The 115343-nt window shown below is 70.0% G+C and carries 90 protein-coding genes, 1 tRNA gene, 1 pseudogene and 1 riboswitch (2 of these 93 running past the window's edge); of the genes and pseudogenes, 35 read left to right on the plus strand and 57 right to left on the minus strand.

Going from position 1 to position 115343, the window contains the following annotated elements:
• Window positions 1-2948: the 3' portion of a formate dehydrogenase gene (gene fdh, locus AB0M87_RS15095; protein ID WP_365852802.1), read on the plus strand. 313 nt of this gene lie to the left of the window's left edge; the window shows 2948 of its 3261 coding nt (coding positions 314-3261); its start codon lies beyond the left edge, outside the window; the stop codon is at window positions 2946-2948.
• Between the two features lie 113 nt (window positions 2949-3061).
• Window positions 3062-3154 (plus strand) — tRNA-Sec (locus AB0M87_RS15100).
• A gap of 92 nt (window positions 3155-3246) precedes the next feature.
• On the opposite strand, the pseudogene AB0M87_RS15105 reads toward AB0M87_RS15100, so the two are convergent.
• Both AB0M87_RS15105 and selA read right to left on the minus strand, forming a co-directional pair.
• Window positions 3247-4935 (minus strand): annotated as a pseudogene (locus AB0M87_RS15105) (GTP-binding protein); the annotation flags it as partial.
• Window positions 4926-6275: an L-seryl-tRNA(Sec) selenium transferase gene (gene selA / locus AB0M87_RS15110; RefSeq protein WP_365852804.1), complete on the minus strand. Its 1350-nt coding sequence runs from the start codon at window positions 6273-6275 to the stop codon at window positions 4926-4928. The pseudogene AB0M87_RS15105 and the gene selA, both read right to left, overlap by 10 nt.
• Window positions 6276-6612: 337 nt before the next feature.
• Between selA and AB0M87_RS15115 the strand changes: the two genes are divergently transcribed.
• Complete coding sequence (locus AB0M87_RS15115; RefSeq protein WP_365852806.1) at window positions 6613-7434, plus strand: SigB/SigF/SigG family RNA polymerase sigma factor; 822 nt, start codon at window positions 6613-6615, stop codon at window positions 7432-7434.
• A gap of 24 nt (window positions 7435-7458) precedes the next feature.
• Window positions 7459-8298, plus strand: coding sequence for an endonuclease/exonuclease/phosphatase family protein (locus AB0M87_RS15120; protein ID WP_365852808.1), 840 nt, complete (start codon window positions 7459-7461; stop codon window positions 8296-8298).
• Here the strand turns inward: AB0M87_RS15120 and AB0M87_RS15125 are convergent.
• From AB0M87_RS15125 to AB0M87_RS15215, 19 genes are all read right to left on the minus strand, one after another.
• Entirely contained in the window at window positions 8274-9917 is a 1644-nt protein-coding gene (locus AB0M87_RS15125) for a glycoside hydrolase family 13 protein (RefSeq protein ID WP_365852810.1), read from the minus strand. The genes AB0M87_RS15120 and AB0M87_RS15125 overlap by 25 nt on opposite strands.
• Window positions 9918-9925: 8 nt before the next feature.
• A complete protein-coding gene (locus AB0M87_RS15130) occupies window positions 9926-10585 on the minus strand; it encodes a class II aldolase/adducin family protein (protein ID WP_365852812.1) in 660 nt (219 codons plus the stop codon).
• Window positions 10582-11820 carry a 3-oxo-tetronate kinase gene (gene otnK, locus AB0M87_RS15135; protein ID WP_365852814.1) on the minus strand — a complete coding sequence of 413 codons (1239 nt, stop codon included), beginning with the start codon at window positions 11818-11820 and terminating at the stop codon, window positions 10582-10584. The genes AB0M87_RS15130 and otnK overlap by 4 nt, the downstream gene beginning before the upstream one ends.
• Window positions 11817-12518, minus strand: a complete 702-nt coding sequence (locus AB0M87_RS15140; protein ID WP_365852816.1) for an aspartate/glutamate racemase family protein — start codon at window positions 12516-12518, stop codon at window positions 11817-11819. Before AB0M87_RS15140 ends, otnK begins: the two co-directional genes overlap by 4 nt.
• Window positions 12515-13468, minus strand: a complete 954-nt coding sequence (locus tag AB0M87_RS15145) for a hypothetical protein (RefSeq protein ID WP_365852818.1) — start codon at window positions 13466-13468, stop codon at window positions 12515-12517. The genes AB0M87_RS15140 and AB0M87_RS15145 overlap by 4 nt, the downstream gene beginning before the upstream one ends.
• Complete coding sequence (locus tag AB0M87_RS15150) at window positions 13465-15003, minus strand: FGGY family carbohydrate kinase (RefSeq protein WP_365852820.1); 1539 nt, start codon at window positions 15001-15003, stop codon at window positions 13465-13467. Before AB0M87_RS15150 ends, AB0M87_RS15145 begins: the two co-directional genes overlap by 4 nt.
• Window positions 15000-18071, minus strand: a complete 3072-nt coding sequence (locus tag AB0M87_RS15155; RefSeq protein WP_365852822.1) for an FAD-dependent oxidoreductase — start codon at window positions 18069-18071, stop codon at window positions 15000-15002. Before AB0M87_RS15155 ends, AB0M87_RS15150 begins: the two co-directional genes overlap by 4 nt.
• Window positions 18068-19462 (minus strand): GH1 family beta-glucosidase, encoded by a 1395-nt coding sequence (locus AB0M87_RS15160; RefSeq protein WP_365852824.1) that lies wholly within the window; start codon window positions 19460-19462, stop codon window positions 18068-18070. The genes AB0M87_RS15155 and AB0M87_RS15160 overlap by 4 nt, the downstream gene beginning before the upstream one ends.
• On the minus strand, window positions 19459-21462 hold the full coding sequence (locus tag AB0M87_RS15165) for a hypothetical protein (protein ID WP_365852826.1): 2004 nt from the start codon (window positions 21460-21462) through the stop codon (window positions 19459-19461). Before AB0M87_RS15165 ends, AB0M87_RS15160 begins: the two co-directional genes overlap by 4 nt.
• Window positions 21443-23908, minus strand: coding sequence for a sugar-binding domain-containing protein (locus AB0M87_RS15170; RefSeq protein WP_365852828.1), 2466 nt, complete (start codon window positions 23906-23908; stop codon window positions 21443-21445). The genes AB0M87_RS15165 and AB0M87_RS15170 overlap by 20 nt, the downstream gene beginning before the upstream one ends.
• Window positions 23909-23910: 2 nt before the next feature.
• Window positions 23911-26394, minus strand: coding sequence for a glycoside hydrolase family 38 C-terminal domain-containing protein (locus AB0M87_RS15175; protein ID WP_365852830.1), 2484 nt, complete (start codon window positions 26392-26394; stop codon window positions 23911-23913).
• A complete protein-coding gene (locus tag AB0M87_RS15180; protein WP_365852832.1) occupies window positions 26391-27035 on the minus strand; it encodes an SIS domain-containing protein in 645 nt (214 codons plus the stop codon). Before AB0M87_RS15180 ends, AB0M87_RS15175 begins: the two co-directional genes overlap by 4 nt.
• A 47-nt stretch (window positions 27036-27082) precedes the next feature.
• The gene (locus AB0M87_RS15185; RefSeq protein WP_365852834.1) at window positions 27083-28204 is read right to left on the minus strand and encodes an ROK family protein; all 1122 of its coding nucleotides are present in this window, start codon (window positions 28202-28204) and stop codon (window positions 27083-27085) included.
• Between the two features lie 7 nt (window positions 28205-28211).
• Window positions 28212-29153 (minus strand): carbohydrate ABC transporter permease, encoded by a 942-nt coding sequence (locus tag AB0M87_RS15190; RefSeq protein ID WP_365852836.1) that lies wholly within the window; start codon window positions 29151-29153, stop codon window positions 28212-28214.
• Window positions 29150-30112, minus strand: a complete 963-nt coding sequence (locus AB0M87_RS15195) for a sugar ABC transporter permease (RefSeq protein ID WP_365852838.1) — start codon at window positions 30110-30112, stop codon at window positions 29150-29152. Before AB0M87_RS15195 ends, AB0M87_RS15190 begins: the two co-directional genes overlap by 4 nt.
• A gap of 5 nt (window positions 30113-30117) precedes the next feature.
• Window positions 30118-31539 carry an extracellular solute-binding protein gene (locus AB0M87_RS15200; RefSeq protein ID WP_365852840.1) on the minus strand — a complete coding sequence of 474 codons (1422 nt, stop codon included), beginning with the start codon at window positions 31537-31539 and terminating at the stop codon, window positions 30118-30120.
• 272 nt (window positions 31540-31811) lie between these two features.
• Window positions 31812-32861 (minus strand): LacI family DNA-binding transcriptional regulator, encoded by a 1050-nt coding sequence (locus AB0M87_RS15205; RefSeq protein WP_365852842.1) that lies wholly within the window; start codon window positions 32859-32861, stop codon window positions 31812-31814.
• Window positions 32861-34669, minus strand: a complete 1809-nt coding sequence (locus AB0M87_RS15210) for a hypothetical protein (RefSeq protein ID WP_365852844.1) — start codon at window positions 34667-34669, stop codon at window positions 32861-32863. Before AB0M87_RS15210 ends, AB0M87_RS15205 begins: the two co-directional genes overlap by 1 nt.
• Window positions 34666-36510: an MBL fold metallo-hydrolase gene (locus AB0M87_RS15215; protein WP_365852846.1), complete on the minus strand. Its 1845-nt coding sequence runs from the start codon at window positions 36508-36510 to the stop codon at window positions 34666-34668. The genes AB0M87_RS15210 and AB0M87_RS15215 overlap by 4 nt, the downstream gene beginning before the upstream one ends.
• Window positions 36511-36659: 149 nt before the next feature.
• On the opposite strand from AB0M87_RS15215, the gene AB0M87_RS15220 reads away from it, so the two are divergent.
• Complete coding sequence (locus tag AB0M87_RS15220) at window positions 36660-39173, plus strand: beta-N-acetylglucosaminidase domain-containing protein (protein ID WP_365852848.1); 2514 nt, start codon at window positions 36660-36662, stop codon at window positions 39171-39173.
• On the opposite strand, the gene AB0M87_RS15225 is transcribed toward AB0M87_RS15220, so the two are convergent.
• Entirely contained in the window at window positions 39164-39319 is a 156-nt protein-coding gene (locus AB0M87_RS15225; protein ID WP_365852850.1) for a DUF6131 family protein, read from the minus strand. The genes AB0M87_RS15220 and AB0M87_RS15225 overlap by 10 nt on opposite strands.
• A 153-nt stretch (window positions 39320-39472) precedes the next feature.
• Here AB0M87_RS15225 and AB0M87_RS15230 point away from each other — a divergent pair, with 153 nt between their 5' ends.
• Entirely contained in the window at window positions 39473-39841 is a 369-nt protein-coding gene (locus tag AB0M87_RS15230; protein ID WP_365852852.1) for a DUF6479 family protein, read from the plus strand.
• A 39-nt stretch (window positions 39842-39880) separates the two neighbouring features.
• On the opposite strand, the gene AB0M87_RS15235 is transcribed toward AB0M87_RS15230, so the two are convergent.
• The 12 genes from AB0M87_RS15235 to AB0M87_RS15290 form a co-directional block, all read right to left on the minus strand.
• A complete protein-coding gene (locus AB0M87_RS15235; RefSeq protein ID WP_365852854.1) occupies window positions 39881-40786 on the minus strand; it encodes a glycosyltransferase in 906 nt (301 codons plus the stop codon).
• A 20-nt stretch (window positions 40787-40806) separates the two neighbouring features.
• On the minus strand, window positions 40807-41745 hold the full coding sequence (locus AB0M87_RS15240) for a glycosyltransferase (protein WP_365852856.1): 939 nt from the start codon (window positions 41743-41745) through the stop codon (window positions 40807-40809).
• Window positions 41735-42709: a glycosyltransferase family 9 protein gene (locus AB0M87_RS15245; RefSeq protein WP_365853409.1), complete on the minus strand. Its 975-nt coding sequence runs from the start codon at window positions 42707-42709 to the stop codon at window positions 41735-41737. The genes AB0M87_RS15240 and AB0M87_RS15245 overlap by 11 nt, the downstream gene beginning before the upstream one ends.
• Before the next feature lie 71 nt (window positions 42710-42780).
• Complete coding sequence (gene rfaE2 / locus AB0M87_RS15250; protein WP_365852858.1) at window positions 42781-44223, minus strand: D-glycero-beta-D-manno-heptose 1-phosphate adenylyltransferase; 1443 nt, start codon at window positions 44221-44223, stop codon at window positions 42781-42783.
• Window positions 44220-44852: an SIS domain-containing protein gene (locus AB0M87_RS15255; RefSeq protein ID WP_365852860.1), complete on the minus strand. Its 633-nt coding sequence runs from the start codon at window positions 44850-44852 to the stop codon at window positions 44220-44222. Before AB0M87_RS15255 ends, rfaE2 begins: the two co-directional genes overlap by 4 nt.
• The gene (locus AB0M87_RS15260; RefSeq protein ID WP_365852862.1) at window positions 44849-46081 is read right to left on the minus strand and encodes a glycosyltransferase; all 1233 of its coding nucleotides are present in this window, start codon (window positions 46079-46081) and stop codon (window positions 44849-44851) included. The genes AB0M87_RS15255 and AB0M87_RS15260 overlap by 4 nt, the downstream gene beginning before the upstream one ends.
• Window positions 46078-47040, minus strand: a complete 963-nt coding sequence (locus AB0M87_RS15265; protein WP_365852864.1) for a glycosyltransferase — start codon at window positions 47038-47040, stop codon at window positions 46078-46080. The genes AB0M87_RS15260 and AB0M87_RS15265 overlap by 4 nt, the downstream gene beginning before the upstream one ends.
• Window positions 47037-48044, minus strand: coding sequence for a glycosyltransferase family 9 protein (locus AB0M87_RS15270; RefSeq protein ID WP_365852866.1), 1008 nt, complete (start codon window positions 48042-48044; stop codon window positions 47037-47039). Before AB0M87_RS15270 ends, AB0M87_RS15265 begins: the two co-directional genes overlap by 4 nt.
• Window positions 48041-48595, minus strand: a complete 555-nt coding sequence (locus AB0M87_RS15275; protein ID WP_365852868.1) for an HAD-IIIA family hydrolase — start codon at window positions 48593-48595, stop codon at window positions 48041-48043. Before AB0M87_RS15275 ends, AB0M87_RS15270 begins: the two co-directional genes overlap by 4 nt.
• Window positions 48592-49587 carry a glycosyltransferase gene (locus AB0M87_RS15280; protein WP_365852870.1) on the minus strand — a complete coding sequence of 332 codons (996 nt, stop codon included), beginning with the start codon at window positions 49585-49587 and terminating at the stop codon, window positions 48592-48594. The genes AB0M87_RS15275 and AB0M87_RS15280 overlap by 4 nt, the downstream gene beginning before the upstream one ends.
• On the minus strand, window positions 49584-51218 hold the full coding sequence (locus tag AB0M87_RS15285; protein WP_365852872.1) for a carbamoyltransferase C-terminal domain-containing protein: 1635 nt from the start codon (window positions 51216-51218) through the stop codon (window positions 49584-49586). The genes AB0M87_RS15280 and AB0M87_RS15285 overlap by 4 nt, the downstream gene beginning before the upstream one ends.
• A 12-nt stretch (window positions 51219-51230) precedes the next feature.
• Complete coding sequence (locus tag AB0M87_RS15290) at window positions 51231-52220, minus strand: NAD-dependent epimerase/dehydratase family protein (RefSeq protein WP_365852874.1); 990 nt, start codon at window positions 52218-52220, stop codon at window positions 51231-51233.
• A gap of 286 nt (window positions 52221-52506) precedes the next feature.
• On the opposite strand from AB0M87_RS15290, the gene AB0M87_RS15295 reads away from it, so the two are divergent.
• Window positions 52507-53451 carry a polysaccharide pyruvyl transferase family protein gene (locus AB0M87_RS15295; protein WP_365852876.1) on the plus strand — a complete coding sequence of 315 codons (945 nt, stop codon included), beginning with the start codon at window positions 52507-52509 and terminating at the stop codon, window positions 53449-53451.
• Here AB0M87_RS15295 and AB0M87_RS15300 read toward each other — a convergent pair.
• The 3 genes from AB0M87_RS15300 to selD form a co-directional block, all read right to left on the minus strand.
• Entirely contained in the window at window positions 53421-55766 is a 2346-nt protein-coding gene (locus AB0M87_RS15300; protein ID WP_365852878.1) for a glycoside hydrolase family 65 protein, read from the minus strand. The genes AB0M87_RS15295 and AB0M87_RS15300 overlap by 31 nt on opposite strands.
• Window positions 55763-56500, minus strand: coding sequence for a beta-phosphoglucomutase family hydrolase (locus AB0M87_RS15305; protein ID WP_365852880.1), 738 nt, complete (start codon window positions 56498-56500; stop codon window positions 55763-55765). The genes AB0M87_RS15300 and AB0M87_RS15305 overlap by 4 nt, the downstream gene beginning before the upstream one ends.
• A 66-nt stretch (window positions 56501-56566) precedes the next feature.
• Window positions 56567-57604: a selenide, water dikinase SelD gene (gene selD / locus AB0M87_RS15310; protein ID WP_365852882.1), complete on the minus strand. Its 1038-nt coding sequence runs from the start codon at window positions 57602-57604 to the stop codon at window positions 56567-56569.
• A 145-nt stretch (window positions 57605-57749) separates the two neighbouring features.
• Here selD and AB0M87_RS15315 point away from each other — a divergent pair, with 145 nt between their 5' ends.
• Window positions 57750-58730 (plus strand): SDR family oxidoreductase, encoded by a 981-nt coding sequence (locus AB0M87_RS15315; RefSeq protein ID WP_365852884.1) that lies wholly within the window; start codon window positions 57750-57752, stop codon window positions 58728-58730.
• A gap of 22 nt (window positions 58731-58752) precedes the next feature.
• On the opposite strand, the gene AB0M87_RS15320 is transcribed toward AB0M87_RS15315, so the two are convergent.
• Window positions 58753-59448, minus strand: a complete 696-nt coding sequence (locus AB0M87_RS15320; protein WP_365852886.1) for a UdgX family uracil-DNA binding protein — start codon at window positions 59446-59448, stop codon at window positions 58753-58755.
• 96 nt (window positions 59449-59544) lie between these two features.
• Window positions 59545-60729 (minus strand): alcohol dehydrogenase catalytic domain-containing protein, encoded by a 1185-nt coding sequence (locus AB0M87_RS15325; RefSeq protein ID WP_365852888.1) that lies wholly within the window; start codon window positions 60727-60729, stop codon window positions 59545-59547.
• A gap of 346 nt (window positions 60730-61075) precedes the next feature.
• Here AB0M87_RS15325 and AB0M87_RS15330 point away from each other — a divergent pair, with 346 nt between their 5' ends.
• The 7 genes from AB0M87_RS15330 to AB0M87_RS15360 all read left to right on the plus strand — a co-directional run bounded on the left by AB0M87_RS15330 (window position 61076) and on the right by AB0M87_RS15360 (window position 68657).
• Window positions 61076-62626, plus strand: a complete 1551-nt coding sequence (locus tag AB0M87_RS15330) for an FAD-dependent oxidoreductase (protein WP_365852890.1) — start codon at window positions 61076-61078, stop codon at window positions 62624-62626.
• Window positions 62627-62677: 51 nt separating this feature from the next.
• Window positions 62678-63865 (plus strand): acyl-CoA dehydrogenase family protein, encoded by a 1188-nt coding sequence (locus AB0M87_RS15335; protein WP_365852892.1) that lies wholly within the window; start codon window positions 62678-62680, stop codon window positions 63863-63865.
• Window positions 63862-64716 (plus strand): PhnD/SsuA/transferrin family substrate-binding protein, encoded by an 855-nt coding sequence (locus AB0M87_RS15340; RefSeq protein ID WP_365852894.1) that lies wholly within the window; start codon window positions 63862-63864, stop codon window positions 64714-64716. The genes AB0M87_RS15335 and AB0M87_RS15340 overlap by 4 nt, the downstream gene beginning before the upstream one ends.
• A gap of 20 nt (window positions 64717-64736) precedes the next feature.
• Entirely contained in the window at window positions 64737-65927 is a 1191-nt protein-coding gene (locus tag AB0M87_RS15345) for a ferritin-like domain-containing protein (protein WP_365852896.1), read from the plus strand.
• 200 nt (window positions 65928-66127) lie between these two features.
• Entirely contained in the window at window positions 66128-66685 is a 558-nt protein-coding gene (locus AB0M87_RS15350) for a hemerythrin domain-containing protein (protein WP_365852898.1), read from the plus strand.
• 115 nt (window positions 66686-66800) lie between these two features.
• Entirely contained in the window at window positions 66801-67376 is a 576-nt protein-coding gene (locus AB0M87_RS15355; protein WP_365852900.1) for a DUF1360 domain-containing protein, read from the plus strand.
• 96 nt (window positions 67377-67472) lie between these two features.
• On the plus strand, window positions 67473-68657 hold the full coding sequence (locus tag AB0M87_RS15360; protein WP_365852902.1) for a Vms1/Ankzf1 family peptidyl-tRNA hydrolase: 1185 nt from the start codon (window positions 67473-67475) through the stop codon (window positions 68655-68657).
• A 57-nt stretch (window positions 68658-68714) separates the two neighbouring features.
• On the opposite strand, the gene AB0M87_RS15365 is transcribed toward AB0M87_RS15360, so the two are convergent.
• From AB0M87_RS15365 to AB0M87_RS15390, 6 genes are all read right to left on the minus strand, one after another.
• The gene (locus AB0M87_RS15365) at window positions 68715-69599 is read right to left on the minus strand and encodes a SigB/SigF/SigG family RNA polymerase sigma factor (RefSeq protein WP_365852904.1); all 885 of its coding nucleotides are present in this window, start codon (window positions 69597-69599) and stop codon (window positions 68715-68717) included.
• 230 nt (window positions 69600-69829) lie between these two features.
• On the minus strand, window positions 69830-70594 hold the full coding sequence (locus AB0M87_RS15370; protein ID WP_365852906.1) for an SsgA family sporulation/cell division regulator: 765 nt from the start codon (window positions 70592-70594) through the stop codon (window positions 69830-69832).
• 25 nt (window positions 70595-70619) lie between these two features.
• Window positions 70620-70961, minus strand: coding sequence for a DUF3140 domain-containing protein (locus tag AB0M87_RS15375; protein ID WP_365853411.1), 342 nt, complete (start codon window positions 70959-70961; stop codon window positions 70620-70622).
• A gap of 143 nt (window positions 70962-71104) precedes the next feature.
• On the minus strand, window positions 71105-72604 hold the full coding sequence (gene hpnR, locus AB0M87_RS15380; RefSeq protein ID WP_365852908.1) for a hopanoid C-3 methylase HpnR: 1500 nt from the start codon (window positions 72602-72604) through the stop codon (window positions 71105-71107).
• A gap of 87 nt (window positions 72605-72691) precedes the next feature.
• On the minus strand, window positions 72692-74236 hold the full coding sequence (locus AB0M87_RS15385; RefSeq protein ID WP_365852910.1) for an MFS transporter: 1545 nt from the start codon (window positions 74234-74236) through the stop codon (window positions 72692-72694).
• 13 nt (window positions 74237-74249) lie between these two features.
• Window positions 74250-75149 (minus strand): DMT family transporter, encoded by a 900-nt coding sequence (locus AB0M87_RS15390; RefSeq protein WP_365852912.1) that lies wholly within the window; start codon window positions 75147-75149, stop codon window positions 74250-74252.
• Between the two features lie 819 nt (window positions 75150-75968).
• Here AB0M87_RS15390 and AB0M87_RS15395 point away from each other — a divergent pair.
• The 6 genes from AB0M87_RS15395 to AB0M87_RS15420 all read left to right on the plus strand — a co-directional run bounded on the left by AB0M87_RS15395 (window position 75969) and on the right by AB0M87_RS15420 (window position 84356).
• Window positions 75969-76847, plus strand: coding sequence for a DMT family transporter (locus AB0M87_RS15395; protein WP_365852914.1), 879 nt, complete (start codon window positions 75969-75971; stop codon window positions 76845-76847).
• A gap of 113 nt (window positions 76848-76960) precedes the next feature.
• Window positions 76961-78766, plus strand: a complete 1806-nt coding sequence (locus AB0M87_RS15400) for a thiamine pyrophosphate-requiring protein (protein WP_365852916.1) — start codon at window positions 76961-76963, stop codon at window positions 78764-78766.
• An 88-nt stretch (window positions 78767-78854) separates the two neighbouring features.
• Entirely contained in the window at window positions 78855-79979 is a 1125-nt protein-coding gene (locus tag AB0M87_RS15405) for an enolase C-terminal domain-like protein (protein WP_365852918.1), read from the plus strand.
• Window positions 79980-80017: 38 nt separating this feature from the next.
• Window positions 80018-83215 (plus strand): FAD-linked oxidase C-terminal domain-containing protein, encoded by a 3198-nt coding sequence (locus AB0M87_RS15410; RefSeq protein ID WP_365852920.1) that lies wholly within the window; start codon window positions 80018-80020, stop codon window positions 83213-83215.
• 46 nt (window positions 83216-83261) lie between these two features.
• The gene (locus AB0M87_RS15415) at window positions 83262-83726 is read left to right on the plus strand and encodes a nuclear transport factor 2 family protein (protein WP_365852922.1); all 465 of its coding nucleotides are present in this window, start codon (window positions 83262-83264) and stop codon (window positions 83724-83726) included.
• Window positions 83727-83735: 9 nt separating this feature from the next.
• Window positions 83736-84356: an L-threonylcarbamoyladenylate synthase gene (locus AB0M87_RS15420; protein WP_365852924.1), complete on the plus strand. Its 621-nt coding sequence runs from the start codon at window positions 83736-83738 to the stop codon at window positions 84354-84356.
• 58 nt (window positions 84357-84414) lie between these two features.
• On the opposite strand, the gene AB0M87_RS15425 is transcribed toward AB0M87_RS15420, so the two are convergent.
• From AB0M87_RS15425 to AB0M87_RS15435, 3 genes are all read right to left on the minus strand, one after another.
• On the minus strand, window positions 84415-85197 hold the full coding sequence (locus AB0M87_RS15425) for a LysM peptidoglycan-binding domain-containing protein (protein WP_365852926.1): 783 nt from the start codon (window positions 85195-85197) through the stop codon (window positions 84415-84417).
• A 4-nt stretch (window positions 85198-85201) separates the two neighbouring features.
• Window positions 85202-85391, minus strand: a riboswitch (cyclic di-AMP (ydaO/yuaA leader).
• Between the two features lie 479 nt (window positions 85392-85870).
• Window positions 85871-86293, minus strand: coding sequence for an FCD domain-containing protein (locus AB0M87_RS15430; RefSeq protein ID WP_365852928.1), 423 nt, complete (start codon window positions 86291-86293; stop codon window positions 85871-85873).
• A gap of 169 nt (window positions 86294-86462) precedes the next feature.
• Window positions 86463-88505 (minus strand): heavy metal translocating P-type ATPase, encoded by a 2043-nt coding sequence (locus AB0M87_RS15435; RefSeq protein ID WP_365852930.1) that lies wholly within the window; start codon window positions 88503-88505, stop codon window positions 86463-86465.
• A 94-nt stretch (window positions 88506-88599) separates the two neighbouring features.
• Here AB0M87_RS15435 and AB0M87_RS15440 point away from each other — a divergent pair, with 94 nt between their 5' ends.
• The 3 genes from AB0M87_RS15440 to AB0M87_RS15450 all read left to right on the plus strand — a co-directional run bounded on the left by AB0M87_RS15440 (window position 88600) and on the right by AB0M87_RS15450 (window position 91832).
• Complete coding sequence (locus AB0M87_RS15440) at window positions 88600-89022, plus strand: metalloregulator ArsR/SmtB family transcription factor (protein ID WP_365852932.1); 423 nt, start codon at window positions 88600-88602, stop codon at window positions 89020-89022.
• A 46-nt stretch (window positions 89023-89068) separates the two neighbouring features.
• On the plus strand, window positions 89069-90286 hold the full coding sequence (locus AB0M87_RS15445) for a cation:proton antiporter (protein ID WP_365852934.1): 1218 nt from the start codon (window positions 89069-89071) through the stop codon (window positions 90284-90286).
• Window positions 90287-90569: 283 nt separating this feature from the next.
• The gene (locus AB0M87_RS15450) at window positions 90570-91832 is read left to right on the plus strand and encodes a glycoside hydrolase family 3 N-terminal domain-containing protein (RefSeq protein ID WP_365852936.1); all 1263 of its coding nucleotides are present in this window, start codon (window positions 90570-90572) and stop codon (window positions 91830-91832) included.
• An 18-nt stretch (window positions 91833-91850) separates the two neighbouring features.
• Here the strand turns inward: AB0M87_RS15450 and AB0M87_RS15455 are convergent, their stop codons facing one another.
• From AB0M87_RS15455 to AB0M87_RS15470, 4 genes are all read right to left on the minus strand, one after another.
• Window positions 91851-92708 carry a hypothetical protein gene (locus tag AB0M87_RS15455; protein WP_365853413.1) on the minus strand — a complete coding sequence of 286 codons (858 nt, stop codon included), beginning with the start codon at window positions 92706-92708 and terminating at the stop codon, window positions 91851-91853.
• A 199-nt stretch (window positions 92709-92907) separates the two neighbouring features.
• Window positions 92908-93108, minus strand: coding sequence for a hypothetical protein (locus tag AB0M87_RS15460; RefSeq protein WP_365852938.1), 201 nt, complete (start codon window positions 93106-93108; stop codon window positions 92908-92910).
• A gap of 160 nt (window positions 93109-93268) precedes the next feature.
• Window positions 93269-93757, minus strand: a complete 489-nt coding sequence (locus AB0M87_RS15465) for a spore-associated protein A (protein ID WP_365853415.1) — start codon at window positions 93755-93757, stop codon at window positions 93269-93271.
• Window positions 93758-93934: 177 nt separating this feature from the next.
• On the minus strand, window positions 93935-94444 hold the full coding sequence (locus AB0M87_RS15470) for an FBP domain-containing protein (protein WP_365852940.1): 510 nt from the start codon (window positions 94442-94444) through the stop codon (window positions 93935-93937).
• Between the two features lie 371 nt (window positions 94445-94815).
• On the opposite strand from AB0M87_RS15470, the gene AB0M87_RS15475 reads away from it, so the two are divergent.
• The gene (locus AB0M87_RS15475; RefSeq protein WP_365853417.1) at window positions 94816-96453 is read left to right on the plus strand and encodes a hypothetical protein; all 1638 of its coding nucleotides are present in this window, start codon (window positions 94816-94818) and stop codon (window positions 96451-96453) included.
• Here AB0M87_RS15475 and AB0M87_RS15480 read toward each other — a convergent pair.
• Window positions 96434-96628, minus strand: coding sequence for a ferredoxin (locus AB0M87_RS15480; protein ID WP_365853419.1), 195 nt, complete (start codon window positions 96626-96628; stop codon window positions 96434-96436). The genes AB0M87_RS15475 and AB0M87_RS15480 overlap by 20 nt on opposite strands.
• A 29-nt stretch (window positions 96629-96657) precedes the next feature.
• Window positions 96658-97854: a cytochrome P450 gene (locus AB0M87_RS15485; RefSeq protein WP_365852942.1), complete on the minus strand. Its 1197-nt coding sequence runs from the start codon at window positions 97852-97854 to the stop codon at window positions 96658-96660.
• 220 nt (window positions 97855-98074) lie between these two features.
• Between AB0M87_RS15485 and AB0M87_RS15490 the strand changes: the two genes are divergently transcribed.
• The 5 genes from AB0M87_RS15490 (at window position 98075) to AB0M87_RS15510 (ending at window position 104899) form a co-directional block, all read left to right on the plus strand.
• Window positions 98075-99988: an N-acetylmuramoyl-L-alanine amidase gene (locus AB0M87_RS15490; RefSeq protein ID WP_365852944.1), complete on the plus strand. Its 1914-nt coding sequence runs from the start codon at window positions 98075-98077 to the stop codon at window positions 99986-99988.
• A 123-nt stretch (window positions 99989-100111) separates the two neighbouring features.
• Window positions 100112-101287, plus strand: coding sequence for a DUF1906 domain-containing protein (locus AB0M87_RS15495; RefSeq protein WP_365852946.1), 1176 nt, complete (start codon window positions 100112-100114; stop codon window positions 101285-101287).
• A 319-nt stretch (window positions 101288-101606) separates the two neighbouring features.
• Window positions 101607-102251 (plus strand): acetate uptake transporter, encoded by a 645-nt coding sequence (locus AB0M87_RS15500; RefSeq protein WP_365852948.1) that lies wholly within the window; start codon window positions 101607-101609, stop codon window positions 102249-102251.
• Between the two features lie 124 nt (window positions 102252-102375).
• On the plus strand, window positions 102376-104337 hold the full coding sequence (acs, locus tag AB0M87_RS15505) for an acetate--CoA ligase (protein WP_365852950.1): 1962 nt from the start codon (window positions 102376-102378) through the stop codon (window positions 104335-104337).
• A 133-nt stretch (window positions 104338-104470) separates the two neighbouring features.
• Window positions 104471-104899, plus strand: a complete 429-nt coding sequence (locus AB0M87_RS15510) for a globin family protein (protein WP_365852952.1) — start codon at window positions 104471-104473, stop codon at window positions 104897-104899.
• Window positions 104900-104909: 10 nt separating this feature from the next.
• Here the strand turns inward: AB0M87_RS15510 and AB0M87_RS15515 are convergent, their stop codons facing one another.
• On the minus strand, window positions 104910-106121 hold the full coding sequence (locus AB0M87_RS15515; protein ID WP_365852954.1) for a S1 family peptidase: 1212 nt from the start codon (window positions 106119-106121) through the stop codon (window positions 104910-104912).
• 203 nt (window positions 106122-106324) lie between these two features.
• Here AB0M87_RS15515 and AB0M87_RS15520 point away from each other — a divergent pair, with 203 nt between their 5' ends.
• From AB0M87_RS15520 to AB0M87_RS15535, 4 genes are all read left to right on the plus strand, one after another.
• On the plus strand, window positions 106325-108589 hold the full coding sequence (locus AB0M87_RS15520; RefSeq protein WP_365852956.1) for an MMPL family transporter: 2265 nt from the start codon (window positions 106325-106327) through the stop codon (window positions 108587-108589).
• Between the two features lie 115 nt (window positions 108590-108704).
• Complete coding sequence (locus AB0M87_RS15525; RefSeq protein ID WP_365852958.1) at window positions 108705-109034, plus strand: DUF6343 family protein; 330 nt, start codon at window positions 108705-108707, stop codon at window positions 109032-109034.
• A gap of 266 nt (window positions 109035-109300) precedes the next feature.
• Window positions 109301-109948, plus strand: a complete 648-nt coding sequence (locus tag AB0M87_RS15530; RefSeq protein ID WP_365852960.1) for a hypothetical protein — start codon at window positions 109301-109303, stop codon at window positions 109946-109948.
• A 103-nt stretch (window positions 109949-110051) separates the two neighbouring features.
• Window positions 110052-112061: an aconitate hydratase gene (locus AB0M87_RS15535; RefSeq protein ID WP_365852962.1), complete on the plus strand. Its 2010-nt coding sequence runs from the start codon at window positions 110052-110054 to the stop codon at window positions 112059-112061.
• A gap of 45 nt (window positions 112062-112106) precedes the next feature.
• Here the strand turns inward: AB0M87_RS15535 and AB0M87_RS15540 are convergent, their stop codons facing one another.
• Complete coding sequence (locus AB0M87_RS15540) at window positions 112107-113336, minus strand: aromatic acid exporter family protein (protein ID WP_365852964.1); 1230 nt, start codon at window positions 113334-113336, stop codon at window positions 112107-112109.
• A gap of 89 nt (window positions 113337-113425) precedes the next feature.
• Window positions 113426-113983 carry a type 1 glutamine amidotransferase domain-containing protein gene (locus AB0M87_RS15545; protein WP_365852966.1) on the minus strand — a complete coding sequence of 186 codons (558 nt, stop codon included), beginning with the start codon at window positions 113981-113983 and terminating at the stop codon, window positions 113426-113428.
• Between the two features lie 398 nt (window positions 113984-114381).
• Between AB0M87_RS15545 and AB0M87_RS15550 the strand changes: the two genes are divergently transcribed.
• A protein-coding gene (locus AB0M87_RS15550) for a substrate-binding domain-containing protein (RefSeq protein WP_365852968.1) crosses the window boundary here: on the plus strand, window positions 114382-115343 show its 5' portion. 220 nt of this gene lie beyond the right edge of the window; the window shows 962 of its 1182 coding nt (coding positions 1-962); its start codon is at window positions 114382-114384; its stop codon lies beyond the right edge, outside the window.

The following is a 115343-nucleotide window of genomic DNA, read 5'->3' on the forward strand; positions in this document are numbered from 1 at the left end:
TGCTCTACCGCAGGCCGCACGGGACCGAATGGGAACGGCTGGACCCGGACACGGCCATGCACATGATCGCCGACCGGGTCATCAAGGCCCGCCGGGAGGGCTGGCAGTGGGAGGCGGACGGGGTACGTACCCGGCGCACCCTGGGCATTGCCAGTCTGGGCGGTGCCACCCTCGACAATGAGGAAAACTACCTGATCAAGAAGCTCTTCACCGCGCTCGGCGCCGTACAGATCGAGAACCAGGCCCGGGTTTGACACTCTGCCACCGTCCCCAGTGTGGGGACCTCGTTCGGCCGCGGCGGCGCGACCACCTTCCAGCAGGATCTGCAGAACTCGGACTGCATCGTCATCGAGGGCTCCAACATGGCCGAGTGCCATCCGGTGGGGTTCCAGTGGGTGATGGAGGCCAAGGCGCGCGGAGCGAAGGTGATCCACGTCGATCCGCGGTTCACCAGGACCAGCGCGCTCGCCGACGTGCACGTGCCACTGCGCGCGGGCAGCGACATCGCGTTTCTCGGCGGCATCATCAACTACGTGCTGCAGAACGACAAGTACTTCCGTGACTACGTCGTCGCGTACACCAACGCGCCGGTCATTCTGCGGGAGGACTTCCAGGACACCGAAGATCTCGACGGGGTCTTCTCCGGGCTGGACGCGGACAACCGCACGTACGACAACAGCACGTGGCAGTACCAGGGCATGGAGGTGCAGGCGGCATCCGGCCAGCGCGACCAGATGTACGAGAAGCGGACCGGAGGCGGCAGTTCGGTCGCCGAGTCGGGCGGCGGGGAAGCACACGGTTCGGGCGGGGCCGTGCTCGGCGAGGGCGAACCGGAACGCGACGAGAGCCTGAGCCACCCGCGGTGTGTGTTCCAGGTGGTCAAGCGGCACTACCAGCGGTACACACCGGAGATGGTGGAGGACATCTGTGGCGTGCCGCAGGACATGTTCCGCCAGGTCTGTGAACTCGTCACGGAGAACTCCGGGCGGGAGCGCACCACTGCCTTCGCCTACGCCGTGGGGTGGACTCAGCACACGGTGGGGGCGCAGTACATTCGTTCGGCCGCGATCCTGCAGAGCCTGTTGGGCAACATCGGGCGCCCGGGAGGGGGGATTCTGGCTCTGCGCGGACACGCGTCGATCCAGGGGTCCACCGACATCCCGACGCTGTTCAACCTGCTGCCGGGTTACATTCCGATGCCGCACGCGCACAAGGGCCAGGATCTCGATGCCTTCGTCAAGGCGGAGAGCGCCGACAAGGGTTTCTGGGGCGAGACGCGCTCCTACCTGGTGAGCCTGTTGAAGGCCTACTGGGGAGAGGCCGCTACCCAGGACAACGACTTCTGCTTCGACTACCTGCCCCGGCTCACCGGCTCGCACAGCACCTACGAGACGGTCATGGCGCAGTTGGACGGCGTCTGCAAGGGCTACTTCCTGCTCGGCGAGAACCCGGCTGTGGGCTCGGCCAACGCGAAGATGCAGCGCCTGGGCATGGCCAATCTCGACTGGCTGGTGGTCCGGGACTTCTCGCTCATCGAGTCCGCCACCTGGTGGAAGGACGGTCCGGAGATCGAAACGGGCGAACTGCGGACCGAGGACATCGGCACGGAGGTGTTCTTCCTGCCGGCCGCGGCCCACACCGAGAAGGACGGCAGCTTCACCAACACGCAGCGCATGCTGCAGTGGCACCATCAGGCGGTGGAGCCCGCCGGTGACGCGCGCAGCGATCTGTGGTTCATGTACCACCTGGGTCGCATCCTCAGAGAGAAACTCGCCGGTTCCGCCGACGAGATGGACCGGCCTGTGCTGGATCTCACCTGGGACTATCCGACCAAGGGCGAGCGGGCCGAACCCGAGGCCGAGGCGGTCCTCGCGGAGATCAACGGCTATGACGCCGAAGGACATCCGCTCGCCTCGTACGAGCAGCTCAACCCCGACGGTTCCACGGCCTGCGGTTGCTGGATCTACTGCGGGGTCTACGCGGACGGCGTCAACCAGGCAGCCCGTCGCAAGCCGGGCAAGGAGCAGAACTGGGTGGCGAACGAGTGGGGCTGGGCCTGGCCCGCCAACCGCCGCATCCTGTACAACCGGGCGTCGGCGGACCCGGACGGCAAACCGTGGAGCGAAGGCAAGGCGCTGGTGTGGTGGAATGCGGACGAAGCACAGTGGACCGGGCACGACATTCCCGACTTCGCGGCCGAGAAGTCGCCCTATCACCAGCCGCCGAAGGACGCCACGGGCGCCGAGGCGCTGTCGGGTACGGACGCCTTCATCATGCAGGCGGACGGCAAGGCGTGGCTCCATGTGCCGTCGGGTCTCACCGACGGCCCGCTGCCCGCCCACTACGAGCCCCAGGAGTCCCCCTTCCAGAACCCGCTGTACTCCCAGCAGCGCAACCCCGTCCGGCATCTGCCCTCGCCCCATCCCGACAACCGGTATCACCCCAGCGGGGCCGGTCCGGGTGCGGACGTCTTCCCGTACGTGCTGACCACGTACCGCCTCACCGAGCACCACACGGCCGGAGGTATGTCCCGGTGGCAGCCGTATCTGGCGGAGCTGCAGCCCGAGTTCTTCTGTGAGGTGTCGCCGGAACTGGCTGCCGAGAGGGGCCTGACGCATATGGACTGGGCCACCATCGTCAGTGCCCGGGGGGTGATCGAGGGCCGGGTGCTGGTCACCGATCGGATGGCGCCGCTGGTGGTACGCGGCCGCACCCTCCACCAGGTCGGGCTGCCCTATCACTGGGGTCCGAACGGCTACACCGTCGGGGATGCCGCCAACGAGCTCAGCCACCTGGCGCTGGACCCCAACACACACATCCAGGAAAGCAAAGTCCTCACCTGTGACATCCGCCCGGGCAGGCGTCCGCGCGGTCCGGCAGCCGTGGCGTTCGTCCGCGCCTACCGGGACCGGGCGGGGATCGACGAGCACACCGGGACGGAACCCTGAGGCATCCGCGGCCGACCGCGGCGACACCAGCCGTGCGCAGCCGGGGTGTTGTGCAACGGGTGCGCCTCCCCGGAGTAGGCTGGCCGGGCAGTCGGGCGTGCAGTCGCTCGCGGGGAGGCGTGTGGGTGCCTGGTGGCCCTCCCGGTCTTCAAAACCGAGGTGTCCGAGCATCTCGGGCAGGCGGGTTCGATTCCCGTCCGCCTCCGCTCCTCGCATCGGTACGGCAACGCCGAAGTGTCCCGTCCACACGTTCGGTGCGCCCGGTCCGGTCCAGGTGCTCCAAGAGCGGTACGGCCACTCGGCGGGTGGTGTCCAGCGCCCGGCGGGCCTCGCTCATGGTGAACGGCTGGTCGAGCGCGGCCAGGATCTCGACCGCCCGGACATCCGCGCCGGGCAGGAGCACGATGCCATCGGTGATCTTCAGCAACGCGCCCGCGGCCACCGCCGCGGCCACCACGGAGGGGGACAGGGCGAGCTCAGCCATCCGGTGTGCCTCCGGTGCACGGAACGGAGCCGCCGCCAGCTCGCTCCGGACCGTTTCCACCGCGGCTCGGACCTCGGCGGGCAGCTCCGGCCGGGCCGCACGCCCGTAGATCCTGCCGCCGCGCTGCCGCAGGCCTGCCGCTCCTGCCGCGCCGACCAGTGCGTCGACCAGGCTCCGGTCGGGCAGACCGAGAAGCCGCCGGGCGGCTTCGGCGGGCAACCCGGGATCCATCGGATGTGCGGCGGCGTGCTCCTCGACCGCGGCTGCCAGCCGCAGCCCGAGTTCCTCCCACCGGACCGCGTCGGCCAGCCAGTTACCGGCCACCGGGTCCGCTCCCGGCCGCACGCCCATGGCCACCAGCTCCTCCCGCCGGACCAGTCCGCGCCGTTCGAGCTCGGCGGCTCCATCGGGGTCCCCGGTCATGCCGGCGAGTTGCCCGGCACGGGCGGCAGCCGCGCCTCGCCGGGTCAGCCGAGGTGGTCGGACGTCCAGTACCGTGACGCCGGCCGGGATGCCGTGCTGCCCCGGGTCCCGCAGCAGCGCCGCATCACCGATCCGCAGCGGAAGCTTCCGCGGCAGTTGCAGTCTGGCGGTGTCCTCGTCCAGCGGCCGGACGGTGACCGGCACCGCCGCTGAGCCGACGTGCAGCGTCAGCTTCCGGGGCAGTTCCGCCGCGGCCGCACCGTGCAGGCGTACGTCGATCAGGTCGGCGGCGAGCCACCGCCCCGGCGCCAGCAGGGCGTCGCCACGCCGGATCCGGCCGGCGCGCGGGCCGTGCACATTGACCGCGACCCGTGCGACGGCGCTCATCTCGTCGTGGTCCTCGTTCAGCGATTGCAGACCCCGTACCCGCAGCGGCTCCGCGCCGTCCGCGGGGACCAGGTGATCGCCCACCCGGATCGCCCCGCCGCCGAGCGTTCCGGTGACCACCGTTCCACGGCCGCGCACCGTGAACGACCGGTCCACCCACAGGCGTACATCGGCGTCGGCGTCCGGAACGGGCAGCGCTTCGGTGAGCCGTGCGAGAGCCGCCCGCAGCTCCGCCAGGCCGGCGCCGGTGAGCGCGCTGACCGCGACCGACTCGACCTCGCCGAGGGAGCTCGCCGCCATCCGCTGCAGCGCGTCGGACCGTACGGGTTCCGGGTCCGCGAGGTCGCTGCGGGTCACCGCGAGGAGCCCGTGCCGCACTCCGAGGGCGTTCAGAATGGCCAGGTGTTCCTCCGACTGCGGCTGCCATCCCTGATCGGCCGCGACGACGAAGAGGACAGCCGGCGCCGGCCCCACCCCGGCGAGCATGTTGCCGACCAGCCTTTCGTGGCCGGGCACGTCGACGAAGACCGTCTGCTCGGTGCCGGCTGCCCGCGGAGTCCACACGAACCCCAGGTCGATGGTCAGGCCGCGCCGGCGCTCCTCCTCCCACCGGTCGGGCTCCATGCCGGTCAGCGCCCGGACCAGAGCTGACTTCCCGTGGTCGACGTGCCCGGCGGTGCAGATCACGTGCATGTGGCATCACCCCGCGCGGCGACGGTGCGGATCGCGCGGGCCACGTCCGGGTCCTGGTCGCCGGGGACCGCACGCAGGTCGAGCAGGCAGCGTCCGCCCTCGATCCGGCCCATCACCGGCTGCGACCCGGTGCGGAGCTCCGCGGCATAGCGCTCCGGCAGCGATACGGCGGCGCTCGGCAGGGCCACCCCAGGGGCTCCCCCGCCGCCGACGGTGGCCTCGCTGCGGACGGCCCGGGCATCGATGCCTTCCTCGCGCAGTCCGGCGGCCATCGACTCGGCCCGGACACACAGCGCCGCCGGATCGGCGTGCAGCGCAGCGTGAGTGGGGGTCTCCGGTCCCCGTACGCTCGCCTCGAGTGCGGCCAGGGTCATCTTGTCCACCCGTAGCGCCCGGGCCAGCGGGTGCCGGGCCATCCGCCGGACCAGGTCCTCCTGTCCCAGCACCAGGCCGCACTGCGGGCCGCCGAGGAGCTTGTCGCCGCTGGCGGTGACGAGGGCGGCGCCGGCCGCCAGCCAGCTGCCCGCGTCGGGTTCCTCGGGCAGCAGCGGGTCCGCGGCGAGCAGGCCGGAGCCGATGTCGGCGACGACCGGGACGCCGAGGCGGGACAGGTCGGAGACGGGCACGCTACGGGTGAATCCGGTGATGCGGAAGTTCGACGGGTGGACCTTCAGCAAAAAGCCGGTATCGGCTCCGACGGCTTCCGCATAGTCGTCAGGTGTCGTTCTGTTGGTCGTGCCGACCTCGCGGAGTCGTGCACCTGTCGAGGCAAGCAGCTCGGGGAGACGGAATCCGTCGCCGATCTCCACCATCTCGCCCCGGCTGACGATGATCTCCCGGCCGGCTGCGAGCGCGGTCGCGGCGAGAACCAGTGCCGCCGCACCGTTGTTGACGATGTGTGCGGCCCCGGCGAGCGGCACCCGCTCCCGAAGTGCCTTCAGCACCGAGCGGCCACGGCGGTCGCGCGTACCGGTCCGCAGGTCGAGTTCCACGTCGGTCGGTCCGCAGGCGTCGGCCACCGCTTCCCGCGCCGCCGCCGACAACGAGGCGCGCCCGAGGTTGGTGTGCAGCAGCACCCCCGTGGCGTTGATCACCGGTGTCAGCCCGCCCGCGGTCCGGGGCAGCGCGGCCACTGCCGCGTCAGCGACGGCCGCTGCGTCGATCTCCCCCTCTCTGGCTCGCTGCTGAGCCGACTTGACCAGCGGTTTCACCACGCCGGGACCCAGCCGGCGCAGTGCCTCCACGAGTCGGGGATCCGTCAGCACGGTGTCCGTTCGCGTCACCTGACGCCGTATATCGGTGGGCATCCGGGCCGGTGCCCGCACGCTGTCGCCGCTCATCGCCTCGACCGCTCCTCTCGTCTCTGCTCGTCATGTCGACCGCTGCTCTGCGGATACCCGTCGTGGCACCGGACACCTTCCCGCGAGCGGATTCCCCTCCAACCGGCGCCTACTGCCGCCACCCGGGCGAACCTGGCGCGTACGGCCCGGTTGAGGTTGCGTGCGGACGTGTTTGACCAGTGAATGGTGGGGCAGGCGATTTTCGTGCTTCGGACCGGAGGCACGTCCGTTGGGAACGGTGTGACGGCTCCGGGCGTGCAGCTTCCTGCAACAGGCCGGCCCGTAGGCGCCGGTCCCGCGGTGACTGGTTCGGCTGCGTGCGCGAGGAGCGGATCACATGCACACTCTGACCAGGGACCGGCGTTCGTACGAGGACGCCCCCGATACCCTGGACGTGTTCACCCGACTGGCGGCGTTGCCGGAAGGACCCGAACGCCGGGCGGTGCGGGAGGAATTGGTCAGGGTGTGGCTGCCCATGGCCGAACGGATCGCCCGCCGCTTCCGCAGCCGTGGTGAGTCGCTGGAGGATCTGTGCCAGGTTGCGGCCCTGGGCCTGGTCAAAGCTATCGATGGTTACGACGTCGAGCGCGGGGCCTTCGAGAGTTACGCCATCCCCACCATCACGGGTGAGGTCAAGCGGCACTTTCGCGACTACATGTGGACCCTTCATGTACCGCGCCGAGTCCAGGAACTGCGCAACACCGTGCGCATCGCCCGGCGGAATCTGCAGGCCGCCGGCAGCAGCGAGCCCACCGTCGCTCAGCTCGCCGAAGAGACCGGGCTGAGCCAGGAGAACGTGAAGGCCGGGCTCGAAGCACTCGGCAGCTTCAAAGCCCTCTCCCTGGACGCCGAGCTCGCCGGCCCCGACGGGGGCTTCGCTCTCAGCGAGACCGTCGGCGCGCCGGACACCGCTCTCGACATCGTCCTCGACCGGGAAGCCGTCAAGCCCTTGCTGCGCCATCTGTCCCAGCGCGAACGGCGGATCCTCTACCTCCGCTTCTTCCACGACATGACGCAGAGCCAGATCGCGAAGGAGCTCGGCCTGTCGCAGATGCACGTCTCGCGCCTCATCAGCACTTCCTGCAGCCGTATCCGGGAACAGGCCACGCGGGAGCTCCCGACCCGCACACATGGTGAGAAGGCCAGGCTGAAGGTGTGAGGCTGCACGGGGCAGGCTGATGGAATGACGGACGCGGACGGACGCCTGCGGGTCCTGACCATGAACGTGCTGGAGCTGCGCTACGCCGACGGCCGCCGGCGACGAGCCGCGCTGCGCCGGACACTGACCGAGCTGAGCCCGGACGTGATGGCTCTGCAGGAGGTCAGCCGCCGGGAGGTGACCGACCTCCACGAGGCCGGCTGGCACGTCGCACCGCATCCACACTGGTCCGCCGACGACGTCGGGGCGGTGCTGGCGGCCCGTCGGCCCTTCGGGGGGATCCGCAGCACCGGCCTTCGGGTGACCGAACGCACCGCCCGGACTCCGTGGTGCGGAGCGGTCGTCGCCGAACTGCCGCTCCCCGGGCCGCTGCACGGCGCCTTGCTCGTGCACCACAAGCCGAGCTGGCCCTTCGGTTACGAGCGGGAACGCGAACTGCAGGCCGTCGCCACCACCCGGTTGGTGGAGGGGGCCCTGGCCGAGAGGCCTGTGCCGCACGTCGTTCTGATGGGCGACTTCGACGCGGCTCCGGAGGCGTCGAGCATGCGTTTCTGGCGGGGACTGCAGTCGCTGGAGGGCATCAGCGTGTGCTACCAGGACGCCTGGGCGGGCCTGCATCCCGACGACCCGGGCCACACCTTCAGTCCGCGGAACCCGTTGGTCCGACAAGGGGACATGCCTGAAGAAGCGGGGCGCCGGATCGATGGAATCATGGTGCGATGCGACCGCTACGGGCCGACGCTGCACATCGCCGACTGCCGGCGGATCCTGGTGACTCCGACGGCAGGAACGCAGGTCAGCGATCACTACGGCCTGGTGGCCGATCTGACTCTTCCCGATCACCTGCCCGGCAGCTGGGCCTGAAGCCAGGCGGCTGTGTCCGGGGGCAGGAGCGAGGGAGCGTCGGGCATGCGCGTACTCGTCAGAAGCGGCGGTGGCGAAGCGGGCAGCAGGGCCGGCTCGTGGCCGGCGTTGACGACGCAGCGCAGAGCCCCGACCGTGAAGTCCAGCACGCCTTCCGGCGCCGAAGGGTTCCAGCTGAGGTGAGCGCTCTGCGGTTGGGTGCGACGGACGCGGAGAGCTGCCCGGTACAGGCTCAGTGTGCTGTCCGGGTCCTCCGACTGGGCTTCGACGGACAGCGTCCCGAAGAAATCGGGTTGCGGCAGCCAGCCGCGGCCCGTACCGAACCCGTACGACGGCCCGGTGCGGGACCAGGGCAGCGGCACCCGGCAACCGTCCCGGCCCTTGCGGGCACCTCCGGAACGCCGGTGCACCGGGTCCTGGAGGACGTCGACCGGCAGGTCGGCGACCTCGGGCAGGCCGAGTTCCTCGCCCTGGTAGAGGTAGGCGGCGCCGGGGAGTGCGAGGAGGAGCAGAGCGGCCGCCCGCGCGCGGCGCTGGACCGCGGCGGGGTCGAGCGCGGGCTGCCCACCGGAGACCAGCCATCGCTCGTGGTCGGTGCCCTCGGGCAGGCACAGGCGGGACGCATGGCGGATGACGTCGTGGTTGGACAGGACCCAGGTGGGCGCGGATCCGGAGGTTTCCGCGAGGGCGATGGACCGGTCGATGGTCGCGCGCAGCGCTGTCGCCTCCCAGCCCGCTCCGAGGAAGTCGAAGTTGAATGCCTGGTGGAGTTCGTCCGGGCGGGTGTAGAGAGCCCGGCGGTCCAGGGCGGCCCAGGACTCGGCGACCGTCACACGCGGTGGCCGGTATGCGTCGGTGACCTGCCGGAAGCCCCGCAGGATGTCATGCACGCTCTCGCGGTCCCAGAAGGGGTGGTCGCCCTCCCAGCCGTCCCCCACGATCTTGTGGTGGACCTGACCGGGGCCGAGATCACGCAGGGGTTCGGCCAGGTCCTTCGCCATGCCGTGGGCCACGTCGAAGCGGAAGCCGTCGACTCCGCGATCCAGCCAGAAGCGCAGCACACGGTGGAATTCCTCGACGACCTCGGGGTGCGACCAGTCGAGGTCGGGTTGTTCGGGTGCGAACAGGTGCAGGTACCACTGCCCGTCGGGCACCCGCTGCCAGGCCGGGCCACCGAAGACGGACAGCCAGTCGGTGGGCGGGGTCGCACCTCCGTCGCGGCCGTCCCGGAAGACGTACCGCGCACGGGCGGGTCCGCCGGGTTCCATCAGGGCCTGCTGGAACCATGTGTGCTGGTCGGAGGTGTGGTTGGGGACGATGTCGACGATGACGCGCAGGCCCAGTTCGTGGGCGTGGGCGAGCAGCGAGTCGGCGTCTGCCAAGGTGCCGAAGCGGGGGTCCACGTCGCGGTAGTCGGCGACGTCGTAACCACCGTCGACCATCGGCGACGGATAGAAGGGCGTGATCCATACGGCGTCCGCGCCGAGCGCGGCGACGTGGTCCAGGTGGGCCGTGATGCCGGGCAGGTCCCCGAGGCCGTCGCCGTCGGCGTCGGCGAAACTGCGGACGTAGATCTGGTAGATGACGGCCCTGCGCCACCAGGCGTGGCTCTCGGACATGCGGGCTCCTAACCCATCTCGGCGGTGAGTCCGGCGCGCTGGCCGGGGGTGAGCGGTCGTACGGGTCGGCGATCGCCGAGCAGCAGCTGGAGCTTGGCGCTCTCCTCTAGCTCGACCGCCGCATGTATCGCTTCATCAAGGGTGGCGCCGACGGTGACCTGCCCATGGTTGGCGAGGAGGAAGGCCCGCGCGCCGGGGTCCAGTACGGCTGTTCCGGCAGCGAGACGGTCGCTCCCGGGAGCCGCGTAGGGCAGCAGGGGCACCCGGCCGAGCCGCAGCACGGCGTAGGGGGTGAGCGGTGCCAGCACGTCGGTGGAATCCAGCGGGTCGAGGCAGGCGACGGCGACGGCGTGCGTGGAGTGCAGGTGCACGACGGCCCGCGCGTGCGGAAGCCGAGCGTGCACCGCCAGGTGCAGCGGGACTTCCTTCGTCGGGGGCGGTCCTGCCCGGTGATGCCCGGCGGCGTCGAGGGCACTGATGCGGTCCGGAGCCAGGGCCGCCAGGGAGCTGCCGGTCGGTGTGGTGAGGAAGCCGGTGGCCGTACGGACGCTGAGGTTGCCCGAGCTTCCGGGACTCAGGCCGAGTGCGGCGAGGTGATTCCCGGCCGCTGCCAGGGCTTCGGCGGACGAGTCGTCCGTCTGCGGTGTCGCGGGCCCGAGTGATCTCACAAGTATGCCTCCGCTGTGGTGAAAAGATCCGCCGCACCGAAGTTGCCCGATTTCAACGCGAGATTGATGGTGCGGCCATGGCGCTCCGCCGCGGTCCAGGGGACGCCGGGCGCGATGGCCGGACCGATACGCAGGAAGCGCAGCCCCAATGCCTCGACGACCGCGCCGGACGTCTCCCCACCCGCGACGACGAACCGGCGCACGCCGCTGTCGGCGAGTTCCCGGGCGCACCGGGCCAGTGCCCGTTCCATCGCATCGGCGATGCGTTCCGTACCGAACCTCCGTTGGGCGGCGGCCACTTCGGACCGGGCGTCGGCACTGTGGACCAGCACGTTCCGGCCGGCCGTGAGGTGTTCGCGGGCCCAGGCCACGGTGTCGGCGATGACCGGCTCCGGCTCGGACAGCAGCGTGGTGGGGTCGATCCTGCGGTGCGGCAGGCGTGCGCGGGCGTGCTCGATCTGGGCCAGGGTCGTGTCCGAGACGCTGCCGGCGAGCACGGCCGTAGGGCCGGGGGCGACGTCGATGTCCGCCGCCTCGGTGGGCTGGTGAGGCAGCGCGAGAGCCAGGCCCGATCCGCCGGTGACGAGCGGGAGCTGCCGGGTCGCGCGTTCGACGGTCGTCAGGTCCTGGTGCGTGAGCGTGTCGGTGACGACGATCCGGACGCCGTCAGCAGTGAGGCCGGCCAGGTGGTCGCGTACGGCTGGGTCACCCGCCTGCAGCGCGGCATACGGGAGCAGCCCCACGCGGTGGCCGCTCTGGGCGCCGAGCACCCGCACCAGGTCGGAGTCGCCCATCGGGGTGAGCGGATGGTGGCGCATGCCGCTGTCGGCGAGCAGCCGGTCGCCGACGAACAGGTGCCCCTGGTAGACGGTGCGGCCGGTGTCGGGGAAGGCCGGGCAGGCAATGGTCCAGGGTGATCCGGTCGCCTCCAGCAGGGCGTCGGCGACCGGGCCGATGTTGCCGTGCGGTGTGGAGTCGAAGGTGGAACAGTACTTGAACCAGAAGCGCTCGCACCCCAGTCGGGCGAGCGCCCGGTGGGCATCGAGGGCCGCGGCAACGGCCCGGTCCGCCGCCACGGTGCGGGTCTTGAGTGCGACGACCACGGCGTCGGCGTCGGGAACCGGCGTCCGGGGCACGCCGATGGTGACGACAGCCCGGCGACCGGTGGCGACCAGGTTTCCGGCGAGGTCGGTTGCCCCCGTGAAGTCGTCCGCGATGCAGCCGAATTCCGTCATGTGGACAGCTCCCGCCGGGTGAGCCCGGCCAGTTGGGCGACGCCACTGCGGGTGGAGGTCAGCACCGGGACGGTGATGGCTTCCTGGGGAAGCCGGCCGAGCGCGGTGGCCATCGACGCCTGGGCCAGCACGAGTACGTCGTGGTCGGCGGCGAGACGGTGCGCCTCATCGGCGATCAGTGCGTCGTGCCGGGACAGGTCCCCGGCGGCCCTCGCCGCGTAGCTCCCCGGGCAGACGGACGTCGTCAGACTGATCGCGCCCGGAGCGGCCTGCCTCCGGACGAGGTCGGCGGTGGGAGCGAGCGTCGACTCCAGGGTGGCCAGCACCGCTATACGCGAGCCCGTACGGACCGCTGCGGCCGCCATGGGCTCGTCGACCCGCAGCACGGGGACGTCGACCAGAGGGCGGACCTGCTCGGCGGCGGCTCCGATGGAGGAGCAGGTGACGAGGACCGCTTCGGCGCCCGCCGCCGCTGCCTGGGTGATGTACGCGGCGAGCCGTGCGGTGGTGCGGGGCAGTGGACCGTGGGCCACGGTGTCCGCGAGGAGACTCTCGTCGACGACGTGGTAGGGGCGGACGCCGGGGGCGAGTTCCCGCAGCAGCGGGTCGAAGACGGCGGGCAGCGCGGCCACGGTGTGCAGCAGGCAGACACGGGGACCGGTGCTGTTGGCGGCGGTGCCCGCTGGTGCGACCGTCATGCCGTCACCCGCCCGCCTGCCGCGGCGGCGGCATCCCACCACGGCCGGCCGTACCGGTCGACGACCTCGCCGAGGAACCTCAGCCGGTCGGCACTCACGCCGCGCAGCGTGCTGTCGCGGTCACCGGCCAGGGCATCGGTCCACAGCGCGCGACCCGCGAGGAAGCCGGAAGCGCCGGCACGGCAAGCCGCCTCGACGGCGCGGGGGAAGTCGGCGGCCCCGACGCCCTGGGAGAGGACCACCCAGGGGACGTCGACGACGGCGTCGATCCGCTCCGCCTGCCGGGCCAGCCCGGCCACCGGACCCGCACCGCCGTCGGGGACCTGACACTTGTACAACGACGGGCCCAGCGGGGCCAGTTCACGAGCAGCGTCGACGATGGAGTCGTTGAGCCGGAAGGTCCCCGCGGCTTCTTCCTCGGTGGTGGGACGTGCCACGGGTTCCAGCACCGAGGCCAGTCCGGCGGCTCGGCACATCCCGATGAAACGGTCGGCGAGGGCGATGCGCCGGTCGCGGTGGCCGTCGCGGCGCCAGATGACGAGGAGCTTCAGCCCGCGGGTGCCGTCGGCGACGACCGCTGCGGTGTCCACGCTCTCGTCAAGAGCGGTGTCCTCGACGGGGCCGCCCGGCCGCTGGTCGAGCACATCGACGGCGAGGATCGGGGCGCAGCCACCGGGCAGGACCTGCTCGTCCACGAGCTGCCGGTAACCGTAGTCGCGGTCGATGAGCAACGCGGAGGCGTACGGCCCCAGTTCACGGGCAACGGCGAGTTTGAACGCGGTGAGCCGGGCGTCCGGAACGGCGCTGCCCGGGAGCCGGTCGTGCTGGGCCATCATCGTGCGCAGCGAGTCGCGCTGGTCCGCGGCGACCATGGCGAAGGTACCGGACGGACGGGCCAGCGCGGAGGGGGCGATCGAGCCGCCGGTGAGGACGGCGGGACGGGTGGTCACGCGGGGTGCTCCTTGTCGTTGGGGACGCCGTTCGGGACGCCGTCCAGGGGGCCGTTCAGGGGTGATGGCGCGGTGACGCGCGGCAGGAACCGATCGCGGTGACGGGCTCGGTACGCGTCGGCGGCAACCGGGTCGGGGACGAGAGCGGTGGTGGGGGCGCAGACTGTCACCGGGTCGAGACCGAGCGCGGCGCCCGCCCAGGCCGCCGCTCCCAGACCGGGTGCTTCGGGTTCGCCGCACAGCAGGGTGGGCCAGGGGCTGACCGCCGCCTTGAGTTCCGTCCACGCCCGGACCCGGGTCGATCCGCCGAGCAGGGTGACCGCCGCGGGGGCGAGCCCGGCGAGCGCGGCCTGTGTGTCGGTCATCCACCGGGCGTGGTGAGCCGCGCCCTCCAGCAGGGCACGGGCCAGGTGGGCGGGACCGTGGGCCGGGCGCAGGCCGTGGATGGCGAGGCCGGCGCCGGGACGGGGACGCGGGGAGCTGCGCCCATGGAGGTACGGCTCGACGACCAGGCCGGTGGGCGCCGGAGGAACGGTGTCGACGAGCTCCGCGAACGCGCTGTAGCGCGCGGGGCCGGAAGTACCGGACAGACCGAGGAACCGATCACAGAACCATTCGATGAGGGCGCCTGACGCCTGCATACCCGCCAGCGTGATCCAGTGCTCCCCATCGACGTGACGGCCCCACGACATCCCCTCACCGGCGGCTGCGACGGTGTCCGGCGCATCGGCGGATACGGTGAGAACGGCCTCGGCGGTACCCATGGAGTCGGCGACCTGTCCCGCGCCGCGCACCCCGGCCGCCCATGCCCCGACCAGATGGTCGTGCCCGGCGACAACAACCGGGGCCCCGGGCCGCAGTCCGGTCGCGGCGGCGCTTGCGGCGGTGACCGCGCCGACCGGTCGGCCGGGCCGGTGGACGGGCGGCATCCGCTCCTGGCCGATCCCCGCTTCCGCGAGCAGCTCGGGGATCCAGCATGCCCGGGAGGGGTCCCATGCCATGGTGCGCTGGGCGAAGGTGGCGTCTGTGCCGATGCGTCCGGTCAGGGCGTGGGCCACCAGGTCGGCCGCGCCGGCCCAGGTGCGCATGCGGGCCAGTGTTCCGGGCGCCAGGTCCGCCATGGCGCACCATGTGGCGAGCGGCACTTTCGCGCTCGGCAGGACACCGGTGCGGCGGTGCAGGGCGGTTGCCCCGTGCGTCCGGCTGAGCCGATCGGCGTACGGGCCCGGGGCCGGGTCGGACCAGGCCTGTACGGGGCCGAGCGGCCGCCCGGCCGCGTCGAGGGCCACTCCCGCCTCTGCCATGCCGGTGAGTCCCACGGCTTCCGGGCTGCGGCCCGCTGTCCGTACGCAGTCGGCCAGCGCGCCCAGACCCGCGGCGATCAGGTCGTCCGCCGGGTGCGAGTGACCGTCGCGCCCCCGGGGGGTTCGCCGTTGGGCCCGGGCCACGACGGTGCCGGAGGCGTCGCACAGCAGTGCCTTGCAGTGGGTGCTGCCGATGTCGACTCCGGCAAGCAGCAGCGGTCCGGCGCTCATGAGCGGTCCTCCGGTGCTGTGGGGCGGCGACCCGGTTCGAACCCCTCGGGCAGATCGGCGCGGTGCGGGTCGTGCGGCCAGGGCAGCGGGCACGGCCCGGGCATGCCCTGCTCGGTGAGCAACCGCTCCCAGCTGCCCGGTTCGCGGCCGGGAGCGTCCTCGGCCTCGATGCCGAACCGGAGCCGGAGCCGGGTGTGGGCCTGCGCGGACAGCGGGGAGCGCACGTCGTCGAGGTAGGCGATGAGGGTGCGTACGCCGTCGGCGTCGCCGCACTGGGCGCGGGCGCGTGCGACGGCGAGTTCGAGCATGGCGCGTCGCTCCTGGAAGTCGTCCGGTTCCACTCCCGTGTGCCTCCACTGGCCTCGCAGGGCGGGTCGCCGGTGCAGGGCGCGGAGCACGGGCAGTGCGCGGGGATCGCCGAGCCGTTCGGCTCCCGCGGTGATCGCCTCGACCCAGAAGAAGGTGCCGGCCATCGGGTCCCTGAGTGTCTCCTCGGTGATCTCCAGGAGCTTCTCCACCTGTTCCCAGAGGGGAACGGTGCGGGTGTCGCGGGCGAGGGCGAGGGTGTTCAGGAGGTAGACGGCGGCCGGCATCGCCGACTGGTCGGGCGGCAGTTGGGCCTCGCGGATGCCGCTGTCGCGCACCGGGAGCGCCGGTCCTGACAGAGCGTCGGCGAGGTGGCCGAGCAACTCGTCCGTGCCGGCGGTGTCGCCGCGGCAGACGAGGATCTGAGCGAGGACGAGCCGGAGTTCGCCGTGCGCGCTCCACAAGGCCGCCCGGAGGGTGTCGGTGGTGCCGGGTTCCGGGTCCATAACCAGGTCGACGAAGGAGATCCGGCCCCGGAACACCTCCCGCCGGCCCATGTCGGAGTAGCTGTGCAGCGGAATGTGTTCGGCCAGGTCTCGCAGGGCCTCACGCACCGGAGCGGGGTCGCGGACCGTGCCGTCCGGCGCGCCGGACGGGAGCAGCCCGTCGTCGATGAGGCGGCGTCGCAACCTTCGCACGTCGAGGTGCCGGGGCGTGGTGGCGTCCCGTACGCACAGGGCGGCGGCGAGTCCGGTGGCCGCGCCGAGATTCTCCAGGTCCGCCTGCATGCGCAGGGCGGGCAGCGCGTCATGGGTGGCGGACAGGGCCTTGCCGGTGACCAGCAGACCGTCCAGCCCGCTGGGCAGGAGCGCCCGGTAGGGGACCTCGATCTCCAGGTTCGGTGGGATCAGGCCGAGCTGGGGCCAGAGGGCCTCGCCCTTCCCCTTCAGGTCGTGGTTGGAGAAGTGCACCCCGATGGCGTCGGGCCAGCGGCGTTGGGTCAGCTGGTCGGTGAGAGTCAACACCGTCGCTCCGACCAGGTGGCGGCCTTCGCGGGTCACCGGAAGGACGCCGTGGTCGTGGAGTTCCGGGGTGCGCCGGCGGGCCGCGAGGACAGCTCGGGTGGTGTCGATGCCGTCGGTGAGGTCGGCCAGTCCACCGAAGTTGTTGCGGGTGGTGCCCGGGGCGTCGAATTGTGCCAGGGACGACCACATGAGCGTGTGGGTCGACGGTGCGCCGTGAACGACCGGTGCGCCGCCCCACGCTGCCAGGTCCGCCTCTCCGGTTGCGTCGACGACGACGGTGGCGGTCAGCGCGTAGGCCCGTGCGCCGGGTCCGACGACGACGGCGCCGCACACCGCTTCGCCCTCGGTGAGTACCGCGAACGCCTTGGTGTCGTACCGGATGTCGACCCCCTGCGCGGTGAGTGCGTCGTGCAGGGCGAGCGACTTGGCCTCGATGTTCCAGGAGCCGATGCCGCCTCGGCGCAGCCCGAGGTCGCGGTGGGTGCGGCGGGTGGCGTCCTGTATCCGGGCCGCCCGGGCGGTACGACGGCCGAACCAGTAGCTGGCCACTCCCCCGTGGGTTCCGGTGCCGCCGGGTCCCGAACCGTGTTCGACGAGGAGCGTACGGGCGCCTTCCGCGGCGGCGGCGAGGGCGGCGGAGGCCCCGCTGGTGCCGCCGCCGACGACCAGGACGTCGAACGGCGCCTCGCAGGGAAGTTCGATGCCGGCGACGGTTTCCCCGACGGCCGCTGCGCGGGGTCGGGCGGTGTACCGCTCGCGGACGGCCGGGCTGCGGTCGGGGTGGACGGGCGGCGGGTCGGTCGGCGTGGCAGGGTCGCGGGGCTTGGGGGACGCCGCCCGCGCCGGGCGGCGGGGGCCGGACGTGCCGCCCTGCTCCGTGGCGTGCGCCGTCAGCCGTTCCGCGACGGCGACACCCACCTCCAGCGCTGCCACCGGGTCGAGCAGTGGGTCCGCGATCCGCACGGCCGACGGTGGCGCCGCAAGCCGCCACCAGCCCGCCGCCGGGCCGGGCACGGGGTCCGTACCCCCGTACGGGCCCGCCACCGGCCGGAGGCCGACCGCCCCCAGACCGGCGTCGACGAACGACGGATGCGCGCGCAGCAGGTGCGACGCCGCACGCAGGGCCGCACGCCGGCCGCCCCGTACCGCGGTCAGCGCGTACAGGTGGCCGCTGCCCCGGTAGCCGTCGGCCAGCCGGAATCGGCCGGCCGACGGGTGTCGGGACGCGTCTGCCGCGTCCGTGGCGGCCCGGTCGAACTCCACGCTCCACACCGCCTGTTCACCCTCGGCGGGCGGCGATGGCGTGGTGTCGAGCACGGTGCGGCACAGCACCAGGCCCCGGCCGGCCGCGGTGACGACGACCGGGCCGCGGCCGGGATGCGGGTTCAGAATCCGTGTCCCGTACAGCAGGTGGACGCCCGCCTCGGCCAGCGCGTCCTCCAGGCACAGTTTCACCGCGGCCGGACGCAGCGCGACCCGCTCCCCCGCCGCGTGGCCGGCCAGCAGCGGGGCCAGCAGCCCGGCGCTGCGGGGGTCGCTCGGCTCGGTCAGCCACGGCCTTCCCGCATCGGTCAGTTCACCGCCCGGTGCCGTGCCCGCGTCGATGAGGAGGACCCTCTGTCCCGCGCGGGCCAGGGAGACGGCCGCCGCCGTACCCGCGAGGCCGGCGCCGACCACCGTGGTGTCGGTCTCGTGGAGCACCGGCAAGGCCCGTCCGGGCAACAGGACCGTCGTCACAGCACGTCCTCCCCGATCGGCGGCAGCGCTCCGGACCTGGCGACGCCCGCGTACCAACGGCCGCTGTCCTTGACGGTGCGCCGCTGCGTCCGGCGGTCCACATGGACGAGACCGAAGCGGGGTCGGTATCCCATGGCCCATTCGAAGTTGTCGATCAGTGACCAGTGGTAGTAACCCTCCACCGGTGCTCCGGCGCCGATGGCCCGGTGCACCGCGCGGAGGTGCGCGTCGACGAAGGCGATGCGCCGGTGGTCGTGGACGGCGCCGTCGGCGCCCGGCTCGTCCCCGTAGACGGCTCCGTTCTCGGTGATCAGAAGCGGGACGCCGGGGTAGTCCTCGTGCAGCCGCATCAGGAGGGCGGCGAGGTCGTCGGGGACGATCTCCCATCCGAGGTCGGTGCGTGGGACGTCCGGTCGGCCCTTCTCGACCTTCCAGGGCCAGGGGCCGTCCCCACGGCCGGCGCTGATGATGCGCCGGGAGTAGAAGTTGACGCCGATGAAGTCGCTGCCCGCCGCGATGGTGCCGAGGTCACCGTCGTGGATGAAGTCCAGCTCCCCGACAGCCTGTTCCCAGTGTTCGCGCATGTCCTGCGGATAGCCGTGGCCGTGCACCGGATCCAGGAACCAGCGGTTGACATATCCGTCGGAGGCCGCCGTGGCGGCCACGTCGGCGGGGTCCGAGGGGTCATCGGGGGTGTTGGGAAACAGGCTGTACGCGATTCCGGCGCGGGCGTCCTCGCGGCCCGCCGTCCGCAGCGCGCCGACGGCGAGGCCATGGGCGAGGAGCAGGTGGTGCATGACCGTGACGGAGGCCTTGAGGTCCTTCTCCCCCGGTGCGTGCAGGCCGAGTTGATGGCCGAGGAGCCCGACGATCCACGGTTCGTTGATGGTGACCCAGTCGCGGACCCGGTCGCCGAACGCGTCGAAGCAGACGACCGCGTACTCCGCGAAGCGCTCGGCGGTGTCCCGGTTCCGCCAGCCGCCGCTGTCCTGGAGGGCGACCGGCAGATCCCAGTGGTAGAGGGTGGCGAGCGGACTGATGCCCTGTTCGAGCAGCCCGTCGATGAAACGGTCGTAGTGGTCGAGTCCGCGTTTCTCGACGCGGCCGCCTCCCTCGGGAATGATGCGCGGCCAGGCCAGCGAGAAGCGATGGGCGTTGGTGCCGAGTCCGGCCATCAGAGCGATGTCCTCCGTGCCACGCCGGTACTGGTCGCAGGCGACATCGCCGGTGTCGCCGTTCTCGACGGCGCCGGGCACCCGGCAGAAGCGGTCCCAGACCGACTCGCCTCGGCCGTCCGCACCGACGGCGCCCTCGACCTGGTACGCGGAGGTGGAGGTGCCCCAGCGGAACCCGTCGGGGAACCGCAGGAATTCGGTGTCGTCGGTGGTCACATGTCCTCCTGGAGTTCGGGCAGGTTGCGGGCGACCTCGCAGGCGTACAGCAGGACACCCGCGGACCAGGCGTGGGAGAGGGTCAGCAGCATGCCCTTCGCCTGGAAACACTCGGTCTGGTAGAAGCGTTCGCTGACCATGCCCCGATAGGCGTTGAAGTCCCCGTCCGCGCGGGCCACGAACTGCCGGAAGCAGTCGAAGTTCTCCCGCGCCGACCGCAGGTAGTACGGGTCGTCGAGGTGCCGTGCGAGGCGCACGGTCTCCGGCAGGCAGATCAGGCCGAAGGCGTGCAGATGCTGGTTGGACGGGGACGCCTGATCGCCGCCGCGGGTGCGGAACCCGTACTGCCCGAGCAGGGTGTGCGGCGGGAACCGCACGTCGTAGGTGTACCGGAACGTCAGGGTCCAGTCGGCCGCGCGGCGGGCGAGGTCGAGCCAGGGGCCTGCGGGGTCCGCTTCGTGCAGCAGGGTATACGCGATGATCGCGTTGTAGCCGTCCTCCGATGTCGGGGCCAGCGAGACGTCCTCCGGCGCCCCGCAGAGGAACTCCGAGCGCACGTCGGAGCCGAACGCCTCGCCCGCCCGGCGGGCCGCGTCCAGGTATCCCGGCTCACCGAAGGCCTCGGCGGCCTCGACGAGCGCCCCGACCCAGGCCAGCCCGGCCGCGCCCACCCGGTCGATGGCCGCTCCCGTCTCGCTGTCGTGGGCCGCGGCGAGGCGTCCGGTAGCCGGGTCCTGTCCGGCCAGCGCGGCGGCCAGGTTGGCGCGTACGGCGGTCTCCCACCGCGGGTGGTCATGGCCGAGGGCGCGCTCCGCTGTCAGCGCTCGCAGCAGGAACAGGGTGGCGTCGCCCAGTGTGCGGGCGTGCAGGCGGCGCCGGTCCCCGGTCCAGCCCGCGGACCAGCCGCGGTCGGCCGACCACTGGCCCCAGAAGGTCCCGCCGGGCGCCGGGTTGGCGCAGATATGGTCGATGACGGCGACCGCCGCTCCGGCTTTCGCGCTGTCCCCGACCCGCCGGCCGTGCAGGAGCAGAGCGTGTGCGTACGGGATGCCGCTCACCCACGAGACATGCATGGCCGGCCGGTCGCCGCGCTCGCCGAGCGCCTCCCGGTCGAAGGCCGCGGTCTCCAGCAGCACCGGCGGGTCGCTGCGGTAGTGCCAGCGGTGCAGGCCCTCGGCGGACAGCGCGGCGGCCCGGTCGGCGCCGGCCCATGCGGCGGGTGCGTCCGGCGCCTCGGTGGCCGTGTGCAGGGAGCGCAGCACCGGCGCGTAGGCGTGCGGGTCGTTGTCGAGGAGATGCGCCGAGAAGCGCAGCGTGTGCTCCTCGCCGGGATGCCAGTGGTGCAGCACGGTCTCGGCCGGACGGGGGGTTGCGGAGCCGTAGTACGAGAGGGGTTCTTCCCGGTAGGGAGCGTGCAGCCGCAGGGCGGGCCGGCCGCCGTCGAGCAGCGCGAAGCCGACGCCCTGTTCGCCGAGCGTGCCGTGCTCGGTGGTGGCGAGCGCCGCGCCACCGCGCCGGTCGCGGGCGAAGACGGCCGGGGTGGCGCAGCGGTCGGCGCGGAACGCCCAGGCGTCGGCGGTCATCGGGTCACCTTCATCCGCCACCGGTGCGTACCGCGGATAGCGGCGGGTGCAGCCGGGGAGCCGGTTCTCGCCGTAGAAGACTCCGGGTATCAGCCAGCCGGGGTCGTCGCTCTCGCCGAGCAGCAACTCGACGCGCAACCCCGCTTCGAGAGGCTCGGGGGCGGTGCGGCGGACGGTGAGCGTGGCGCCGTACGCGGTCGGTCCGTCCGGTACGAGCCGCAGCTCCGCTCTGAAGCCGTGGGCGTCGCCGACGGCGTGCAGTGTGCCGTCCTCGTCGCGTGCCGTCCCGGAGACCGGCACGGGCAGGCAGTGGCCGTCCCCGGTCAGCAGACCGACGGTACAGGGGAACGTGACGGTCCCGTCGGCATCGTCGCGCAACCGCAGTTCCCGGGTGCGCTCAGCCACATTCGCGGGCATGGACGTTCCAGCCTTCCAGTAGTACGGTACGGCCCCGCTCGGGGGCGTTTCGCCAGGTGAGCGGCGTCTCGACGGATTCACCGGGCATCAGGTCGAACATGGAGTCACCGAAGACCGCCCAGCCGCCGGCCTCGATGGGGCGGGCATCGCTCAGGCACAGGCCGAGTGCCGCGACGCCACCGGTGTGGGTGAGTCGTACGGCGCCGGGGAGGACGGTGACATCCACGTCGGCGGGTGCGAGGTCGAGGAGCGGGGCGAGGTCCGCCATGGTGGAGTGCACGTAGCGGTTGGACGAGCGCAGTTCCCCCGCCGCGCACCGCTGCTCCAGGTCAAGAACAAAGAGTTCGCCGGGCACCGCGGAGAGCGGCACGCTCAGCACCGGGCCGGTGCTCGCGGCGATGACCGTCCCGTCGACGGCGAGCAGCCGGGCCGTCACGACGTCGCCGCGGGACCCGCCCCACGCCCGTACGTGCGCCTCGAACCGATCCCGGCCCGCCCACGCCTGGGTGGCGAAGGAGGCGCACACATGGGCACTGCGGTAGGCGCGCCGCACTCCGTAGTAGGCGGGCTTGGGGTCGCCGCGGTAGTCGACGGACGCCGTGCACCAGGCGTTCGGGAACGGCTCGTTGAACTGCCACGGGATGGTGCCGGAGTTGCGCGGTGACCGGCGCAGCCCCGCCTCGACGGCGTACCGCAGACCGTCGTACTGCAGCTGCTGGCTGGCGCGGCGCACGGTGTCCACGTCGGTGGGCCGCCCGCCGAACGCGGACAGCACCAGTGGCGTGTTGTTCCACCAGGCCCCGAGGTGTTCCATCACGGGGTTGTCGCGGCCGGTCGGCCAGTGGGCACCGTCCGGCACGACGGCGTTCCAGGTGCGGCGGTTGGCCATACCCTCGACGCCGAACTCCGAGTGCAGCAGGGACGTACCGGAGTCGTAGAGCGCGTGGTGGGCGCCGATTCCCTGGTGCTCCCACGGACCGTGCACATCGTGCTGGCCCTCCGGGTGGGCGGCGATCACGTCGGCCCGGTGGAGGAAGGAGTGGCCGGAGGGCGAGCCGGGCAGCCAGCAGCGCTCCGGGTCGACCTCCGCGACGGCGCGGGCCAGCGCACCGATGACCGGGGAGGTCTTCTCGTCGAGCGGCCGGGCGGTCGCGGTGTCGTGCAGTTCGTTTCCGGGCCCCCACACGGCCAGGGAGGGGTGGTGGCGCAGGATCGGCAGGATGGCCCGCGCCTCGCGGTCCATCAGCGCGAGGTAGGCGTCGTCCTTCGCCGGCACGCTGTCGATGCCCGAGCTGGAGAGGCTGAACTCCTGCCAGACCAACAGCCCGAGCCGGTCGCACAGATCGTAGAACGCTTCGGTCTCGATGAGGCCGCCGCCCCAGACCCGCAGCAGGGTGACGTGCGCGTCGGCCGCCAGCCGCAGCAGGTGGTGAAGCCGGCCCGGCCGGTCGGCGCCGTACAGGGCGTCGTGCGGTACCCAGTTCCAGCCCTTCGCCACGATACGCCGGCCGTTGACCTCCAAGGTGTACGGAAGGGCGTCGGCCGGGGCGCCGGGGTTCGGCACCAGGCGGACACTGCGGAAGCCGGTCCGCCGTTCGTACCGTCCGGTGGTGCGGCCCGCCGTGTCCCGCAACTCGACGGCGACACGGTAGAGGGGCTGCTCGCCGTGACCGTTCGGCCACCACAGCAGGGGCTCGGGGACGGTGAGCTCGACGTCCGCCACCTCGCAGCCGGCCCCGAAGGACACCTGCGCGGACCCGACCGCCTGTTCCTCGGGCCCGTGGACGGTGACATCGATCGTGCCGGGCGCCGTCGCCTCGAGATGGGCGCGGACGCGCACCGTACCTGCCGCGTCCGCGCCGACCGACACGTCCCGCAGCCGCACCGGCCCGGCCTTCTCCAGCCGGACCGGCTTCCAGATGCCCTGGTGGATCAGCCGGGGACAGAAGTCCCAGCCGTATCCCATGCGCGACTTGTGGGTGCGCACCCGGTCGGTGCGTCCGACCTGCGGCTCGCCGGGCGGAGCCGCATGCACGACGACGGCGAGCAGGTGACGGGCGCCGTCCGCGACCTGGTCGGTGATGTCCACTTCGAAGGGTACGAACATGCCCGTGTGATGGGCGACTTCGTGGCCGTCGATGAGCACGGTGGCCTCGTGGTCGACGCCTTCGAAGCGCAACAGTGCGCGCTCGTCGGCGTCCACCTCGACCCGGAGGGGGCGCCGGTACAGCCATGCGCGCTGCGCAACCCACTCGCTCTGCAGGCTGTTGAGGCCCACGTACGGGTCGGTGATCTGCTGGTTCCGGCGCAGGTCGTCGAGGACCGACCCGGGGACCCGGGCGGGGAACCAGCCGGGTTCCCCGCCCGGGCGGCCGGGGCCGCAGAGCCAGCGCCAGGTGTCCCCGAGACAGGCCCGCAGCTCCCAGCCGTCGTCGAGCAGGCGCACGCTCAGGCTCCGCTCTTCGCCGTGGCGTCCGGCTGCTTCAGGGGCAGTTCCAGCAGGTCGGTCTCCACGACGGGCGCCTGCGGGTCGCGCGGCACCCGGAACGTCTTGATCTCGCAGGGCCCGAACCGTCCCTCGATCACCCGGTTGCCGAGCATCGGCAGGGCGATCCGTGCGTCGGTGGCCCGGCCCTGTGACTCGTAGGCGCGCACGATGAGATCGCCGGAGCCGTCCTCGTCACCCTTGACGACGGTGACCAGGACACTGCCCGAGCCGTCGTCGGCGTATGTCTCGCGCTGCCCGATGGGCCCCGGGTGGAACGTCTCCAGCAGGGCGAACGCCGGCTGGTTGAGCTCGGCCGCACGCCGGGCCGGATCCGCCGCGCGCCAGTCCGCTCCGTGCGGCAGCAGCAGGTAGCGGAACTCCTGGCGGCCCTGGTCGAGATACTCGTAGACCCCGTCCTCGTCCAGGGTCTGCGGCTCGTGCCAGGCGTAGACGGGACTGCGCAGGGCGGTCATGCCGATCTCGCCGCCCTGCACGTCGTGGCCGTGCTTGCTGTCGTTGAGGACGGTGAGCCCGGCCCGGGCGCCGCCGGGCAGTCTGCCGGTAACGTCGACCCACGCCTGGGTGGGTTCCTCGGTGCCGTCCGGGGTGCGTTCCAGATGGCCGTAGGGGATCTCATGGGTGGCCGTGACGTCGGCGAGCGCCGTTGGGAAGCGCAGTTTGAGCAGCTTCAGCTTCTCGTGCCAGTCGATGACGGTGCGGACCTCGACCTGCCGGGAACCCGCAGAGAGAACCAGCTCCTCGGCCATTTCCGAGCGGCCGTGGACGCTCTCGATACGGAGCACGGCACGCACCGGGCCGGACTCCACCAGGCGGACGCGGGTGCCGGCGAAGGAACCTACGGTCTTGTCGTAGGCGCCAATGCGGTGGCCCCAGGTGTCGCTGTTGTCCTCGATGACGACCGCGTGCGGTCCGGGAGACGGGGGGAGCAGTTCGGCACCGGACGCCTTGTCGCGCAGCGAACTGAGCCAGCCGGTGGCGGGGTCGACCTCCAGACGCAGGTACTCGTTCTCCAGTGTGGTGTCGGTGGCGGTGACCGGGCCCTCGCGTCGCGGGTCGGCGCCCGGCAGCAGGTGATAGACGCGGTGACCGAGCGGCGGGACGCTCGCGCGGAAGGCGATCCGGCCGCGGGCTCCCGCCAGCGTCGACTCGGAACGGGTCAGCTGGACGGGCACGTGTTCGCCGTCCTCATCGGTCAGCCGCACCTCGCTCGCCCGGGCGAACTCGGCCTCGACGTCGGACTCCAGCGGCCAGGGGTGCGGGTTGAAGACGACCAGCGGAACCGTCCCGTCCCGGAGCGCGATGTCGATACGACGGGCGACGGCCTGCACGGCGCGATTGAACACCTCGGCCGCCAGGGAGCGGGCCCGGCCGTACTCGTCACGGGCGTCCTCATAGGCGGACCGGATCGAGGTGCCGGCGAGGATGTCGTGGAACTGGTTGAACAGCACCAGCTTCCACGCCTCCGCCAGTTGCTCGGCCGGGTACGCGTCCTGAGCCACGGTCGCGGCGACGGCCGCCCACTTCTCGGCGCGCTGCAGTTCGTTCTCGGCCCGGCGGTTCCACGACTTCACACCGGAGTGCGCGGAGTAGCAGCCGGGGCCGTGGTGCTGGAGCTCGCCGGCGTGCACGGGCACGTTCTCGTTGGCGCGTATCCGCCGGAAGAACTGCTCGGGGTGGCTGAGTTCGAGCGTGGGCAGGCCGCCCAGCCCGTCGAGGCGGCGGATGGAGTCGAGGTTGGCCTTGGTGGGGCCGCCGCCGTGATTGCCGACGCCGTAGAAGACCATCAGCTCGGGTTCGCCCGGCGGCATGAGGGCCAGCGATTTGTCGAGGTGGTTGCCGATGTCCTTGCCCGGCGTGCAGTACTCGTTGGGCAGTCGGTACGCCATGACGCGCGAGCCGTCGGGCGCCTCCCAGTGGAAGAACTGGCCGGGCAGCACCTGTTCGTGCGGACCGGGGCGCAGGAAGACGTAACTGTCCATGCCGGCCTTGCGGAGCAACTGCGGGATCATCGCGTTGTGGCCGAACGGGTCGAGGTTGCAGCCCACCGTGGCGGTGGCGCCGAACTTCTCCAGCAGGTACCGCTGCCCGTACAGGGCCTGGCGTACGAAGGACTCGCCGGACGGGATGTTGCAGTCGGGCTCGATCCACCAGCCCCCGACAATCTGCCAGCGGCCTTCGGCGACGCGCTTGCGGATGGTCTCGAAGAGACCGGGGTCGTGGCGTTCGATCCACTCCAGGTACATGACGGAGTCGCAGGTGAACACGAAGTCGGGGTACTCCTCCATACGGTCGACCGCGGACTGGAAGGTGGCGCGTATCTCCTGGAGCCCTTCGGGCCAGCGCCACAGCCAGACCGGGTCGATGTGGGCGTTGCCCACGAGGTGCAGGGTCCGGTCGCGGGAGGCCGGGTTCGGGGTGGTCATGCGGCGTTCTCCTGCCGGACGTCGTCGGGTGCGGGTTCGGATACCGGGTGACCGTCGGCGGCCCAGGCGTCGACCTGCTCGCTGAGCAGGTGGAGCAGCGTGAGGTGCATCTCCTGGATGCGCGCGGTCGCGGTGGCCGGGGCCGTCAGGGTGTGGTCGGCGTACTGGGCAGCGGGCATGCCGTCGTGTTCGCCGCCCACGAAGAGCACCGTGACGGCGCCCGCCTTGCGGGCTTCCGCCAGGCCCCGGACGACGTTGGCGGAGCGGCCCGACGTGGTGAAGCCGACCACCATGTCGCCGGCAGTCACCAGGGCTTCGACCTGGCGGGCGAAGACCTCGTCGTAGGAGTAGTCGTTGCCGATGCACGACGTCACGGAGGGATCGGTGACCAGTGAGACGGCCGGCAGCGGGCGCCGTTCGCGCAGATAGCGTCCGATGAACTCGCCGGCCAGGTGCTGGGCATCGGCGGCGCTGCCTCCGTTGCCGAAGGTGTAGAGACGGCCACCGGTCCGGTAGACGTCGATCAGGCGGTCTCCTACGGCGTTGAGTTCCGGCAGGAGTTCGTGCAGACGCTCAGCAGCGGCCAGGTGGTCGGCGAGCTGACCGGCGGGGGTGCAGCGGCCGGTCGGTGGGGCGGACATGAGGCTCCAGGTGCGGTGTGCGGGCAGAGGTAGGGCGGATCGCGGGTCTAGGAGACGGGCGCGGTGCGGGGGTGTGGTCCCGCGGGCGGCCGGGCCGTGACCGGGGGAACGGGACGGACCGCGGGGGCCGGCGTTGCCGGGGAGACACCGGGACGCGACGAGCCGGCCGCCAGACGTTCGAACGCGATGGCGGCGGCGCCCAGCACTCCGGCCAGATCGCCCGCCTCGGCGGGCATGATCCGCGCGGCGTCGGCGGCCGGGCCCATGGCCAGGTGCGCCACTTTCTCCCGCAGCGGCAGCAGGAGCTGGTCTCCTGAGCGGAGCACGCCGCCGCCCAGCACGACGATTTCGGGCTCCCACAGGTTGATGATGGAAGTGAGGCCGCCGGCGAGCGCGTCCACCGTCTCGTCCCACACCCGGGAGGCCAGCTTGTCGCCCTCGCGGGCGGCACGGGCGACGTCGGCCGCGGTGGGTGGCGGGACCGCGGCCAGGGTGGTGCTCTCACCGCGTTCGGCTGCGTGGCGCATCGCCTCACCGGCCCGTTCCGCGATCGAGGTTCCCGAGGCGTACGCCTCGAGGCAGCCGGTTCGGCCGCAGCCGCGGCAGCGGCGGCCCTCGGAGCGCACCGTGACGTGCCCGGGTTCTCCTCCGTTGCCCGCGGCCCCCCGATAGGTGCGTCCGTCGATGACGACGCCGCCGCCGATACCGGTGGAGACCGTCAGATAGACGAGGTGGCGGCTGCCGCGCCCGGCACCGAACCGCCACTCGCCTGCGGCGCCCGCGGTGCCGTCGTTGTCGAGGACCGCGGGCAGTCCATAGGCGTCCTGGGCAAGCGCGGTGACGGGGATGTTCAGCCAGCCGGGCAGGTGCGGCGGAGCGATCAGGACCCCCGCGGCCGAGTCGAGCGGGCCGCCGCAGCCGACGCCGCAGCCGATGAGCGGCCCGTCGGCCCGGGCTGCTTCGATGCCGGCGTCGGACAGCGCACTCGCTCCGAGAGTGAACAGCCGGTCGAGGACCGCGTCGGGGCCCTCCTGCCCCTCGGTGGGACAGGAGACGAAGGACAGGGCTGTGCCGTCCTCCCGCACCACGCCGGCAGCGAGTTTCGTTCCGCCGATGTCGAGTGCCAGGACAGCCCGGCCGGTGGTGCCCCCGTGGTCGTACGTCATCATGTCCTGCTCAACCTTTGCTTCCTGTGGTGGCGATGCCTTCGGTGAAGTGCCGCTGGCAGACGAAGAAGGCGACGATCATGGGCACGGTGACCACCACGCTGGCCGCGCAGACGACCTCCCACCTCATCTCTCCGCCGTCCCCGAACTGGTCGAGCACGGCCTTGAGTCCTCGCGGCACGGTGTAGAGGTTCGGGTCCCGGAGATAGATCAGCGGTCGCACCAGGTCCGTCCACGACGCCTGCACCTCGAAGATGAAGGTGACGATGAGGGCGGGGCGGCACAGCGGCGCGGCGATGCGCCAGAACATCGTCCAGTAACTGGCGCCGTCGATGCGGGCCGCCTCGAACAGCTCCCGGGGCAGGCCCAGAAAGAACTGCCGCAGCAGGAAGATGTAGAAGGCGCTGCCGAACAGGTTCGGGGCCCACAGCGGAATCTGGGTACTGGCCAGATGCAGCCAGTTCCAGATGAGGTACTGCGGCACCATGGTGACGACGGACGGCAGCATCATCGTGCCGATGACGAGGGCGAAGAGCACGTTACGGCCTGGGAAACGGAAGTAGGCGAAGCCGAAGGCCACGACGGCGCTGCTCACGGTCACCGTCACGGCGGCGGCCAGGGTGACCGCCACGCTGTTGCCGATCCAGGTCAGCAGCGGTACGGCGTGCCAGATCTCGACGTAGTTCTTGAGCTGCCAGACGTGCGGGATCAGCGCGTTGTCGAACACGTCCTGGGAGGGCTTGAGCGAGGCGCTGATCAGCCAGAGGAACGGATAGATGAACACGACCGAGGCGACGGTCAGGCCGAGCACGCGAAGGACCCGTCCCACCGGCCCGGCCTGACCACGCGGGTCGGTGCTGCGGCGCGCGGGGCGTTTCCCGGCTTCGGGCGGAATGGGCGGGGCCGCGCCGTCCGCCGGGACGTCCGTGGTCTGCACGGAGAGCTGGGTCATCGCTCATCCCCCTCGTAGTAGACGAACCGCTTGCTCACCTTCGTCTGGACGACGGTGATGATGAGGATCACCAGGAACAGCAGCCAGGCCAGTGCGGAGGCGTAGCCCATGTGCGTGTACTGGAAGGCCTGCTGGAAGAGGTAGACGACGTAGAACAGTGCCGCGTCATTGCTGTACGTCTGGGAGTTGGAGCTGCCGAAGAAGGCGGTGTAGGCCTCGGTGAAGGTCTGCAGGGACGCGATCGTGTTGACGATCAGGGTGAAGAAGAGGGTCCCGGAGATCTGCGGGAACGTGACGTGCCGGAAGGCGTTCCAGCGGCCCACACCGTCGAGTTCGGCCGCCTCGTAGAGGTCGCGGGGCACGCTCTTCAGGGCGGCGAGATAGATGATCACCGTGGAGCCGACGGACCAGAGACTGGTGAGGACGAGTCCGGGCTTGACCCACAGACCGTCCGTGGTCCAGGCGGGACCGCTGATGCCGAACCAGCCCAGGACGTGGTTGATCAGGCCGACATTGCCGTTGAAGAGCAGCAGGAAGAGGATGCCGACGGCTACCGAGGGAGTCATCACCGGCAGGTAGAAGAGGGTGCGGAAAAAGCCGGATGCGCGGCCGACGCGAAGCAGCAGCATAGCGAGCAGCAGCGCCACCGCCATGGACAGCGGCACCCGCAGAACCGCGAAGATCAGCGTGTTCATGAGTGACTTCGCGACGGCCGGGTCCTCGAAGAGGTGCCGGTAGTTGGCGAGACCCACGGTGTGGGAGGCGCCTATGCCGTCGTAGTTCGTGAAGGACAGGACCAGGCTGGCGATCATCGGGCCGGCCGTGAAGACCAGGAAGCCGATGATCCACGGCGAGATGAACCCGTAGGCGGCCCAAGTCTCACGTCGGCGCCAGGCCGGTCGCCGGCTCCCGCTGCCTCGTCCGGCCCGGTTCTTGCGCAGGGTGTCGGTGGTGGTCACGGCGCTCACCTCTCCCCCTCATGGGCGAGGTCGAGGGCGCTCTGTGCCTCGCGCTGTCCCTGGTCAAGCGCCTGCTGGGGGCTCTGTTCCCCCGACAGGACCCGGTTCACGGCGTTCTGCCAGGCGTCCTTGAACTCGCTCCCTGCCGCATTGGAGGGGACGGTGAAGCCCTTCCCGGAAATGGTGTAGAGGGTACGGGTGGCCTTGTCGAACGCCGCGTTGCCGGTCGGCTTCCACACGTCCTTCTCGATGATCCGGTCGGCCACCGCGTTACCGGTGACGTCACCCGTGTAGGGCGAGCCGGTCTTCCGGACCTGTTTCGCCTTGGCCTTCGCCGCGTGCACCCAGGTGTCGGTGGCCGTCATGGTCTTGACGAAGGTGCAGGCCTCGGCGGCGTGCGGCGACCCCTTGGGGATGGCCCAGCCGTAACCGGATGTCCAGTTGAGCATGTTGCCCTTGCGGTCCTTGAAGGTGTCGGTGCCCAGGTCGATGTGGGGAGAGGTACCGGCGAGGACGTTCACGTACCAGTCCTCCATCGGGAACGCACCGATCTGACCGCGTACGAACTCGTTCTTGGCGCCGAACTGGTCGAAGGAATCGCGCAGCGCCTTGAAGCGGCCCCAGCCGCCCTGCGCGTCGATCAGCCCCACCGCGTAGCGGAGCGCCTCGACCACGCGCGGGCCGTTCAGCTGCGCGGTGCGTCCGTCGGCGCTGATGAGGTCCGCGCCGTTGGCCTTCGCCCACAGCGGGAAGAACTCGGGGATCTTCGGGTCGAACCCGATACGAGTCAGCTTGTCGCCGTGATGGCGCTGCAACTTCTGGGTGAGCTTCTTCAGCGCGGACCAGTCGGAGGTGGTCACGTCGGCGGGATCGGTGCCGTTCTCCTTGAGGACTTTGTCGTTCATCAGGAGGATGCGGCTGTCGTAGGAGTCCGGCAGGGCGTAGACCACACCGTCCAGGGAGCCCTCGTCGATGGCGGTGCGGTAGTAGTCACCGGTGTCGATGTGCTTGCGGCTGATGCAGTCGGTGAGCGGCATGAGCGCTCCCCTGGCGGCGTATCCGCCGATCAGCGCCCGGTCCATGTGCACGACGTCCGGCGGGTCGCCCGCGGCGACGGCCGAGAGGAACTGCTGCTGGTCGAAGGCGCCTTCGTTCACCTTGATGTGCAGGCCGGGGAGAGCGGCGCGGGCCGTGTCGATCCGGTCCGTGGCGAGGGCGTCACCCATGCCGTACCCCATGGTGGTGAACGAGTCGGGGTCGCCACCGGTGACGCTCAGACCACCGCAGCCGGTCAGGACCGGGAGCAGTGCGAAGCCCGAGACAAGTCCCACTGTCTTCCGGCGGATCGCCTTGCGGCGGATTGCCTGCCGGCCGTTTGCCTGCCGGCAGTCTGTTTGCCGGCGGATGTGCCGGGGTGGTGCCGCCATGATCTCTCCTTTGAGCAGCTGGCTACACGGTTGACCGACGCTGCTGACACGACCGGGAGGGGGCGGAACGACTCGTTCCGGCGTGTGGCATCGATCCCACATGAGAACGTAACCACATTGGCCGGGCCCGTCAACGGTTTCGCTCGGGTATTACCGAACGGCTCGTACGGTGTCCGCCGGCACCGCAACTGCCACGCCGCCGCCCGTTTTCAGGCATGCGTAACTCCCGGCAGGACCGCGGGTCGCGCCGGGGATGCGGAGGCTGCCGCGGCTCAGCTCTTCGGAGCCGCCGTCGAGCCGCGGACCACCAGTTCCGGCTGGAGAACCTCGGTTCCCGACCGACCACCGCCGCCGCGCCCGACCCGTCCCAGGAGCAGTTCGGCGGCGCGGTTGCCCATCTCGAAGACCGGTTGCCGTACCGCGGTGATCCCCGGCTCGACCATCCTCATCCAGCCGAGGTCGTCGAACGACACCACGGAGCAGCGCTCGGGCACAGCGCTGCCCCGTCGCTTGAGTTCCTGCCAGATCAGCTCGGCGACGACGTTGTTGGCTGCGAAGACAGCCGTCACTTCGGTACCGCCGTCGAGGAAGCGGGCCAACTCGCTCTCGTGCCCCGACTCCACGAGACCCAGATCGAGCACGTGCCGGCGCGAAGCGGGCAGACCGGCCGCACGCAACGCGGCCCGGTACCCCTTGAGCCGCCCCCGGCCGGTGTCCCACTTCGTCTCGTCCACGACCATGGCGATCTCCCGGTGGCCGAGATCGATCAGATGCTCGACCGCGATGCGGGCCCCGTGTTCGCTGTCGATGGCCACGACATCGCAGCCGCGCACACCGGATCGGCGATCCACCTCCACGACGGGGGTGCCGTGCTCGACGAGCACCTCGGTGGCGGCCCGGCCGACCGGGGCGAGGAGCACCCCGTCCGCCCGCATGGCAAGGAACGCCCGGGCTCCGTTCACGGCCCGTTGCTCGTCGCCGTGGTCGTCGGCCAGTACCACCTGGTATCCGGCAGCGGACAGGGTGTGCTCGACGCCGGCGGCCAGTTCGGCGTAGAACTGGTTGCGCAGGTCGGAGACGAGCAGGCCGACCAGGCCACTGGAACTGCCCTTGAGGGTGCGTGCCGAGACATCCGGTACGTAACCCAGCCGGTCGGCGGCCTCGCGCACGCGTGCCTTGATGTGCTCCGCGACGTAGCCGTGGCCCCCCAGCGCACGGGAGGCAGTGGAACGGGAGGTCTGTGCGGCCTCGGCGACATCACGCAGCGTTGCCCGCGCACGCCTGCCCCGGGAACCGCCGGGTCCGGCCTCTTCCTTGCCCATCAGGCTCCCCCGCCCCTCTCCCCGGCACGCTCACGCCACCGGGACCACAGTCGCCGCAGCGAAGCGTAGTCGAACTCCTCCAGCGGTTCACCTGTGCGGTCGAGGTGCGTCGCCACATAGAGGGCAGGGACGCCCAGTTGATCCTTCATCGCGGTGTAGGCCCGCCACTGTTCACGATCGGGTGCGCACCAGTCGTCAGTGTCCACCGGCAGGCCCGGACAGGCCGCCGCGGCGACCGCGGCGCGCAGACGCATCTGCGGAACGACCGGGGCGTACGGGTCGGGGTCGTCCAGACGCAGCATGTCGTTGAGGCGGATCATGTCGGTGACGTCGGCGAAAGCCGGGTGCGGAGTGTGTGTCACGACGAGCGCGTCGGCCTTGGCGGCCTTGGCCGCCCGGTGGATGACACCGAGGTGCTGATGCAGCAGCGCGATCCCCCAGGCTTCGCCGTGCGAGCGCAACCCCTCCCCGGTCGGCGTGTCGGCGGTGAAATCGATCTTCAGCCCATCGGCGTCCAGGCCGTCGGACGAAAGCATGTGGCGGATGTTCTCGGCCAGCAGGGCGCGGGCACCGGGGTGTCCGGGGTCGATGGTGACCGGCCGTCCTTCGGCGGTACGGACGCAGAACTCGTCCGGTACACCGTCGGTGGACCACGCCTTCCACCACAGCAGCACGCGCTGCCCCCGGGCATGGCGCTCGGCGATCCAGTCCGCCAGACCGGGCCACCTTTCCTCATCCGGCTGCCAACGGCCGTAGTGCCGCTGCCAGCTGTCGTCGATGACCACCGTGCCGGGCACCAGCCCGTGCGCCTCCAGGTGGGCCAGGTGTGTGTCGTACTCGGCTCGGCTGGAGAGCGAGGGCGCCGGCCGGCCGGTGTCGCGGGCACGGGCCATCTGGGCGCCCCATCCGCAGAACATCGGCTCGGTCCACCAGGCCGGCTGTCCGGCTCCGGCCGCACGCGGCACGGACGCCCAGCCCCGGGTCTCCAGCCAGCGGCGGTGGGCACTCAGCCCGGCGTAGGGATCCCGGTGCCCTGGTGCGAGAAGGACCGCAGGGCTGCGGTGGACACCGTCGACCCGGGTGTGGCCCTCGTAGGCGAAGCGCAGGTGGAAGCCACCGTCCGACGGCACATAGGCCATCTCGGTGAAGGTCAGTTCGGCGACGGGGGCACCGACCGACAGCGTCCACCACGGGCGACCGGCGAGGTACTCGTCGGGCGCCGCGTCATCCGACAACGGGTCCTCGGTGAGGGCGAGACAGAGCGGCGCCGGGGTGAAGAACCAGTGACCGCGTCCGGGGCGCGCGTCACCGTGCACGCCGATGACAGCGCTCTCCCCCGCTCCCCTGCTGAGCCGCCGCGGCGGCCCCGGGTTGGGAGTGAAGAGCGTCTGCCACGCGTGACCGCTGGGGCGCAGCCCGCCACCGCGCCCGCCGAGCGCGGCGCGCACGGCCAGCGGGAGCACCTGGCTCAGGGCTCCTTGCCCCGTCACCTCGAAGCTCAGCTGGGGCCCTTCGGGGGTGCACTCGATCCGGGTGAGAGCGCCGGTCCAGGCGCTGCTGCGACGGCGGACGGTGATGACGGGCAGCTCGCCGCGTGTGTCGAGCACGGGAGGATCGACCGCCAGCGTCTCGTCGGTGCGGTCGGTCCGGTCCAGCACACCCGGAAGGTGGAGGTCGACGGGGTGGGATCCCTGTCCGGCGTCCCGCAGCAGGCCGCTCATACCGTCGGCGGCCACGGTCATCCGCCAGGCCGGCGCCTCCACCTCGATCCCGCCCTCCGCGCTCTGCTTCGCGGTCGGACGGTTCATCGCACGCTCACCAGGGCCTCCGCCTGCTGGCCGAAGGCCATCCGGCCCACCATCATGTCCACGGCCACCCGCTGCCTCTCGGCCGCCGACGCCGATGCCGGTATCCGCACCAGGAACTCCGTCTCGGCACAGCGGTGCCCGTCGATGTCGAGCTTCTGTACCAGGGGTTCGGCGCTCCACCCGGGTGGAACGACGAGAGTGAGCAGGGCCTGTTCCTGCTGCGGGAAGGGATTGCGCACCTCGACGGTCATCCGGACGGTGCCGCCGGGGCCGGGGGCGCTGCGGTAGGGGGAAATCCGTGCTCCGAATCCCTCGGCCTCGAAGTCCACGTCGCGCGGCAGGATGTCCCGGTGCAGCCGGGCGAGCCGGGTGCCTTCGGTGAGCAGCATGTCCAGGTAGCCGTCGGTGACATCGAACGGGGGCCAGTGCCCACTGATCATCACTTCCGGACGGAGGACCTGATACAGCTCGGCGCTGCGCACGAAGTCGTCGATCCGGAAGCGGTTGCGGTACTGGTAGTTGAGCAGTTCCGGCTCGGCCGTGCCGGGGTCCCAGACGGTGTTCTGCTGGTCCCCGGTGGCGATGACCCGGCGGCCGTCCACCATGAAGGAGTACGCGGCGGCGTACAGCGTGTGCCCGGGCAGGTGGTGCACACCGATCTCGTACTCGCGCCAGCGGACCGTACCCTCCTGGGGCAGCACCCGGTCGACCGTGATGGGGTCGTACCACAGGCACGGCAGGTCCCAGCGGGTGGGCGCGGAAAGAACGTCCGCGATGTGGTCGGGTGACCAGACCTCCGTGCCGTGCACCTCACGCAGCAGGTTGAATCCGGCCACGTGATCATCGTGGTAGTGCGTGGGCAGGGCGACCTCGACCCGGTCGATGCCGTGGTCGCGATGGAGCGCCTCGACCGAGGCGAGGAGCGGACGACGGGAGGAACGGTCGTGTCCGCCGGGCAGTCCGGTGGTCAGATCGAAGCCGAAGTCGAACAGCAGGGCTGTGCCGCTCTCGGAGAGCAGGGCGTAGGAGCGGGCCATGCTGGTGGTGTTGCGCAGCAGGTGTGGAGTGATGTGCTGCCAGGGCTCGTTCAGCATGCGCTCGGGGTTCCACGGGGTGCGGCGGCGCATGTCGAGCAGTTCCTGGAGCCGCCCGCGCAGCCGGTCGATCGAGGCGGGTGGGTCGGTGACCGCTTCACCGTGCGAAGGGAGCAGTACGTCGGGTTCCTGCCGGAGCAGTTGCAGGCAGGACAGGATGGTCGCGGCCACTCCCTCCATGCCGGCGTTCTCGTGAAAGCCGGTGTAGGCCCATTGGGTGGCGGCCAGCGACCACAGACGGCCCTCGCCATGGATCAGGTCGCCGGTGAACGCCAGGCGCCGGCCGCCCAGGTCGAGCAGGTAGCCGACGGAGCCGACGGTGTGCCCGGGCAGCGGGATCGTGTGGATGTCGAAGGCGCCGTACCGGGTGGTCCGGTATTCGGCGACGGTGCCGGTGACGGGCACCTGGTTCAGCAGGGAGTAGCGGTCCTGACGTACGTCGTAGTCGTTGTCGAGCGGCCGGGTACGCCAGTGTTCGTCGACATCGTCGATGAGATTTCGTTCGACCGGCGGCACCCAGATCTGGATGCCGGCCGCGGCGGCACGGGAGAGGCCCTGCACCTGGTCCCGGTGATGGTGCGTGATGAGAATGTCGGTGATCCGGTCGATGCCCAGCTCGGGCAGGTGGTCAAGGACGCCCCCCGAGCCGAAGTCGATCAGTACGGCGTCGGCGCCGGACCGGAGGACATACACATGACAGGTGTCCTGGTAGCGGAAAACATCGTCGGCTATCCGATGGCACTGCACAGACGTTCCTCACTGCGCCACGCGGCGCCACATGGTATCGATCCCATGTGGGAACGATGCCATGGCAGATGAAGACGCGTCAACGGTCCCGCGACCGGCTTCTGTGACAGATGCGTTGACGTCTCCGGCCGATGTGGTTACGTTCCCGCATGGGATCGATCCCATGCGGGGAACGGGGCCACACCGGTGCGCCGATGACGGAGGGCGGAGAGCTTGTGATCGAGGACGACGACTCCCGAGCACAGCAGGACGGATACAGCGGACGGGCCGAGGCGTCGGCGGGAGGAGACCGGAGCGAGCGCCGCTGGGAAACACTCGTACGCCGCCCGCGGGCGCGACTGGCGGGCAGCTGCCTCGTCCTCGCACTCGTGGCCGGCACGACCGTGGGTCTGCTCCCCTCCGGGTCGGCCGAGCCACTGCCCACCGGCAAGCACCTCAGCATCTCCCCCACGCCCCAGCAGGAGCGGCAGCGCCGCGACTTCGTCACCGTCACGTCAAGCGTCTCGCTGGTGACCGGACCGGCCGCCGACGGTCCCGCGGTGCGGGCCGCGGAGGCCGCGCTCCGGGCGGCCGGCGCGCATCATGTCGTGCCGGCGAAGAACGGCAGCCACCTCAGCAGGGGCCGTCTGACCGTACGCGTCGGCCTCACGGCCGATTCGGGTGTCACCACGGCACTGCGCGACCTCGGTGTCTCCCGGTCAGGAGCCTCACACCACGAGGGATACATCCTGGCCGCGGGCGGCGGATCGGCCCATTCCGCCGGGGAGATCGTGCTGGCGGGCAACGACGGAGCGGGCACGTACTACGCCGCCCAGTCGCTGAGCCAGCTGCTGCCGCACCGGCAACACGCGGGTACACGGGTGCCGGGCGTGGCCGTGCACGACTGGCCGACGACACCGACGCGCGGCGTCATCGAAGGCTTCTACGGCGCACCCTGGTCGCAGAGCAGCAGACTCGACCAGCTCGACTTCTACGGCGAGCACAAGATGAACACCTACACCTACGCGCCGAAGAACGACCCGTACCTGCGTGCCAAGTGGCGAGACCCCTACCCGCGCAAGGAACTGGCCGACCTCAAAGCCTTGGTCAACAGGGCCCGGGACCGTCATGTCGGCTTCACTTATGCCCTCTCCCCCGGCTTGTCCGCCTGTTACAGCTCGGACGCCGACCTGCGGGCGCTGACCGACAAATTCACCTCATTGTGGAAGATCGGGGTCCGGCGCTTCGTCGTACCGCTGGACGACGTCAACTACACCACCTGGAATTGCGCCCAGGACGAGGCGGAATTCGGGTCGGGTGCCACAGCCGCGGGCCGAGCCCAGTCGTACCTCCTGAACCGCGTCGACCACGAGTTCATCGTCGGTCACGACGGGGCGGCGCCGCTGCAGATGGTCCCGACCGAGTACGCCGGCGTGAGATCCACTCCCTACAAGCAGGCCATAGCTGCCGATCTCGACTCCGACGTCATAGTGCAGTGGACGGGCACCGACGTGGTGTCACCCACCGTCACCGTCGCCACGGCCGACGCCGCACGCCGCGTGTTCGGGCATCAGGTGCTGCTCTGGGACAACTACCCGGTCAACGACTACGCGACGGACAGGCTGATGCTCGGGCCCTACACCGGCCGGGAGAAGGGCCTCGGGGCCCACGTCGCCGGCATCGTCGCCAACCCGATGATCCAACCCTCGGCGTCCAAGGTCGCGCTCGCCACGGTCGCCGACTTCGCCTGGAACGACGGCGCCTATCACCCAGCGTCCTCCTGGTCCGCCGCCATCGGCCGACTCGCCGGGGGAAACCGGGCGGTGGCGCAAGCGTTGCGGGCGGTGGCGGACGTTACCTACGACTCCGTCCTCGACACCGGTCAGGGTCCCGATCTCAACTCGGCGATACGTGACTTCTGGCGGAGCGGCGACACCGAGCGGCTCCGCGGCAGACTGCAGGAACTGATGGCTGCGCCCGGCGTGTTGCGAGCGCACCTGGCGGACCGGCAGTTCGTCCGGGACACCCAGCCGTGGCTGGCTGCCGCGGAGGACTGGGCCCGGGCAGACGCGACGGCGCTCGACATGGTCGTGGCGGCGCGCCAGGGGCAGCGGGAGAAGGCAAGCACCTTGCGCCGGAGCCTCAAGGGACTCGTCGACCGTGCAGGCTCACACCATTACACCGACGTCGACGGCAACCGTGTTCCCGCCGTCGTGGGCGAGGGCACGCTCGACATCTTCGTGGCGGACGCCGAAGCCGCCGATGACCGGTCGCTCGGTCTGCCCATCCCCGCGCGGCCGTCCACCAACATGCGCACCCACCAGGACCACACGCCGCTCCGCATGACGGACGGCGACGACACCACGTGGTACTGGAACAAGTCTCCCGTGGCCAAGGGTTCCTACGTCAGCCTCGACCTGCGCACCGAGCGTCCGCTGGGCCGGATCAGTCTCGACATGGGCGCACCCGGCGCCGGCGGGGACATCATCGAGCACGGAGAACTCGAGTACTCCTCCGACGGACGGAACTGGACGCCTCTGACCGCCTTCGACACGACGGCGGAAGTCTCCTTCCGGCCCGCCGAGGGTGTCAGCGCCCGCTACGTCCGCGCCCGTGCCACCGCCGACCAGGACGCGCTGCTCGCTGTCCGGTCCTTCGAGGTGGCGCACCTCGATCACCAGTAGTGCCTGCGCCCTCCGACCGCGCGGCCCACCGCTCCGAGCACCCACAGGACGACCCCGATCGCCAGCAGGATGATTCCGATCGTCCACAGGATGCCGAGCCCGGTCACCAGCCCGACAATGAGAAGAATGACGCCGAGAGTGATCACGACGAACCTCCGATCGCGGAACGCCCTCTCTTGTTCCCTATGAAGAGTACCGCTGAAATACCGCGCCGACGCTCTGCCAACTCGCGCGCTTCAATCGGCTGAAAAAACAATGAACAAGGGGATACGAACACCTCCGAAGGGCAGTCCACTGCTATGAAAACACCGGAGTTCGCTGCATCTGTCGGGTCTGTCGGGGCCGGGGCGTGGTTCTACCTCCCCCTCGGGGGGCTGGTCGTCGTAGGGCTGCTACTCGCCGCGTTCGCTTGGGGGCGCAGGGTACGAGCGAATGAATCGCCGCCGCCCAAACCCGAGGAACAGCCGAAACTGCCGAATGGCGGGCCCGTCTACGAATCCAGCGAGTACCGGGAACCGGACGAAGTGCCACGGGGCAAGGAACGGCTCCTCCCGCATGAGATCAAGGACTTCGGGACGACCGGGTCCAAGAGAAGCGAGTCCCAGGATCCGCGGGAGGACGAGGAGGACGAAGGAGGAGGTTTCGGCAGCGGCGGTTTCGGTGGCTGAAACGGCTGAAGCGGCTGAAGTCAGCTTTGCGGCCGCCGGTCAGCCCACGTATTTCCGCGCCACGGAGACCCGCTGAGCCCGCTCCAGCAGGGCCAGTCGGGCTTCCAGCTCGGGGGGCACCGGGTCACGCTGCCTCAGGACCCAGGGCAGCCCGGCCACCGCGCGGGCGAAGGCCCGTACGGACGCCGCGTCCCGTGGCACGGTCCGCAGGAGGTATCCGGTACGGCGCAGGGCCGGCATCAGGGGGCGGCGCAGCCAGGTGTACCAGAGTGTGTTGCGGAGCCCCACGATGCGCCGTACCGTGCTGTCGCGCACGGTGGACGCCGCATGGTGGATGGTCAGGCTCTCCACATAGCTCAGCCACCAACCGCGTCGCAGCAGATCCGTGGACAGCAGTTCTTCTTCGCCACCGAACCAGAGCCCGGGATGGAACCCTCCGACGTCCCGAAAGGCGTCGGTGCGCATCACCGTGGCGGCTGCCAGGAACGATCCGAGAGCCGGGCCCGGTAGCCAGTCCGGGCCGGAGAGCGGCGAATCCCGCATGTCGGCGACGACGGGATCCTCCTCCCCGGCAGGCTCCACGATGATCCTGGCGGTGACCGCCGCCAGCCCTGGCCGTTCGTCCAGCAGATCTCCGGCGGCCCGCAGCGCCCCGGGGTCCCACCACGTGTCGTCGTCACAGAAAGCCACGTAGGGGGTACCCACCCGGCTCACCGCCAGGTTACGTCCCACGGCCCCGAGATTGCGGCCGGGCCGCAGCAGGAGAACCTCGGGGAAGTTCCGCGCGACGGCATCGGCCGTTCCGTCGGCCGAGCCGTTGTCCGTGACGATCACCGGAGGCTGTTCCGGCAGGGCCTGCAACGACTTCAGGGTGCGGAGCAGTTCTTGGCAGCGGTCCTTGGTGATGATGACCACCGTGGTACGGGTGTCCATGGAGTCCTGCATTGTTCCCTCCGTTGTCGCGCTCAACGTTCCGCCTCCCGTTCGAGCAGACGCACGGCGTTCTCCACACGGGCGGGAAGCCGGCGGCGCTGCTTCAGTGCTGCCGGGAGCCTGATGAGGGTTCCCCGCAGCGCGGTCGCCGCGCCGGGTTTCCGGCGGGCGGTATCAGCCGTCAGCCCGGCCGTACGGCGGAAGGCGACCGGGAGGGGGCGCCGCAGCCAGTCGGTGAGCAGCGCGTTGCGCCGCACGGCGGGCGAGCGGCCGGGACGTTCACCCGGGGCCGGGTGGTGATGGGCGATGACGGACGGTTCGTAGGAGACGCCCCAGCCGCAGGCGGCGAGATCGTAGGCCAGCAGGGTCTCCTCCGCGCCGAAGAACAGCACCCGGTGGTAGCCGCCGGCCTCAAGGAACGCACGGCGTCGGACCACGGCGGCGCACCCCAGGAAGCCCAGGACCGGACGACCGGGAAGGTCCGGCTCCCTGGGCAGCGGCGAGTCGGCCAACAGCGCGTTCAGCGGGTCCTCGGCATTGCCGGGACCGACGAGCGTGTGTGCGGCGAGCAACCCGAGGCGCGGGTGGCCGTCCAGGAGGTCCGCGGCGGCCCGCAGGGCCCCTGGTTCCCACCACGAGTCGTCGTCGCTGAAGGCGACGTAGCGCGTGGTGGCCTGCCGCACCGCCAGGTTCCGGCCGAGGGCGCCGGTGTTGCGTCCCGGGCTCAGCAGACGTGCCCCCGCCGGATGCGAGCGTACGGCTGCGGCCGTCGCATCACTGGAATCGTTGTCCACGACGATGACGGGGGGCCGCTCGGGGAGCGCGGCCAGCCGGTCGAGGGTGCGCAGCACGCTCTCGCGGCGGTTGCGCGTGATGACGGCGACGGTGATCCGGCTGTCGGGCCGCTGGGCGCTTGCCGCTGCGTCCTGGGTGGCCGGCCGGGCGGACCGGTCCGCGGTGTCATCGACCATGACCCGCCACCTCCAGGCCGTCGCGGGACCATCCGGCCGAGGCCGCACGCGTCGCGGCGGTGACGACCTGGTGGGGAGCGATGTGCAGCAGCAGCGGGTCGGGCTCCGTCCCGTGCGGGTCGCCGGGCGGCCCGGGGTGCCAGAGGGCCACATGCCGATCGACGGAAGGCGGCCCCCACAGGTGCGGCGCGACGGGGCCGAAGAGCGTGACCGACGGGGTTCCGTGGGCGACCGCCAGATGCGCGGGGCCGGTGTCACCGCTGACGAAGAGCGCCGCCCCGGCGACGAGCGCGGACAACTCGCCGAACGGCAGGCCGCCGCACAGCACGTCCCGGCGGTCGAGTCCCGCCCGGGCCGCGATGTACCCGCAGAGCTCGTCCTCTCCGGGGCCCCCGGTGAGTACGGTCCGGTGACCGTCCGCGCGAAGACGTCCGACGACCTCGGCGTAACGGTCGGCGGGCCACCGCCGGGCGGCGGAGTCGGCTCCGGGGTGCACCACGACGGCGCCGGGGGCGAGCGAGGGACCGGCCGGGCGGGGCAGGGCCACATCGTCGGGGTCGGCCGGGATGCCGTACGCGGCGAGGAAGCGGCACCAGCGGGCCCGCTCGTGCTCGTCGTCGCGCCAGCGGGGCGGGGCGTCCAGTGCCGCTTCCGGCCTGGCGTACGAAAGCAGGCGGCGGGGGCACAGTTCGGCGAGCGCGTCGTGGCTCTCGGGGCCGTTGCCGTGCAGATCGACGGCCAGGTCCGGCGGGGGCCCCGGCCACCCGCGCAGGGAGGGGACGCCCCGGCCGGGCGCCTCGGCCGGAAACACCGTGTCCACGGTCCCCGTGGCCAGGGCCGCCTCGCGCAGCCCGGGAGGCAGGGCGAGGACGATCTCATGCCCGGGAAAGGCCCGCCGCAGCCCGCGCAGCGCCGGCACGCCGGCGAGCAGATCACCCAGGCCCAGCGCACGCAGCACCAGCAGACGGGGCCGCGCCGGAGCAGAGGACGTCGAAGTCGGGGACGAGTTGGAGGACGTGGAGGTCACCGGGGCCATCACTTCCGGAGGTTCGCGTTCGCGGCTCCCGGCGCCAGCGCCGCCCGTTCGGCGAGCTCGGTGGTGGAGCGTCCGTCGAGGTAGGGCAGCAGCATGACCTGGCCGCCCCAGCTCTCCACCAGCGCCGCTTCCGGCAACTGGCCCAGGGCGTAGTCTCCGCCCTTGACCCAGATGTGCGGGCGCAGTTCGCGCAGCAACCGTTCGGGAGTGTCCTCGTCGAAGACGACCACCGCATCGACGCACTCCAGGGCCCGCAGCACCCGGACCCGGTCGGCGGCGGGCACCAGGGGCCGCCCGCTTCCTTTGCGCCGCCGCACGGACGCGTCGGAGTTGACGCAGACGATGAGGCAGTCGCCGGTCCTCCTGGCTGCCTGCAGCAGCGCGACATGGCCGGCGTGCAGCAGGTCGAAGCAGCCGCCCGCCGCGACGACGGTCCCGCCGGTGGCACGGACCCGCGCCGCCACATCGGAGCCGCCGGCCGCCTGTTCGCTGCCGGTCTGCTCCGGAGGCGCGGATGCTTCTTCGATGACCAGGGCGCGGGCACCGCCGTTGGCCACATACTGGGTGGCGGCCCGCACAGCGCCCTGGACGGCCGTCTCCGGCAGCACGTCATCGGCCAGCAGCCCTGCGGCGGTCGCGGCGAAGCAGTCGCCCGCACCGCAGGCATCGCCCTCCGCCTGCCAGGGAGTGGGCACCAGCAGGGGTGCTTCACCGTGCGACAACAGAGCGCCGCGCTCGCCGAGCGTCACCGCCACGGAAGTGACCCCCCAGGACCGGACCAGGGCCAGGGCGTCGGCGGCTGCGCTGCGCAGCTCCCTTCCCGGGTCGTCCGCCGAGGTGTGCGGTGTGTCCGCCGCCGCGCGACCGTTACGGGCGAACGCGCGCGCCTCGGCCGCGGACGGCGTGGCCAGTCGAACCCCTCGTACCGGCGGTCCGCCCCGCGGGTGCGGATCCCACACGACGGGCACCCGTGCGGCGGCTCCCACCAGGGCCTCGCGCAGTACGTCAGCGGTGCCGCGGCCGTAGTCGGCGACGAGAATCCCGCGGGCCGCCGCGACGGCGGAGCGTGCCTCGTCCGTCGCCGCGCTGGCCCGTCCCTCCCCGTCGTCCAGCCTGAGCAGCGCCCGGCCCTGCGCCATGATGCGGGTCTTGCACGGCAGTTCGCCGGAGAGCGGCAACTCCACCAGGCGCACGCGGCCCTTCAGCAGCCGGCGCAGGGTGCTGCTGGATTCGTCGTCGCCGAGGGCCGTGATCAGGGTGACGTTTCGGCCTTCCACGGCGGCCAGGTAAGCCGCCAGGGCAGCCCCGCCCGGCCTGGCGACCAGGCGCGTATCGCTGACGACGGGGACCGGCGCGTCGGGCGCCAGTCGTTCGGCCCGGCCGGTCAGGTCATGGTCGAGCAGCGCGTCTCCGACCACGAGCAGGGGCGTGGGGCGGTTCATGCGCTGTCCTCCTTCCGCGTGCGGTGTTCGCCGGCTGTCCGTCGCTCGGCGGCTGCCGTGTTCTCCTCGATCGCCCGGTCGAACGCCTCGCAGACCATGTGCACGGCGACCAGGTGCAGTTCCTGGACGGTCGCCGATACCGGCGCGTTGACGCACAGCGCCTCGTCGCTCACCGCTTCCAGCGGGTTGGGCGCCGGCCCGGTCATGGCCCAGACCAGCATGCCGATACGGTGCGCTTCGGTGGCCGCGGACAGCAGGTTGGCGCTCGCGCCGCTGGTCGACAGCAGCATCAGGACGTCGCCGGGCCGGCCGTGGGCGCAGGTCTGCCGGGCGAACACCTCCTGTACGCCGTAGTCGTTGGCGATGGCGGTGGTGGACGAGGTGTCGGCGTGCAGCGCCAGCGCGGAGAAGGGCGGGCGGTCCTCGCGGTAACGGCCGACCAGTTCGGCCGTCAGGTGTTGCGCCTGCGCCGCGCTGCCGCCGTTGCCGGCGACGAGCAGTCTGGCGCCGCCGCTGAGGCGGCGGGCCAGTTGGGCGCCCCATCGCTGGACGGTCGGGCCGGACTCACGGAACTCGGTGAGCGCGTCCATCAGGTCGTCGCAGTGCTGACCGGTGGTGACGAGTTTCATCGGGTGGCCTCCGAGAGTGAGGGGACCGTGGTGACGCCGTCGTAGACCCGGGCGACGCCGTCCGCCACCCGGTCCCAGGTGTAGCGGCTCAGCACCCGTCGGCGGCCGGCCGCGCCGTAGCGTGCGAGGCGCTCGGGGTCGTCGAGAAGCGAGCGGATGACTCCGCTCAGTTTCCCGTCGTCGCGAGGAGGCACCAGCGCCCCGGTCACGCGGTCCACCACGGTGTCGAGGTGGCCGCCGACCGCGGTGGCCACCACCGGCGCGCAGCAGGCCATGGCTTCGATCGGCACGATGCCGAACGGCTCGTAGCGGGGAATCGACAGGACCAGATCCGCGCTCGACATCAGCGCGGGCATCTGTGCCGGAGGTATCCCGCCGAGCAGCCGCACCCGGTCCGCCACACCGCACTCCCGCGCGATCCGGCTGAGCCGCTCGGCCTCCGGGTCGGCGAAGAGCAGGGCCGCCTCGGGGCCGCCGGCGATGAGCAGTTCGGCGTCCGGCACCTCGGCCAGGGCGCGGATGGCGCGGTCGAATCCCTTGCGCGGGACGAGCCGGCCGACGGCCACCAGGCGCCGCGGTGCCCGCGAGTCCCGCGTCGCGTCTCCGAGGGGTGTGAAGTGGGTGGTGTCCACGCCACAGGGAACGACCGAGATGCGGTCGCGCGGGACCCCCATGGCGGTCAGCTCCGACACCTCGTCCGCGCAGGTGGCCAGCACGCGTCGGCAGTCGCGGCCGATGCTCGCCTCGATGGCGATGCGTTCGGCGGGGCTGGTGTCCTCGGCGCCCTGGTACCGCTTCTTCACCGTCCCCAGGGCGTGGTACGTCTGCACGACGGGGACGCCGAGACCCCGGGCGCCCGCCAGGGCGGCCATTCCGGACATCCAGAAGTGTGCGTGCACCACGTCAGGCGGATCGGCGCTCCAGCACCGGCCGAGGAAGTCACCGAACGCCGGCATATGGACCGGCAGTTCGTCCTTCGGTACGGGTGCGGGCGGCCCGGCGGGCACGTGGACCACCTTCACACCGTCCGGCGTGGTGACCTGAGCAGGCAGGTCGGGGGCGTCGCGGCGGGTGTACACGGTGACCTCGTGGCCGCGTCGGGCCAGATGCCCGGCGAGCTGCGCGACGTAGACGTTCTGTCCACCCGCGTCGGGGCCGCCGAGCGCGGCCAGCGGGCTGGCGTGCTCGGAGACCATGGCGACGCGGGGAGTCGAATGGGCGTACCTCATCGCGTGACCTCTTTCATCAGGTGTTCCCAGTCGTCCAGGAAGCGCCGCACCCCGTAACGTGCTTGCGCGGCGGCTCTGGCACCCTCCCCCATGCGTTTGGCATGTCCGTGATCCGCGAGAAGCTCCCGCACGCCCTTTTCGAGGACGTCGAACCGGTTGGAGACGACTCCCACTCCGTCAGGAACCGCTTCCCGGATTTCCGTGGTGTCGAGTGCCACGACCGGCATGCCGAGGAACATCGCCTCGAGCAGCGAGAGTCCCAGTGATGTCCAGCGGATGGGATGGAGGTAGAGCCGGCAACCGGCCATCGCCGGGTGGAGCTGAGCCTGGGGGAGGTCCCGGGTACGGCATCGTTCGGCCGACAGGCCCAGGTGGTCGGCCAGTTGCTCGGTACGCATGCCGAAGACGTCGAGCGGGGTCATTTCGGCGAAGCGGGGCAACAGGTCCGTGCCGGTCGTGCGCCCCCTGCGTACCGGCTCGTTCACGACAACCGCGGCCCGTTCCTTCTCGCCGGTCCACAGTCGCCCGGGATCGATGATGCCGTGTTCCACGACGGTGGTGGGTGCCCGGCCGTTGTCCCACATCAGACGGTTGAAGTGGGTGACGTGCACGATGGGGATGTCGTCCCGGTCGGCCAGCGGGTGCCGGGTCTCCACGGGGGTTTCGTGCGGGCTGTTGTGCTCCACGTAGACGGCGGGCACATCGCTGCCCGGGCGCCGGCCGGTCCAGGACTCGGCGAGCTTCACTTCGTGCGGACGCTGAAGCACCATCAGGTCGATGGGAGCCGCGCGGAGCTGTTCCGGGGTGAGTTCCCGTACAGATTCCGGCCAATCCCATGTTCTGGCCCGCCCCAGCCCGTCCGGCCCGCGGTCAGGGGTGACCGGAACCAGATAGGTGTGCGACCCCTGGACGAAGGAGGTGATCCAGGAACCGTGCACATGCCAGATGAGGACGTTCATGCGCTCTCCTTGAGCAGTTTCTGCACAGCGCGCACCACGTCCTGAGGGGTGACCTCGTTCAGACACGGATGCCCCGGGACGGGGCAGTGCCGGGCGCGGCTGTCCGCGCAGGGTGCCCGCTGGTCGCCCAGCAGCACGCTGCGTACTCCGTACGGTCCCCAGCGGTCGGCCGGAACCACCGGGGAGAAGAGTGAGACGACGGGCGTGCCGACCGCGGCGGCCAGGTGCGCGGGTCCGGTGTTCCCGCTGACCAGCACGTCGGCCGTGCGCAGGATGCCGGCCAGCTTCCTGGCGTCGGTCCTGCCGCCGAGGTTGAGTGCCGCGTCGCCGCTGACCCGGCGGGTCAGCGCGGCCTCGTGCGGACCACCGGTCACAACGACGCGGAAGCCAGCGTCGGCGAGCAGGGTCACCGCCTCGGCGCAGCGGTCGGGGCTCCAGGCGCGCGCGGGCGCGCTGGCTCCCGGGTGCACCACGACATAGGGCCCGTTGCCGGTGAGGCCGACCGTGTCGGGTGCGGGCAGCACCCGCAGCCGGCCGTCGTCACCGGCCGCGGGTACGAAGCCCATCGCGGCGGCGGTGTCGAGTGCCGCTTCCGCCTCGTGCCGTCCGGGCAGCCGGCGGTGGCGTACGTCGAGGAGGCGGCCGGGATGGTCCACGCTGTCGGCGCCGATCCGGGGCACCTGTGCCATCCGGAGCATGAGCGCGGTCGGCAGCGGGCTCTGGTGGAAGGAGGTGAGGATGAGCGCGGTGTCGTAGGCGGCCGCCCGTACCCTGCGCACCATGGCTTCGATGTCCGCCTCGTCGACGCTCGGCGGACTCACGCCCTCCCAGGGGGCGTCCCAGACGAGCACCTCGTCGACGCCCGGCAGCAGCCGGGCCGCGGGTTCGCCGCGCGGGCCGCACAGCATGGTCACGTGCCGCGCCCGGGCGGCGACGGCCCGGACCGCGGGCCCCGCGAGCAGGACATCGCCGAAGCTGTCCAGACGGACGACGAGGGCTTTCACGGCTTCTCCCCCTTCTCCTCGAGCAGTTCGCGCACCGCGGTGAGGACGTCGGGAGCCGTGCGGGGTTCCGATGCGACCTCTGCGGGCAGTGTTGCCGCGTTCGGGACGAGCACCGCGTGCGCCCCGGCCGCGCGCGCGGCCGCCATGTCCGCCTCGATGTCTCCCACCACGGCGCAGTCCTCGGGCGCCACACCGAGCCGCCGGGCCGCCTCGACTATCAGCCCGGGTTCGGGTTTGCGGCAGCGGCATCCGTCGTCGGGACCGTGCGGGCAGAACACCCAGGTGCCGAGCGGGCCGAGGAGCTTGTCCACCTGTTCGTTGACGCGGCGGACCTGGTCCTCGGTGAGCAGGCCGCGGCCGATGCCGGACTGGTTGCTGACCACGCCCGTGGCGACGCCCCGGGCCCGCAGCAGTGCGACAGCTTCCCGGGCACCGGGCATGAGCCGCACCAGGGTGGGGTCTCCGTTGTACGGCACGTCCTCGATCAGCGTGCCGTCCCGGTCGAACAGCACCGCGGCCACCGGGCGCCGCCGACTTGGTGCACCGGTCATGTCACACCTCGCACCGGCGTGGCACCACGGTGCCGGATCAGTCCGGAGAGCCAGTGCCGGACGGCGAGCGGCGGGATGACGGCGCTGGTGGCGACCATGGTGGCGACCTCCCGCGCGGTGCGCGGACCCGGCGCGATCCGGGCGTGGGCGAACTCGGCGGTGCCCAGGGCCCAGAGCGTCGCGGCGGCTGCGGCGGCGTGGCGACGGCCGACCGCCGCGAGAGCGGGAGCGGCCAGCACCGCGGCGGTCACCACGAGATGCCGGGGCAACCGGCCGCGAGGGGCTTCGGCACGATGCCACCAGTCGCGGCCGTGCAGATGGCTCATCAGGGCGTCGTCGGCGTTCCCCCGCTGCGCGCGGACGGACACCCAGGGATCGGCGGCGCGGACCGGGTGACAGGTGAGGCGTTCGCCGACCAGCAGCGACCAGCCGGCGTCCATGACCCGCAGCGCGATGTCCGCGTCCTCCCGGAACGCCCGTGCGAACCGCTCGTCGAATCCACCGACCTCCTTCAACGCGGCCGTTCGATAGGCCATGTCGGCGGTGGCCCAGGCGGCCTGCTCGAGCCCTGCCGTTCCCCGCTCCCAGTCGGTCGGCCTGCGTTCTTCGGGCAGCGGTACTCGTAGCCGGCCCTGTACACCGCCCGTACGGGCGCCCGCCGCCGCCAGGTCGTCGCGGAGCCGGGCAGCCCAGTCGGGATACACCCGTACGTCGTCGTCGAGAAAAACCACCCAGGGAGCTCCGGTGGTTCGCCACCCGGCGTTACGGGCGGCGGCCGGGCCACGGCCCCCGGTTGCGAGGACACGAACCCGGTCGCGCAGGACTCCGGCACCGGCCGGCGACAACGCGCCGACCGGGTCCGGGCGGTCGTCGACGATCACCACCTCCACCGGCGCGGGCCCCTCGGTGGCGGCCAGCGCGCGCAGGCAGTCGGCCAGGCAGGCGCGACCGATGGTCGGGATCACCACGGCGTACGTGTCGTCGGCCGTCAAGAGAACACCTTCCCTCGTCGCACGGCGAAGGGTCCGAGTGCCAGCAGGTCGACGGGCGCCGACCCGAAACACTCCAGGGCGTCGCGGGGGTCGTCGACCATGGGCCGGCCCGCGGTGTTCAGGCTGGTGTTGACCACGACAGGCAGACCGGTGCGTCGCTCGAAGGCGCTGAGCATGCGCGCCACGAGCGGTTCGGTGTCGCTGTCCACCGTCTGGATCCGTGCGGTGCCGTCCACGTGGACCACGGCGGGGATGCGCTTGCGCCATTCTTCGGCTACGTGGTGGACGAAGAGCATGTAGGGGCTGGGAAGCGGACCTTCGAAGAGTTCCGACGCCCGTTCGGCGCGCACCATCGGTGCGACCGGGCGGAACTCCTCGCGTCCCTTGACCGCGTTGAGGCGTTCCAGGTTCTCCGCCCTGCCGGGGTGGGCCAGCAGCGAGCGGTGGCCGAGCGCTCGTGGGCCGAATTCGCTGCGCCCCTGGAACCAGGCCACCACACCGTCCCTGCTCAGTTCCTCCGCGACGGTTTCCGCGATGTCGTCGGGCTCCTCGTAGGGGATGGCGGCGCGCTCCAGCCAGCCTCGCAGCTCCTCGTCGCTCCAACCGCGCCCGAGGGCCGCGGTCGGCATCGCCTGCACCGGTTCCTTCTCGTTGGCGACGTGCAGGGCGGCGCCCAGCGCGGTGCCGGCGTCGCCCGCCGCGGGCTGCACCCAGATGTGCTCGAAGGGACTGTCCCGGTAGAGCCTGGTGTTGGCCACGCAGTTCAGTGCGACTCCGCCGGCCAGGGTGAGGACGTCTTCGCCGGTCCGGGCGTGCAGCCAGCGCGCCAGGTCGAGGATGACGTCCTCGAGGCAGCACTGGGCGCTGGCCGCCAGGTCGGCGTGGTCCTGGGTCCACGGACTTCCCGGGTCCCTCGGCGGGACCAGTGAGGCCCACGGAACGGGCGCGGCCCGGAAGCCGCCGTTGCCGTCGGCGTGCACCAGCTCGGCCAGCTGCTCCTTGTACCGCGGGGTGCCGTACGAGGCCAGTGCCATGACCTTGAACTCGTCGCTGCTGCGCAGGAAACCGAGGTGCTGGGTCAGGTCCTCGTAGAACAGGCCGACGGAGTCGGGAAGGCTCTGGGTATTGAGTACGGTCAGTTCGCGGTCGGAGTAACGTCCGGCCAGGTGGGAGCCGCATTCGCCGCGGCCGTCCAGGACCAGCACCGCGCAGTCCGGGTGCGGGGACGCCTGGCCTGCTGATGCCGCGTGGGCCACGTGGTGGGCCACGAAGCGCACCTTCTCCGGAGCCAGCCCGGGCAGCGCTTCGGCAAGGAAATCCGGTGCGCGCCGGGCGTAGTCCTGGCGCAGGTGGTCCCACGGATCGTTGAGGCCCATCTGGTCGGCGGGGCGGGCGAGCGTCGGGTCGTAGGAGTAGGCCACCGCGTCCAGATCCGCCGGTGTGAGGCCGGCCTGCTCCAGGCACCAGCGGGCGGAGAGCTCGGGCAGTTCCCACGCGGAGAACGGGATCGGCCGCTTGCCGTGCTTGCGGCGGCTGAAGCGCTCCTCCTCAGCCGCCGCCACAATCCGCCCGTCGATGATCAGAGCAGCGGCGGGATCGTGGAAGAGAGCGTTGACACCAAGGACACGCATGCGTTGCCTCCGTCAGGACTGCAGTGCTGGATGTTCGGTCAGCGAGGCGAAGTGGGCGATGGTCCGTTTGATGCCGTCCTCCCAGGGCACGGTGGGTTCCCAGCCCAGCAGTTCGCGCGCCAGCGTGGTGTCCGGACGGCGCCGCGCGGGGTCGTCCGTCGGGCGCTCGATGAACTCGATGCGGGAGTGCGATCCGGTGACCGCCACCACCCGGCGGGCCAGCTCCAGCATGGTGACTTCGTCTCCTCCGCCGATGTTGACCGGGCGGACCGAGTGACTGGCCGCCACCAGCAGTACGCCCTCGACGGTGTCGTCGACGTAGCAGAGCGAACGGGTCTGGCTTCCGTCCCCGGCGACGGTGAGCGGCTCGCCGGCCAGTGCCTGGCTGACGAAGGTGGGTACCGCGCGGCCGTCGTGCGCGCGCATCCGCGGCCCGTAGGTGTTGAACATTCTGACGATGCCCGCGTCGGTTCCCCTGGTCCCGGCGTGGGCGGTGACGAGGGCCTCGGAGAACCGCTTGGACTCGTCGTACACGCTGCGCGGGCCCACCGGATTGACGTTGCCCCAGTAGTCCTCGCGCTGTGGGTGCACCAAGGGGTCGCCGTACACCTCCGAGGTGGAGGCGAGCAGGAAGCGTGCGCCGTGGCGGTGGGCCACGGCCAGCATGTTGCGCGTACCGAGACTCCCGACGTCCAGCGTTTCCAGCGGCCAGCGCAAGTAGTCGGCCGGTGAGGCGGGGCAGGCGAAGTGCAGGACGAGGTCGTACGGGCCGTCGAGCATCGCGACGCTGTCCGGCGACGAGACATCGCATTCGAGGAACCGGAAGCCCGGCCGATCGACGAGGTGCTGGACGTTTCCGGCCGATCCGGAGAGCAGATTGTCCACGCAGTCAACTTCGACATTCGAATCCAACAGCCGCTCACAGAGGTGTGAGCCGAGAAAGCCGGCCCCGCCCGTCACCGCGGCACGTCGCCACGGGGCGTGGGTGGTGGTCGATGTCATAACGGGGCCCTCCGTCCATGGGTGGGGGTTGGCGGTGCGCGCCCGCGGGGTGCACTCCGGGGCTGCCGGCGACCGAACGGAGACGGGAGCGGATATCCGTCGGCCCCTGGCCGGTGTCGCTCACAGTGACCCTTATGGGCCCCAACGAGGACAGAGAGTGGAGTTCCCTTGTCAGTCACTTTCACACGTCGAAGCTTTTTGTGCAGCTTCGGATGTCCCGGTGCAGTGGGGTACCCGGGTTTTCGGGCACCTCGCCACCGCGGACGTCCCCGGAAAGGAGTGACGCATGCGCGACCCCGCACTCGACGTACTGGAGACCCTCCGTACGCCGCCGTACGACACCGGTCGTCTCCTGCTGACCGGCTGGTTCAGCTTTCTCGACGGTGAGGTCACCGTCGGGGATCTCATGGCCCAGCAACGGATGTCGCTGGCACTGGACCAAGCGGGTGTCGCGCACGACACGGCGTGGAGCCCCGGTTTCCGGCCGGGCGCGCTGACGTTGGAGGACGCCGAGCCGGCGTCCTACGGTCGGCTGCTCTTCGTCTGTGGTCCTGCGCACGGCGATCAGCTCCTCGCACTGCACCGCCGCTTCGAGCGGTGCAGGCGGCTCGCCGTCGATGTGACGGTCGTCGATCGCCGGGACCCCGCCGTCACGTCGTTCGACCATGTCGTGGCGCGGGACGGCCTGCCCGGCGGGCCCCGGCTGGACATGTCCGCGACGGCGCCGCTCGGTCGGCGGCCGCCGGTGGTCGGTGTCCTGCTGACGGGCGGACAGGGCGAGTACGGCACGCTGCGGCGTCACACGGACGTCAACGAGCGTCTCACCGGCTGGGTCGGTCAGCAGGACTGCGCACGGGTGGAAGCGGACACCCGGCTGGCCATCGACGACTGGCGGCACTGTGCGACCGCTGAACAGTTCATGGCGCTCGCCGAAAAGTTCGACCTCGTGCTCACCACCCGCCTGCACGGCATGGTGCTGTCCCTGCGCGCGGGGACCCCGGTCATCGCGGTCGACCCCGTCCAGGGAGGGGCCAAGGTTTCGGCTCAGGCGCGTGCGTTGCGGTGGCCGGCCCTCGTTGCCGCAGGTGCCGAGTCACCCGCCCTGTTGGACAGGTGGTGGTCCTGGTGCCTCTCCCCCGCCGGCCGGGCTGCCGCCGAGCGGCGGGCCCGCCTCATGCACGGGAGAGCAGCGCGAATCGGTCAGGAACCGCGGTTCGGCTCTCGCCCCTGAGGTTGCCGCGGGGCGGGTCGCGGTGCGAGACGCGGAATCTGACGCGTCTCGGATGTTCCGCGTGGGACGGTGAACAGTTCGCCGTGATGCCGCATGCTCAGCGACTCTCCCTCGAGCAGCGTGTAGGTGACGTCCGACCGCTTGACCTCCACCTGCAGGCACCGTCCCATGAACTTGACCTTGAACGCGAGGCGGCTGAACTTCTCCGGGAGTCTCGGCGCGAACTCCAGTGATGTGCCCCGGTGACGCATGCCGCCGAAGCCCGCGACCAGAGCCATCCAGGTGCCGGCCAGCGAGGCGATGTGCAGCCCGTCGCGGGTGTTGTTCTCCAGGTCTTCCAGGTCCATCAGAGCCGCTTCGACCAGATAGTCGTAGGCGAGGCGCAGATGGCCGACCTCGGCGGCGACGACCGCCTGGCAGCAGGCCGACAACGAGGAATCCCGGACGGTCAGCGGTTCGTAGTAGTCGAAATTGCGAGCCTTCTGCTCCGCCCCGAAGTAGTCACCGCGCATGTACATGGCCAGCACCAGGTCGGCCTGTTTGACGACCTGCCTGCGGTACAGGTCGAAATACGGGAAATGGAGCATCAGCGGATACTGGTCGGGACGTGTGCCGGCGAAGTCCCAGGCTTGGTGGCCGGTGAATCCGGAGTGCTGTTCATGCACGCCCAGTTCCTTGTTGTACGGCACCCACATGGCCTCCGCCGCGTCCCGCCAGGCGGCACTCTCCTCGTCGTCGACCCCGTGCGACGCCGCTTTCTGCGGGTGCCGCTCCACCGCGTCCGCAGCGGCGTGCAGGTTGGCCTGAGCCATCAGGTTGGTGTACGTGTTGTCGTCCATGACCGCGCTGTACTCGTCGGGGCCGGTGACACCGTCGATGTGGAAGCGGCCGTGGTGGTCATGGTGTCCGAGTGAGCTCCACAGGCGTGCGGTCTCCACCAGGATGTCCACACCGACTTCGCCCTCGAAGTCGGTGTCGCCGGTGGCGGACACGTACCGTACGACGGCGTCGGCGATGTCGGCGTTCACATGGAATGCCGCGGTACCGGCCGGCCAGTACGCCGAGCACTCGGCGCCATCGATGGTGCGCCACGGGAATGCCGCACCGGCCAGACCCAACTGAGTCGCGCGGTCCCGGGCGGCGGGGAGGGTTTCGTGGCGCCAGCGCAGCGCTTCCTGCACCGCGTGCGGCGAGGTGTAGGTCAGGAGTGGCAGCACGAAGGCCTCGGTGTCCCAGAAGGAGTGGCCGTCATAGCCCGACCCCGTCAGCCCCTTGGCGGGGATGGCACGCTTCTCCGCGCGCGCACCGGCCTGCAGGACGTGGAAGAGCGCGAACCGGACCGCTTGCTGGATCTCGCCGTCACCCTCCACCTCCACATCGGCGCCGGCCCAGAACTCGTCGAGGAAGTGGCGCTGCTCGTGGGCCAGACCTTCCCAGCCGGTACTCCGCGCTCCGGCCAGCGCGGCATCGACCTGATCGCGGAGCGCCGGGAGTGAGCGGACCCCTGACCAGCCGTAGGAGATCATCTTCTCGATCCGCAGACGCTCGCCGGGGGCGAGCACCGAGGTGACGGTCAGCCGGCTGACATCACCGCTGCTCTCACAGCTCGTCCGGGTGGGTTCTGGACCGTGGATCACGTGATCCGCCGCTGTCGCCACACGCAGCCCACTGCGAGAGGTACGGTGCACCAGACGCAGACGCATACCGGAGGCGACGTCCTCCTCCGCGATGAGCGGTGCTTCCAGACCGGCCGCGACGCGGGGGTCTTTGGTGGTCTGCGGCAACTGCTCGTTGGCCACGAGCTCGGACTGCACGACGACGCGCACCTCGGCGTCCACCGGCTCGACCTCGTAGGCCACCGCGGCGATGGCCCGCTGGGTGAAGGAGACCAGCCGGGTCGAACGCACCCGTACCGTCCCACCGGCCGGTGATGTCCACTCGCAGGTCCTGCGCAGCAGCCCACTGCGCAGGTCCAGCACTCGCTCGTGGGAGTGCAGCTTGCCGTAGCGGAGATCGAACGGTTCGTCGTTGACCAGCAGCCTGATGATCTTTCCGTTGGTGACGTTGATGGCCGTCTGGCCCGACTCCGGGTAGCCGTATCCCGCCTCCGCGTAGGGCAACGGGTGCAGTTCGTGCACACCGTTCAGGTAGGTACCGGGCAGGCCGAACGGCTCCCCCTCATCCAGGTTTGCGCGCCAGCCGATGTGGCCGTTCGACAGGGCGAAGACCGACTCGCTCTGCGGGAGCACGTCAAGGCTGAGCGCACTCTCGCGCAACGCCCAGGCTTCGACCGTGTAGAAGGAATGGCTGATCACGAGTTTTCCTCCAGCTCGGCGAGGTCTTCCACGACCCGGTCGGCCCCGTGGGCGCGCAGTGCGTCGGCCTGGCCCACCCGGTCCACCCCCACGACGTAGCCGAAGTGGCCGGCTTTCCCGGCGTCCATGCCCGCGAGCGCGTCCTCGAAGACCGCGGCTTCGGCGGGCGCCACCCCGAGCTCACGGGCTGCTTCCAGGAACGTGTCGGGCCGGGGCTTGCCGGGGATTTTCCGCTCGGCCGCCACCACGCCGTCGATCCGCACCTCGAAGAGAGACTGCGCGCCGACCACCTTCAGGATGTCGCGGCAGTTCGTACTGGACGAGACGACAGCCGTGCGCAGGCCCTTGGCCCTGACGGCTTCGAGGTACTTGAGGGACCCTGGATAGGCGTCGACCCCCTGGGTGCGGATCTTCTCCAGTACCAGGATGTTCTTGCGGTGCCCGAGGCCGCCCACGGTGTTCTCTTCCGGCGCGTCGTCCGGGCTTCCCTCGGGGAGCGAGATGCCGCGGGAGGCGAGGAACGTCCGCACGCCGTCGGCACGGGGACGCCCGTCGACGTATTCGTCGTAATCCGTCACCGGGTCGAACGGACGGAAGTCGGGGCCGCCACGCTCACGGAGGAAGGCGTCGAACATTTCCTTCCAGGCGGCTGCGTGCACGACCGCCGTCTTGGTGATGACTCCATCGAGATCGAACAGACAGGCCCTGATTCCGTCCGGCAGTCCAAGTTTCATAGTGGGCGCCTTCCCCGCCAGACACCTCCGGCATACCTGCCGTGGCCGATTCCGCTCGCACGCCGGTCATCCGCGGATGACGAGGGTGTCCTCCCGGCGGGCCACCAGCTCACCGATCACGGGGGCTCCGGGGATCTCACCGGCGATGAGCAGCCCGCCGGAGGTCTGCGCGTCGGCCAGCAGAAGCCGGGTCTCCTCGTCGGCGTCGCCGAAATCGCAGTGCGGGGAGACCCACTCCAGGTTGCGTCGGGTTCCGCCGCTGACATAGCCGTCACGGACGGCTGCCCGGGCGCCGTCCAGATACGGCACGGCGGCCGCGTCGATCACCGCGGTCACGCCCGAGGCGCGGGCCATTTTGTACAGATGGCCCAGAAGCCCGAAGCCCGTCACATCGGTGGCACAGGTGGCACCTGCGCCGACAGCGGCCTCCGCCGCTCCCCGGTTGAGGGCCACCATGGTCGACACCGCCTGTTCGAACCGTTCGCCGGTGGCCTTGTGCCGGTTGTTGAGCACCCCGAGACCGAGTGGCTTGCTCAGCGACAAGGGGGTTCCGGGAGCCCCGGTGTCGTTGCGCAACAGCCGGGCCGGATCCGCGATGCCTGTCACCGCCATGCCGTACTTGGGCTCCACATCGTCGACGCTGTGACCGCCTCCCATGTGGCATCCCGCCTCCGAAGCGATGTCCAGCCCGCCCCGCAGCACCTCCCTGGCGAGTTCGAACGGAAGCACTTCGCGCGGCCAGGCCAACAAGTTGACCGCCACGACCGGCTGCCCGCCCATGGCGTACACGTCGGACAGCGCATTCGCCGCGGCGATCCGCCCCCAGTCGTACGGATCGTCCACCACCGGCGTGAAGAAGTCTGCGGTGACCACGACCGCGGTCCCGCCCGGCCCGGGGCCGGGCAGCGCCACCACGGCCGCGTCATCGCCGGTCTCCATGCCGACGACGAGCCGGGAGGCGTGGCGGGCGGACAGCGGGGCGTGTGTCAGCCCCGCGACCATCTCCTCGAGTTCGCCCGGCGGGATCTTGCAGGCACACCCGCCACCGTGCGCGTACTGCGTCAGGCGAACGGGGGTGGCCAGGGCTTCGTCAACGGCTCGCATCGCGCTCCTCAGCAGGACGTCCACAGATGTTTTCCCACCCGGCAGCCGGTCACTCGGGAGGCAGCCGCATCTCCCCGGTGGGCGCTCCTGTCCGCCGGCCGCTCCTGCACCCTACCCACTTCAGGCACATCCAAGGAGGCACCTGATGTCACCTCTGACCGCTCCGCCGTCCATGTCAGGTCTGTCAGCCGTGGTCACCGGCGGCTCACGGGGCCTGGGGTTGCTCATGGCCCGCCAACTGGCTGCGCAGAACTGTACGGTGACGATAGTGGCCCGGGACGGCGAGGAGCTGAAGCGGGCCGAGGAACTCCTCCACCAGCGGCCCGGGGCGCACATTCGCACTGCCGTGTGCGACGTACGCGACCGGGAGGCGGTCCGGGAGATGTTCGACGCCACCGCTCAGTACTGCGGTGGCATCGACGTCGTCATCGCCAATGCGGGGATCATTCAGGTGGCGCCCGTGAAGTCCATCGGCGCCGACGAGTTCGATGCCGCGATGGACACGATCTTCCACGGCGCGCTGCACACATCGCTGGAGGCGCTGCCGCACCTGCGCCGGAGCCGGGCCGGCGGGCGGCTCGCCCTGATCGGTTCGGTCGGCGGTCTGCTCGGTGTACCGCATCTGCTCCCGTACTCCTGCGCCAAGTCGGCCGTGGGGGCACTGGCGGAAGGCCTTTACGCCGAAGCCGCTCCCGACGGCGTCACTGTCACGGCCGTTCACCCGGGGCTGATGCGTACGGGTTCGCATCTGCACGCGGAGTTCGGGGGCCCGCAGCGGCAGGAGTTCGCCTGGTTCTCCGCACTGGCGGGCACGCCGTTGGTCTCAATGGATGCCGGCCGCGCGGCGAAGGCCATCGTCCGGGGTGTGCAGCGACGGCGTACGCGCATCGTCCTCACGCCTGCGGCCCGGGCGGCAGGCTTCGCTCACGGCGTGGCGCCGGCGCTCACCACCCGGCTCACCGCCCTGTCGGCCAGGGCGCTGCCCGCTGCGGATGGCGACGGCGGTGCCCTTCGCGAAGGCGCTTCGGTCGAGCCCCCCTCCCACCCGGTGGCGCGGAAGCTCCGCGCCTGGGGCAGCGCACTCAACGACCGCGCCGCCAGGGCTTACAACCAGCGGGCCGCGTAAGGCTACGTCGGCGCGTAAGCCCTCATTCCAGGGCGCCGGCAGCCATCCGGAGGTCGGAGACCAATCCGCCGTAGGCGCCCTGCCGGTCCGTGGCCCTGAGCACGGCCGAGGGGTGCACCGTAGCGACCAGGCAGTGCGCGCCGTCCGAGGTGACCGAGGCGTCCGCTGGGGCACTGTGGCCCAGCTCCTCCCAGGAAGGCACCGGCAGGAGCCGGCCACGCTGCTCGTTCACCCGGAAGGAACCACCCAGCAGGGCTTTACCCGCGGTGGCCCCGAGAGCTACCACCAGGTGAGGATCGATGACCTTCAGTTCAGCGGCCAGCCAGGGGCGACACGCCGTCATCTCGTGCAGACTCGGGGGTTTGTGGATACGGCGCTTGCCGGGCGCTGACTGAGCGAACTTGAAGTGCTTGACCGCGTTCGTGAAGTAGGCATCGTCCTCCTCGATCCCGGCCTCGGCGAGGGCCTTGCGCAGCAGCCGTCCCGCAGGCCCCACGAAAGGCTCGCCGCTCCTGTCCTCCTGATCACCCGGCTGCTCCCCCACCAGCACGATGCGTGCTGTCCTGGTGCCCGAGCCGAAGACCGTCTGGGTGGCGCCCTCGAACAACGCGCACCCCCGACAGTCGGCTGCGGCACGCCGCAGCGCCGGGAGACCGCCCCGCGAGGGGAGATAGTCCGCGGCGCTCGACGGGGCGTCCCGCCCGGTGCTGGTGGGCATGCGGCCCGCCTCCTGCGATGTCGGTCGGTCGGAGCGTGGGTTCGGTCGGAGCGTGGGTTCGGTCAGGGCGTGGGTTCGGTCAGGGCGTGGGTTCGGTCAGGGCGTGAACAGCACCTTCACCGCGCCGTCCTGCTTCTTCTGGAACATCTCGTACGCGTGCGGAGCCTCGTTCAGCGGCAGGCGGTGAGTCGCGAAGTCGTCGACGCCGAGAGGATCCTCGTCGGTGAGGAGCGGAAGCAGATCGTCCACCCAGTGCCATACGTTGGCCTGACCCATCCGCAGCTGAATCTGCTTGTCGAACATGGTCAGCAGCGGCAGGGGGTCGGTCATGCCGCCGTAGACGCCGGACAGCGATATGGTCCCGCCTCGGCGGACCAGTTCGATCGCCAGCTGCAGGGCGGCCAACCGGTCGACACCGAAGCGCTGCATCATCTTCGCGGCGACGCTGCCGGGCAGCACCGTGGTCATCTGCTGAGCCCCTTTGGCCGCCGGAGCGCCGTGGGCTTCCATGCCGACCGCGTCGATGACCGCGTCCGGGCCGCGACCGTCGGTGAGATCACGGACCACCTGCGCGATGTCCTTGCCGTGCTCGTTGAGGTCGAGCGTGTGGACACCCCGCGCCTCGGCCCGTGCGAGCCGCTCCGGTACCAGGTCGATGCCGATGACCAGCCCGGCACCGCGATGTGCCGCGATGCGGGCGCTCATGTCGCCGATCGGCCCGAGCCCGAGCACGGCGACGCTGCCACCGGGCGGAATCGCCGCGTACTCCACCGCCTGCCAGGCGGTCGGCAGCACATCGGAAAGGTAGACGAAGCGTTCGTCCGGCGGGCCGGGCGGAACGGCGATGGGCAGCGTGTTCCCGAAGGGCACCCGCAGGTACTCGGCCTGTCCGCCCGGCACTTGGCCGTACAGCTTGGTGTAACCGAACAGCGACGCACCACTGCCGTGCTCGTGCACCTGGGTCGTTTCGCATTGTGACTGCAGTCCGTGCTCACACATGAAGCAGGTGCCGCACGACACGTTGAAGGGGATCACCACGCGGTCGCCAGGACGCAGCGTGGTCACCCCGGGGCCCACTTCCTCAACGATACCCATCGGTTCATGGCCCAGGATGTCGCCGGCTTCGAGGAACGGCCCGAGCACCTCGTAGAGATGCAGGTCGGACCCGCACAACCCGGTCGTGGTCACCTTCACCACCACGTCTGTGGGGTCCTGGATCCTGGGGTCGTCCACGGTGTCCACCTGGACATCGCGCTTGCCGTGCCAGGTCAGTGCTTTCATTGCGTCTGCTCCTCAGTCGGATGATGCGCGGTCCCCCCGATCCCGGTTCGGCCCTCCTGCGGTGAGCGTCGGCCTCCAGAACAGAACAATCTTCGGGTGATTTGTACCCATTCTGGTCGGCTTCATCGCGCCCGCCCGTTTGTCGAGCCGCCGTCGAACCGAGTGCCCCATCGCGCCGGGGGTATCCGCCATTCGGTGGCATCCGGGCGAGGCGACCGCGAAGGGCCGCGGCGCCGTACACCAAGGTGGTCGGGGAGCCTCCTGCACCTGGGCCGTCCGGCGTGGGTGCGGGACGGTGCGACGGCTCCGCCGTGTCCGGCACTCGTTCCGACGAAGGAAACAGCTCATGACGGATTCGATTCAACTTCCGGGCCACGCCGATTCGTTCTGGATGAAGACGAGCAACGCCACTTCCTACCCGGCCCTGGGCCGGCACGTCGATGTCGACGTGGCCGTGGTGGGTGGCGGGATCGCCGGACTCAGCACGGCCTGGGAGCTGGCCAGGACGGGCCGAAGCGTAGCCGTCCTCGAGGCCGACCGCATCGCGGCCGGGGTCTCGGGTTACACCACCGCCAAGCTGTCCTCACTGCACACACTGGTGTACGACCGGTTGTGCCGGACGCGGGGGCAGGAGGCGGCCCACCTGTACGCCCGGTCCCAGCAGGGCGCCGTGGAGCGGGTGGCCGAGATCGTCGCCGAACTCGGTATCGAGTGCGATCTGGAACATCTCAGCGCCTTCACGTACGCCGTTGACCCGGGCGGGACGTCCGCACTCCAGGCGGAAGCGAAGGCGGCTGCCGACGCGGGCCTTACGGCGGCCTATGTGACGGAGACCGATCTTCCGTTCGCCGTCAGCGGCGCGGTACGCGTCGACGGCCAGGCCCAGTTCCACCCCCGGAAGTACCTGCTCGCCCTCGCCGAGGATCTGCGGGCGCGCGGCGGGCTCGTCTTCGAGCGGACCAGGATCACCGGGCTGTCCGAGGGCTCCCCCTGCGAGGTCACGGCCGAGTCCGGCCACAGCGTGACGGCGCGCGACGTGGTGGTGGCGACGCAGTACCCCGTTTTCGACCGCGCGCTGCTCTTCGCCAGGCTGAGCCCGCGTCGCGAACTCGCGGTCGCGGCGCCGCTGCCGTCCGATCAGGATCCCGGCGGGATGTACATCACCGAAGAGGAGGGCAAGCGGTCCGTGCGCACCGCCCCGCTCAGTGACGGCCGGCGGCTGCTCATCGTCACCGGCGAGAGCTTCACCCCCGGGACCGGAGAGCCGCGCGAAAGGTTTCGCCGTCTGGATTCCTGGATGCACGAGCATTTCGCCGTGGGTGACACCGCCTTTCACTGGGCGGCCCAGGACAACGACTCCACCGACACGGTCCCTCTCGTCGGGCCCTTCCATCCGGGCGCCCGCCACACGTACGTCGCCACCGGCTTCGGCGGCTGGGGCATGAGCGGCGGTGTCATGGCCGGGGGCCTGCTCACCCGCCTGATCAGCGGCGACCCGCCGCCGTGGGCCGAGCTGTACGACCCGCGCCGGCTGTGGAGCACGCTGCGCGAGGCTTCCGCCCTGCTGAGGCAACAGGCCGAAGTCGGCAGTCACTTCATCGGTGACCGGCTGCGGACGAGTCATGTGGGGTCGGTGGCCGATATCCCGCCCGGTTCCGGTGCGGTGGTCCGGATGGACGGGCGGCGCTGCGCCGTCTACCGGGACGAGAGCGGCACCGCCCATGCGGTGTCCGCCCGCTGCACCCACCTGGGCTGCCTGGTGGCCTTCAACGCGGCTGAGACCACCTGGGAGTGCCCCTGCCACGGGTCTCGCTTCGGGGTGGACGGCGCCGTTCTGCAGGGGCCGGCCCTCCGGCCGCTCGAAACGGTGGAGGTGACGGCCGCAGAGGGCGACTGACCTACTCGCAGTTCCGCGCCCACCAGCAGCAGCATGAGGAAACGAGGAAGAATGACAGTAACCGCTCCCGCCCCCGGTGCCGGTCCCCACAGTGCCGGTCCCCACGGCACCGACCTCCTCGGGGACGGTCTCGAGTCGGTTCTCCAGGAGAGCGTGGCACCACAGGCCGACCTGGTGGACCGCGATGGGCGGTTTCCCGCGGAGAGCATCGCTGCTCTCCGGCGCGGGGGTGTGCTCGGTCTGATGAGTCCCCCTGAGCTCGGTGGCGGTGGCGCCGGCCTCGCCGAAGCCTGCCAGGTCATCGAACGCCTGGCCGCCGTGTGCGGCTCCACCGCCATGGTGCTGCTGATGCATTACGCGGCCACCACCGTGATCGAGGCATACGGTCCCGAGGACGTACGGCGCTCGGTCGCCGGCGGCAGCCATCTGTCCACGCTGGCCTTCTCCGAAACGGGAACCCGCAGCCACTTCTGGGTGCCGGCGGGCACGGCGACCACCGAGGGTGACACGGTCCGTCTCGATGCCAAGAAGTCCTGGGTCACCTCGGCGGGCCGGGCCGACAGCTACGTCTGGTCGAGCAGAGCGCTGAGTTCGCCGGGCCCGATGACGATGTGGCTGGTGCCCAGCGCCACGCCCGGCCTCCAGGTGCAGGGTGACTACGACGGATTCGGGCTCCGGGGCAACGCGTCGAGTCCGGTGACCGCCAGGGGAGTTTCCGTGCCGGCGTCGGCCATGCTGGGCCCCGACGGCAGCGGTCTGGACGTGGCCCTGGAAAAGGTGCTGCCGTGTTTCCTGGTGCTGAGTGCCGCCTTCTCGCTCGGCGTCATGGAGGCTCTCACCGCGATCGCCCGCGAGCACCTCATGAGCACCCGATTGGTGCACCTCGACCGGAACCTGTCGGAGCAGCCGGTGCCGCGGCAGACGTACGCCCGACTGCGGATGCGCACGGACGGGGTGCGCACGTTTCTCGACGACACGTTGACGGCTCTCGCGGCGGGGCGGGAGAACGCGATGCTTCGCGTACTGCAGGCCAAAGCCGTGGCAGCCGAGGCGGCAGGCGATGTGGCGGACGGCGTCATGCGGCTGTGCGGGGGGTCCGCCTTCCGGCGGGAGCTGGGCGTGGAGCGGAGATTCCGGGACGCCCTGGCCGCCCGTGTCATGGCGCCGACGACCGAGGCACTGTACGACTTCGCCGGCCGCGCCGAGCTGGGCCTCCCGCTGTTCGAGGAAGCCCGATGAAGGCGCTGGTGATGGGCGCGGTGGCGTACGACCCCAAAGTCGTCACGATCTGGGAAGGGTTCCGCTCCTGGCTCCGCGATCAGGGCCTGCCGTTCGACTTCGTCCTGTATTCGCATTACGAGCGCCAGACGGAGGACCTCGTCGACGGCCGCCTGCAGGCCGCTTGGCAGTCTCCGCTCGCCTGGGTCCGCACACGCCGCCTGGCAGCTGCCCGCGGTGTGGACGTCAGCCCGCTGGTCATGCGTGACACCGACCGGGACCTGACCTCCGTGGTGGTGGTCGGGGCCGACTCTCCGTACACCTCGGTGGCCGACCTCAAGGGCCTGACCGTGGCGGTGGGGGCCGTCGACTCACCCCAGGCCACCCTCCTTCCGCTGTCGTACCTGCGGCGGTTCGGTCTGCGGTCGGACGACACCTTCCGGGTGCGTCGCTTCGACACCGGGACCGGCCTGCACGGTGACCACATCGGTGGCGAACGGGAGGCCGCCCGGGCGCTCGTCGCCGGGGAGGTGGCGGCGGCCTGCATGATCGACGCCAATCACCTGCTGTTCGGCCGGGACGGCACCCTGCCACCGGGGAGCACCCGGATCCTGACCCGGACGGAGCCGTACGATCACTGCCTCATGGCGGGTGGCGGGACGCTTTCCGCGGAACTCGCCGTCACCTTTACCGGCCTGCTGCTTGCGATGTCGTACGCCGACCCGGAGGTCCGCCGACTGCTCGACCTCGAAGGACTCACCGCATGGTGTCCGGGGCGGGAGAGCGGCTACGGAGCGCTGACCACCGCGGTGGACGAGGCGGGCTTCTATGCCGCGGACGGCCGGGTGACGGCAACGGGTTACCACCCGTGACGTCCGGGGGACCTCCTGTCGTGCGGGTGGACCTGGGGGAATTGGGCTTCGAGCGGGGCGCCCACCTGCTGGTGCAACGGGCGCTGGCGCAGGTGCCTTGCGGCACGGCCATCGAGGTCGTCGGCCACGATCCGGCGCTGGCCGTGCACCTGGCGGTCTGGTGTCGTCAGGAGGGCCATCGGGTCCTTCCGGAGACGTCCGCGGGCGGGCTCGCGGGCGCCCGGGTCGTTCGGGGCCGGGCCGCGGTCGACCGCTGGCACGGCGCCGAGCGGGCCGGCGGGCCCGCCCCCGCAGAGACGGTCGCAAGCCCGCCGCCGCACTGGGGGCTCGCCGCCCGCGGCGCGCTGGTCGAGGCAGGCGGTCCGGACGTGCTCTTCGGCGTCACGGAGCGCAGCATCGCCTGGGCGGATCTGGCACCCCGGTTGTACGCGCACGCGGCTGCCGCCCAGTGGGACCCCGCCTCGGCGGTGCCGTGGGATGCGGACTTCCACCTGCCGGACGAGGTGGAGGACGCCGTGGTACAGGTGATGACGTATCTGGTGGAGAACGAACAGGCCGCGCTGGTCATCCCCGGCCGGCTGCTCGCGCAAGTGCACCCGCACTTCCGGGAGGTCCTGCAGCTGCTCGCCGTGCAGGCCGCCGACGAGGCCCGGCATGTCGAGGTGTTCACCCGCAGGGCGCTGCTCAAGGGCGGGCAGATGGGCACCTCGTCCGCCGGTGGCCGCGCTTCGCTCGCCACCCTGGTGTCCGAGCCGGATTTCACCATCGCTTCGTTTCTGCTGTCGGTACTGGGTGAGGGGAGCTTTCTCCATCTGCTCTCCTTCCTCGACCGGCACGCCCCCGATCCCGTGACCCGCCGGATCACCCGGCTGGTCCGCCAGGACGAGGCCAGACATGTGGCCTTCGGGATGGCTCACCTCGAACACCAGGCGTCGCTCGATCCGAGCCTCCGTGCCCGCTTGCGCGCCGCGGTGGAGCGCCGCCATACGGCCCTCATCGACACCGCGGGGCTGAACCGGGACGTCTTCGACGCGCTGGTGGTCCTCGCCGCCGGTTCGTGGACTTCGACGGCGATCGCCCACGGGTACAGCGCGGTCCAGTCCTTGCAGGCGGAGATGGACGAAGGCCGACGCCACCGGCTCGTCCGCCTGGGCTTTCCCGATGATGAGGCTGCCGAACTGTCCATGCTGCACACGCGCAACTTCATGTAACCGCCACGCGCACCGCTAGGCGCACCGACCGCTCACGGCGAATGCCTCGGCCGTCGGAGTGAGTTCCGCTCCGCCCGGCGTAGCGCCGGTGGTCGGTGCGGTACATCGGTTCTTGCCCGCCCTGCCGGGGTGGGCGCAGCAGCTGAAGCGGAGCGGAGCACCCTCACGCGCCGGTACGACGACGAAGGGACTGGCCCGGGATGGCACACGGCGGGAACGTGATCGCGGAGCTCACCACCGATCACCGCGAGGTGGATGCGCTGTTCACGAAGATCGAGGAGCAGCCGCTGGGAAATCCCCGTCGGCGGGAACTCACGGACGAACTGACGGCGGAGCTGATTCGGCACTCGGTCGCGGAGGAGCAGTATCTGTACCCGGCGGTGCGGGCGCACGTCGAAGGGGGCGAGGAACTCGCGGACAAGGAGATCGGCGACCACGCCAAGGTGGAGCACCTGCTCAAGGATCTCGAGGGCCTGAGCGCGGAGGACGCGAATTTCGACAACCTGGTGGCGAAGTTGAAGTTCGAGGTCGCCGATCACGTGCGGGACGAGGAAGGACGGCTGTTCCCCATGCTGACCGCCGCCTGTACACCGGAGATGCTCGAAGAGCTCGGTGACAAGGTCCGCCGCGCCAAGCAGACGGCGCCGACCCGCCCGCATCCCTCCGCTCCGAGCGCCCCGCCCGCCAACAAGCTCCTCGCACCTGGTGCGGGTCTCGTGGACCGGGTCCGCGATCTGCTCAGCGGTCGCAGCCACTGAGCAGCAGGTGCGGGACGCGGCGACGAGGGTACCCGGCGGCTTCGAAAGGCGTCGGCGTCATCGAAGCCGGTCGGCGCCGATGTCGGCAGCGCCCGGATGTGAGCGGGAGACAGTCATGGCATTCAATCCCCTGGAAGCAGCGGAAGGTCCCGAAGGGCCGGTCAACCCCTCCCCCTCGACCGGCGACGCGAGCGGCGGGGGCTCCTCGGACGGCGGTGGGTACGCGCCGGACGAAGAGCTGCCGCTCGCCGGTTACGCCACGCTTGCCGCGGTCTTCACCAGTGGTGCGGGGCTGTTCGCGCTCTGGGCGCGCAGAAGCGGACGGGTGCTGCCGTCCGACGTGCCGCCGTGGGATCTGTTCCTGCTCGGCACCGCCGCCTACAAGACGTCGCGCCTGGTGGCCAAGGACAAGATCACCAGTTTCGTCCGAGCGCCCTTCACCAGGCGCCAGGAGGTGATCAGTGCCAGCGAAGTCACGGACGCGCCCCGCGGACATGGCCTGCGCCTGGCCGCCGGGGAGCTCCTGGCGTGCCCGTTCTGCCTGGGAGCGTGGGTCGCCGGCGGCCTCGTCTGCGGGTACGCAACCGTCCCCCGTGCCACCCGGCTGATCGCAGCCGGGCTCACCGCCGCCACGGTCTCGGACTGGTTGCAGTACGCCTGGAGCTTCACCCAGCAGCAAGTGGACAACTGATCCGGCCGAGGAAACCCGGACCGTATGCCCGCGTAACGCCTACTTCGTCGGGTACTCGCTCCTCCCGGAAGACTCGCACCGATTCCTGGAGAAACCATGAAGCTCGCACCTCTCGCGCCCCTCTTCGAGCGTCCGGGGCCCTGGGCGACCGTCTACGTCGACACCTCCGTCGCCGACGAAGCGACTCTGGACCGGCGGGAGCTGCAAGCCCGGCAGGTCGCTCGGGATCTGACCGAGCAAGGGGCCGACGAAGCCACCTGCCGGGCGGTCCGTGAGGCGCTTGGCGCCTACTCGCACGGCGCAGGCGCCGCCGGGCGCGCGCTCTTCGCGGCACACGGCGAAGTGGTTCTCGATCCCCCGCTGAGTGTCCGGCCTCCCCGCGAATCGGCCAGCACCTGGTCACCACTGCCGCATGTCGGCCCGCTGCTGGAGCTGGCGCCGGCCGAGCCCGTCTGTCTCGTCGCCTACATCGACCGCACCGGAGCCGACTTCGAGCTGCGCACCGAGGTCGAGAAGCAACCCGCGGGCCAGGTGACCGGCAGGACCTGGCCCATCCACCGCACCTCGTCCGTCGACTGGTCGGAACGTCACTTCCAGCTGAGTGTGGAGAACACCTGGGAAGAGAACGCGCAGATCGTCGCCGAGGCACTGCAGAGGTGTCAGGAGGAGACCGGCGCCGACCTGATAGTGCTGGCCGGTGACGAGCGGGAACGACGGTATGTACGTGATCGTCTCCCGCAGAACCTGGCGGCCACAGCGGTCGAAACGGATCGGGCCGGCCGCGCGGCGGGCTCGGCGACCCCGCTGCTCGACGAGGACATCGCGCGGGCACGCGAGGAGTACGTCCGCCGCCGCACGGCCGACGAGCTGGCACACTTCCAGGAGGCCCGGACGCTCTCCGGCGGTCACCTGGACGCCGCGGAGGGGATACCGGCTCTGATCGAGGCAGCCCGCGAGCACCGCATCGACACGCTCTTCCTGCAGCCGGACGGCCCGGATGTGCACCGCGAGGTCTGGGCGGGCCCGGATCCCGACCAGATCGCGCTGCGTCGTACCGATGCCCGGTCCCTGGGTGAGCCCGAGCCCTTCGCCGCTCCCGCTGACGACGCCCTGCTGCGTTCGGTGGCGATGACCGACGCGGAAGCCGTGATCCTGCCCAGCAGCGACGCCGGCGCCGGGCACGGCGACTCCGCCGGCACGACACCGGTCGGCGGTCTCGGGGCGTTGCTGCGCTGGTCCTACGGCGGCGAGCACTCCCAGCCGGAGCCCGGCACCCGGTGATGCGGCCGGGACCCGGCCCTTGAGGTGATGCCGCCCGGTCCTCGGCCGCTCAGCGGATCACCGAGGCCTTGAGGGCCGGGCGTCGACCCGGGCGCTGTGCCGCCTACGTGCACCGGCGGCCCCGCCGCCGTCTCCCTCGGCGTCGAGCGACCGCCCGGGGGCGCGCTCACGGAGGGCCTGCTCCCGCACGCGTGCACACGTCCTGCTGATCAGCCGCGATATGTGCATCTGGGAAAGCCCCAGTTCGGCACCGATCTGGCTCTGTGTCATGCCGCGGAAGAAGCGCAGGTAAAGCACCTTCTGTTCCCGCTCGGGCAAGCGGCGCAGAGCGGGCTTGACGGCTTCCCGGGCGAGGATGACGTCGAACGCCGCGTCCGGTGCGCCCACCGTGTCGCTGAAGCTGAACCCACCGTCGGTGCCGAGCAGCTCCGCGTCGAGCGACAGGGCCGTGAAGCTGTCCAGCGCCTCCAGCCCGGCCCGCACGTCGTCCTCGCTCAGTCCCGTATGGGCGGCGATCTGCTCGATGGTCGGCTCCCTGCTGCCGCCCGCCTGAAGCTCCTTGCGCGCGGCGCGCACGGTGTTGCGCAGATCCTGCACGCGACGCGGCACATGCAACGTCCACATACGGTCGCGGAAGTGCCGTTTGATCTCCCCGGTGATCGTCGGGACGGCGTAACTTTCGAACGCCCCGCGCTCGACGTCATAACCGTCAACCGCTTTGACGAGCCCCAGCGCTGCTACCTGGCGCAGATCCTCGAGGAACTCTCCCCGGTTGCGGAATCGGCTCGCGATACGTTCGGCCATGGGCAGCCAGGCCCTGACGAGCTCCTCCCGCACGGCATCACGCTCCGGGCCGCAGGGCAGAGTCGCCAGGCGCTGGAAAGCGGCGGATGTGTCAGGGGAGTCGTCGTGCGGGCGGCGGGACGGGGCGGGAGTTCGCATTCCATCTGCTCCTCGGGCATGCAGCCGGACGGATCTCCGCGGGACCAGCTCACCGGACCGGGCCCGCCGGGGCCACGGCATGCGATGCGCGCCGCTCCCACGGCGCGTGCCTACTGGCCGAAGCACGAAAAATCGCCTGCCCCACCATTCACCCATCAAACAGCCCACTGTGCCACCGCACTACCGGCACCACAGGAGCCCGGCAGGCCCCTTCGGACGGCTCTGCCGGGCTACGAGTCGGCGATAAGATGGCGGGCTTCGGCGTCCCAGTCGACGTGCTCGCCCTCCCGTTGCGGTGGCACGACGTCGAAGGTGCGGGACAGCCAGGCCGCAAGCCTCGAGCGATCCACTTCGAACAGGGCGCCGTCTCCCTCCGGGCCGATCCGCAAGCGCAGTGTTCCGGATACGCCGCGCCCCGGGGCCGGCCACACCCGTACGTCGCCCATCCCCGCTCGTGCGTCCATTCCGGCCTGCAGCAGCTCGCGAGAGAGCCGCCAGCATGCCTGCTCCGCCTCACCGACACCCAGCGTCAGCGTGACCACGAAGGGATCCGCCGGTGCGTACTCGAACCGCGCCAACAGCGCGAGTCCCCGCTGGAGTCCGAGGTAGTGATGGGCCGCCATCGTGATACTGAGGCTTCGGGCGGCCGGGAGATCCGGCTTCGGGACGCTCCGGCCGGCCGACGGCAAGGACGTGATGATGTTGAGCACGTCGTGGAGTCCCGCCAGCCGTACCACGGTGCGGGTCAGGGGCTCGCGCAACAGCACCAGCAATCGGTGCCCGTCCGCGTCGGCGCGCTGGTGACAAGCCAGTAGGACAGTCAGGGCAGATGCATACAGCAGCGGAGCATGCACGTCGAGCACGACGCTGTTCTGCTGCTCCCCCTCGATGAGATCGAACAACTGTCGCTGAAGGGACGATGCGTTTTCACCGTCGATGACGTCGTGCACCTCGATCACCAGACAGTCCTCGTCACGACGGGAAAGAATCAGCATGTCGGCCCTCAGAATGCCGTAGGCGTCAGGCCGACGCCTTGAGTGGGTCGTGTCCCAGCCGCATCAGTTGATGGCGCCATTGCGTCCCTCCCGCCTCGGGATCGTTGTCGCCGGCATCATCACGCCGGCTTTCGACGCTGTCGACGACGAAGTACATGACACGGACGTCCTCGTCGGTCACATCGGTCCGCCGCTTCTGCAGAATCGAGAGGACCTGCTGACCGATTCCCGCTCCGGCGTCCTCCGGCAGAGATTCACTGTCCTCGGCCGCGTCGTCGACGCGCAGCCAGGCGGCCAGTTCTTGCGAGGTCATGTTGACCGCGCTGTGAAATCCCTCCCACAACGCGTCCAGCTCCAACTCGGAGATGTCTGCCACGGAGTCCTCCCTGCGCTCTGCGCCCACGGGTTGACGCGGAGAGTGCGGATCGGTCGTCAGCGGTGCCGTTCGGCGCGCCGGGCATGCGAGTGCCCGGCGCCCGGCGGGCGAAACCTACCGGGTGGCATCTCCGCCTATTCGGCGGCCGGCGTGGCAGGGGAACGCCGTGCAGCCGGCTTGGTGTGGATGTACAGGTCCTGGCGGTTGGGGGTACTGGGCTGTTTCGGCAGGGGCAGTTCATAACGGACATGACGCTGGTGATCAGCGAGTTGGCGCCCGGGGTTGTAGACCTGAGTGAACTTCCAGAGCATCCTGGCGAAGTTGGTCTGCCCGTGCGCGAGATTCCGACCCAGTACGCCCAGCGCCCCGATCGCGGTACTCAGGCCCAGGTGTTTGCGGTTGATGACCGACTGGGTACGGACGAGTTCCCGATAGAAGACGTCCAGCGGCAACGTCGTCGGTACCACGGCGTGCTGGATGTCGAAGAGCCGATAGTCCCGCGTGGTCAACTGGCGGGCCTCGGTGTGCCAGATCTCGGTCCCCGGGTAAGGGGTCATCACCGTGAGGTGCACGATCTCCGGAACGGACAGTGCGAACTCCCTGACGACGCGGAACCGTTCCTCGTCCCAGCCGGGGTCGACGATGAGGTTGATCGCCACACTGATCCCCAGCTTCCGCGCCACCTCCAGGGCCCGGATGTTCTCGTCGGGGCTCACCCGTTTCCGGTACAGGTCGAGGCCATCGGCGTCGATGGCCTCCATGCCCAGGAACATGTAGCGAAGTCCCAGGCGTGTCCAGCGCTCGAACACGTCCTGGTTGCGCAGCAACACGTCACTGCGCGTCTCCAGGTAGTACTTCTTCCGGATGCGGCGGCGCTCCAGTTCGGCGGCGATCCCGTGGCCGTGCTCGGGACGGATGAACGCCACATCGTCGACGATGAACACGTTGGGTTCCCGGATGGAGGCCATCTCCTCCGCCGCCGCCTCGGCGGACGCCTTGCGGTAGCTGCGGCCGTAGAAGGTCCACGCGGAACAGAACGAACAGTCCCAGGGACAGCCCCGGGTGAACTCGATGGAGGCGCAGGGATCGAGTTCACCAATGAAGTACCGGTTGCGTTTGCGCATGAGGTCACGTGCCGGCCGGGGGAAGTCGAGGGTCTCCAGCATGGTCGGTGCCGGTCCGCGGCCTTCGGCACAGACCACCCCCGGTACCGTCTTCAGCCCGCCGTCCCGGGCGGCCTGGAGGAGCGGTACGACCGCCGGTTCGCCCTCGCCGCGCACGATCGCGTCGACAGCCCCGTCCGCCTGGGCCAGCACGTGCTCGGCGATGAACGAGATGCTGTGGCCGCCGAAGAAGACGAAACACCCCGGCACCGTCGCTTTGACCTGCTGCGCGATCTCGATGGCCTCGGGGACATTGGCCAGGTAGTTCAGTGAGATGCCCAGCGCTTCCGGGGCGAATGAGGCGATCTCCCGGTCCAGGAGACCGCGCGACAGAACCTGCAGATCCACCACCCGCACGTCGTGTCCGGCGTCCCGGGCGGCTGCCGCGACCCGTTCCAGACCCAACGGTTCGAGACGGAGAAAGATCTCCGAGTACATCAGTGAACTCGGATGGACGAGCATCAGACGCATGTGATGCCTCCGGTCGACAGCAGGGCTCTCCTTTATGCCGTCCCGCCGGCACACCCGTGCTGAGGCTCGCCGCCGGCCTGCCACATGTCACCTCTTTGTCTGTGGGTCCGTCCGCGCCGCGATAGCCCGGGCGGAAGCGTCCGCGGTGGCGACGTCGCGCGGGTAGGTACGCAGTGCTGCCAAGCCCAGCAGACCCGCGGCGATCAGCGGGACGAGGGCGAGCAGAAACGTGTACTCCAGCCCGTCGGGACCGCCGAACACCTGCGTCGACACCCAACCGAACAGGGTGGGCGCCGCCGCCTCCCCCACGGTGCGCAGCAGCGTCCGGACTCCCTCCGCCCGGCCCCACATCAGCGGGGGGATGATGTCCAGCCGGGCGGCGTCCAGTGGCGGGTTCGCCGCACCGAGCAGAGCGGTGCCGCAGATCAGGAGCGGCAGCGCGACGAGCAGAGACGTGCTGTAGAGGGCGGGGGCCACCAGCAGGGGAAGGGCGAGCAGACACACCGTGGGTACCAGCACCCGGGCGTTGGCCCGGTCCCGGCTCAGCAGCCGGTCGGCGACCCGGCCGCCGAGGAGCACGCCGGCCAGGGCCCCGATCCCCACTACCAGTACCAGGGAACTGGCGACCGACGTGCTCACCCCGTAGTGGTGGGTCATGAACAGGGTGGCGAAGGAGCGCAGCCCGGCGAAGAAGAAGTAGCCGAGCGCGGAAGCGATGATCAGCACCAGATTGGTACGGACCCGCAGGACGTACCCGACGGTTCTCCACAGCGATAGCTTGCGCGGGTCGGAACGGAGCACCAACCGCTCGTCCGGCTGCACACCACTGCGCTCCACGGCCAACTCGGCTGCGCCCCGCTCCGGTGGCCCGCCACCGTCGCCGGGATCGTCGGACGAAGCGCCGTTCGGCTGCGACCGGTCGGCGGTGATCTCCCGTTCGTCCTGGATGCGTTCCTGTCCCGGCTGGATGTGGCCCTGCCCGCCGCGGGCCGGCTCAGGGAGCCGCGCGACCGCCCAGACCAGGAGCAGGCCGGGGATCACCAGCCACCAGAAGGCGAACCGCCAGCCGAGCGCGGACCCTACGATGCCGGAGACCGCGAAGCCCAGACCGGTGCCCAGCAGTTCGCCGCCGAGGACCGCCCCGTACATCCGGGCGCGGTCCCGTACCGGGAAGAAGTCCCCGATCAACGAGGCGACGGTGGGACCCGCCGTGGCGGAGACGGCGCCCAGGGCCGCCCGCGCGACCAGCAGCCACAGGTACGACGGGGCCATGGCGGACATGGCGGTGGCCGCCACCCACAGCGCGGTACTGGCCGCGAGCAGACGGGTGCGGCGCACCCGGTCGGTGAGGATTCCCACCGGAATGGTGCAGGCCGCTCCCACCAGGGAGACCACGGTGAGGAGCAGACCGATCTCGGTGTTGTTGATGCCGAAGGCGTGCTTGAGCGGGCCGGCCATGGTGGAGACCGCGCCCTTGTCCGCCCCGTCCAGCCCGAGGATGGCACCGAGGACCAGGACGGCTCTGGTACGCGCCGCCCCGCCGAGAGCGCGGTGCACCTTTTCCCTCAGCCGGTTCCTGAGGGTCAGCCGGTTTTCGCGGGCCGGCGGGTTCTCGGGGGGGCGCCCGCTCACGACGGAGCCGCGTTCATGGGTTCCCTGCTTCTCCGGTGCCCCCGGGGGTCTCCTCCTGCCGGCCGGCCTCACCGGCGAGCAGCGGGGAGCGGGTCAGCACGATGACCGCGGCCGCCACGACGGCGGCGGCCACGACCGACAGGATGATGAACAGCCCACCGCGTACCTCCTCGTCGAAGACGAGGACGCCCCACAGGATGGAGACGACCGGATCCGCCATGGTCAGTCCGGGCTGCGTGGCCAGCAGGCGGCCGGCCTGCATCGCCGACTGCAGCAGGAACATCGCTCCGGCGCCGGCCACGATCATGGCGTAGACCTGCCAGCTGGTGAACAGGGTGGCGATGCCCTGTGAGTACGTCCGCGTCATGCCTTTGATGAGGGCAGCGGTGAACCCGAAGCCGCACCCGGTCGCCACACCCAGCAGCGCTGCTCTGCGCGCGCCGGGCGGTGTCGTCCGGGCCCACCACACGAGGGCGCCGACCAGCAGCAGGTTGACGCAGGAGGCCAGCGCCCACAGCGGTCCGGAGACGTCGGCGCTGGAGCCCTCGGACGGCGACAAGAAGTACAGCAGTCCGGCCAGGCCGGCAGCCATCGCCGCCGAAGCGCCCCACTCACGTACGCCCAGCCGGCTTCGGAACACCAGCGCGGACAGGAGCAGAGTCACGGGAAGTTCCAGCACCAGCACCGGTTCCACCACCGAGAGGCGGCCATTGCTCAGCGCGACCGCCTGCAGGAGGAAACCGGCGATGACGGACAGGATTCCGGCGAACCATACCGGCCGGTGCAGCAGAGACAGGAGCAGCCGCCAACTCAGGTTCTCGCTCTCCGGCCGGTCCCGCGCCGCCTTGCGCTGGAGGACCGAGGCCGCCGCATTGGCGACAGCGGCCAGCACGGCGAGCAGAACACTCAGCAAGAACCGCTCCTGGGGTGTGGGCTGCTGCGAGCCTACGAGAGAGAGGGCGAGAACCCGACGTAACACGCGCTGCGCCAAAAACGCATATCTGAGCCGGACCTGATGCGTGCCCTGCCCGGGCGAAGGGTACTCCGAACCACACCACATACCCGCAGAGCGGACCCATAGGCAGGTGAGAACGGTGCCTGAACCCGGCAGCAAGAAGTACGACGCACGCCGCGCTCGTCTCCGCAAGGAGGCCGAAGACAGCGGGACCCCCGACCAGCAGGCGAACGAGACAGCCAACGATTCGCTGCAGGAGGACCCGCAGTGGCAGAGCAGGGGCCGCGCACCGAGCGTGGTTACGGGCCCAAGGGCGAGCGTTCCGAGCGGCACGACTGACGGTCGCGACTCCCACCGTCTGACCTGGACGTTCCTACGAGGCCTGGCCGGTGGCCATGGTGAACGCGGTGTCCGACCTTGAACGCATGTCCACCGGACTGCTCGGTGCCCGTCAGGGCATGGCACGGCAACAGCAGCCCTGTCCGGTTCGGGAACACGGCCGATGCCGGTGGCCGCGGAGCCGCAGTGGATGCCGCCACGGGCCTTCGCCGGCGGCGGACAGGTGACGATCAGCGTCGCGCTGGAGCCGGCGGGCCGCCTGCCGCAACGCCCGCTGACGGAACGACACCCTGAGCGAGACCACGCGACCAACCGCGGGACGACGTCATGGTGCTCTTCCTGAAATGGCAAGGCCCCGATACCGCTTCCCGAGGTACCCCGGTGGGATGGTGAGCAGGATCCTGCTCATACCACCGACCGACGGGAGGACGGGTTTCCGTGGTCTACCTCTTCGGACTGATCTCCGCCTGCCTGCTCGGTCTCGGCTTCGTGCTGCAGCAGCACGCCGCCGAACAGGCACCCGTCAGCGATGCCCTCTCCTTCCGTCTGCTGTGGGATCTGGTACACGTCCCGCTGTGGCTGGGCGGTATCGGCTGCATGGTGGCCGGTCAGATCCTCAGCGCCGTCGCCCTGAGCAAGGGAGACCTCTCCAAGGTGGAACCGCTGCTCGCCACCAACCTGCTGTTCGCCATGGCGCTCGCCCGCAGAACGAGCGGTCAGAGTCTGGGCGGGTCCGGTTGGGCCGGCGTACTGCTGCTCAGCGGCGGGGTGGCCGCCTTCATCATCGCAGGGCGGCCCACCGGCAGTTCCGCGCTGGTCGGCCCGCTGCGGCACTGGCTCGTCATCGGCCTCCTCACCGGGCTGGCCGTCGTACTCGTCATCATCGCCCGCCATCTGCCGTTCTTCGAGGAACCTCCCTTGCTGGCTGCCGCCGCCGGAACTCTGTACGGACTGCAGGACGCCCTCACCCGGGTGTCCAGCCAGATCGTGCATCGTTCGGGGGTGTCCGGCCTGCTGACGAGCTGGGAACCGTACGCGGTCGTCGCCCTTGCCGTCACCGGCCTGATGCTGGTTCAGAGCGCCTTCGAAGGGGGCCCGCTGCGCATGTCCCTGCCCGCGCTCACGGCCGCCGAACCGCTTGCCGGAATCGTCTGCGGCATCGGCTTCCTCGGAGACCGGCTGCGTACCGATCCCGTCGCCCTGGCCTGGCAGACCATCGGGCTGATCTCGGTGGTCACCGGCGTCTACGTGCTCGCGCGCCACCCGGCCATGCCCGGCTCCGAGGCTCCCCCGCCCGACCATGCCGAGGAGAGCTGACCACACCGTCCCTGGGACAGCGGTTTTGTTTGCGCCGTCGCGTCCGGGTAACTCGGAGGAAGTTCTACCGGTTCTGCCGGTTCTGTTCCTGTGAACCATGAATGGGAGAGGCCATGCCAAAGGTTGCCGACTTCATCCTCCAGCGTCTCAGCGAATGGGGCGTGAAGCGCGTGTACGGCTATCCGGGTGACGGCATCAACGGGTTCCTCGGCGCGTACGACCGGGCCGAGGGCAACCCTGAGTTCATCCAGACCCGGCATGAGGAAATGGCCGCGTTCATGGCCTGTGCCCACGCCAAGTTCACCGGCGAGGTCGGCTGCTGTACTGCTACGTCGGGACCAGGGGCAGTGCATCTGCTCAACGGGCTCTACGACGCCAAACTCGACCACCAGCCGGTGGTGGCGATCGTGGGCCAGCAGAAGCGGCTCTGCCTGGGATCGCACTACCAGCAGGAGATCCATCTGGACCGGCTCTTCGCGGACGTCTCCGAGTTCTGCGAGATGGTCGTACATCCCGGGCAGGCACGGCATGTCGTGGACCGCGCCTTCAAGACGGCACTGTCCACCCGCGGGGTCGCCACGGTGATCGTCCCCGAAGACATCCAGGAAGAAGAGGCCCAGCCGTCCCCGCCCAAGGCACACGGTTCGGTGTTCTCCAGCGTCGGCTGGAGTCAGCCGCGGGTGCTGCCCAACGAGGACGAGCTGCGCCGGGCGGCGAGCGTCCTCAATGAGGGCAGCAAGGTCGCCATTCTCGTCGGCCAGGGCGCCGCCAAGGCCCAGTCCGAGGTCATCGAGGTCGCCGAACTGCTGGGAGCGGGCGTGGCCAAGGCGCTGCTCGGGCGGGAGGTACTGCCGGACGATCTGCCGTTCGTCACCGGACCGATCGGGCTGCTGGGCACCAAGGCATCCGACAACATGATCCAGGAGTGCGACACCCTTCTCATGATCGGCAGCAGCTTCCCCTATGCCGAGTGGCTTCCCGACGAGGGCCAGGCCCGGGGCGTCGAGATCGACATCGACGGTCGCATGATCGGCATCCGCTACCCCATGGAGGCCCACCTCATCGGTGACTCCAAGGAGACCCTGCACGCTCTGATCCCCCACCTGCGGCGCAAGGAGGACCGCAGTTGGCGCGAGAAGATCGAGAAGGACGTGCGGGAGTGGAACGACGTCTGCGAACGCCGCGCCGACCAGCACTTCGGCAACACCATCAACCCGCAGGCGGTGGCCAGTGAGCTCTCTCCGCTGCTTCCCGACGGCGCCATCGTCACCGCGGACTCCGGCTCCGGCACCAACTGGTGGGCCCGGCACCTCAAGCTGCGCGACGGCATGCGGGCCTCTCTCTCCGGGACCCTCGCCACCATGGGCCCCGGCGTGCCGTACGCGATCGCCGCACGGTTCGCCTATCCGGACCGCCCCGTCATCGCGTTCGTCGGCGACGGCGCCTTCCAGATGAACGGCATGAACGAGATGATCACCGTCAAGCGGTATCTCGACCGGCTCGCTGGAAGCCCGCCGTTCATCTTCTGCATCTTCAACAACCAGGACCTCAATCAGGTCACCTGGGAACAACGAGCGATGGCCGGCGACCCCAAGTACCCCGGCTCGCAGTACATTCCGGACGTGCCCTACGCCCGCTACGCCGAGCTGCTGGGGCTGAAGGGCATCTACTGCGACCAGCCGAAGAAGGTCGGCAAGGCCTGGGAAGAGGCACTGGCCTCCGATCGGCCGGTGGTACTGGAGTTCAAGGTCGACCAGGAGATCGCCCCCATCCCGCCGCACATCATGCTGGAGCAGGGCAAGAAGGCCGCCAAGGCGGCAGTCCACGACCCCGAGAAGGTCGGCATCGCAGCCCGTGGGATGCGGCAGAAGCTGACGGAGTTCGCCGAACGTCTCCCCGGGCGCGGAAACGAGGAGTGACACCCGGTCGCGTTTACTTCCCGCTGTTCCGGACACCCCGGAAGAGCCTCCGTCACCCGTGGCGGGGCGCAGCGGGAAGGGAGCGACTGTGGGCGTCGAGCGGACGATCGATGCGGTGAACGTGCACGCCTTCGAGGTACCGACGGACGGGCCGGACGGTGTGGAGCAGGACGGGACGCTGGGGTGGGACTCCACCACCATGGTGCTGGTCGAAGTGCGCAGCGGGAGTACCACCGGGATCGGTTACACCTACGGGGACGTCTCGGTGGCCTCCTTCATCGAGTCGAAGCTGGCTTCCACCGCTCTGGGGAGCTGCGCGCTGTCCCCTCCCGCGCTCTGGCACCGCATGTTCGCCGGCATCCGTAACGCGGGGCGGCCCGGCGTCGGCGCCATGGCGGTCTCGGCGGTGGACGTGGCGCTGTGGGATCTCAAGGCCAGGTTGCTGGAACAGCCGCTGACCGCCGTCCTGCCCGCCTTCCACGACGAGGTACCGGTGTACGGGAGCGGAGGTTTCACGAACTACCCCCCGGAGCGGCTCGCCGATCAGCTCTCCGGCTGGGTCGAGCAGGGCATCGGACGGGTCAAGCTCAAGACGTCCCGCCGACCGGACGAAGATCCCGCACGGCTGTCTGCGGTACGCCGGGCGATCGGCGACGGGCCGGAGCTTTTCACCGATGCCAACGGGGCTCTGACGGCGAAGCAGGCGCTCTACTGGTCCCGGCGTTTCGCCGAGGAGTGGGGGGTGACCTGGTTCGAGGAGCCGGTGAGCTCCGCCGACTTCGAGGGCCTGCGGTTGGTGCGTGAGCAGGGGCCGGGAGGGCTGGAGGTCACGGCCGGCGAGTATGCCTTCGTGCTGCGGGACTTCGTCAATCTGATCGAGGCCCGAGCAGTGGACTGCCTCCAGGCGGACGTCACCCGGTGCGGCGGTATCACCGGCCTGCTGCACGTCTCGGGGCTGTCCGCGGCTCACCTGATCGATCTCTCCGCGCACTGCGCCCCCGCGGTCTCCGCGCATGCCTTCTGCGCGGTCGACCGACTGCGCCACCTGGAGTACTTCCACGATCACGTGCGGGTGGAGCGGATGGTCCTCGACGGCACGCTCTCCCCCGTCGGGGGCGCGCTACGGCCCGATACCGGCAGGCCCGGTCTCGGGCTGGAGGTGAAGTGGACGGACGCGGAGCGGTACCGCGTCCACGGCCGCCGACCGGCCTGAACATGGCAGAACGTCATCTTCGAGAGGGACTTACGGACATGTCGAGTACACCGCGGCGAGCGACGCAACAGGTTCCGGCCAAGACGGACCCCGGCCTCGCCGGTCCCCCGCGGGCCCGCGACACCATCGCGGTGGGGAAGCTGGAGCGTGCGCTGCGCAAAGCCGTGCGGGGCGAGGTGCGTTTCGACAACGGCACCAAAGCGCTGTATGCCCAGGACTCGTCCAATTACCGTCAGGTGCCGATCGGTGTGGTCATCCCCCGCACGCTGGATGACGTGGTGGCGGTCCACCGGATCTGCCACGAGTTCGGCGCGCCGATCCTGAACCGCGGCGGCGGCACCAGCCTCTCCGGTGAGACGGTGAACTACGCGGTGGTCATCGACCACTCCAAGTACCTGACCGCCATCGGGGAGTTCGATCCTGCCGCCCGCGTGGTGACCTGTCAGCCCGGAGTCATCAACGAGGAGCTCAACCGGCACACCGGTCAGCGGAATCTGGTCTTCGGCCCCGACCCGTCCTCCCATTCGCGGTGCGTGATCGGCGGGAACCTCGGCAACAACTCCTGCGGTATCCACTCCGTGCAGTCCCAGCTCTACGGACCGGGCCCGCGCACCTCCGACAACGTGCACGCGCTCGAGATCGTCACCTACGAAGGTGAGCGGTTCTGGGTGGGCGTCAACGAGGAGGAGCAGCTCGACCGGATCATCGCGGACGGTGGCCGCAAAGGGGAGATCTACGCGGCTCTGCGCGAATTGCGTGACCGGTACGCCGACGTCATCAGGGAGGGCTACCGGTCGGTCGAGGAGATGCCGCGTCGGGTGTCGGGCTACAACCTGGACGAGTTGCTGCCCGAGAAGGGTTTCAACGTGGCGCGCGCCCTGGTCGGCACCGAAAGTACCTGTGCCACCGCGCTGCAGGCGGTGCTGATGCTCACGCCGGCCATGCTGCAGCGCACCCTCGTCGTGGTGGAGTACGACGAGCTGGCCGACGCGGCCGAGCACTGCGAGGAGATCATCGAGCGTTTCCGGCCGATCGGTCTGGAAGGGCTCGACCATGAGCTGATCCGGGACCAGCAGCTGCAGGACATGCATGTCGACGACATCGAGGAGCTGCCCCGCCTGGGCGGCGCAGCATGGCTGCTGGTCCAGTTCGGAGCAGACTCCGCCGAGGAGTCCGTGTCCCGGGCGGAAGCCTTCATGGAGTGGCTGACCAACGAGAAGGGGTATGCGCGCGACCGGGTCGTCATGGCCAGGAGCGCCCAGGAGGGCGGCAACAGCGGCGATCTGTGGGCCATCAGGGAAGGCGGTCTGGGATCCACCGCGTTCCCACCGGACGGGCAGGATCACTGGCCCGGCTGGGAGGACTCGGCGGTACCGCCGAGCAGGATCGGCGAATACATCAAGGCGCTGCGCAAGGTCATGGACAAGCACTCCATCACCGGGGCGATGTACGGCCACTTCGGGCAGGGCTGCATTCACTCCCGGCTCAGCTTCGACCTTCGCCACGCCGACGGCCTGGCCACCTATCGCGCCTTCATGGAGGACGCCGCCGACCTCGTCGCCGGCATGGGTGGCTCGCTGTCCGGCGAGCACGGTGACGGTCAGCAGCGAGCGGAACTTCTGGAGAAGCAGTACGGCACGGAACTCATGACGGCCATGCGTGAGTTCAAGCGGATCTGGGACCCGCAGGGAAAGATGAATCCCGGCAAGGTGATCGATGCGTACCGGCTGGACGAAGACCTCAAGCTGGGCACCGACTACAACCCACCGCGCACGCAGCTGAAGTTCGCCTATCCGGAGGACAAGGGCGACTTCGCCCACGCGACCCTGCGGTGCGTCGGCGTCGGCAAGTGCCGCGTCCCCGACGCACAGACCACGATGTGCCCCAGCTACCAGGTGACCCGCGAGGAGAAGCACACCACCCGGGGGCGGGCCCGGATGCTCTTCGAGATGCTGCAGGGCGATGTGATCACCGACGGCTGGCAGTCGAAGGAAGTCGCCGAATCCCTCGACCTGTGCCTCGCCTGCAAGGGATGCACCAATGACTGCCCGGTCAACGTCGACATGCCCACCTACAAGTCGGAGTTCCTGCACCACCATTACCAATCACTGCGCCGCTGGCGTCCGCGCCACGCCTACGCGTTCGGCTTCATCGACCAGGCGGCGCGCATCGCTTCCCGGCTTCCCGAGATCGCCAACTTCGTCACGCACACTCCGGGTCTTTCCCGCCTCGCCAAAGTGGCGGCCGGCATCGACCGACGTCGACCACTGCCGCGCTTCGCCCCCATGACGCTTCAACAGTGGTTCCAGCGCCGTGGCGGCACGGTCAATCCCGGCGGTCGACCGGTGGTGCTCTTCCCGGACACCTTCAACAACCACTTCCACACCGAGGTGGGGGTCGCCTGTGTGGAAGCCATCGAAGCCGCAGGCTGGCAGGTGATCATGCCGGAGGGACACCTCTGCTGTGGTCGGCCACTGTACGACTACGGCTTCCTGGACGCCGCCGAACGCTACCTGCACAACGTCATCGACACGCTGCGCGAGCATGTCCGCGCCGGCACGCCGGTCGTCGGCATGGAGCCCAGTTGCCTGGCCGTCTTCAAGGACGAACTGAGCAAGATGCTGCCGCACGACGACGATGCCGCCCGGTTGGCCCGCAACTCCTACCACTTCGCGGAGTTCTTCCGCGCACACGACATCCGGCCCCCGAAACTCGAGGGCAACGCCCTGCTGTGGGGCCATTGCCATCAGCGGGCGACCGGCGGGATGACGGCCGAACAGGAACTCCTGCAGGACATGGGGCTCGACGTCGACAACCTCAAGGGCGGCTGCTGCGGGCTGGCCGGCTCGTGGGGGTTCGAGGACGGCAAGTACGAGATCTCCATGGACTGCGGCGAACAAGCCCTGCTCCCCGCCGTACGCAAGGCCGACAGCGACACACTCGTCGTCGCCGACGGCTTCTCCTGCAAGACGCAGATCCAGCATGCCGGCACCAAGCGCAAGGCGCTGCACACCGCCGAGGTCATGCGGATCGCTCGGGAGAACGAGACCCGCCGCACCGACGACCGGAAGCAGCGATCGCGTCACGCGAGCCGCCGCCCCTCCCCGCCGGCGGCGGTCCGCGTGACGCGCACCGCTCTGCCGGCGCTGCTGGGAGCGGTACTGCTGTGGACGGGCCGCCGCGCGGCCCGAGGTACGCGCAGCTCAGGGTGGCGATCCGCCCGGCCGGGCAGCTGATACGACCATATGTGTGGATGATGGTGGTTGCGGGCACTCGTGGGACATGAGCGCCTCAACGGAGACTCAGACGCAGCCGACCGACCCACCGAGCAGGGAGAGCACACCCGTATCGGTGGTGGACACCTTTCTCAAGGCGATCAATACCGGAGATCTCGCCCAGCTGTTGAGCTGCTTCTCCGCGACGAGTGTGATCACCGACGCGGGGCGGCGCATCAAAGGCCTGCAAGCCATCACCCAGTGGGCAGAAGAGGAGTTCCTCCTGCCGCACGGAACGCTGACCGCCACCGACTCGCGGCCGGTGTGCGGACTCCCCGGTGACACCGTCGTCGAGGCCCGGATCAGCAGCGCCCACCACAACGGTCGCAGCCGGCTCCTCATCACCGCGATAGGCGACACGATCGCCTACCTCAAGGTCCGGGCCGACGCGTCGGCGGACGATGCTCGCACGAACAGGCCGGGGCTCGGAGCGGGCACGTCTTCATTCGGACAAGGACGCAACGGGCCTTAGACTCGGTGGATGGCGAAGTACTTCGACGTGCACCCCGAGAATCCCCAGCGGCGCACCATCAGCACGGTGGCCGAAAGCATCCGATCCGGTGCGCTCGTCGCGTATCCGACGGACTCCTGTTACGCACTGGGATGCCAGCTGGGCAGTCGTGACGGCATCAGCCGGATCCGGTCGATCCGGAACCTCGACGACCGTCACCACTTCACGCTGGTGTGCCAGAACTTCGCGCAACTGGGTCAGTTCGTGCACGTCGACAACGATGTGTTCCGCGCGATCAAGGCAGCGACGCCCGGCAGTTACACCTTCATCCTGCCCGCGACGAGGGAGGTGCCGCGTCAGTTGCTGCACCCCAAGAAGAAGACGGTGGGTGTCCGGATCCCGGACCACCCGGTCGCCCAGGCCCTGGTCGCCGAGCTCGGCGAACCGCTGCTCTCCAGCACCCTCCTGCTGCCCGACGAGGAGGAGCCGCTGACCCAGGGCTGGGAGATCAAGGAACGGCTCGACCACGTGGTGGACGCCGTGATCGACTCGGGCGACTGCGGCACCGAGCCGACCACGGTCATCGACTTCTCCGGCGGCGAGCTGGAGATCGTACGCCGGGGGGCGGGCGACACCGACCGGTTCGAGTGACCGGGTCGGCGCCCTCCCGCCCCACCGTGCGTTCGCCGCCAGAGGTATGACGGTCCGCTCAGTACGGGCCGTTCACGTTGTCGATCGAGCCGTACATCGCGGCAGCGTAGTTGCATGCGGCGGTGATGTTGGCGACCGGGTCGTAGATGTCCATCGACGTGCCCGCCACGTGGTAGGCCTGGAACGTGGGAGCGATGACCTGCAGCAGTCCCTTGGACGGGGTTCCGGCGGCCGCGTTGGAGTCGTAGTTGTTGATCGCCTGCGGGTTGCCCGAGGACTCACGCATGATGTTGCGGTGAATACCGTCGTAGGTGCCGGGGATACCCTTCGCGGCCATGACGTCCAGCGACTCCCGGATCCAGCCGTCCAGGTTGTCGGAGTACGTCTTGGCGGACGCGGGGGCGGCACTCGTGCTCGCAGTGCTCTGCGCTGACTTGTCCGCGGTGGTCGACGCGGCCCCCTGGGCGTCCGTGGACTTCGACTTCTCGGCCTTGGCGCCGAGCGTCAAGGTGAGACCGGGCTGAATCAGCGACGGGTCGTCGCCGATGGCCTGTCGGTTGTCCCGGTAGAGCTTCTGCCAGCCGCCACTCAGGGAGTGGGCACGTGCGATCTTGAAGAGCGAGTCGCCGGCAACCACGGAGTAGGTCTCGGGGGTGTCCTTGTGGGCAGCGGTAGTCGCCCGCGCCGATTCGGCGGTGGCGTGGTGAGCGACCGGTGCCGCTTCCGCAGTGGTAGCCGCCACGAGCGGGAGTGCGAGCGCGGCGCTGCCGGTGCCCACAGCGACGAGACGCCGGGCAAGCGGGTTGCTCTTCGGACGACGGTGCTTGGCCTTTGCAGCCATGACGAATTCCTCTCCGTCGCCTACGAGGTGAGCTGTCGGGTTCGGGCTGGAGAAGCCCGGTCGCACGAATGCGACTTCACCCCGAGCCGATCCTGTACTGCGATCGGCGAACTTACCTGGGTCCCCCGCTCCTGCCGTGCGTGAGTGGGTGAGTGCGGTTTCCGGACAGTGGCAGGATTCGGCGTTCCGTCCGGGGTGACGAGAACGTAAACGAGAACGTCCGGATGAAACAAGTCCGGAAATGACATCGGCATGTCGTTTGCGAATTCGACCAAGGAAATGTCCGGCCACTCCCCCACTGCTTTGGGACTCAACTTTCCTATCCGGCAGGCGAAGTGAGCAGAGAAGCAGGTGCCGAGCTACTCACCCGGGCGTGACTCACTTCACAGACGGGACAAGATCCGGAGGCATCAAGCACGCGCAGAGAATGACAAATTGACGCATTACACTGCATGGGTACTTATAGAATGAGACAGTCAAATCGCCCATTTCGGCCATGTTTACCGTTCGCCTGCGCATACCAGAAGCGCGACTGTCCGAAGACAACTCATCGCTTCCCTTTGCGACTGAACATGTCGACGGAATCAGCCGACTATGGGTCAAGAGCTCTTTCAGGAACGGCCGTTTGTCGGTGAGAATTCCGTTGTCCGACTCAACACGTCGGCGTTGTCGGCTAATTCAGCAGAGCGGAGCGATCGGGCTGCCTACGAGGCCGACGAGAGACGGATCCCGGTGCCATCCGGTCTCTGATTCCAGAGAAATGCGCACGCATCGCGGAGGCCGCGCGAGGCCCATCGGCGGCGGCTATGGCACCGACGATCTCCCGGTGATGGGCGAGGGTCACGGCCGGGTCCTGCTGGGCGTCGCCGACATCGTCACGCACCTGGTCCATGGCAGCCCAGAAGGCGTCGAGGATCTCGCTGAGGAGGAGATTGCCGAAGGAGCGGTACAGCGCCGGATGGAAGGGCCCGGTCCGTGGACCGGGCCGTCCCTCGCCCGCCTCGCGTTCCATGGCGGCCACGCGTGCGCGCAGCGCCCGGAGGTCCTCGGCCCGCGCCGACGCCGCGACGCCCTCGATCAGGCCGGTCTCCAACACCTCGCGAACCTATATGAGTTCGTACAGGCTTGCTTCTCCGCTGCGGTGGTCCGCCGCGGCCCGGAAAGCGAGACCTTCCTCGAAGGGCGGAGGGAAAGCGAGCCGACGAAGGTACCGGATCTGCGGCGTATCTCCGCGACGTGCAGCGTGAGTACAGCGCCGGCGCGACCTATGCCATGGAGGCGGCGTTCTGCTCATCATGGCGGCTGTGGGTGACGGCTGTGGGAGTTCGACAGGCCGGGGTGGCTGCGCGGTGCCAGGCGGCGTCCCGCAGCAGGCGCAGACCGTTGAGGCCGACGATGACGGTGGAGCCCTCGTGGCCGAGGACGCCGAGCGGGAGCGGCAGGTGCCCCAGCAGGTCCCAGACGACCAGGCCGGAGATGAACACCCCGGCGATGAACAGGTTCTGCACCACCAGCCGCCGCGCCGCGCGCGACAGTGCGACCACGGTGGGTACCGTGGCGAGTTCGTCGCGGACGATGACGACGTCGGCGGTTTCCAGCGCGAGGTCGGATCCGGCGCGTCCCATGGCGATACCGACGTGCGCGGCGGCGAGCGCGGGGGCGTCGTTGACGCCGTCCCCGACCACCAGCACCTTGCGTCCTGCCTTCTGCACGGAGCGGACCGCGGCGACCTTGTCCTCGGGCAGCAACCCGGCACGGACGTCGGTGATACCGGCCTCGGCCGCGAGGCGGGCGGCCGCGCGGGGGTTGTCCCCGGTCACCAGGAGGGGCGGGCCGACGGTGAGCGCGGCGAGGGACGCGACCGTCGCGGCTGCGCCCGGGCGCAGCCGGTCTGCGATGCCCAGCACCCCGACCGGCGCGCCGTCGCGGTGTACGAGGAGGGCCGTTCGGCCGCCTTCCTCCAGCGCTTGTGCCACCTCGCGGGCCCGGTCGGCTGCCGGATCCGGTGCGCCCCGCAGCAGCCGGGCGGGCGCGCTGACCGCGATGCTGCGGCCGTGCACGGTGGCTCTGACCCCGACGCCCGGGGCAGACACGAAGTCTTCGGCGACGGGCAGGTCCAGGCGACGGTCCCGGGCGGCGTCGAGAACGGCGCGGGCGAGCGGGTGTTCGCTGAAGTGCTCGGCGGCCGCCGCCAGGGCCAGCAAGCCGTTCTCGCCGAGGCCGCTACCGCCCAGGGGACGGATGTCCGTGACGCGGGGTGTTCCTTCGGTGAGCGTGCCCGTCTTGTCCAGTGCCACTGCATCGACCTGGCCGATGCGTTCCATGACCACGGCCGACTTCACCAGGACACCATGGCGTCCGGCGTTGGCGATCGCCGAGAGCAGGGGCGGCATCGTGGCCAGCACGACCGCACACGGGGATGCGACGATCATGAACGTCATCGACCGCAGCAGACTGCTGGTCACGTCGGCGCCGAACCCCAGCGGTACCAGGAACACGGCCAGGGTCGCGGCGACCATGCCGAGCGAATACCGCTGCTCGACCTTCTCGATGAAGAGCTGGCTCGGTGCCTTGGTCCCGGAAGCCTCCTCCACCATGGCGACGATCCGTGCGATCACCGAGTCGGATGCGTCCCGCTCGACGACGACCCGCAGCGCCCCGGTGCCGTTCAGCGTCCCGGCGAAGACCTCGTCCCCGGCCCCTTTCACCGCCGGCAGCGGCTCGCCGGTGATGGTCGCCTGGTCGACCTCGCTCGCCCCGTCCAGGACCCGGGCGTCCGCCCCGACGCGTTCGCCGGGCCGGATGAGCACGGTGTCGCCGACCGAGAGGTCCTCGGTGCGGACCGTTTCCTCGCGGCCGTCCGTGGTCAGGCGGGTGGCCGTGGTGGGGGCGAGGTCGAGCAACCCCCGCACGGCGTCCTGAGTACGGGCGGTGGCCAGCGCTTCCAGAGCGCCGGAGGTCGCGAAGATCACGATCAGCAGCGCACCGTCCGTCACCTCCCCGATCGCGGCTGCCCCGAGCGCGGCCACGATCATCAGCACGTCCACGTCGAGGACCTTCGCCCGCAGGGCCTGTACTCCCGACCAGGACGGCTCCCAGCCCCCGGTGAGGTAGACGAGCGCGTACAGCGCCCCCCAGGACCAGGCCGGGCCCCCGGTCAGCTGGAGCGGCAGCGCGATCAGGAACAGCAACAGCGCGGTTCCCGCCCAACGGGCCTCCGCCAGCGCGAACACCCGCGTCCGCCGCCTCGGTACCCCGGACGCGGTGGACACTGCCCGACCGGGACGCCGGCTGAGAGCAGAAGGCATGACAAATCGACCTTTCACGGGCAGGGAACGTAACATCACCACCGTACAGGAACACCTGAACAGGTCTTCACATGTGCCAGGTAGGATGAGTCCTATGGGTCATCGAGCGGACGACAGGAGCGCTGCCACCGCCCGCGAACGTCTGGACGCCGTGGGGACCTCCGACGTCGCGGCAACGCTCCAGGCCCTCGCCACACCGTCCCGTCTGCGGATCCTGGCCCGTCTGCAGGAAGGCCCGTGTGCGGTGGGTGACCTCGCCGAGGCCGTCGACATGGAACCGTCCGCTTGCTCCCACCAACTCCGTCTGCTGCGCAACCTCGGGCTGGTCACCGGCGAGCGACGAGGCCGTTCGATCGTGTACGCGCTGTACGACCACCACGTCGCCGAGCTGCTCGACCAGGCCCTCTACCACGTGGAACACCTGCGTCTCGGACTGACTGATGCCGCCGCCGATGAGCAGAGATCGCCGTCGCGGCGAAGCGCGTTCCTCCCGAAACTCACCCCGCCGCAAACCTAAACTCTGCTCGAGCTCGAGGAATGCACAGCCCGGAGAGCAGGGTGCCATGCTTGCCGTCGCGGTCATCGCCGGGATTCTGTTTGTCTGGACGCTTCTCTCGCATCGGCTGTCACGGTGGAGCATCACCGCACCGATTGCCATGATGGCAGCGGGCATCGCGCTGACCCATGGCTCCGACCCGCCGCTCCGCTTCGACCTGGACACGGGCGCCTTCGAGCACATGGTCGAGGTCATCCTGGCTTTGTTGCTCTTCGTCGACGCCATCGAAGTCCCGGGGGGAATCCTGGGCAGGGAGAAGAGCATTGTCTTGCGCCTGCTCGGCGGCGCACTGCCGCTCACCCTGTGCGCGGCGTTCCTGACCGCTCTCGCCTTCTTTCCGGACCAGCCGGGCTGGATCCTCGCGGTGCTGGCCACGGTCGTCGTCCCCCTCGACCTGGCACCCACCGCAGGCGTAGTCCGTGACCGCAGGATTCCGGCGCGGCTGCGGGAAGTCCTCAACGTCGAAGGGGGCCTCAACGACGGTGTCATCTCGCCGGTCTTCCTGCTCTGCATCGCCGCCAGTGTCGAAGCGCACGGCGCCGGCGCGCACTACGAGGAGGCTCTGCTCGATGCGCTCGGCGCGGCCACGTGGGCCATCGCCACCGGTCTGGTCGTCGGCTATGCGGCCGGATGGCTGCTACGCCAGTCGTGGTCGCACGGCTGGACCCGATCCTCGGCGATGCGACTGGGAGTGCTCACCGTTCCGGTGGCCGCGTACACCCTGTCGGGCGCGCTGGGCGGTAACGGATTCATCGCCTCCTTCGTCGCGGGAGTGTGCTTCGCGCCCGCGGCACGGCGGCTCCCGGAAAGCGCGGTCACGATGACCGACGACCTGGTCACCCTGATGACCATCGCGCTGTGGTTCCTCTTCGGACAAATCGTCAACGACGAGTTCTGGGACGGGTTCCAGCTGTCGGTGATCCTCTACGCTCTGGTCGCCGTCACGCTGGTCCGTATGGTCCCGATCCTGCTGGCCCTCATCGGGACGGGGATGAAGCTCACGGACAAGCTCTTTCTGGGCTGGCTGGGACCGCGAGGAGTGACATCCATCGTGTTCGGGTCGCTCGCGGTCATCGACCTGCCCGCTCGGGAGGGTGATTTCATCGCCCGGGTCATGACGATGACGGTCATGCTCAGCATCGTGCTGCACGGGCTGAGTTCCGAGCCGATCGGCCGCTTCTACGAGCGCTCGACGAACGCCCGGCCGGCCGCTGCCACCGGCTGACGTGGGCCCGGCGTCCTGATTGATCCCGGCGACGTTCACCCGGCCGGCGCAGTAGGGGCGGGTCCGTTGATTCCCCCGTCGTGAGCAGTGGGTTCCGTCCGCCACCCTCGTTCGCCGGGCAGCGGCGGGCCCGGAAGCGGCGGGCCGGCTGCCGGTCGGGGCCCTGGGCACCGGGGGGCGGTTCTGCGGGATCAGCGTTCTGTCGGGAGGATGGCGCTGTCGAGATCCAATGGACCATGGTGAAGAACCGTCAGAGCTTCGCCGAGCACGAGGAGGAACGCCGGTGTCCCGCGCCGCAGGATTGAAGTCACGTCTGATCGTTCTGCTGCTGGGGACAGCGATCACCGCAACCGCATGCGGCGGTGGCGGCAGTGCCGGTGGCAGCAGCAGTGGATCGACCCGGTCGACCGCCACCTCCGAACGCTCGCCGTCCCCCACGGGAGCCGACTCGACGGCCGCTGAATCTCCGTCCGGCACCGCGGCGACCGGCGGCAGCTGCGTCAGTCGGGTGCTGGCGGGCATGACGACCGCTCAGCGCGTCGGCCAACTGTTCATGTCCGCGGTCAGCAGCTCGGGGCCGACCGCCACGGAGCTGGACGTCCTGCGCCGCAACCACGTCGGATCGGTCATCCTGATGGGGCATACGACCAAGGGCGCGGACGGCGTCAAAACCGTCACCCAACGTGTGCAGTCCACCGCCCCGAAGGTGGCCGGAACCCAGGTCGGCATGCTCGTATCGGCCGACCAGGAAGGCGGTCAGATCCAGGTGCTCGCCGGCCCGGGCTTCTCCACCATGCCCAGCGCGGTCACCCAGGGGAGCCGGCCGACCGCGCAGCTGCAGCAGGACGCCACGCAGTGGGGACATCAGTTGAAGGGGGCGGGCGTCGGTCTGAACCTCGCCCCGGTCGTCGACGTGGTACCCGCCGACCAGACGTCGGTCAACCAGCCGATCGGTGTCCTCTCCCGGGAGTACGGCCACGCCCCCGCCACCGTGGCCCGGCAGTCCTCGGCATTCGTACGGGGCATGGGCAAGGCCGGCGTGCTCACCACCCTCAAGCACTTCCCCAGTCTGGGCCATGTACGCGGCAACACGGACTTCTCGGCCAATGTCACCGACGACGTGACGACGGCCGACGGCGAGTTCATCGACACGTACCGTGCGGGCATCCGGGCCGGCGCGCGGTTCGTCATGATCGCCCTGGTCACCTACACCAAGATCGATTCGCACCAACTGGCTGTCTTCTCCCCCAAGGTGCTGCAGACCCTGCTGCGCGACAACGTCGGGTTCCACGGAGTCGTCATCTCCGACGACATGGGCAAAGCCGTAGCGGTCCAGTCGGTCCCGGCCGGCCGTCGGGCCACCAATTTCCTCTCCTCCGGCGGGGACATGGTGCTCACCGTCGACCCGTCCACGGTGAACGCGATGACGGCAGCCGTCCTCGCCAAGGTGAAGAGCGATGCGGCCTTCCGGAAGAGCATGGACGCAAGCGTGCGGCGGGTGCTCGCTGCCAAGGCTGCCGCGGGGCTGCTCAGCTGCCCGAGCTGACCCGCGCGGCGGACGGCCTCACGGCGTGGCGCCGACCGCCCGGGCCGCGGAATCCCTGCCCTCGTCCGGCGCAGCCGTTGCCTCACCGAAACGGGCCAGAGCGAGGGCGCCCGCCACTGCTACCGCAAAACCCGCGATGGCCGGCCACTCCAGGCCGCCCCGTGTCCGGTCGCCGAGCCACACCACACCCACCAGTGCCGGGCCGATCGTCTCGCCGATCACCATGCCCGCTGTGGCCGTGGTCACCGAGCCGCGTTGCAGGGCCGACGTGAGCAGCAGGAACCCCGCGCCACCGCCGATGAGCAGGGCGTACAGCGCCGGATTGACGAGGTCGGCCGAGTCGATGAGCCGGACCGCCACTTCGACCACGCCGAAACCGAACCCCGCGCCGAGGCCGAGGATCAGGGCACGGCTTCTGCCGGGGAGGCTGCCCGCCACCGCGCCGACGAGAAGAACAGCCACCGCGATACCCAGCATCGACCAGCGAAGTGCCGTCGAGCCGGCGGTGTCACCCTCTGCCCCGGAGGAGAGCCCCAGCATTCCGAGTCCGGCGCAGACGACCCCGACCGCGCCCCATTCGGTACGGCTGAGGCGCACGCCCAGTACCCGAGCGGCGACGACCGCGGTGACGGCGAGGCTGGCGGCGAGGGCGGCTCCGACCGCGTAGATCGGGATCGATCGCAGGGCGATGATCTGGAGGACGAATCCGAGCCCGTCGAGTCCGAGGCCGAGGATGTAGCGCCACTGACGGAGCGCGCGCAGCAGCAGCGCCGCGTCGAGACCCGAGCCTGACCCGGGGGTGGAAGCAAGCGTCGCGGCAGCCTGAAACACGGAGGCGGTGCCGAAGCAAACAGCAGAAGCGAGTGCGCAGATCATCCCAGGAAGCACACAGGGACTGTACGGGAGAGCCCGTTGTGCCGATGGGCGCTCCCCCAGGCGTACGAAGCGGTTTCGTATGGGAATACCCGGTGCGGGCAAAGAGCGTACGCAACACTTTCGTACGGAGCGCAGTATCCACCGAGGGCAGTGCCCCGGTGGGCCACACGTGAACCGCGCGTTTCCGGCCTGCGCCGGCCTAAGCCACCGCAGCGATGACCAGGGCGGCGGTGACGCCCACCAGAGCGCAGAGCGATCCGGCCGCCGCCATGGCAACGGCTCTCGCCTCCACCATGGTCACGTCCTCGCCCTCGTACCGGGTACGCCCCAGGTCCCAGACGGCCTGAATCAGGAGCGCCGCGCCCACCACACCGAAGATCACAAACATGACATCGATCACGGTGCTACTTTCCATATTTTCATCTCGGTACGGCGACTCCGCGCCGTGCACGGCCCCACTTCGGACCCGGTCGGCCTACAGCGGTCCGGTCCTGGGACAGCACAGGCCCGGCGCGGGGGCCTGCCGGGCCGACGGTCGGCGCCGGCCCGGCAGGTGGTACTCAGCGCGCGATCGCGCCGCAGTTCGTACCGATCTTTCCGGCGGAGATGCCGGAGATGACGCCGTACCAGTTCACGCAGTAGCCGGCCGCATGGAGGTACACCGGGCCGGCGTAGGTGGTGTAGTTGCCACTGTCGAGGACCCTCTTTCCCGTGGAGGTATTGGAGAGTTCGGCGACCATGGGCACCGCCTTGCCCGGTGCGTTGCGGACGGTCACCACACAGTTGTCGCCGGTGGCCGAGCTGTACGTCAAGTACACCGTGCCGAGCGAGTTCGGCGTGCCGATCTGCGCCGAGTTGACCACACGGTAGCCGCTGCCGCAGGCCCCGTTGTAGGCCGCCGCCGTGGCAACGCTCGTAGTCCTGGCGGCCGAAACCGGACGGGTGGCTGCGGTCCCGGCCGCGGCCCCGGCTGCGGTCTCACTGGCACCCGCGGAGGGCGCGAGCGCCACTGTGGCCCCGACGAGAGTGGCCACGGCGGTTCCGGCCATGGCGATCCGGCGATTGAGTTTCACAGGTGTCCCCGATCTTCTGCGATGTACGAGATGTGGCGTTGGTCAACACCACATCCAGTACGACCGATATCACCGCAGGGAGGTTGTACGCTCACGCGCCGTTACAGAACCGGGACAACTCGAGCAGAGCGGGAACCGCCGGCCCGGCGATGCTCAGCCGGCGGGCGCTGTGACCCTGGCGATGAAGGCATCCAGATTGGCCATGGCGCGTGCCACCTTCTCGTCCACGGTGAGGCTCTCCTCATAACGGCCGAGTCGCAGCTTGGGCTGCCGCTTACCGCGCACGTAGAGCGGGCAGGCGAGATCCGCACAGAAGTAGATACCCACCGAGTTGCCGTCCCTCCCCGGCTTGCCCGCGAGGGGAGCCGCGAGGAGATTCACGCCGGACGACGCATGACTGGTCAGGCAGATCTGGCAGAGGCTGGTCCGTACGGCGCTGGCACTGGTGACGCCCGGAACGCGCAGCGTGATGCCGAGGGGACCGGATTCCCGTGGGACCACGACGTGCGCGCGCAGCGGAGCTCCCGGGTCGACCCAGCCGAGAAAGTCAAGATCAGGCCACGGCAACTCTGCGAAATCCAGCGGAAGCCGGAGTCGGCCGGCCTCGCCCTTCGTGCAGTTCACGAACGACGACCGGATCTCTTTGTCACTGAGCGGCTCCACGCAATGGACCGTACCGGGATACCGGGAGAAGAGCAGCCGGTTTTCGAACGCGGCCCCGGTCAGCGACACGGACCGCGGACCGGGCCCGGGGGCGAGTCGGTACCGGCAACGAAGCCGCGGCCGGTGTTATATGCAGATATGCCCATCGGGCACCCCCTTCCGCGGATGGAACCTCGCGACGGCACGATCGCTCTACACGATGTAGTAGTCGCGTACAGGGTTCTCACACCAAGAAGGACGCCAGCATGGCCGAAACACCACTCATCCGTGAGACCGGCACAGGAACGCGTCGGACCACCACCCCGGCCGTTCGCCCCACCCGCCCGGAACGGCCGCCGGACGACACCGCACCGCCACAATGGCACCGTGGGATGACGTTGGTAGCGACCATCAGCCTGTTCATCGGCACCCGGTCCGCATGGACGCACGGCATGGCGAGCAACCCGCCGATCGCGGCAGCCATTTCGGTCTGTTACGCGGGGATCCTGGTCTGCGGTGTCCTCGCCCTGTGCGTGCGGGGCCGCAGAGCCCTGGGGCGGGTGGACCTCGGTGTCCTGACGGTAGCGGTCGTTCTGGTGGTCTGCGGCTACTGGCTGAACCACGCCGGTACGGACGAGGGCGTACTCACGGCCAAGGCCGCGAGTGAGATCCTTCGGGGCCACCCCGTCTACGGCCAGGACTGGCCGTGGCTCTTCGGCACACCGACCGTCGGCGTCACCAAGACCATGTCCGGCGGCGCGGACTACTCCTACGGCTACCCGCCGCTGACCGCGCTGCTGGCTGCCCCCGTATACGCCGTCGCGCACTCCACCGCCGCTGCCACACTGGTGACCACCGGGGCACTGATCGTGGGCACACTCGTGCTGTGGCGGCTCCTCCCGGCACCCTGGCGGTCATCGGCCACCGCGGTGTGCCTGGGCTTCGGCCTGCTGCCCGGCTACGCCCGCTCGGGGTATCCGGCCGTTGTCGCCCTCGCTCTCCTCGTCCCCACCGTGCTCCGCTGGCCCGCCACCGGAGCCGGCGGACGGCTCGGAAGACACGGAGTGCAGCGAGCCGTCTGCCTCGGCGCGGCCTGCGCCGCCCAGCAGTTGGCCTGGTTCTTGCTTCCCTTCCTGCTGATCGGCATCTACGCCGTCCGGCGGGGCGATCTCGGCGGCAGGACGGCCCTCGTCGTGATCGCCCGGTACACCGGCATCGCCGCCCTGACCTGGATGCTGATCAATGCCCCCTTTGCCGTTCAGGGCTTCCACGCGTGGCTGACCGGCACCATGCTGCCGATCACGCAGGGTGCGATCCTGCACGGCCAAGGCCTCATGGGCATCTCGTACTACTTCACGGCAGGCAGTAGCCGCCTGGACTTCTACTCCTACGCCAGCTTCCTGCTGCTGCTCGGCCTGCTCGCCGCGCTCGCCCTCTTCACGCGACGGCTGGGCCCGGCGCTGACCGTCCTGCCGTGGCTGCCCTTCTATCTCGCCACGCGTTCCCAGGACGGCTACTTCCTGCTGATGACCCCGCTGTGGCTTGCCGCGGCCGCTACTGTGCCGAGCACCATGGTGGCCAACGCCTGGCAGCCACGGATCCCGCGTCTGCACGGCCGCCCGGCGAAGGCCGCACTCGCCGCCGGGTTGCTCGTGCCTGCCTTCCTGTGTGCCGGCATCGCCGTCGCCAGCCCGCCGCCGCTCCGCCTCGAACTCTCACCCCGGTTCACCCACCGGATCAACGAAGGGGTCAGCTCCGTCGTCGTGCGCGCGGAGAACACCACCGGCACGGCTCTGTCTCCGCACTTCGCCAGCCGTATCGGCCAGGGCGCCTCCCACTGGTGGATCATCGCTTCGGGACCCGCCACCCTCGAACCGCACGCGTCGGCCGATTACGTCGTGAAGCCACCGGGCGGTTTCCGGCCTCTGCCGCGCCGTGAGCGGCCCCGCCTGGCGCTGATCGCTGTCACCGGTTCCCCCATGACCATCAGCACGGCTCACTTCCCGGCCGCTACCCCTGTTCCACGGTGATCGCCCGGACCGGGCAGGCGCGGGCGGCCTCCCCGATCATCGGATCGCCGGCGCCGTCCTCGCGGCCCGGCAGCAGTTCGCTGAAGCCGTCGTCGTCCTGGGTGAAGACCTCCGGCGCGGCCAGCGCACACTGACCGGCGCCGATGCACACATCCGTATTGATTCTGATCCGCATCATCACTACACCCTTCCGGGGGAGTCCGGTCACCATGCCACGGGCAGTTCGATCATGCCCTGTATCGTGTCGCCCGGCTTGAAGGGGATCTCCTCGGCCGGAGCGGCCAGCCGCAGTCCGGGCAGCCGGGCGAAGAGGGACCGCAGGGCGATCTCCATCTCGGCGCGGGCCAGATTCTGACCGAGACACTGGTGGATGCCGAAGCCGAAAGCCACATGGTGGCGCGCTCCTCGACCGAGGTCGAGTTCGTCGGGCGCCGGATACGCGGAGGCGTCCCGGTTGATCACCGACGTGGACAGCACGACGCCTTCACCGGTCCGGATGGTCACTCCGCCCACCTCGATGTCCTGGGTCGCCACCCGGGACATGCCGTCGGCTATCGACAGGAAGCGCAGCAGTTCCTCGACTGCTGAGGGCATCAGCGTCGTGTCATGGCGCAACTGATCCAGCTGCTCCGGGTGTTGCAGGAGGGTGAACGTACCCAGCGAGATCATGTTCGCGGTGGTCTCGTGCCCCGCGATGAGCAGGATCTCGGCCAGCTGGACCAGTTCGTCACGGTCAATGGCTCCGGCATCGAACTGCTGGGCTATCAGCTCGTCGAGCAGCCCCTCGCCGCGATCGGTCCTCTTGCGTTCGATCAGCGCCCGGAAGTAGTCGTCGAGCGCGTCCCGTGCGGACTGCACCTCGACTGCTCCGGGACCCCGCAGCAGTCTGCGCGACTGGGATTCGAAGAAGTCGTGGTCGGCGTACGGGACGCCGAGCAGCGCGCAGATCACCATGGACGGGACCGGCAGCGCGAAGGCGCCGACCAGTTCGGCCGGCGAGCCCTGCTCGATCATCGCGTCCAGCAGCCGGTCCACGGTTTCCTGAATCCGCGGCCGGAGTGCGGCGATCCGCTTGACGGTGAAGCTGGGGATCATCATCCGGCGTTGGGCATGGTGTTCCGGATCGTCTACTCCCAGCAGCTCGATGCGTCGTCTGGCGGTCCGCGCGAATCGCTCGGTGAGCACCGGGAACGCCGGGTTCTCCCGGTCGGCCGACAGCCGCTGGTCGACGAGCAGCGCACGGGCCTCGGCATGTCCCGTCACCAGCCAGACCCGGCGTCCGTCGAACAGGGTGGCAGGCGACAACGGACGCTGCCCCTCCTGCGGGTGCCGGTAACCAATGGGCGGGTGGTAGGGGCAGGTGCGGTCCTGAGGGAAGGAGACGGTGCCGGTTTCTGCCATGACGCCTCGCAAACAGGTCGTGGGGGATCCTGCTGATCTCCCCCCACTAGATGCCCCAGTCACCTAACCGGTCTACACACTCTTCGGCCAACTCACGCGTACACCAGCCGGATGCACCAGCTGACGGTCAACGATATGCGGGGGTGTTTGGGGCAGTATCTGCTCGGTGGGCCACCCCACCCGGCCCCCCGATGAATCCACGGAACAAGGAGCGACCCTCTTGCGCAGGCATACATCACGGCGATTGCTGGTGGGCACGGTCACGAGTGCGGCGGTGACGGCAGGCTGCCTCGCCCTGACGCCGGCCGCCGCCGGAGCGCAGGGGACCGCTACCGCCCCGCACACCGACAGGCAGTCTCAATTCGCGGCGGCGGCCGCTGAGTTCCACGTCCCGGAATCGGTGCTGCTCGGGGTGTCCTTCCAGGAATCCGCCTGGGAGTCCCACCCCGGCCACTACAGCACCGCCGGCGGCTACGGACCGATGAACCTCACCGACGTGACCGCGGAGATGGTGGCATCCGGAGGTGCCGGGGCCGGAGGGCGAGCGGACCTCGACGGGCTCCTGGCGGACCCGGCTCTGCACACGCTGCCGGTCGCCGCCCGCCTCACCGGCAGCTCGGCCGAGCGGCTGCGCACGAGGGAACGCGACAACATCCGCGGCGGCGCCGCGCTGCTCGCCTCGTACGAGAAATCGTTGACCGGTGGCACGTCCGCCGACCCGGCCGACTGGTACGGAGCGGTCGCCCGGTACGCCCAGTCGCCCGACCGCAAGGCGGCCGGTGTGTTCGCCGACCGGGTGTACGCCGGTATGCGGGCCGGTATTCAGCGCCGGACGGTTGACGGCCAACGGATGAAGCTCGCCGCCGATCCGGCTCTGCGTCCTGACACCGGGCTGCTCGCCGCCCTGCATCTCCGGGCGGCGCCGACGACGCACACCGAATGCCCGGCCACCGTGGACTGCCGCTTCGTCGCGGCTGCGCCGGCGAACGGCCAGGTCGCCGACCGGCCCGCCGACGGCATGGCGGTGAAGTACATCGTCATTCATGACACGGAGTCGTCGTACGATGCCGCCGTCTCCGCCTTTCAGAAGGCTGACGGGGCTGCCGCGCACTATGTGATGCGGGCGTCCGACGGAGCGGTGACGCAGATGGTGCCCGGCAAGGACATCGCCTTCCACGCGGGCAACTACTGGTTCAACATGCACTCGATCGGCATCGAACACGAGGGGTTCGCCGCGCAGGGCGCCACCTGGTATACGCAGACCCAGTACCGGGCGACTGCCGACCTGGTGGCCTACCTCGCCCAGCGGTACGACGTCCCGCTCGACCGCGAGCACATCATCGGCCACGACAACGTCCCGGGGCCGCTCGACCACAGCGTGGCGGGGATGCACTGGGACCCGGGGCCCTCCTGGGACTGGTCCGCGTTCATGGGCATGCTCTCCGCCACACCTCGGGGCACCGGTCCCGGGGTCGGCCCGGTGGGATCCGTGGTGACGATCACGCCGGGCTTCTCCGGCAACCGACAGGCCGTCAGGGTCTGCCCGGGCGAAGACCCCACGGGCTTGACGCGGGCCTGCGCGACCCGGACCCAGGCCGCGAACTTCCTGCCCGTCCGCACCGGTCCGAGCGCGACCGCACCGCTCTTCGCCGACCCGGCCATCCACCCCGGTGGCACGGCGGGCACGTCCGAGGTCAACGACTGGGGCAGCACCGTCCAGGACGGCCAGCAGTACGTCGTCGCGGGGCGCAGCGGGGACTGGACGGCTGTCTGGTTCAGCGGAACGAAGGTGTGGTTCCACAATCCAGGCGGTGCGAACACGACGATCGCCACCGGGGTGCGGGTGGTCCGAGCGGCGGGCACGTCCGCCGTGCCGGTCTTCGGCCTCGGCTATCCCCAGCCATCGGAGTACCCCGCGGGCCTCACCCCCTCGGCCGAGCAACCGCTGAGCATCTACTCGTTCCCCACCGGCCAGGCGTACGTGGCGACACAGCCGGCGGTCAGCGCGGACGACTACTTCACGAAGGGCGGCAAAGTCGTCACGGGCGCCGCAAAGCTCTACACCATCCAGTACAACCATCGGGTGGTCCTGGTCAACGCCGCGGATGTCTCCTGCCACGGTGACACTGCCTGACACACCGTCATGACACCCGGACGCAGCAGTGCGCCGGCCTCGCGGATGTGGAACGTATGACCCGCGGACGGTGACACCGTCTCCGTCTCGCGATGCCATTTTCGTTCCATCTAAGGAGCCGTCATGCACTCACCCCGTCCGCGCAGGACGCCGGTCGCACTGGCGCTGGCCGGCTTGCTGGGTGCGGCCACCGTGGGGGGAGCCGGCGCGGCGACGCCCCACGACCCGCTCCCGGCGACACGGACGGTGAGCTATTTGAAGCACCGGTTCGTGATCCCCGTCTCCTGGTCCGTGGTCGACCTCGCCGCCCGGCCCACCGCCTGCGTCCGCTTCGACCGGCATGCTCTGTACCTGGGAAACCCCGGCAGCGGCCAGTCGTGCCCGGCCGGCGGCGTCGGCCGTACCGAGGCGGTGCTGGCGCAGCCGGCGACCACGCCTGCGGCAGAGACCGGCACCGCCGATCAGAGCCTCGACCATCAGTACGTGGCCACCGGCACGAACATCCGGGTGACAGCCACCTACCGCACCGACAAGTCCCTGGTACGCGGCATCCTCGGCGACGCGGGGCTGCCCTCCCGGGCTCCGACCCGAAATGAGCCTCCGGCCACGAAGCCACCCGCCCCGCTGCCCCTGGCAGCCACCAATTACACCGGCCGGGGGTTCGACGCCTGCACCGCGCCCGGCAACGGCGCGATGTCGGACTGGCGAACCGACTCCCCCTACCGCGCGGTGGGCATCTACATCGGTGGTGGGCAACGCGCCTGCAGTCAGCCCAATCTCACCGCGTCCTGGGTCAGGACCCAGGCCACCGCGGGCTGGCATTTCGTTCCGCTGTACGTGGGGCCGCAGGCCGACGACATCACATCGGCGACCGAAGAGGGCACCGAGGCCGCCGACGATGCCGTCAGCCACGCACAGAGCCTGGGCTTCGGCACGGGAGCCCCGCTGTACTACGACATGGAAGCCTACAGTTCGAGTCACCGCTCAACTGTTCTCACCTTTCTGTCCGCCTGGACCAAGGAACTGCACGCTAAGGGGTACACGTCGGCGGTCTACAGCTCCTCCTCCTCGGCCATCACCGACCTGGTGGGCGCCCGCGGAAGCAGTACGGCCGAGCCGGACATCATCTTTGACGGGCTGTGGAACGGCGTCGCCGACACGGCCGACGACGCGGTGCCGAGCGACGCCTGGCCCGACCACCAGCGCGTGCACCAGTACGCGGGCAACGTGTCGGAGACCTACGGGGGGACGACCATCGACATCGACCGCGACTATCTGGATGTCCTTATCGGTGACTGAACAGGCGGTGTCCTTCGGGCGTCTGTACGACCCGGCCCGGGCGGTGGGGACACCCGGTGGCAGCGGCGTTACGCCATTTGCTTCACCGCAGGATGGGAACAGTCGAAAAGCCGGTACGGAAGCAGCGCCGTACCATGTTGCAAACGATCCATCAGGCGTAGCCTACTCAGTGATCGACTGAAGACTTCCTGCTGTTTTCACACAGAGCACGCATGTTCGGAGCAAGTTCGTCGGACCGCCGTCACTTCTGCGCAACTCTCGTGTGGTTCACCCTTCACGACAGGGCGTCAGCGAGTCACGGCCCCCTGGAGGAGCCACCGTGGCAGACAACGAAAAGCTCGATCCACAGCCACCGGCCCGTGGAGGAGGGCGGGCAACCGCGCTCCCCGTGGCCGCGGATCCGGGTATCGCCGATCCGGCGGGCCTGGGACTCGGCGCATTCGCCATGACGACGTTCGTCCTCAGCTGTTTCAACGCCGGCCTGATCAACGAGTCCGTCGAGGCGGTGGTCGTCCCGCTCGCTCTCTTCTACGGCGGGCTGGCCCAGTTGCTGGCGGGCATGTGGGAGTTCCGGCGGGGCAACACCTTCGCGGCCACCGCCTTCGCCTCGTTCGGCGCCTTCTGGCTGTCGTTCGCCATGTACATCACCCAGATCGCACCTCATCTGGACCCCGCCCACGCCTACCAGGCGACCGGTGTGTACCTGCTGGCGTGGACCATCTTCACCGCGTACATGTCGGTGGCTGCGATGCGCACCACCGGCGCCGTGCTCGGTGTCTTCGTCGTCCTGACCCTCACCTTCCTCTTCCTGACCATCGGCGCGTTCGCTCAGTCCACCGCCATGGACAAGGTCGGTGGCTGGGCCGGGCTCGTCACCGCGGTGATCGCGTGGTACGCCTCGTTCGCTTCCGTCGCCAACAGCACCTGGAAGAGGGACCTGGTCCCCACCTGGCCACTGGGCTGATCCGGTACGCATCGGGCAACACCAGGACGCTCCCGCTCCACCGGACTCCGCCGAGGTGCGGGGCGGGGGCGGGAGCGTCATCGTAGGCAAGAACCCCCGGGAGCAACGCCATCGAGGAGCGCGGATGAGCGACGAGACGCTGTCCAACCTGATGCATGAGAACCGGCGGTTCCCGCCGCCCGAGGGCCTCGCCGCGGCGGCGAACGTGTCCGCGGAAGCCGTGCGGGAGGCGGATGCGGACCCCTTGGCCTTCTGGGAGGCCCAGGCGCACCGGCTGACCTGGTCGGAGCCGTGGACGCAGGTGCTGGACTGGAGCAATCCACCCTTCGCCCGCTGGTTCACAGGAGGCCGCCTCAACGTCGCCTACAACTGCGTGGACCGGCATGTCGATGCCGGGCTCGGGGCGCGGCCCGCCTTCCACTGGGAAGGCGAGCCGGGCGACCGCCGCACCCTCACCTACGCGGACCTCAAGGACGCCGTGTGCCGTGCGGCCCATGCCCTGGAGGAGCTCGGTGTCCGTGCCGGAGACCGGGTCGCCATCTACATGCCGATGATTCCCGAGACGGCCGTCGCCATGCTGGCCTGTGCTCGCATCGGAGCCCCGCACACGGTGGTCTTCGGTGGCTTCTCCGCGGACGCACTGCGTGACCGGATCCTCGACTGCGACGCGCGAGTCGTCATCACGGCCGACGGCGGTTACCGCAAGGGCGCCCCGGCTGCACTGAAACCGGCCGTCGACGCGGCTGTCGCGCAGTGCCCGGACGTGCGTAACGTACTCGTGGTCCGCAGGACCGGCCAGGAGGTCGCGTTCACCGAGGGCCGGGATGTGTGGTGGCACGATCTGGTGGCCCGCCAGTCGCCCGAGCACCAGGCGCAGGCCTTCGACTCCGAGCACCCGCTGTACATCATGTACACGTCCGGGACGACCGCGAAGCCCAAGGGCATTCTGCACACCTGTGGCGGCTATCTGACCCAGGTCGCCTGGTCCCACTGGGCCGTGTTCGACATCAAAGCCGAACAGGACGTGTTCTGGACGGCCGCGGACATCGGGTGGGTCACCGGACACTCCTACATCGTCTACGGTCCGCTGGCCAACGGGGTCACCTCGGTGATGTACGAGGGGACGCCGGACACGCCGCACCAGGGCCGCTGGTGGGAGATCGTCGAGCGGTACGGAGTGACGGTCCTCTACTGCGCGCCCACGGCGATCCGCACGTTCATGAAGTGGGGCGAACAGATCCCCGCGGAACACGACCTGTCCAGTCTCCGCCTGCTCGGTTCGGTGGGCGAGCCCATCAACCCCGAGGCATGGATGTGGTACCGCCGCAACATCGGCGGAGACCGCTGCCCCGTCGTCGATACCTGGTGGCAGACCGAGACCGGGGCGCAGATGCTCTCCCCGCTGCCGGGCGTCAGCGTCTGCAAACCGGGGTCGGCGATGGGCACCCTGCCCGGTATCTCCGCCGACGTGGTCGACGACACCGGGAAACCGGTCCCCAACGGTTCCGGTGGTTACCTGGTGCTCACCCAGCCGTGGCCGGCGATGCTGCGCACCATCTGGGGAGACGAGCAGCGCTACCGCGACACCTACTGGTCCCGGTTCCCGGGGGTGTACTTCGCCGGGGACGGTGCCAAGAAGGACGAGGACGGTGACATCTGGCTGCTCGGCCGGGTGGACGACGTGATGAACGTTTCCGGACACCGGATCTCCACCACCGAAGTGGAATCCGCTCTGGTCTCTCACCCGGACGTGGCGGAAGCCGCGGTGGTCGGCGCCTCCGATGCGACGACCGGGCAGGGCATCGTCGCCTTCGTCATCCTGCGTACCCGGCCGGACGGCGCAGGCGAGGCCCAGGGCACCGTGGCGCAGCTTCGGAACCATGTCGCGTCGGAGATCGGCCCGATCGCCCGGCCCCGGCAGATCCTGGTCGTCCCCGAGCTGCCCAAAACCCGGTCCGGGAAGATCATGCGTCGCCTGCTGAGGGATGTCGCGGAGAAGCGCGAGCTCGGGGACGTCACGACCCTGACGGACGACACCGTGATGGACTTCATCAAGGATCAGCTGCCAACGGCCACCGAGGAGTAGGGGCGAGAGTTTTTGTCCGGTCTCACCCGGTTGTCGCATCTCACTCCGGCGTCGGCCGGGCGGTGAGAAGTAGCTTCCGCGCCTTTCACGAGCCCGACCCATCGGTGGTGACCGGGGTGCCTACGTTCGGTCCATGACAGTGAACCCCGAGCTCATCAGGAAGAGTTTCGCTGCCGTCGAGCCCCACGGGGCGCAGGTGGCCGGCTATTTCTACGACCACCTCTTCGCCAACAACCCGGCCGTGCGCCCGCTGTTCGCCGAGCATCTCGGCGAACAGCGGGACCGCTTGTGGGCGGCCCTCGGGGCTCTCGTGGCCAACCTCGAGAACACCGACACGCTGCTCGGCATGCTGCAGGATCTCGGCCGTCGGCACGCCGGTTACGGGGCGCTTCCGAGGCACTACCCGGCTGTGGGCGCCAGTCTCCTCACTACCCTGGAGCACTACGCCGGGGATGCCTGGACGCCGGAGACGGCGGCCTCCTGGGCCGCGGTCTACTCGCTGATCAGCGGAACCATGACCGAAGCCATGGCACAAATCCCTCCGCCGGCCTCGGCTCCGTGACCTTCCACCCTCAGGGCGTGGCTGTCGCGCCGGGCTCGCCCGCGCTGTCGGCGCCGATGGTGGCTCCGGTGGCGGCCAGAGCCGCGGTGACCGGCATGAAGAAGGTTTCCCCACCGGCCGTACAGTCGCCGCTGCCCCCGGAGGTGAGGCCGATGGCGGCGTCGGCGGCGAAGAGCGGGCCGCCGCTGTCACCCGGTTCGGCGCAGACGTCGGTCTGGATGAGGCCGTTGACGATGTCACCATTGCCGTAGTTGACCGTGGCGTCGAGGCCGGTCACGGTGCCGTCGTGGAGCCCGCTGGTGCTGCCGCTGCGCTGTACCGCGAGGCCGACCGCGGCGTCGGCGGCGTGGGTGATGTCCTGAGCCTGTCCGCCGCCGAGCGCGACGGAGCTGGGTGGCACGGTCGTGGCGTTGTCGTACGTCACGAGAGCGAAGTCGGCGACGGGGAAGGTGCTGGCCGAGACCGTGCCGATCTGTTCCGTGCCGGCCTGGTCGGCGAACCAGGTGTCGGCCTCGTTGCCGCAGTGACCGGCCGTGAGGAAGGCCGGCGCTCCGCCCAGGCTGACGTTGAAGCCGAGGGAGCAACGGACGTTCCCGCCGAAGATCGCGTCACCGCCCTGCACTCCGTCGGCGGCCGCGGTGGGATCGGTGGGATCAGTGGCGGCACCGTTGTTGCCGCCGCCGGCGCCACCGCGAGCCATCCGGTGGCCCCATCCACCGGTGAACGCAGTGAACGCGCCGGTGGTCCGTTTGGCGGTCACCAATCCGTCCAGCCGACCCAAGGCCTGGTTGAGCGTCGCCATCCCGGACCCCGTGACGGTGCTGTCGGCGAGAACCGAGACGGTGTCGGTCTTCGGGTCGACCGACCAGGCCGTGCCGGGCACCGAGGCCGTCATCCGCAGGGTCCTGGCGGCGCCTTTCAGGTCGGCGGTGCTGTTGCGCACCACCTTCGCCACCGCACCCGTACGGTTCACTCGCTCGGCGGAACGGGTGTCGAGAACATTGACGACCAATTGCTTGACGTCCGCGTTGTAGTACCAACCCGCCGCGCCGTCGCCGAGGGTCGACGCGAGTGTGGTCCCCAGCTGAGCGGCCGCCTGCGGGGCGAAAGGCCGTACACCGGGGCCGTGTTCGGAGCTCGCATCGGCATTCGGCAGCAGGAAGGCCGCGGCCGCGACTGCTACCGCGGAGGCCCCGGCTATGAGACCGGTCCTTCTGTTCACATGTCGGTGGCTCAACTCACTGTCCTCCAGGGGGAGAGGGCTCGTCCTGTCCACCGGGAGTACGCGCGGCAGCCGCCGGATTCTCAATCCGCGGGTGACCGAACACGCAGGCCGAAGCAATGACCGGTACGTCCCCTGGGCAAAAATATATAATAGTGTCATTTGCCATAGTTGACGGTCACTCACTCCCCCGGGGAATACACATGGTTACGCCGAGCGGTTCGAGCAGGGGGGCAGCGGGGTCTGCCACGAAGACCGGAGCGGGGCCGCTCCAGCAACTGGGCGAGTGGTGCGCCCGCCACTTCGTCGTGGTCATCCTGCTGTGGCTGATCGGTCTCGGCGCACTCCACGCCCTGCAGAACACCTTCGGCGGCATGTACTCCGACGACTTCACCCTGCCCGGCACGCAGTCGAATACCGGCGCCGAGGTGCTCAGCGAACATGCGCCCGGTGCGGGCGGCATCGGCGCACAGGTCGTACTGCACGATGCTCAGAAGCCGCTCACGGGCGTGCAGAACCAGGTCGACCAGGCCGTAGCCTCGCTCCAGAAGCTCCCGCACGTACTGTCCGCGGCGAATCCGCTACCCGCCAACTCTTCGGCGCCACCGACAGGTGCTCTCTCCTCGGACGGGAAAACGGGATACATCACCGTACGGTTCACCGCCAACCCCTCGTCGTTCGGTCACTCCTACCTGCACGGAGTGGATCAGGCGGTCGAGCCGCTGCGGGCCGCCGGTGTCGAGGTCGAGTACGGGGGTCCCCTGGGTGAACTCGCCCGTCCGAAGGCAACCGATCTGGTGAGCGAGGCCATCGGGTTCGCGGTGGCGGTGATCGTCCTGCTCATCGGTTTCGGCAGCGTCATCGCCGCCGGGTTCCCGCTGGTCACCGCCCTGATGAGCGTGATCGTGGGGCTGAGCTGTCTGAGCCTGCTCGCCGCGGCGTTCACCTTCGCCAGCGTCTCACCGACGCTCGCCACCATGATCGGGCTCGGTGTCGGCATCGACTACGCGCTGTTCCTGATCACCCGTCATCGGCAACAACTCATGGACGGGGCGGACCCGACGACCGCAGCGGGCCGTGCGGTCGCCACCAGCGGCCGGGCAGTCCTGGTCTCGGGTTGCACCGTGGTGGTCGCCCTTGCCGGACTGTATGTCTCCCGGGTCGGTTTCATCGGGAAACTCGGGGTTGCCGCCGCGGTGACGGTCATCACCGCGGTCCTCGGTGCTGTCACCCTGGTGCCGGCCCTGCTCGGGCTCGCGGGTCGGCGTATCGACCGTTACCGGGTGCGGCAGCCGGTGGCGGAGGGCCTCAGCGGGCAGACCGGCGAACCGGCCGCAGGCACGACGGCCGGAGGCTGGCACCGCTACGCACAGCGCGTCGAACGCCGGCCTTCGGCCTTTCTGGTCAGCGGTCTCGTGATCGTGGGCATTCTCGCCATCCCGCTCTTCTCCATCCGACTCGGACACATCGGAGACGGTGCCGACCCCACCGGTTTCACGGACCGGCGTGCCTACGACCTCATCAGCACGGCTTTCGGGCCCGGCGCCAACGGCCCGCTCACTCTCGTCGTAGACCAGAGCAAGGTGCCCTCCTCCGACCGCTCCGCGCTGGCCGACAGCCTCAAGAAGTCCCTCTCCGGTGTGCCCGGCGCCGCCAGCATCAGTTCCCTCACACCCACCAGCGACGGCCAGGTGCTGACCGGCACCGCGATCTCGCGCACCTCGCCGCAGGACGCCGGCACCACCACGCTCTTCCGTCACCTGAAGAACGACGTACTCCCCCAGGGGGTCTCCGGCACCGAGGCCACGACCTATGTGACCGGTACGACCGCCGCCCAGGACGACTTCCTCGACATCATTTCGGCGCGGCTCCCCCTGATCATCGCGGTCGTCGTCGCCGTGGCCTTCGTCATCATCCTGATCGTGTTCCGGGGGCTCCTGGTGGCGCTCAAGGCCGCCGTACTCAACCTCCTGTCGATCGCCGCCTCCTACGGCGTCATCGTGGCGGTCTTCCAATGGGGCTGGGGCGGGCCGTCGTTGGGCGTATCGGGAACCGTGCCGATCGAGAGTTACGTGCCCATGATGATGTTCGCCATCGTGTTCGGACTGAGCATGGACTACGAGGTGTTCCTGCTCGCCCGGGTCCACGAGGCCTGGGTACGCACCCGCGACAGCAGGGGCAGCGTCGCACACGGACTGGAGATCACCGCACGCGTGATCAGCTGCGCGGCGCTCATCATGGTCAGTGTCTTCGCCGCCTTCATCCTCAGCGACAACATCGTCGTCAAGATGCTGGGCCTGGGACTGGCGGTCAGCGTGCTCATCGATGCGACGATCGTCCGTCTGCTGCTGGTGCCCGCGGTGATGACGCTGCTGGGCAGAGCCGCCTGGTGGATGCCCCGCCGGCTGGACCGGATCCTGCCGCACCTGGACACCGAGGGCGAGTCGGTTGCCGGGCGGACCCCCTGATCAGGCGACTCCGGAGGTCCGTCCCGGGTCCGATGGCGAGTTGGCCCCGCGCACGCTTGCGTCACACTGGAGGTAGCACGATGTGTGTGCGTGGCGCCCCGGACGGAGGTTCCTCATGTCGCACCACTACATACCGGGCCGGAGCCGGCGCTCGGTGCCCCCTTCCCGGTCCGGATCCGTCGGTCGCCGATCGAGGCGGACCGGCACCGAACCGCTGACCGCGTACAGCGCGCTGGGCCTTCGGCTGTTGCTGTCCTCCGTGGCACTTCCCGTGTTCGCCGCCGGGACGGCGTTGCTCGCGCTGTGGTCGGCCACCTCCGGTCCGCGCGACGTGCCGGCCCCATCCGTGCTGACGGGGCTGGCCATCGCCTGCGGTGTCATCACTGTGCTGACCGTGATCGATCTCGCCGTCCTCCTGCGCCGGCGTTCGCAGGAACGGAACTGAGCACTCCACGGCCTCACATCGGCCTGCCGGGGCGGGTCGTCATGGTGCTCCGCCACGGGTGCGTCCGGCCGATCGACATACACCGGACCACCACGGAATGAGCTCCGTCTCAACATGACCTGCTGCAGCGGCCGTAGACTGTCCGGAATTCTGCTTCACACGTCACAGCAGAGCCCAGTGATCCGCGGCCACCGGTAGTTACGTAGCCACCCTGATCGGCCAAAACCTACCCGGCATCGCATCCGACCGACGAAAGGTGAGCTGACATGTCAGCCAACTCCCCCGACCACACACTGAAGTCTCAGTACCACGCGCAGGTGACCGCGGACCTGGAGTCCAACGTCAAGGAGCAGGAGCGCATTGCCACGGAAGTGGCAGCCCTCAAGGAGCAGTTGACGGCACTGGAGCGGGACCACGAACTGCTGACCAGCATGCAGCAGGCGCTCGCGGCGGCCGAGGCACACGCGGGCACCTCGACGACCGAGACAGGCGGTCGCACCGCCAAGGCGGCCTCGGCGACCGCTGCCGTGCCCCGCCCGCGTACCTCCCGGAAGTCGGGACGAACGGCCGCCGTGGCCAAGACGTCCGAGAAGCCTGCGGCTGCGGGCCGTACCAAAAAGGCGTCGCGTAACGGCGCTCCCACCCTGCGCGACCTCGTCAGCGTCCAGCTGTCCCAGCAGAAGGAACCCCGTTCCGCGGCCGAGGTCACGACTGCCCTGGCGAAGGCCCACCCCCAGCGCAACGTCGGCGCGACCGTGGTGCGCAACACGCTGGAATCCCTGGTCGCCAAGGGAGAGGCGGTTCGCTCCAAGCAGCAGAACTCCGTCTTCTACTCCGCCGCCGGAACGACCAAGCAAGCCACAAAGCAGGCCACCGCGGAGAACTCCGTGGACCGAACGCCCGCCAGCGCCTGACGAACGGGGCCAGGGGTTCCGTGCCGGCCGGAGACGTCAACGACGCCGATCCGGGTACCCGGCGTGGCACATGCAACGCAGGGCACACCTCCGGAGGTGCGGTATGAAGACAACCGGACGGACAGCGCACGGCACCCTGGCCCATCGCCTCATCGCGGACCACCTGGTGGAGGGCCGGATGGATCCCGGCAGCGAGATCGGTTTGCGGATCGACCAGACGCTCACCCAGGACGCCACCGGCACCCTGGTGATGCAGGAACTCGAAGCGATCGGTCTCGACCGGGTGCGCACCGAGGTGAGCGTGCAGTATGTGGACCACAATATTCTGCAGGCCGATGAACGGAACGCGGAAGATCACGCCTTTCTGCGCTCCGCGGCCCGGCGGTTCGGCGTCTGGTACTCGAAGCCGGGCAACGGTGTCTCGCATCCCGTGCATATGCAACACTTCGGCGTCCCCGGGCACACCTTGGCAGGCTCTGATTCGCATACGTGTGCCGCCGGCGCCCTGGGCATGTTCGCGGTGGGTACCGGAGGGCTCGAAGTGGCGCTCGCCATGGCCGGACGCCCGCTGCGCATCACCATGCCGGAGATCTGGGGGGTGCGGTTGTCCGGCGCCCTCGCGCCGTGGGTCAGTGCGAAGGACGTCGTGCTGGAGATGCTGCGCCGTCACGGGGTGAAGGGCGCGGTCAACCGGGTCATCGAGTACTACGGTCCTGGCCTGGAGTCCTTGACGGCGATGGACCGGCATGTGATCGCCAACATGGGCGCCGAACTCGGTGCCACCACGACGGTCTTCCCCTCCGACGACGCGGTGCTGGCCTTTCTCGGCAGTGAGGGACGCGAGGACGACTTCACCCCCCTGCGGGCCGCTGAGGACGCGCGCTACGACATCGACGAGGAGATCGACCTCTCTGCTCTGGTACCACTGATCGCACGGCCCACCTCACCCGGCAACGTGGTGCCGGTGCGGGACGTCGCGGGGCGACGAGCCGACCAGGCGGTGATCGGCTCGTCCGCCAACCCGGGCCTGCGCGACTTCGCCATGGCCGCCGCGATGGTCCGGGGACGCCAAACCGCGCCCGGAGTGAGCTTCGACATCAACCCGACCTCCCGGGAGACGCTCCAGGACCTCACCAAGTCGGGTGCGGTCCTCGATCTGATCACCGCAGGGGGGCGCATCCACCAGGCCGGCTGTCTCGGCTGCATCGGCATGGGTCAAGCCCCGGCCGTCGGCCGTAACTCCCTGCGCACCTTCCCCAGGAATTTCCCCGGCCGGTCGGGGACGGAGGACGACTCCGTGTGGCTGTGCTCGCCCGAGACGGCCGCGGCGTCCGCGCTGACCGGTGTCATCACCGATCCACGCGACTGGGCGGCCGAGACCGGGGCGGAGTATCCGTCGGTGGGCGCGCTGCGACGGGAACCGGTGAACACGGCCATGCTGGAGGCTCCGCTGCCCCCGGAGGAGGCGTCGCGCGTCGAGTTGGAGCGCGGTCCCGGCATCTCCGGCCTGCCGGGCCTCGATCCGCTGCCGGACACCCTGCAGGGGCCGGTACTGCTGAAGGTGGGCGATGACGTGTCCACCGACGAGATCTCCCCGGCCGGTGCTCGAGCTCTCCCCTACCGATCCAACATTCCGCGCCTCGCGGAGTTCACCTTCACCCGGATCGACCCGGACTACCCACGCCGGGCGGCCGAGCACCGGAAGAACGGCGAGCATCTGATCGTCGGCGGGGACAACTACGGTCAGGGATCGTCACGCGAGCACGCGGCGCTCACCCCACGCTATCTGGGTCTGCGCGCGGTGATCGCCAAGTCGTTCGCCCGTATCCACTGGCAGAACCTCGCCAACTTCGGGGTTCTCGCGCTGGAGTTCGATGATGCGGCGGACTACGACCGTATTCAGCCCGGCGACGAACTGCGCGTGGAAGGGCTGCACGCGGCACTCACCGCGGACGCCGCACCGACACTGGTGGTGCGCAACACGACCCGGGACGAGGAGTACCCGGTGCACCATCACCTGCCGCCGAACCGCCGTCGGTCGGTGCTCATCGGTGGCATCATCCCGGCCCTGGCCGCAGAGGAGGCGGGAGAAGGCGGCGGAACGGCCGACTGAGACCGAGGCCGGTACCGAGACGTGAGGTCGGCCCGTGCCGTACCTTCACAGCTCGGCCCGTGACCGCAGTGCTTCCTTCGTGCCCCGTAGCCGGCGGGCCGCGCCGGCGAAGACCGGATGCCGCTCGCCGAGGGCAGCGGATCGGCTGTTGAGCTCCTCAGTGAGACGCTCGGTGCGCTTGTCCACGTCGAGTTCGTCCAGGATGCGCTCGACCTCGGTCAGCATGGCGCCGTGCAACTGCCACTGCCGGGGGTGTTTCTGCAGGTTCTCCAGAAGCAGATCCGCGACCCGGTCCCGAGTGGTCCGGCCGTGGGCCAGCGCCTCCGTCAGACGGGACTCTGCCTCCTCCGCGCCGGCCGCGACAGGGGTGGTGATCAGCAGGGCGAAGCTCTCGATGGCGTCGGCCAGCGCCACCAGGAGCACTTTGATCTCCACTGCGACTTCCGTGGGAAACAACTGCTCACCGCTGCGCGCCTTGGACAGATCGGTCATCGTACGGGTGATCACCCGCAGGACCACCGCGCAGATCTCCAGCGTGTCCAGGCCGGTCCGCAGCACCACCCGCGACAGCAGGCCCTGACGCACCCGCGGATTGAGACGAAGGCTCTCCTCGGCCTGGCGCAGTGAGGCATCGACATCGGCGATGTCGTGGTCGAGCCGGCGAGCCTCGTGCAGTCGGGCGGCGGCGTGCGCCACGGGCGTGTGGCTGCCGACGTCTTCCGCCATCTCCCGGAACATCCGGCCCATGGCACGGGCCATCCCCTCGATCGACGCCCCGGCGGGCTGTACCCATACCGGGGGCGCGAACAGCAAATTGAACATCAGGCCCACACCCGCGCCGATCAGCGTCTCCAGGATCCGGTCCCACGCCGTGGCGGCCAGCTGGGAGACGCCCAGGACCAGCATGGCGCTGATCGCCACCTCGGGTACGAACTCGTTCACCCGTACTAAACGTCCCACGATCAGCGCGGTGAAGATCGTCAGGCCGAGGCTCCACCAGGTCAGGCCCACCAGGGCGCTGAAGCCGATGGCGATGAGCACTCCGACGACAACGGCGTTCACCCTCCGCATGCCCGTGGTGAGGGTGGCGTAGAGAGTCACCTGGACGACCAGCAGCGCGGTCAGCGGCGCGGTGAGCGGCGCGGGCTGCGGCAGGGTCAGCACGGCGATGACGAAGGAGATGACAGCGGCTGCTGTGGACCGCAGCGTCTGCACGGCGACCGGCTCGGCGGTCCGCCGCACGAGCTTGACCACAGGTGCGGGTACATCCGGCATCCGCCTACCTCTTCCCGGGCGGGCAACTCCGCACCCCTGCGGCGGAGCTGGAAAATCCGGTCAAGCGCCCGACCTCGTCGGACGGGTACTCACTGCAGCGCTTTCCGGATCTCGCCGACGAAGTCCGGCAGGTCGCCGGGGTTGCGCGAGGTGATGAGTACCCACCCGCCGGACGGGTCGGTGACCACCGACTTGTCCACCCAGTTACCGCCGGCGTTACGCACGTCCGTGCTGAGCGATGCGTACGAGGTGAGGGTCTTGTCCGCCACCAGAGCGGCCTCGACCAGCAGCCAGGCGCCGTGGCAGATGGCCGCCACCGGGCGCCGGGTGCCGGCGAACGTCTTGACGAGGCCGACCGCCGTGTCGTTCACGCGCAGCGAATCGGCGTTGAGCGTGCCGCCCGGGACAAGGAGCAGGTCGTAGGCGTCCGGGTCCACAGCGGCCAGGTTCAGGGTCGGCTGGACGGTCTCCCCCGGGTCCTTGTCACCTACGAGTGTCTTGATGGGCTCCGACGACACCGCTGCGACATCGACGGTCGCACCGTCCTCGCGCAGCTGGTGCAGCGGCACGACGAGTTCGTCCTGCTCGACCCCGTAGTTGGTCACGATCGCGAGGATCCTGCGCCCGGCCAGGTCGTTGCTTGCCACTTTCCGTCCTCCGTCGTCGGTAGCGGGCGGCCTCTGCGGCGGTGGTCAGCCATCACCATGTCGGCGGCCAGGAACAACGCCTTCCAGGTAACCACCGATCTTGCCCGTCAGCACGGCGGGTACCCCGTACGGCCCCGTGCAGTCCTTCCTGAGCGGGGGCCGGAGAGCGGCCTGCCCCTCCGTGGTCCCTGCTGCGGCGGGGTGTTCCCACCCGCTCGCCATGTGCCGGTCCCACACGGCTCGTTGGGTAGATGCGGTGGCCGTCACCATGTCCTTCCCGCCGGTGCTGCTTCTACCGTTCGGGCCACCACCCACGGCGGACAGCGAATGAATTCCAGGAGTCGCTCACCATGCCTTTCAGCCCCGCAGACCTTGTCAGAAGCAGATGTGCGCGTGCCGTGTCGACATTCACCGCGGGCATCGTGCTGGCCGGATGCAGCGCCGCCGGCACCGCCGGTTCCGGTACCTCGGACAGCGCGGGTCCCGCCGCGGTCGAGGTCGGTCTGGTCTACTCCCGCAGCGGGCCGCTCGCCGCGTACGGCAAGCAGTACAAGGAGGGCTTCACAGCGGGGCTGGACTACGCCACACACCACACCGGCAAAGCGGGCGGGCACCGGATCGTGGTCACCGAGCAGGACGACGCCGGTGACCCGTCGAAGGCCGTGGCCGAGGCGAAGACGCTCATCGGCAAGGGCTGCAGGATCCTTGCCGGGTCCACCGACTCCGGCGTGGCACTGCAGCTGGCGCCGCTTGCCGCACAGAACAAGGTGCTCGACATCAGCGGTCCGGCGGCCACCGACGCCATCACCGGCGTCAACACGTACACCTTCCGGTCCGGCCGGCAGTCCTACCAGGACATCCTCACCGCCGGTTCGCTGCTCGGCGACGCCAAGGGCAGGAAGGTGACGGTGCTGGCCCAGGATTCGGCGTTCGGCCAGGCCAACGTGACCGCCGTCAAGGCGGTGCTCGGCGGGCAGGGCGCCCGGGTCGGATCGGTACTCGCCCCGCCGAGTGCCGGTGATCTCACCCCGTTCGCCCGGCAGGTGAAGTCCGGCAAGCCCGATCTGGTCTTTGTCGCCTGGGCCGGAGCGAGCGCCCCCGCGTTGTGGACCGCCCTGGACCAACAGGGGGTGCTGGATTCGAGCAAGGTGGTGACCGGTCTTGCGGGCACCGCGTCGTACCCGGTCTTCGGCGCGGCCGGATCGAAGGTGTCCTTCCTCGCCCACTACTTCCCGGGTGCCGGCAAGAACGCCGTCGAGAAGGCCATGCTCGACGGCATCACGAAGGCGGGCGGCACACCTGATCTGTTCAGCCCGGACGGCTTCACGGCCGCCCAGATGATCGTGCACGCCATCGAGTC

The organism is Streptomyces sp. NPDC051320 (assembly GCF_040682175.1).
In the GTDB taxonomy this organism is placed as follows: Bacteria; Actinomycetota; Actinomycetes; order Streptomycetales; family Streptomycetaceae; genus Streptomyces.

What these genes read in the sequence shown, in the direction of transcription:
- selA (WP_365852804.1), bottom strand. Translation starts at nt 6,275, where the DNA reads ATGAGCGGCGACAGCGTGCGGGCACCGGCCCGGATGCCCACCGATATA.
- AB0M87_RS15115 (WP_365852806.1), top strand. Translation starts at nt 6,613, where the DNA reads ATGCACACTCTGACCAGGGACCGGCGTTCGTACGAGGACGCCCCCGAT.
- AB0M87_RS15120 (WP_365852808.1), top strand. Translation starts at nt 7,459, where the DNA reads ATGACGGACGCGGACGGACGCCTGCGGGTCCTGACCATGAACGTGCTG.
- AB0M87_RS15125 (WP_365852810.1), bottom strand. Translation starts at nt 9,917, where the DNA reads ATGTCCGAGAGCCACGCCTGGTGGCGCAGGGCCGTCATCTACCAGATC.
- otnK (WP_365852814.1), bottom strand. Translation starts at nt 11,820, where the DNA reads ATGACGGAATTCGGCTGCATCGCGGACGACTTCACGGGGGCAACCGAC.
- AB0M87_RS15140 (WP_365852816.1), bottom strand. Translation starts at nt 12,518, where the DNA reads ATGACGGTCGCACCAGCGGGCACCGCCGCCAACAGCACCGGTCCCCGT.
- AB0M87_RS15150 (WP_365852820.1), bottom strand. Translation starts at nt 15,003, where the DNA reads ATGAGCGCCGGACCGCTGCTGCTTGCCGGAGTCGACATCGGCAGCACC.
- AB0M87_RS15165 (WP_365852826.1), bottom strand. Translation starts at nt 21,462, where the DNA reads ATGCCCGCGAATGTGGCTGAGCGCACCCGGGAACTGCGGTTGCGCGAC.
- AB0M87_RS15175 (WP_365852830.1), bottom strand. Translation starts at nt 26,394, where the DNA reads ATGACCACCCCGAACCCGGCCTCCCGCGACCGGACCCTGCACCTCGTG.
- AB0M87_RS15180 (WP_365852832.1), bottom strand. Translation starts at nt 27,035, where the DNA reads ATGTCCGCCCCACCGACCGGCCGCTGCACCCCCGCCGGTCAGCTCGCC.
- AB0M87_RS15185 (WP_365852834.1), bottom strand. Translation starts at nt 28,204, where the DNA reads ATGATGACGTACGACCACGGGGGCACCACCGGCCGGGCTGTCCTGGCA.
- AB0M87_RS15190 (WP_365852836.1), bottom strand. Translation starts at nt 29,153, where the DNA reads ATGACCCAGCTCTCCGTGCAGACCACGGACGTCCCGGCGGACGGCGCG.
- AB0M87_RS15200 (WP_365852840.1), bottom strand. Translation starts at nt 31,539, where the DNA reads ATGGCGGCACCACCCCGGCACATCCGCCGGCAAACAGACTGCCGGCAG.
- AB0M87_RS15205 (WP_365852842.1), bottom strand. Translation starts at nt 32,861, where the DNA reads ATGGGCAAGGAAGAGGCCGGACCCGGCGGTTCCCGGGGCAGGCGTGCG.
- AB0M87_RS15210 (WP_365852844.1), bottom strand. Translation starts at nt 34,669, where the DNA reads ATGAACCGTCCGACCGCGAAGCAGAGCGCGGAGGGCGGGATCGAGGTG.
- AB0M87_RS15220 (WP_365852848.1), top strand. Translation starts at nt 36,660, where the DNA reads ATGGGATCGATCCCATGCGGGGAACGGGGCCACACCGGTGCGCCGATG.
- AB0M87_RS15230 (WP_365852852.1), top strand. Translation starts at nt 39,473, where the DNA reads ATGAAAACACCGGAGTTCGCTGCATCTGTCGGGTCTGTCGGGGCCGGG.
- AB0M87_RS15235 (WP_365852854.1), bottom strand. Translation starts at nt 40,786, where the DNA reads ATGCAGGACTCCATGGACACCCGTACCACGGTGGTCATCATCACCAAG.
- AB0M87_RS15240 (WP_365852856.1), bottom strand. Translation starts at nt 41,745, where the DNA reads ATGGTCGATGACACCGCGGACCGGTCCGCCCGGCCGGCCACCCAGGAC.
- rfaE2 (WP_365852858.1), bottom strand. Translation starts at nt 44,223, where the DNA reads ATGAACCGCCCCACGCCCCTGCTCGTGGTCGGAGACGCGCTGCTCGAC.
- AB0M87_RS15255 (WP_365852860.1), bottom strand. Translation starts at nt 44,852, where the DNA reads ATGAAACTCGTCACCACCGGTCAGCACTGCGACGACCTGATGGACGCG.
- AB0M87_RS15260 (WP_365852862.1), bottom strand. Translation starts at nt 46,081, where the DNA reads ATGAGGTACGCCCATTCGACTCCCCGCGTCGCCATGGTCTCCGAGCAC.
- AB0M87_RS15265 (WP_365852864.1), bottom strand. Translation starts at nt 47,040, where the DNA reads ATGAACGTCCTCATCTGGCATGTGCACGGTTCCTGGATCACCTCCTTC.
- AB0M87_RS15275 (WP_365852868.1), bottom strand. Translation starts at nt 48,595, where the DNA reads ATGACCGGTGCACCAAGTCGGCGGCGCCCGGTGGCCGCGGTGCTGTTC.
- AB0M87_RS15285 (WP_365852872.1), bottom strand. Translation starts at nt 51,218, where the DNA reads ATGCGTGTCCTTGGTGTCAACGCTCTCTTCCACGATCCCGCCGCTGCT.
- AB0M87_RS15290 (WP_365852874.1), bottom strand. Translation starts at nt 52,220, where the DNA reads ATGACATCGACCACCACCCACGCCCCGTGGCGACGTGCCGCGGTGACG.
- AB0M87_RS15295 (WP_365852876.1), top strand. Translation starts at nt 52,507, where the DNA reads ATGCGCGACCCCGCACTCGACGTACTGGAGACCCTCCGTACGCCGCCG.
- AB0M87_RS15305 (WP_365852880.1), bottom strand. Translation starts at nt 56,500, where the DNA reads ATGAAACTTGGACTGCCGGACGGAATCAGGGCCTGTCTGTTCGATCTC.
- selD (WP_365852882.1), bottom strand. Translation starts at nt 57,604, where the DNA reads ATGCGAGCCGTTGACGAAGCCCTGGCCACCCCCGTTCGCCTGACGCAG.
- AB0M87_RS15315 (WP_365852884.1), top strand. Translation starts at nt 57,750, where the DNA reads ATGTCACCTCTGACCGCTCCGCCGTCCATGTCAGGTCTGTCAGCCGTG.
- AB0M87_RS15320 (WP_365852886.1), bottom strand. Translation starts at nt 59,448, where the DNA reads ATGCCCACCAGCACCGGGCGGGACGCCCCGTCGAGCGCCGCGGACTAT.
- AB0M87_RS15325 (WP_365852888.1), bottom strand. Translation starts at nt 60,729, where the DNA reads ATGAAAGCACTGACCTGGCACGGCAAGCGCGATGTCCAGGTGGACACC.
- AB0M87_RS15330 (WP_365852890.1), top strand. Translation starts at nt 61,076, where the DNA reads ATGACGGATTCGATTCAACTTCCGGGCCACGCCGATTCGTTCTGGATG.
- AB0M87_RS15335 (WP_365852892.1), top strand. Translation starts at nt 62,678, where the DNA reads ATGACAGTAACCGCTCCCGCCCCCGGTGCCGGTCCCCACAGTGCCGGT.
- AB0M87_RS15340 (WP_365852894.1), top strand. Translation starts at nt 63,862, where the DNA reads ATGAAGGCGCTGGTGATGGGCGCGGTGGCGTACGACCCCAAAGTCGTC.
- AB0M87_RS15350 (WP_365852898.1), top strand. Translation starts at nt 66,128, where the DNA reads ATGGCACACGGCGGGAACGTGATCGCGGAGCTCACCACCGATCACCGC.
- AB0M87_RS15355 (WP_365852900.1), top strand. Translation starts at nt 66,801, where the DNA reads ATGGCATTCAATCCCCTGGAAGCAGCGGAAGGTCCCGAAGGGCCGGTC.
- AB0M87_RS15360 (WP_365852902.1), top strand. Translation starts at nt 67,473, where the DNA reads ATGAAGCTCGCACCTCTCGCGCCCCTCTTCGAGCGTCCGGGGCCCTGG.
- AB0M87_RS15365 (WP_365852904.1), bottom strand. Translation starts at nt 69,599, where the DNA reads ATGCGAACTCCCGCCCCGTCCCGCCGCCCGCACGACGACTCCCCTGAC.
- AB0M87_RS15370 (WP_365852906.1), bottom strand. Translation starts at nt 70,594, where the DNA reads ATGCTGATTCTTTCCCGTCGTGACGAGGACTGTCTGGTGATCGAGGTG.
- hpnR (WP_365852908.1), bottom strand. Translation starts at nt 72,604, where the DNA reads ATGCGTCTGATGCTCGTCCATCCGAGTTCACTGATGTACTCGGAGATC.
- AB0M87_RS15400 (WP_365852916.1), top strand. Translation starts at nt 76,961, where the DNA reads ATGCCAAAGGTTGCCGACTTCATCCTCCAGCGTCTCAGCGAATGGGGC.
- AB0M87_RS15410 (WP_365852920.1), top strand. Translation starts at nt 80,018, where the DNA reads ATGTCGAGTACACCGCGGCGAGCGACGCAACAGGTTCCGGCCAAGACG.
- AB0M87_RS15415 (WP_365852922.1), top strand. Translation starts at nt 83,262, where the DNA reads ATGAGCGCCTCAACGGAGACTCAGACGCAGCCGACCGACCCACCGAGC.
- AB0M87_RS15420 (WP_365852924.1), top strand. Translation starts at nt 83,736, where the DNA reads ATGGCGAAGTACTTCGACGTGCACCCCGAGAATCCCCAGCGGCGCACC.
- AB0M87_RS15425 (WP_365852926.1), bottom strand. Translation starts at nt 85,197, where the DNA reads ATGGCTGCAAAGGCCAAGCACCGTCGTCCGAAGAGCAACCCGCTTGCC.
- AB0M87_RS15435 (WP_365852930.1), bottom strand. Translation starts at nt 88,505, where the DNA reads ATGCCTTCTGCTCTCAGCCGGCGTCCCGGTCGGGCAGTGTCCACCGCG.
- AB0M87_RS15440 (WP_365852932.1), top strand. Translation starts at nt 88,600, where the DNA reads ATGGGTCATCGAGCGGACGACAGGAGCGCTGCCACCGCCCGCGAACGT.
- AB0M87_RS15445 (WP_365852934.1), top strand. Translation starts at nt 89,069, where the DNA reads ATGCTTGCCGTCGCGGTCATCGCCGGGATTCTGTTTGTCTGGACGCTT.
- AB0M87_RS15455 (WP_365853413.1), bottom strand. Translation starts at nt 92,708, where the DNA reads ATGATCTGCGCACTCGCTTCTGCTGTTTGCTTCGGCACCGCCTCCGTG.
- AB0M87_RS15465 (WP_365853415.1), bottom strand. Translation starts at nt 93,757, where the DNA reads ATGGCCGGAACCGCCGTGGCCACTCTCGTCGGGGCCACAGTGGCGCTC.
- AB0M87_RS15475 (WP_365853417.1), top strand. Translation starts at nt 94,816, where the DNA reads ATGACGTTGGTAGCGACCATCAGCCTGTTCATCGGCACCCGGTCCGCA.
- AB0M87_RS15480 (WP_365853419.1), bottom strand. Translation starts at nt 96,628, where the DNA reads ATGCGGATCAGAATCAATACGGATGTGTGCATCGGCGCCGGTCAGTGT.
- AB0M87_RS15485 (WP_365852942.1), bottom strand. Translation starts at nt 97,854, where the DNA reads ATGGCAGAAACCGGCACCGTCTCCTTCCCTCAGGACCGCACCTGCCCC.
- AB0M87_RS15495 (WP_365852946.1), top strand. Translation starts at nt 100,112, where the DNA reads ATGCACTCACCCCGTCCGCGCAGGACGCCGGTCGCACTGGCGCTGGCC.
- acs (WP_365852950.1), top strand. Translation starts at nt 102,376, where the DNA reads ATGAGCGACGAGACGCTGTCCAACCTGATGCATGAGAACCGGCGGTTC.
- AB0M87_RS15510 (WP_365852952.1), top strand. Translation starts at nt 104,471, where the DNA reads ATGACAGTGAACCCCGAGCTCATCAGGAAGAGTTTCGCTGCCGTCGAG.
- AB0M87_RS15520 (WP_365852956.1), top strand. Translation starts at nt 106,325, where the DNA reads ATGGTTACGCCGAGCGGTTCGAGCAGGGGGGCAGCGGGGTCTGCCACG.
- AB0M87_RS15525 (WP_365852958.1), top strand. Translation starts at nt 108,705, where the DNA reads ATGTCGCACCACTACATACCGGGCCGGAGCCGGCGCTCGGTGCCCCCT.
- AB0M87_RS15530 (WP_365852960.1), top strand. Translation starts at nt 109,301, where the DNA reads ATGTCAGCCAACTCCCCCGACCACACACTGAAGTCTCAGTACCACGCG.
- AB0M87_RS15535 (WP_365852962.1), top strand. Translation starts at nt 110,052, where the DNA reads ATGAAGACAACCGGACGGACAGCGCACGGCACCCTGGCCCATCGCCTC.
- AB0M87_RS15540 (WP_365852964.1), bottom strand. Translation starts at nt 113,336, where the DNA reads ATGCCGGATGTACCCGCACCTGTGGTCAAGCTCGTGCGGCGGACCGCC.